96 protein-coding genes (2 of these 96 cut by a window edge) are annotated in these 115,343 nt (G+C 36.0%); 38 read left to right on the top strand and 58 right to left on the bottom strand.

Annotated elements, in window-relative coordinates:
- The 9 genes from A3EM_RS41955 to A3EM_RS0109555 form a co-directional block, all read right to left on the bottom strand.
- Positions 1-1,335, bottom strand: the start of a protein-coding gene (locus A3EM_RS41955) for a TonB-dependent receptor (protein ID WP_083925203.1). The gene continues 1,356 nt to the left of window position 1, outside the view; 1,335 of the gene's 2,691 nt are visible here — the first part of the coding sequence; its start codon is at positions 1,333-1,335; the stop codon falls past the left edge of the window.
- A gap of 205 nt (positions 1,336-1,540) precedes the next feature.
- Positions 1,541-2,053, bottom strand: a complete 513-nt coding sequence (locus A3EM_RS0109590; RefSeq protein ID WP_020527984.1) for an RNA polymerase sigma factor — start codon at positions 2,051-2,053, stop codon at positions 1,541-1,543.
- Between the two features lie 101 nt (positions 2,054-2,154).
- Positions 2,155-3,081, bottom strand: coding sequence for a CsgG/HfaB family protein (locus A3EM_RS0109585; RefSeq protein WP_020527983.1), 927 nt, complete (start codon positions 3,079-3,081; stop codon positions 2,155-2,157).
- Between the two features lie 254 nt (positions 3,082-3,335).
- Complete coding sequence (locus A3EM_RS0109580) at positions 3,336-3,662, bottom strand: hypothetical protein (protein ID WP_020527982.1); 327 nt, start codon at positions 3,660-3,662, stop codon at positions 3,336-3,338.
- Between the two features lie 315 nt (positions 3,663-3,977).
- Positions 3,978-4,565, bottom strand: coding sequence for a MiaE family protein (locus tag A3EM_RS0109575; RefSeq protein WP_020527981.1), 588 nt, complete (start codon positions 4,563-4,565; stop codon positions 3,978-3,980).
- 66 nt (positions 4,566-4,631) lie between these two features.
- Positions 4,632-5,453, bottom strand: a complete 822-nt coding sequence (locus A3EM_RS0109570) for an alpha/beta fold hydrolase (RefSeq protein WP_157637799.1) — start codon at positions 5,451-5,453, stop codon at positions 4,632-4,634.
- A 178-nt stretch (positions 5,454-5,631) separates the two neighbouring features.
- Positions 5,632-6,807, bottom strand: coding sequence for an acetyl-CoA C-acyltransferase (locus tag A3EM_RS0109565; protein WP_020527979.1), 1,176 nt, complete (start codon positions 6,805-6,807; stop codon positions 5,632-5,634).
- A 191-nt stretch (positions 6,808-6,998) separates the two neighbouring features.
- A complete protein-coding gene (locus A3EM_RS0109560) occupies positions 6,999-9,404 on the bottom strand; it encodes a 3-hydroxyacyl-CoA dehydrogenase/enoyl-CoA hydratase family protein (RefSeq protein ID WP_020527978.1) in 2,406 nt (801 codons plus the stop codon).
- Positions 9,405-9,491: 87 nt separating this feature from the next.
- Positions 9,492-10,019, bottom strand: coding sequence for a MarR family winged helix-turn-helix transcriptional regulator (locus A3EM_RS0109555; RefSeq protein ID WP_020527977.1), 528 nt, complete (start codon positions 10,017-10,019; stop codon positions 9,492-9,494).
- 538 nt (positions 10,020-10,557) lie between these two features.
- Between A3EM_RS0109555 and A3EM_RS0109545 the strand changes: the two genes are divergently transcribed.
- Positions 10,558-12,219, top strand: coding sequence for a response regulator (locus tag A3EM_RS0109545; RefSeq protein ID WP_020527975.1), 1,662 nt, complete (start codon positions 10,558-10,560; stop codon positions 12,217-12,219).
- 305 nt (positions 12,220-12,524) lie between these two features.
- Positions 12,525-13,193, top strand: coding sequence for a hypothetical protein (locus A3EM_RS0109540; RefSeq protein WP_020527974.1), 669 nt, complete (start codon positions 12,525-12,527; stop codon positions 13,191-13,193).
- On the opposite strand, the gene hisI is transcribed toward A3EM_RS0109540, so the two are convergent.
- Positions 13,194-13,595: a phosphoribosyl-AMP cyclohydrolase gene (hisI, locus tag A3EM_RS0109535; protein WP_020527973.1), complete on the bottom strand. Its 402-nt coding sequence runs from the start codon at positions 13,593-13,595 to the stop codon at positions 13,194-13,196.
- 25 nt (positions 13,596-13,620) lie between these two features.
- On the bottom strand, positions 13,621-13,965 hold the full coding sequence (locus A3EM_RS0109530; protein ID WP_020527972.1) for a rhodanese-like domain-containing protein: 345 nt from the start codon (positions 13,963-13,965) through the stop codon (positions 13,621-13,623).
- Between the two features lie 179 nt (positions 13,966-14,144).
- Between A3EM_RS0109530 and A3EM_RS0109525 the strand changes: the two genes are divergently transcribed.
- A complete protein-coding gene (locus A3EM_RS0109525) occupies positions 14,145-14,780 on the top strand; it encodes a DUF4136 domain-containing protein (protein WP_020527971.1) in 636 nt (211 codons plus the stop codon).
- Between the two features lie 524 nt (positions 14,781-15,304).
- Positions 15,305-15,781 (top strand): DUF2452 domain-containing protein, encoded by a 477-nt coding sequence (locus A3EM_RS0109520; RefSeq protein ID WP_020527970.1) that lies wholly within the window; start codon positions 15,305-15,307, stop codon positions 15,779-15,781.
- Positions 15,782-15,857: 76 nt separating this feature from the next.
- Here A3EM_RS0109520 and A3EM_RS0109515 read toward each other — a convergent pair whose 3' ends face one another.
- Positions 15,858-16,937: an iron-containing alcohol dehydrogenase family protein gene (locus A3EM_RS0109515; RefSeq protein ID WP_020527969.1), complete on the bottom strand. Its 1,080-nt coding sequence runs from the start codon at positions 16,935-16,937 to the stop codon at positions 15,858-15,860.
- 226 nt (positions 16,938-17,163) lie between these two features.
- Positions 17,164-18,357, bottom strand: a complete 1,194-nt coding sequence (locus tag A3EM_RS0109510) for a DegT/DnrJ/EryC1/StrS family aminotransferase (RefSeq protein WP_020527968.1) — start codon at positions 18,355-18,357, stop codon at positions 17,164-17,166.
- A 197-nt stretch (positions 18,358-18,554) separates the two neighbouring features.
- Between A3EM_RS0109510 and A3EM_RS0109500 the strand changes: the two genes are divergently transcribed.
- Positions 18,555-20,066, top strand: a complete 1,512-nt coding sequence (locus A3EM_RS0109500; protein WP_020527966.1) for a hypothetical protein — start codon at positions 18,555-18,557, stop codon at positions 20,064-20,066.
- A 56-nt stretch (positions 20,067-20,122) separates the two neighbouring features.
- Complete coding sequence (gene kdsB / locus A3EM_RS0109495) at positions 20,123-20,884, top strand: 3-deoxy-manno-octulosonate cytidylyltransferase (protein WP_020527965.1); 762 nt, start codon at positions 20,123-20,125, stop codon at positions 20,882-20,884.
- 212 nt (positions 20,885-21,096) lie between these two features.
- On the opposite strand, the gene A3EM_RS0109490 is transcribed toward kdsB, so the two are convergent.
- Positions 21,097-22,203 carry a Glu/Leu/Phe/Val family dehydrogenase gene (locus A3EM_RS0109490; RefSeq protein ID WP_020527964.1) on the bottom strand — a complete coding sequence of 369 codons (1,107 nt, stop codon included), beginning with the start codon at positions 22,201-22,203 and terminating at the stop codon, positions 21,097-21,099.
- Positions 22,204-22,546: 343 nt separating this feature from the next.
- On the opposite strand from A3EM_RS0109490, the gene A3EM_RS0109480 reads away from it, so the two are divergent.
- Both A3EM_RS0109480 and A3EM_RS0109475 read left to right on the top strand, forming a co-directional pair.
- On the top strand, positions 22,547-24,316 hold the full coding sequence (locus A3EM_RS0109480) for an ABC transporter ATP-binding protein (protein WP_020527962.1): 1,770 nt from the start codon (positions 22,547-22,549) through the stop codon (positions 24,314-24,316).
- A gap of 11 nt (positions 24,317-24,327) precedes the next feature.
- Positions 24,328-24,828: a PH domain-containing protein gene (locus A3EM_RS0109475; protein ID WP_157637797.1), complete on the top strand. Its 501-nt coding sequence runs from the start codon at positions 24,328-24,330 to the stop codon at positions 24,826-24,828.
- A 510-nt stretch (positions 24,829-25,338) separates the two neighbouring features.
- Here the strand turns inward: A3EM_RS0109475 and A3EM_RS0109465 are convergent.
- Positions 25,339-26,403: an FAD:protein FMN transferase gene (locus tag A3EM_RS0109465; RefSeq protein ID WP_044237933.1), complete on the bottom strand. Its 1,065-nt coding sequence runs from the start codon at positions 26,401-26,403 to the stop codon at positions 25,339-25,341.
- A 420-nt stretch (positions 26,404-26,823) separates the two neighbouring features.
- Between A3EM_RS0109465 and tpiA the strand changes: the two genes are divergently transcribed.
- The 3 genes from tpiA to prmA all read left to right on the top strand — a co-directional run bounded on the left by tpiA (position 26,824) and on the right by prmA (position 28,955).
- Complete coding sequence (gene tpiA, locus A3EM_RS0109460; RefSeq protein WP_020527958.1) at positions 26,824-27,585, top strand: triose-phosphate isomerase; 762 nt, start codon at positions 26,824-26,826, stop codon at positions 27,583-27,585.
- A 119-nt stretch (positions 27,586-27,704) separates the two neighbouring features.
- Positions 27,705-28,052, top strand: coding sequence for a 7(1) septoil knot domain-containing protein (locus tag A3EM_RS41950; RefSeq protein ID WP_020527957.1), 348 nt, complete (start codon positions 27,705-27,707; stop codon positions 28,050-28,052).
- A gap of 66 nt (positions 28,053-28,118) precedes the next feature.
- Complete coding sequence (gene prmA, locus A3EM_RS0109450) at positions 28,119-28,955, top strand: 50S ribosomal protein L11 methyltransferase (protein WP_020527956.1); 837 nt, start codon at positions 28,119-28,121, stop codon at positions 28,953-28,955.
- A 13-nt stretch (positions 28,956-28,968) separates the two neighbouring features.
- On the opposite strand, the gene A3EM_RS0109445 is transcribed toward prmA, so the two are convergent.
- The 7 genes from A3EM_RS0109445 to rplU all read right to left on the bottom strand — a co-directional run bounded on the left by A3EM_RS0109445 (position 28,969) and on the right by rplU (position 35,707).
- Positions 28,969-29,859: an endonuclease I family protein gene (locus A3EM_RS0109445; protein WP_020527955.1), complete on the bottom strand. Its 891-nt coding sequence runs from the start codon at positions 29,857-29,859 to the stop codon at positions 28,969-28,971.
- A gap of 68 nt (positions 29,860-29,927) precedes the next feature.
- Positions 29,928-30,764, bottom strand: a complete 837-nt coding sequence (locus tag A3EM_RS0109440; protein ID WP_044237884.1) for a DUF4249 domain-containing protein — start codon at positions 30,762-30,764, stop codon at positions 29,928-29,930.
- A gap of 69 nt (positions 30,765-30,833) precedes the next feature.
- Positions 30,834-30,965, bottom strand: a complete 132-nt coding sequence (locus A3EM_RS48305; protein ID WP_281169812.1) for a hypothetical protein — start codon at positions 30,963-30,965, stop codon at positions 30,834-30,836.
- Positions 30,955-32,787 carry a toxin-antitoxin system YwqK family antitoxin gene (locus A3EM_RS0109430; protein WP_020527952.1) on the bottom strand — a complete coding sequence of 611 codons (1,833 nt, stop codon included), beginning with the start codon at positions 32,785-32,787 and terminating at the stop codon, positions 30,955-30,957. The genes A3EM_RS48305 and A3EM_RS0109430 overlap by 11 nt, the downstream gene beginning before the upstream one ends.
- Before the next feature lie 212 nt (positions 32,788-32,999).
- Positions 33,000-34,481, bottom strand: coding sequence for a chromosomal replication initiator protein DnaA (gene dnaA / locus A3EM_RS0109425; RefSeq protein WP_020527951.1), 1,482 nt, complete (start codon positions 34,479-34,481; stop codon positions 33,000-33,002).
- A 641-nt stretch (positions 34,482-35,122) separates the two neighbouring features.
- Positions 35,123-35,386 (bottom strand): 50S ribosomal protein L27, encoded by a 264-nt coding sequence (rpmA, locus tag A3EM_RS0109410; RefSeq protein ID WP_020527948.1) that lies wholly within the window; start codon positions 35,384-35,386, stop codon positions 35,123-35,125.
- Between the two features lie 9 nt (positions 35,387-35,395).
- Positions 35,396-35,707: a 50S ribosomal protein L21 gene (gene rplU, locus A3EM_RS0109405; protein ID WP_020527947.1), complete on the bottom strand. Its 312-nt coding sequence runs from the start codon at positions 35,705-35,707 to the stop codon at positions 35,396-35,398.
- A gap of 776 nt (positions 35,708-36,483) precedes the next feature.
- Here rplU and A3EM_RS0109400 point away from each other — a divergent pair.
- The 3 genes from A3EM_RS0109400 (at position 36,484) to A3EM_RS0109390 (ending at position 41,092) form a co-directional block, all read left to right on the top strand.
- Positions 36,484-37,476, top strand: a complete 993-nt coding sequence (locus A3EM_RS0109400) for a ribonucleoside-diphosphate reductase small subunit (protein WP_020527946.1) — start codon at positions 36,484-36,486, stop codon at positions 37,474-37,476.
- 231 nt (positions 37,477-37,707) lie between these two features.
- Positions 37,708-38,520, top strand: a complete 813-nt coding sequence (locus A3EM_RS0109395) for a lysophospholipid acyltransferase family protein (RefSeq protein WP_020527945.1) — start codon at positions 37,708-37,710, stop codon at positions 38,518-38,520.
- A 202-nt stretch (positions 38,521-38,722) separates the two neighbouring features.
- Positions 38,723-41,092, top strand: a complete 2,370-nt coding sequence (locus tag A3EM_RS0109390) for a ribonucleoside-diphosphate reductase subunit alpha (protein WP_020527944.1) — start codon at positions 38,723-38,725, stop codon at positions 41,090-41,092.
- 96 nt (positions 41,093-41,188) lie between these two features.
- On the opposite strand, the gene A3EM_RS0109385 is transcribed toward A3EM_RS0109390, so the two are convergent.
- The gene (locus A3EM_RS0109385; RefSeq protein WP_020527943.1) at positions 41,189-42,112 is read right to left on the bottom strand and encodes a coiled-coil domain-containing protein; all 924 of its coding nucleotides are present in this window, start codon (positions 42,110-42,112) and stop codon (positions 41,189-41,191) included.
- Positions 42,113-42,221: 109 nt separating this feature from the next.
- Here A3EM_RS0109385 and A3EM_RS0109380 point away from each other — a divergent pair, with 109 nt between their 5' ends.
- The gene (locus tag A3EM_RS0109380; RefSeq protein WP_020527942.1) at positions 42,222-42,818 is read left to right on the top strand and encodes a methyltransferase domain-containing protein; all 597 of its coding nucleotides are present in this window, start codon (positions 42,222-42,224) and stop codon (positions 42,816-42,818) included.
- On the opposite strand, the gene A3EM_RS0109375 is transcribed toward A3EM_RS0109380, so the two are convergent.
- Complete coding sequence (locus A3EM_RS0109375) at positions 42,815-43,300, bottom strand: DUF6702 family protein (protein WP_020527941.1); 486 nt, start codon at positions 43,298-43,300, stop codon at positions 42,815-42,817. The genes A3EM_RS0109380 and A3EM_RS0109375 overlap by 4 nt on opposite strands.
- Positions 43,301-43,481: 181 nt before the next feature.
- On the opposite strand from A3EM_RS0109375, the gene A3EM_RS0109370 reads away from it, so the two are divergent.
- Positions 43,482-44,066, top strand: coding sequence for a HupE/UreJ family protein (locus A3EM_RS0109370; RefSeq protein WP_020527940.1), 585 nt, complete (start codon positions 43,482-43,484; stop codon positions 44,064-44,066).
- Positions 44,067-44,079: 13 nt separating this feature from the next.
- Positions 44,080-44,472: a (deoxy)nucleoside triphosphate pyrophosphohydrolase gene (locus tag A3EM_RS0109365; RefSeq protein WP_020527939.1), complete on the top strand. Its 393-nt coding sequence runs from the start codon at positions 44,080-44,082 to the stop codon at positions 44,470-44,472.
- Positions 44,473-44,580: 108 nt separating this feature from the next.
- On the opposite strand, the gene A3EM_RS0109360 is transcribed toward A3EM_RS0109365, so the two are convergent.
- From A3EM_RS0109360 to A3EM_RS0109350, 3 genes are all read right to left on the bottom strand, one after another.
- On the bottom strand, positions 44,581-46,020 hold the full coding sequence (locus A3EM_RS0109360) for a hypothetical protein (protein WP_020527938.1): 1,440 nt from the start codon (positions 46,018-46,020) through the stop codon (positions 44,581-44,583).
- Positions 46,021-46,031: 11 nt separating this feature from the next.
- Positions 46,032-46,427 (bottom strand): 30S ribosome-binding factor RbfA, encoded by a 396-nt coding sequence (rbfA, locus tag A3EM_RS0109355; protein WP_020527937.1) that lies wholly within the window; start codon positions 46,425-46,427, stop codon positions 46,032-46,034.
- A 118-nt stretch (positions 46,428-46,545) separates the two neighbouring features.
- Positions 46,546-47,520, bottom strand: coding sequence for a DUF3137 domain-containing protein (locus A3EM_RS0109350; RefSeq protein WP_020527936.1), 975 nt, complete (start codon positions 47,518-47,520; stop codon positions 46,546-46,548).
- 740 nt (positions 47,521-48,260) lie between these two features.
- Here A3EM_RS0109350 and rfbF point away from each other — a divergent pair.
- The 6 genes from rfbF (at position 48,261) to A3EM_RS0109315 (ending at position 54,843) form a co-directional block, all read left to right on the top strand.
- Positions 48,261-49,046, top strand: coding sequence for a glucose-1-phosphate cytidylyltransferase (gene rfbF / locus A3EM_RS0109345; protein WP_020527935.1), 786 nt, complete (start codon positions 48,261-48,263; stop codon positions 49,044-49,046).
- Positions 49,047-49,168: 122 nt separating this feature from the next.
- Positions 49,169-50,272, top strand: coding sequence for an NAD-dependent epimerase/dehydratase family protein (locus A3EM_RS0109340; protein ID WP_020527934.1), 1,104 nt, complete (start codon positions 49,169-49,171; stop codon positions 50,270-50,272).
- The gene (locus A3EM_RS0109335; protein WP_020527933.1) at positions 50,269-51,519 is read left to right on the top strand and encodes a UDP-glucose dehydrogenase family protein; all 1,251 of its coding nucleotides are present in this window, start codon (positions 50,269-50,271) and stop codon (positions 51,517-51,519) included. Before A3EM_RS0109340 ends, A3EM_RS0109335 begins: the two co-directional genes overlap by 4 nt.
- 118 nt (positions 51,520-51,637) lie before the next feature.
- Complete coding sequence (rfbC, locus tag A3EM_RS0109325) at positions 51,638-52,174, top strand: dTDP-4-dehydrorhamnose 3,5-epimerase (protein WP_020527931.1); 537 nt, start codon at positions 51,638-51,640, stop codon at positions 52,172-52,174.
- 68 nt (positions 52,175-52,242) lie between these two features.
- The gene (locus A3EM_RS0109320) at positions 52,243-53,544 is read left to right on the top strand and encodes an NAD(P)H-dependent oxidoreductase (protein WP_020527930.1); all 1,302 of its coding nucleotides are present in this window, start codon (positions 52,243-52,245) and stop codon (positions 53,542-53,544) included.
- A 108-nt stretch (positions 53,545-53,652) separates the two neighbouring features.
- On the top strand, positions 53,653-54,843 hold the full coding sequence (locus tag A3EM_RS0109315; protein WP_020527929.1) for a glycosyltransferase family 4 protein: 1,191 nt from the start codon (positions 53,653-53,655) through the stop codon (positions 54,841-54,843).
- A 41-nt stretch (positions 54,844-54,884) separates the two neighbouring features.
- On the opposite strand, the gene A3EM_RS0109310 is transcribed toward A3EM_RS0109315, so the two are convergent.
- From A3EM_RS0109310 to A3EM_RS0109300, 3 genes are all read right to left on the bottom strand, one after another.
- Positions 54,885-56,639 carry a tetratricopeptide repeat protein gene (locus A3EM_RS0109310; protein ID WP_020527928.1) on the bottom strand — a complete coding sequence of 585 codons (1,755 nt, stop codon included), beginning with the start codon at positions 56,637-56,639 and terminating at the stop codon, positions 54,885-54,887.
- A gap of 410 nt (positions 56,640-57,049) precedes the next feature.
- On the bottom strand, positions 57,050-59,875 hold the full coding sequence (locus tag A3EM_RS45665; RefSeq protein WP_020527927.1) for a helix-turn-helix transcriptional regulator: 2,826 nt from the start codon (positions 59,873-59,875) through the stop codon (positions 57,050-57,052).
- A gap of 13 nt (positions 59,876-59,888) precedes the next feature.
- Positions 59,889-60,584: a hypothetical protein gene (locus tag A3EM_RS0109300; RefSeq protein WP_020527926.1), complete on the bottom strand. Its 696-nt coding sequence runs from the start codon at positions 60,582-60,584 to the stop codon at positions 59,889-59,891.
- Between the two features lie 44 nt (positions 60,585-60,628).
- Between A3EM_RS0109300 and A3EM_RS0109295 the strand changes: the two genes are divergently transcribed.
- Entirely contained in the window at positions 60,629-61,603 is a 975-nt protein-coding gene (locus A3EM_RS0109295; protein ID WP_157637795.1) for a cellulase family glycosylhydrolase, read from the top strand.
- 18 nt (positions 61,604-61,621) lie between these two features.
- On the opposite strand, the gene A3EM_RS0109290 is transcribed toward A3EM_RS0109295, so the two are convergent.
- From A3EM_RS0109290 to A3EM_RS0109280, 3 genes are all read right to left on the bottom strand, one after another.
- Complete coding sequence (locus tag A3EM_RS0109290) at positions 61,622-62,194, bottom strand: hypothetical protein (RefSeq protein ID WP_020527924.1); 573 nt, start codon at positions 62,192-62,194, stop codon at positions 61,622-61,624.
- 165 nt (positions 62,195-62,359) lie between these two features.
- On the bottom strand, positions 62,360-63,055 hold the full coding sequence (locus tag A3EM_RS0109285) for a hypothetical protein (RefSeq protein WP_020527923.1): 696 nt from the start codon (positions 63,053-63,055) through the stop codon (positions 62,360-62,362).
- Positions 63,056-63,195: 140 nt separating this feature from the next.
- The gene (locus tag A3EM_RS0109280; RefSeq protein WP_157637794.1) at positions 63,196-63,408 is read right to left on the bottom strand and encodes a hypothetical protein; all 213 of its coding nucleotides are present in this window, start codon (positions 63,406-63,408) and stop codon (positions 63,196-63,198) included.
- 194 nt (positions 63,409-63,602) lie between these two features.
- Here A3EM_RS0109280 and A3EM_RS0109275 point away from each other — a divergent pair, with 194 nt between their 5' ends.
- Together A3EM_RS0109275 and secDF are read left to right on the top strand one after the other, a co-directional pair.
- Positions 63,603-63,974: a hypothetical protein gene (locus tag A3EM_RS0109275; RefSeq protein ID WP_020527921.1), complete on the top strand. Its 372-nt coding sequence runs from the start codon at positions 63,603-63,605 to the stop codon at positions 63,972-63,974.
- A gap of 220 nt (positions 63,975-64,194) precedes the next feature.
- Positions 64,195-67,227, top strand: coding sequence for a protein translocase subunit SecDF (secDF, locus tag A3EM_RS0109270; RefSeq protein WP_044237877.1), 3,033 nt, complete (start codon positions 64,195-64,197; stop codon positions 67,225-67,227).
- A gap of 85 nt (positions 67,228-67,312) precedes the next feature.
- Here the strand turns inward: secDF and A3EM_RS45660 are convergent, their stop codons facing one another.
- Complete coding sequence (locus A3EM_RS45660) at positions 67,313-68,113, bottom strand: zinc-binding metallopeptidase (protein ID WP_020527919.1); 801 nt, start codon at positions 68,111-68,113, stop codon at positions 67,313-67,315.
- Between the two features lie 3 nt (positions 68,114-68,116).
- Positions 68,117-68,638, bottom strand: coding sequence for a 5-(carboxyamino)imidazole ribonucleotide mutase (gene purE, locus A3EM_RS0109260; RefSeq protein ID WP_020527918.1), 522 nt, complete (start codon positions 68,636-68,638; stop codon positions 68,117-68,119).
- A gap of 304 nt (positions 68,639-68,942) precedes the next feature.
- On the opposite strand from purE, the gene A3EM_RS0109255 reads away from it, so the two are divergent.
- Together A3EM_RS0109255 and A3EM_RS0109250 are read left to right on the top strand one after the other, a co-directional pair.
- A complete protein-coding gene (locus A3EM_RS0109255) occupies positions 68,943-70,871 on the top strand; it encodes a cation:proton antiporter domain-containing protein (RefSeq protein ID WP_020527917.1) in 1,929 nt (642 codons plus the stop codon).
- 253 nt (positions 70,872-71,124) lie between these two features.
- On the top strand, positions 71,125-71,739 hold the full coding sequence (locus A3EM_RS0109250) for a hypothetical protein (RefSeq protein ID WP_020527916.1): 615 nt from the start codon (positions 71,125-71,127) through the stop codon (positions 71,737-71,739).
- 56 nt (positions 71,740-71,795) lie between these two features.
- Here the strand turns inward: A3EM_RS0109250 and A3EM_RS0109245 are convergent, their stop codons facing one another.
- The 7 genes from A3EM_RS0109245 to A3EM_RS0109210 all read right to left on the bottom strand — a co-directional run bounded on the left by A3EM_RS0109245 (position 71,796) and on the right by A3EM_RS0109210 (position 79,118).
- Entirely contained in the window at positions 71,796-72,428 is a 633-nt protein-coding gene (locus tag A3EM_RS0109245; RefSeq protein ID WP_020527915.1) for a hypothetical protein, read from the bottom strand.
- A 500-nt stretch (positions 72,429-72,928) separates the two neighbouring features.
- Positions 72,929-73,357, bottom strand: coding sequence for a hypothetical protein (locus A3EM_RS0109235; protein ID WP_020527913.1), 429 nt, complete (start codon positions 73,355-73,357; stop codon positions 72,929-72,931).
- Positions 73,358-73,372: 15 nt separating this feature from the next.
- Positions 73,373-74,704: an argininosuccinate lyase gene (gene argH / locus A3EM_RS0109230; RefSeq protein WP_020527912.1), complete on the bottom strand. Its 1,332-nt coding sequence runs from the start codon at positions 74,702-74,704 to the stop codon at positions 73,373-73,375.
- 90 nt (positions 74,705-74,794) lie between these two features.
- A complete protein-coding gene (locus A3EM_RS0109225; protein WP_020527911.1) occupies positions 74,795-75,856 on the bottom strand; it encodes a M20 family metallo-hydrolase in 1,062 nt (353 codons plus the stop codon).
- 195 nt (positions 75,857-76,051) lie between these two features.
- Positions 76,052-77,242, bottom strand: coding sequence for a Na/Pi symporter (locus tag A3EM_RS41935; protein WP_020527910.1), 1,191 nt, complete (start codon positions 77,240-77,242; stop codon positions 76,052-76,054).
- 365 nt (positions 77,243-77,607) lie between these two features.
- Positions 77,608-78,681 (bottom strand): phosphotransferase family protein, encoded by a 1,074-nt coding sequence (locus A3EM_RS0109215; protein ID WP_020527909.1) that lies wholly within the window; start codon positions 78,679-78,681, stop codon positions 77,608-77,610.
- Positions 78,682-78,692: 11 nt separating this feature from the next.
- Positions 78,693-79,118 (bottom strand): (4Fe-4S)-binding protein, encoded by a 426-nt coding sequence (locus A3EM_RS0109210; protein ID WP_020527908.1) that lies wholly within the window; start codon positions 79,116-79,118, stop codon positions 78,693-78,695.
- Positions 79,119-79,347: 229 nt separating this feature from the next.
- Here A3EM_RS0109210 and A3EM_RS0109200 point away from each other — a divergent pair, with 229 nt between their 5' ends.
- Both A3EM_RS0109200 and A3EM_RS0109195 read left to right on the top strand, forming a co-directional pair.
- Positions 79,348-80,733 (top strand): sensor histidine kinase, encoded by a 1,386-nt coding sequence (locus A3EM_RS0109200; RefSeq protein WP_020527906.1) that lies wholly within the window; start codon positions 79,348-79,350, stop codon positions 80,731-80,733.
- A gap of 42 nt (positions 80,734-80,775) precedes the next feature.
- Positions 80,776-82,437 carry a response regulator gene (locus tag A3EM_RS0109195; RefSeq protein WP_020527905.1) on the top strand — a complete coding sequence of 554 codons (1,662 nt, stop codon included), beginning with the start codon at positions 80,776-80,778 and terminating at the stop codon, positions 82,435-82,437.
- Between the two features lie 373 nt (positions 82,438-82,810).
- Here A3EM_RS0109195 and pckA read toward each other — a convergent pair whose 3' ends face one another.
- From pckA to A3EM_RS0109155, 6 genes are all read right to left on the bottom strand, one after another.
- Positions 82,811-84,430, bottom strand: coding sequence for a phosphoenolpyruvate carboxykinase (ATP) (gene pckA, locus A3EM_RS0109185; protein WP_020527903.1), 1,620 nt, complete (start codon positions 84,428-84,430; stop codon positions 82,811-82,813).
- Positions 84,431-84,738: 308 nt separating this feature from the next.
- The gene (gene uvrA / locus A3EM_RS0109180; protein WP_211211952.1) at positions 84,739-87,558 is read right to left on the bottom strand and encodes an excinuclease ABC subunit UvrA; all 2,820 of its coding nucleotides are present in this window, start codon (positions 87,556-87,558) and stop codon (positions 84,739-84,741) included.
- Between the two features lie 249 nt (positions 87,559-87,807).
- Positions 87,808-89,043: an alanine dehydrogenase gene (locus tag A3EM_RS0109170; protein WP_020527900.1), complete on the bottom strand. Its 1,236-nt coding sequence runs from the start codon at positions 89,041-89,043 to the stop codon at positions 87,808-87,810.
- A complete protein-coding gene (gene tsaE, locus A3EM_RS0109165; RefSeq protein ID WP_020527899.1) occupies positions 89,036-89,467 on the bottom strand; it encodes a tRNA (adenosine(37)-N6)-threonylcarbamoyltransferase complex ATPase subunit type 1 TsaE in 432 nt (143 codons plus the stop codon). Before tsaE ends, A3EM_RS0109170 begins: the two co-directional genes overlap by 8 nt.
- 299 nt (positions 89,468-89,766) lie before the next feature.
- A complete protein-coding gene (locus tag A3EM_RS0109160) occupies positions 89,767-90,906 on the bottom strand; it encodes an acyl-CoA dehydrogenase family protein (RefSeq protein ID WP_020527898.1) in 1,140 nt (379 codons plus the stop codon).
- Between the two features lie 281 nt (positions 90,907-91,187).
- Complete coding sequence (locus A3EM_RS0109155) at positions 91,188-92,207, bottom strand: glycosyltransferase (RefSeq protein ID WP_020527897.1); 1,020 nt, start codon at positions 92,205-92,207, stop codon at positions 91,188-91,190.
- A 146-nt stretch (positions 92,208-92,353) separates the two neighbouring features.
- Between A3EM_RS0109155 and A3EM_RS0109150 the strand changes: the two genes are divergently transcribed.
- Positions 92,354-93,430: an Ldh family oxidoreductase gene (locus tag A3EM_RS0109150; RefSeq protein WP_020527896.1), complete on the top strand. Its 1,077-nt coding sequence runs from the start codon at positions 92,354-92,356 to the stop codon at positions 93,428-93,430.
- Between the two features lie 116 nt (positions 93,431-93,546).
- Positions 93,547-94,419 carry an ACP S-malonyltransferase gene (gene fabD / locus A3EM_RS0109145; protein WP_020527895.1) on the top strand — a complete coding sequence of 291 codons (873 nt, stop codon included), beginning with the start codon at positions 93,547-93,549 and terminating at the stop codon, positions 94,417-94,419.
- A gap of 199 nt (positions 94,420-94,618) precedes the next feature.
- Here the strand turns inward: fabD and A3EM_RS0109140 are convergent, their stop codons facing one another.
- The 3 genes from A3EM_RS0109140 to A3EM_RS0109125 form a co-directional block, all read right to left on the bottom strand.
- Positions 94,619-95,023: a response regulator gene (locus A3EM_RS0109140; protein WP_020527894.1), complete on the bottom strand. Its 405-nt coding sequence runs from the start codon at positions 95,021-95,023 to the stop codon at positions 94,619-94,621.
- Between the two features lie 282 nt (positions 95,024-95,305).
- Positions 95,306-95,815 carry a phosphoribosyltransferase family protein gene (locus A3EM_RS0109130; protein ID WP_020527892.1) on the bottom strand — a complete coding sequence of 170 codons (510 nt, stop codon included), beginning with the start codon at positions 95,813-95,815 and terminating at the stop codon, positions 95,306-95,308.
- 250 nt (positions 95,816-96,065) lie between these two features.
- Positions 96,066-96,521, bottom strand: a complete 456-nt coding sequence (locus A3EM_RS0109125; protein WP_020527891.1) for a DUF4199 domain-containing protein — start codon at positions 96,519-96,521, stop codon at positions 96,066-96,068.
- A 393-nt stretch (positions 96,522-96,914) separates the two neighbouring features.
- Between A3EM_RS0109125 and A3EM_RS0109120 the strand changes: the two genes are divergently transcribed.
- Positions 96,915-98,792, top strand: coding sequence for a glycosyltransferase (locus A3EM_RS0109120; RefSeq protein ID WP_020527890.1), 1,878 nt, complete (start codon positions 96,915-96,917; stop codon positions 98,790-98,792).
- A 104-nt stretch (positions 98,793-98,896) separates the two neighbouring features.
- Here the strand turns inward: A3EM_RS0109120 and A3EM_RS0109115 are convergent, their stop codons facing one another.
- A complete protein-coding gene (locus A3EM_RS0109115) occupies positions 98,897-99,916 on the bottom strand; it encodes an App1 family protein phosphatidate phosphatase (RefSeq protein WP_020527889.1) in 1,020 nt (339 codons plus the stop codon).
- Positions 99,917-100,208: 292 nt separating this feature from the next.
- The gene (aroC, locus tag A3EM_RS0109110; protein WP_020527888.1) at positions 100,209-101,294 is read right to left on the bottom strand and encodes a chorismate synthase; all 1,086 of its coding nucleotides are present in this window, start codon (positions 101,292-101,294) and stop codon (positions 100,209-100,211) included.
- A gap of 539 nt (positions 101,295-101,833) precedes the next feature.
- On the opposite strand from aroC, the gene hemA reads away from it, so the two are divergent.
- Both hemA and A3EM_RS0109095 read left to right on the top strand, forming a co-directional pair.
- Positions 101,834-103,105 carry a glutamyl-tRNA reductase gene (gene hemA, locus A3EM_RS0109100; RefSeq protein ID WP_020527887.1) on the top strand — a complete coding sequence of 424 codons (1,272 nt, stop codon included), beginning with the start codon at positions 101,834-101,836 and terminating at the stop codon, positions 103,103-103,105.
- A 33-nt stretch (positions 103,106-103,138) separates the two neighbouring features.
- On the top strand, positions 103,139-103,636 hold the full coding sequence (locus A3EM_RS0109095; protein ID WP_020527886.1) for an NADH-quinone oxidoreductase subunit A: 498 nt from the start codon (positions 103,139-103,141) through the stop codon (positions 103,634-103,636).
- A 13-nt stretch (positions 103,637-103,649) separates the two neighbouring features.
- Here A3EM_RS0109095 and A3EM_RS0109090 read toward each other — a convergent pair whose 3' ends face one another.
- Positions 103,650-104,255 carry a hypothetical protein gene (locus tag A3EM_RS0109090; RefSeq protein ID WP_020527885.1) on the bottom strand — a complete coding sequence of 202 codons (606 nt, stop codon included), beginning with the start codon at positions 104,253-104,255 and terminating at the stop codon, positions 103,650-103,652.
- Between the two features lie 76 nt (positions 104,256-104,331).
- On the opposite strand from A3EM_RS0109090, the gene A3EM_RS0109085 reads away from it, so the two are divergent.
- The 3 genes from A3EM_RS0109085 (at position 104,332) to A3EM_RS0109075 (ending at position 106,950) form a co-directional block, all read left to right on the top strand.
- Positions 104,332-105,831, top strand: a complete 1,500-nt coding sequence (locus tag A3EM_RS0109085; RefSeq protein WP_020527884.1) for an acyl-CoA synthetase — start codon at positions 104,332-104,334, stop codon at positions 105,829-105,831.
- A gap of 166 nt (positions 105,832-105,997) precedes the next feature.
- Entirely contained in the window at positions 105,998-106,456 is a 459-nt protein-coding gene (locus tag A3EM_RS0109080; RefSeq protein WP_020527883.1) for a CBS domain-containing protein, read from the top strand.
- 167 nt (positions 106,457-106,623) lie between these two features.
- A complete protein-coding gene (locus A3EM_RS0109075) occupies positions 106,624-106,950 on the top strand; it encodes a hypothetical protein (protein WP_020527882.1) in 327 nt (108 codons plus the stop codon).
- A 23-nt stretch (positions 106,951-106,973) separates the two neighbouring features.
- Here the strand turns inward: A3EM_RS0109075 and A3EM_RS0109070 are convergent, their stop codons facing one another.
- From A3EM_RS0109070 to A3EM_RS0109055, 4 genes are all read right to left on the bottom strand, one after another.
- Positions 106,974-108,167 (bottom strand): M20 metallopeptidase family protein, encoded by a 1,194-nt coding sequence (locus A3EM_RS0109070; RefSeq protein WP_020527881.1) that lies wholly within the window; start codon positions 108,165-108,167, stop codon positions 106,974-106,976.
- A 177-nt stretch (positions 108,168-108,344) separates the two neighbouring features.
- Positions 108,345-109,418 (bottom strand): peptide chain release factor 1, encoded by a 1,074-nt coding sequence (gene prfA, locus A3EM_RS0109065; protein ID WP_020527880.1) that lies wholly within the window; start codon positions 109,416-109,418, stop codon positions 108,345-108,347.
- A gap of 59 nt (positions 109,419-109,477) precedes the next feature.
- Positions 109,478-110,374: a toxin-antitoxin system YwqK family antitoxin gene (locus A3EM_RS41930; RefSeq protein ID WP_020527879.1), complete on the bottom strand. Its 897-nt coding sequence runs from the start codon at positions 110,372-110,374 to the stop codon at positions 109,478-109,480.
- A gap of 235 nt (positions 110,375-110,609) precedes the next feature.
- Positions 110,610-115,343, bottom strand: partial view of a hypothetical protein gene (locus A3EM_RS0109055; protein WP_169513340.1) — the 3' portion only. 189 nt of this gene lie beyond the right edge of the window; the window shows 4,734 of its 4,923 coding nt (coding positions 190-4,923); its start codon lies beyond the right edge, outside the window; it ends in the stop codon at positions 110,610-110,612.

Raw genomic sequence — 115,343 nt, 5'->3', positions numbered from 1 at the left:
GTCCAATATTTCCCCGACATTGTAGTTTGTTTTGAGCTTGTCTCTTCCCTGATAATAACTAAAGGACAAAATATCCTTTTCCGATGGCTTATAAGTGATTTTCCCATTAATATCAAAATAATAAAAATTGGGATCAATTTCCTTATTGATGAATCTTCTCGAGCCACCAATTGGTAATTCTACTTTTTCATTTTCGCCAGAAATATTATCAAAAAGTGAATTATATAAAGGACTTTGGACTACATCTGTGTAAGATCTTCTGGCAGCTAATAGAAAAGAGACTTTGTTTTTAATCGGGACTTCCAGGGTAAAGTTTGCACTTAGCAAATTTAGTCCCATGCCAAAAGAAGGTTTATTCATGTTTCCGGATTTTCCGGTAATATCTACTACACTGGATACCCTTTCTCCATATTTGGCGGGAAAAGCAGTTTTATAAAGCTGAAGGTCCTTCACAGCATTGGCATTGAAGGCACTGAATATCCCAAAGAAATGATCGAGATAATAAATGGTGAATCCATCGAAAAGTATCAGGTTTTGATCTGGAGTACCACCTCTCACAAATAATCCTGCAGAACTCTCATTGGTGCCACTAATCCCTGGCAACAATTGTAAAGTTTTCAATAAATCCAATTCACCCAGAGAAGGCAGGCTGGAAAGTTGGGTGGGATTAAGGGCTACCTGACCAGGCTCATTCCCTGACTTTACCGTTCTGAAAGCCTGATCTAAAATCATGACTTCATTCAACATCTCCGGAGCTGAAATCAATTCAATTTGTAGATTTTGTGTTTCTGAAAATGGATCTAGCTTTAATCGTAAAGTTTTATAGCCCAAATAAGAAAAAACAATTGTACAAGTATCGCTGGGTACATTAAGCAGGGTAAAGTAGCCGTCAGTATTGGATACCGTGCCATACAAAACTCCTTCAATTTTAATGATGGAATTGGGCAAAGATTCCCCGGTTTGTTTGTCTATAATTAATCCGTTGAGGGGGAAATTAAATCGGGTAGGAGACATGCTTTCAATTTCTCCTGATGCCTTTGCTTTTATGATAATTGTGGATTGTAAAACAGTAAATTCTAAACCAGTGCCCTCAAGAATCTTAGTTAGTGCATTGTTGAGTTTCTCATTTGTAAGTGAGAGGTTAATTTCCTGATCTGAAAGTGTAGAATTATCGTAAGCAAATTTTAAATTATATTTTTCTCCAAGAAGCTGTAGTACTTCGGTAAGTTGTTGTTGCTCAAGTTTTTCCGTAATCCTAATCTCCGCATAATCCTGAGTAAGGCCAACCAGGGACATCAGAGAAAATAAACAGAAAAACAAATAACATTTCAACATTTATAGCAAATCAAAAGCAACAAAAATATAAATGTAGGTATATTGGATTTTATTTATTCAATTTTTGGTATGGAATCACTTGTTTTCAGGAATTTGAACAAATCAGTCCCATTTGGAATCAATTACTTTCAATAGTTAACTAATTGAAGGGAAAGGTGGTTCACACTTGGAATTTCTTTTACAGGAGAGAGAGTTAGGTGCGGGGCTAAATTTTTTGCCCGATTTTTTCCCTGATAATGTGAAGAGCCTTGTGCATTCGCTTTTCAACAGCTTTTACACTCAATTCAAGTCTGTCTGCAATTTCCTGATAAGTAAACCCTTCGATTCTGTTCATGAGGAAAACTTCCCGGCTTTTGTCAGGAATGCCTGCCAGGGCATGTTTTAGTTTTTCGTGAAATTCTTTAGATTCAATAATATATTCAGGAGTTTCCACCGACTCTTTGCCCGGTTTCCTGGCTACAAATTCGAAAACAATTTTTCGGTGTTTCAACTGATTGATAGCCAGGTTATTCGCTATAGTATATAAATATGATTTTATGGATTCCAGTTTAATCTCTTTTTTATTTTCCCATAATTTCACAAAGACGTCCTGAGCTAAATCTTCTGCCAGCCCAATTTCTCCGGTTTTGAAATAGAGAAAATTTTTGATGCTTTCATAGTAAGTATCGAATAAAGTTTTAAACTCTTCAAGCGTAATTTCCCTTTTTTGGCTTTCCAATTTTTTCTTTCAATAGTAGTAAGATATTTCGGACTCTACACCTAAAAATAAAAAAAGCACTTGGTTTACAAGTGCTTTTCGAGAAAATATTTTTTTTGCAATTACTGAATCCTTACAAAATCTCCGGATTTAAAGCCGTCACCATTTACAATTGCACATTGAGAAGCTTTTCCATTACCCAGGGAAGCATTTGTTACTTTAATTTCTCCAATTTTGGTATCCATACTACCAAGAGACAAACCTGTGTCTGGATCAATTAATTCTTCACCTTTTTTGTAAATCACAAAGGAATCGCCAGGCTTCACTCCATGATTTGCTCCAACATTTATGAATACTGCTCCATTTTTGGCGGTTACCACTTTAGCCTGCCATGGTACATTTGGCATATTTTCTTTAAGCATTTCAGTAACTTCTTCAATGGCTTCTCTAGCTGCTTTTCCTACTAATGATTCATCAAACTTTTTTTGGGAATCAAAACTTAAACCACTGGTATTAAACTTTACCCCTTTTGTCGATTTTTCTTTAAGGAAATGATCTGCTGCAATAATTTCTCCTGTGGTTGTATTTATAAATCTACAATCTACGCCAACTGTTGCAGATTGATTACTTACTCCTATACCAATTCCTTTAATTCGACCACCGGTTTTATTATCCTTATATCCAAATTCGGTCACTGCTCCCACTACTGCTAATTCTACCCCTAATAATTTTCCAATTTCTGCTGCACTTTGTTCGGTTACAGCTCCGGAAAGTCCTAGTTTTTGTTCTGCCAAAATTTCATCAAGTTCTGCTCTTTCTATTACTATAAATTCCTCGCTTTTTACCAGCTCTGTTGTAAGCATATCCGACATCCCTTCCCCAACTGACTTGTTATTCCACCATCTCCAGCCTTTGTCAGTCTTATCTTCAAATACGAAAACTGCTACTCTTTTCTTTAGTTTTAATTCCTGGGCTTTTGCAAGTTGGGTACCTGTTGCAAGAAAAATGGACATGAATAAAACAAAGATCCCCTGTTTAAAAATTTGCATGATTGTTAAAAAGTTTTGAGTTTGATTAGTATTATAAATATACGAAAATTGATAAAAAATTACATGAAAAGTAACCCTGTGGGTTTACGAAAATAGTGAGATTAGGTTGATTCGATTGGAAAATACTTTGTGAAGATAATTAAAAGGAGAGAGAAGTGAAATTAATAAAGGTTAAACTACACTGGTTTAAATTCATTACCAATGAGTTATATGGGCAAAAAAAGACTAGGACAAAAGATTTGGGCATTATTGAGTTAACCAGAAAAGGCTTCTTGTTTTAGCCTTTGTTCAAACTTTTCAGTTAACAAATTTTTTGTTTGATTACTTACATCAAGGTTTTCAATTTCACTGATCACAATTTGAAGTGCTTTCTCTACTCCAAGTTGAAAAACCTTATTAAGATTATTATTGAAGGCAGAAAAAAGATCACTTCCTTTTTTTATAAACACACTGGTAACATCTTCAAGCTGCCTGATATCGTGTTCCTGTGAAAATTCTAATCTTATTCCATCATGGGGAAAACCAAAACTCCTTTCCCAATGTTCATCTTTCGTTTTGATAACCGTTAATTTCAAGCTCATAATATTCTCAATTTAATCTGGTGAACCGGTGCTTTCTTATTAGGCTAAAATACTAATGAGTACCAATGTAAGTACGGATAAAATAAGGGCAACTGGTAAAGTAAATTCAATAACTTTTTCTAAATTTCTATGTAAACATGTCCGTTCCATTTCTTTTGTCTTCTATTTGTTATTGAAAGTTCAAAGGAGATGCCACCAGTGGTAAGTTGTTGATATATAATTGTTTAAGAATAAACTTGCTTAGAGAATTGTGTACGAAACCGTACAAATTGAACACCCTTTGTACGAAAAAATCCCTTGCTTTTTTAGAGAGAACTAGTGAAGGGCCGAACGGATTTCAAGGGAATTAAGCACTTCAGCTTCCTTTTCAATTAATTCATCCAGTCGGTTATAAACTGATGTTTCTTCAAAATAATTGAGTGCCATTTTCACAAAAATATTTCCGTGTTTGGCTTCGGAAGTCCACAGCACTTTGTAGAATTTGGAAAGTTCTTCATCCTCCAGATTTTCACTCACCAGTTTGAATCTTTCACAACCCCTGCATTCAATAATTGAAGCCAGCAAAAGTCGGTCACGAAACCGTGTTTCAGGAGTACCTCCATGGCTAAGTGCCATTAATTTTTGAATATATAAATCCTTGGTCATTTCTTTGGCCAATGATACTCCCCGACTTTTCATGATATCAAAAACCTGCTGGAAATGTTCCAGCTCCTCAATGGCTGTTTCTATAAGCTCAGGAATAATTTCATTTCTGTCTGGATATTTAGCCACAAAGCTCATGGCCATAGCAGAGGCTTTTCTTTCACAATCTGCATGATCCTGAAGAAAAGAATCAAAATCATTTTTCACTGCAGCAATCCATGCATCACTGGATTTAACCATTAAATCAACTGAATACTTCATTATCCTATCCCTAAAGGTTTAAAATTTTCCCAAAATTAGAAAGTAGCCCGAAAAATTAGCCTAATATTATGTGTTTTTAATTTCTGAATTAAAAATCCTGCTATTGAAAACCTTGTTTAAATCTTCATCTACCAATAAGTGACCCTTAGGTAAAAAAGTGACCTGGCAATTTTTCAGACCCTCTTTTAGTATTTCCCCGGACTCTGGTAATATCACTTCGTCTCTTTCTCCCAAAAACATTTCCAAGGGAATATTTTTCTGATTCAATATCATTTTTAGCTTATTCAGGTCGGGTTTAAAATCATGAATTGATTCTGATACATTGAAAAACCTTTCCCTTTGTGGTGTTGTGCTAAAATGATTTTTGGTAAAATCATAAAGAAATTTGGATAAGAATCCCCATTTATAAATGACTTTATTGAGCTTAAAAAAAGTTTTTGGCCTTTTCAATAGAAATTTAAACAAACGTATAAACCAGAGTGGAAGCCCGTGAATATCGTATAAAAGATGAGTTTTTATACCATCCGGGGCAAGGAGAATAACTTTATTAATTTGATCGGCAAAAACCTCCACCATGTTCATGGTGATTTTTCCACCCATACTGTAGCCTAATATTGAAAAGGAGGATGCTTTTTCTTTTTCCAGAATAATTTTGATAAAATTAACGATATCAGTTTTTGTAAAAAGCCCTTCTTTCCATTCCGTGTGGCCGTGATAGGGAAAACTAATTGCAAAAGCCTTATAATGTTGCCCTAGTGAAGTTTCCAATACATCAAAAAGGGCAGCCCTATCACCAAATCCGTGAAATAGAATTAGTACTTCTTCTCCTTTCCCCCAACTGTGATAGGAGATTTTGGAATTTTTGTATGTAAAAAATTTTTTAGTCAAAACTGGAATGCTTTTGAAGAAAGTGAAATGCAAAAAAAACCTGGCAAAAGCCAGGCATTTTTTTACGGTCAACTTACTTAAAGTTATAGCGAACCGCTATGACTTATAAATGAGGATCAGTTGTAAGTATTTAAAAGTTTTTTGCAAACAACTTACAAAGTTCCAAACTAATTTCTATTTAAGATAAGAGCTCGTAAATACCTGCTACACCCTGGCCTCCACCTACACAAGCCGTTACCATTCCATATTTTTGCTTTCTTCTCCGCATTTCATTAAATAGCTGAACAGATAATTTGGCACCAGTACAGCCTAGTGGATGACCTAAGGCTACTGCTCCGCCATTCACATTTACGATATCCGGATCAACCCCTAATTCTTTGATTACAGCCAGAGACTGGGCCGCAAAGGCTTCATTTAGTTCTACCTGCTCAATATCTGAAAGTTTTAAACCGGCATATTTCAAAGCTTTAGGCACGGCTTCCACAGGCCCAATTCCCATTACTCTGGGGTTAACTCCAGCCACCTGATAAGTAACCATTCTGGCAATAGGCTCAAGATTAAGCTCTTTCACCATTTTTTCAGACATTACCATCACAAAGGCTGCACCATCAGAAGTTTGAGAAGAGTTACCTGCAGTTACCTGACCACCCATTTTAAAAGCTGGTCTCAGGTTCCCTAATACATCGATACTGGTATCAGCCCTTGGGCCTTCATCGGTATCTACTACAAAACTTCTCGATTTCTTCTGACCGTTTGCATCTACATAAGTTTCCTCCACATTTATGGGTACAATCTCATCTTTAAATTTCCCTTCCTTAATTGCATTAATTGCTTTTTGGTGTGAATTATAGGAAAATTCGTCAGCCTGCTCTCTGGTAATATCAAAATCTTTCGCTACTTCTTCAGCTGTCAGTCCCATACTTAAATAATATTCAGGGTTTTGCTCTGCAATTTTATAATTCAATGCAGTTTTATACCCGAGCATAGGCACCATTGACATAGATTCGGCTCCTCCGGCAATAATACAATCGGCCATTCCTGCTTTGATTTTAGCTGAGGCAATTGCTATAGCTTCTACTCCGGAACCACAATACCGGTTCACAATAAAGCCCGGAACTTCCATTGGTAAAGCCAATAAAGAAATCATTCTTCCCATTTGCATGCCTTGTTCCGCTTCGGGAATTGCACAACCCACTACTAAATCATCAACTCTTTTGGCATCAAAATTTGGGACTGAGGCTACAAGGTGTTTGATTACATCTGCTGCCAGATCATCTGGTCTGGTAAATCTGAAACCCCCTTTTTTGGATTTCCCCACGGCTGATCTATATCCTGCAACTATATATGCTTCCATAGTTTTAATATTTTTATTTAAAAATCCAGATTTTGAGAAATCAAAAAGTCCTGGAATATTTAATGATTAATAATTTTTTAAAGTTTCTTTAAAGAACAAGTTTTAAGTAGTTGGACAAAATAATATATCCATTTGTCCCACAACTATTTTATAATAAGATGATTTATCTCAAAATAAAATAGTACTGGTACTTAGTTCCTTAATGGTTTTCCTTTAAAGAGTATGCTCTGAATTCTTTCTAAAGTTTTAGGTTCACCACATAAACTTAGGAAAGCTTCCCTTTCAAGGTCTAAGAGATATTGCTCCGAAACCAAAGTTGGCTGGGAAAGATCACCTCCATTCATCACATAACTTACTTTTTTGGCAATTTTGGCATCGTGCTCGGAAGCATAATTTCCGTACAACATAGCCGCTATTCCCGCTTCAAACATGGCCATCCCCGCTTTTCCCTGAACTTTTATGTCTTTCCTCTCCACCGGCTGAGAATAACCTGCATTTGCCAGTTCAAGCGCTTTTGCTTTGGCATCAGCCAATAATCTTGATCTGTTTAAAGTAAATCCATCGGAAGCTTTAAAGAAACCTAAGTTTTGGGCTTCTCTGGCTGATGTAGCTACTTTTGCAGTGGCAATGGTCATAAAATGTTCCTGTAGCCTGTTGAATTCAGGATCACCGGTTACAAAAGAATCTGAAGCTCTCAGGGTCATTTCTTTGGTTCCGCCTCCTCCCGGTATCAATCCAACACCAACTTCTACAAGTCCCATATAAGTTTCTACATGTCCCTGAATAGCATCACAGTGCATGGAAAGTTCACATCCTCCACCCAATGCCAATCCGGAAGGAGCTGAAATTACCGGAACGGATGAAAACCTTGCTCTCATCATGGTTTTCTGGAATTGGGCAATCATCATATTGATTTCATCCCATTCCTGGTCACAGGCAAACATGAACAACATGGCTAAATTAGCGCCTGCTGAAAATTGTTGTCCCTCATTCCCAATCACTAATCCTTTAAATTCTTCTTCTGCTTTGGTAATTGCGGTATGTAAACCTTCAATAGTTTCAGTACCAATGGAATTCATTTTTGAATGAAACTCCAATCCTAAAATGCCATCTCCCAGATCGAAAAGAGTGGTCCCCGCATTTCCCCAAACCTTGTTGGTTTTTCTTAAGGTATCCAGATAAATTAATCCTTCTGAACCAGGAATTACTTTATAAGATTTGCTTTCAATATCGTAGTATTTTTTGACTCCATTCTCCATTTTATAGAAAGAATCAGCACCACTTTCAAGCAAATCATAAATCCATTGTGCAGGTTTGAAACCTGCCTCTTCCATTTTAAGAGTAGTTTCTTTTAATCCAAGAATATCCCAGGTTTCGAATGGACCAGTTTCCCAGGCAAATCCTGCTGAGACTGCCTGATCAATTTTATATAATTCATCGGCTATCTCAGGAATTCTGAAAGAACAGTATTTGAATGTATCGTAAAAGGATTTCCTCAGGAATTCTCCTGCCTTATCATTGGCATTCACCAAAACTTTGATCCTTTCTTTTACATCTTCAATCTCTTTTACTTGTGCCAGGGAGGCAAAATTAGCTTTAGTTCTTGGCACGTATTCAAAAGTCTTTAAGTCTAACTCAAGAATTTCCTTCTCACCTTTTTCATTTTGGGTTTTCTTGAAGTAACCCTGACCGGTTTTATCTCCAAGCCATTTTCGATCGTATAATTCCTTTACAATTTTTGGTAATTGGAATTTTTCTCTTGATTCATCGTGTTTAAGTATTCCATACAGGTTATTAGAAACATTTACCATGGTGTCTAACCCCACCACATCTGTAGTTCTAAAAGTAGCTGATTTTGCTCTTCCAATTACAGGCCCGGTAATTTTATCTACCTCCCCAACAGTTAGCCCCATTTCTTCAATGGTATGCATAGCCGACATAATCGCATATACCCCAATTCTATTGGCAATAAATGCTGGAGTATCCTTACAGTAAACTGTTTCTTTACCCAGGAAAAGATCTCCATAATGCATAAGGAAATCAATAATTTGTGGATCAGTTTCAGGTCCGGGAATTATTTCCAATAACCTTAGATATCTTGGTGGGTTAAAAAAGTGGGTTCCACAAAAATGCTTTTTAAAGTCTTCACTTCTTCCTTCACACATGAGGAACATTGGAATTCCTGAGGTGTTTGAAGTAATTAAAGTACCAGGCTTTCGATATTTTTCAACTTGTTCAAAAACAATTTTTTTAATTTCCAATTTCTCCACTACCACCTCTATAATCCAATCACATTCGCCTATTTTGCTCATGTCGTCTTCAAAATTTCCAGTGGAAATCTTCGAAGCCACAGATTTATCAAACACAGGAGATGGTTTTGATTTTAATGCAAATTGCAAGGCATCATTTACTATTCTATTTCTTACAAGAGGAGATTCCAGTGAAAGTCCTTTAGCTTGTTCTTTGGCATTAAGTTCTTTAGGAACAATATCCAGCAGGAGTACCTGCACACCGATATTGGCAAAGTGGCAGGCGATTCGGGATCCCATTACACCTGATCCGAGGACAGCTACCTTTTTAATTGATCTGTTTTTCATATCAACCAGTTTTATTGATTAAGTTTTATTTTGGTAATTGGATTTGATATCCAAATAGAAATTGTTTGAGTTTGCGTAAATTAAATATTAAGTTACCTCATTTCTGTTTTTTATAATTGGTTTGCCCAGTTTTTTTTGAGCTTCACCAAATATTTTTTCCTCTGCATCCTTCTCATCCAAATGCTCTATAACAAAATGAACATTTTCAATCACACGGAAAAAAATTTCCAGTTCTTCTTCTCCAACTTCCTCCTGAATTTTATTGTGAAAATATTTAACAGATTGTCTGGCTAGTTCTCTTTTTACTTTTCCTTCTTCGGTGAGAAAAATAATGACCTTTCTCTTGTCTTGCATATCTGCCTTTCTACAGATAAGTCCCTTTTCCTCCATAGATTTTAACATCCTGGTTAAGCTTCTGGCTTCCATACCCAACAGAGGGGCAATTTTAGTAGCAGGAGTACCATATTCTCTGTCAATATTAAGGAGTACAAAACCGGAAGAATGGGTAATGTCAAATTCAGATCCTATATAGTTATACATTTTAGATATGGCCAGCCATGCTGCTTTTATACTAAAATCAATGGACCTTTTTTGCTTGTCAGGGAATTGTGTCATATTTAGCCAGTATGATGAGGTTTTTAACAAAAATAGGAAAAAATATTATGCATGCATAATATTTTTTCTATCAAATTCAATTCTTTGATAATAATGAGCAGAAAAGCTTTCATCATTAAAATCACATGGAATGGAGAAAAAAATCTAATTGGGTTTCAGGCGTTTACGAAAATACGATGTAAGTTTTTTGTGTTTTTTACACCAAAATCAATTCAAATCCCGTTAGAAGTATTGTAAAAACTAATTTGTACCCAAAAACAAGTATTTTTTTAAAACTGGAGATTTTTTTTTCAACTAAAAAAACTTAAAAATATTCAAAAAAACAGATAAAATATTAGAATTAGAATATGTCTATATTAGAATAGTAATATTTTTGATTATTTTTTTTAGGTAAATATGGATTTGACAATGTAATATCTTATGCTATATTTATAGAACTATTAGCAATTTCTACTAACATAATACACAATTAAACCAGAATACCATCATGTCCGATAAACTGATTTTTTTATGCAACAAGTCGGGTCCGTTGTTGCAAATGACTAATAACCTAGAAATTATTGATAGTATTGAGGCTTTTGAATCTGCAAAAGATTCCCTGTTCGCTGACGAAAAAGCAACGGGTATTATCGTCACTGCAGAATTAAAATGGGGGAACAAGTTCTATTCAGACCTCTTTGGGTTTGATCTAATTAAAGATCTCAGAGTCACTCATCAATTAAAATGCCCAATAATTGTAGTGTCTAATCTTCCTTATGAGGATTTTGATTTCGCTAACCTGACAGAGAAAAAAAATGGGAACACCAGGTTTTTAAAAGATCCTGCTGTTACTTTTCTCCCGCTTATGAAATTCGAGTCCATGTCTTCCTCGGAAATTCTTCTTCATTTTGAAAAAGATCTGGATAATGCACTTTATGAAGATTTATGTGAATGTTTATATCATTCTAATGGATTTTTAGATGAGGTATATTGCGAGTTTGCCAATATGCTAAGGATTAAGAGAGGTCAGTATATTGAATTGAAAGAAGTAGATTCATTGTTTAACAAAATTATTTCTCTTTTCCTTGATCACGAAACTGAAATATTAAGTTTAAAAAATCATTTCCTTTCTTCTTTCGATAATTTTCCGAAATTCGAGGCGGATTTGATTCTAAAAAAACTACCAGCACTAAAGAAAGATATTGAATATTTACTGCCCCATCAGGAGTTTGTGGCTACCGAAAGCCATAAAAAGAATAACTATGGGGAAGTGTTGTATATTGATAACAATGTAGACCTTGCTTTTATAGTAAAAGAAAAGCTGGCAAAGAGCCAGTTAAAAGTCATCCATGCAGCAAACACAGAGGAGGCTTTAGAAATCCTTAAAAAAGATGAGCTGAACAGAATAACAGTTGTAGTTTGTGATTACAGGTTTTATTCCAACGAGAAGTTTGAGCGGAATCAGGGATATCATTTTCTTAAAGAAGTAGCCCGACTACCTAATCTTCTTCAAATAATTACACTCTCCGGGTTGCAATCTTCATATCTGGCCAATCTTACCAGAAAGCATATGAGAAGTGTCATTCCTATGTTTAAAAGTGATGTTTTCGATACAAAGTCCGGGTTTGAAAGGTTTAGTCTTATAGTGTCTGAACTTAACCAAATGGTACTCAATGAAATTGAGAACTCACCAAAATTTAACAATAAGACATTTAATGATTTGTATCAGGCACATAGGCAAAGCTATAATTATGAAAGCTTTGAGGAAGATATTTCCAGCACTGCAAGCTGGTTCATTAGAGAGATGAAAGAGAAGGGAAGAGTGCCAAAATACCTCCTGCCTACTATCAATGGGAAGTTAGATTTAGCCGATTCCTACAAAAACCTTGAAAACTTCAGAGAAGTATTGTTGAGCAGACGAATGGTGCTAGGGCTGTGTCAACTGGAGGAGGAAGAATTAAAAAGAGGGTTTGAGAACAGCAAATTGAAAATTGAAAGGCTGGACCGATGGTATATCATTTATAATGCACTTAAAAACGGGGAATTGAGCCTGGATTTTAATAAGCTGCCCGGGTATGCTGAAATGAATACTGTGATTAGTAGAAATTTAAGATTCTCTATCAAAAGAAGTTACAACTACCGTCTCAAAAAAAATATTTCTGCCACGATTGAGGAAAAAATGTGGTTGAAAAAATTTGTAGAAGAATTGGAGAACGTCTAAAAAATAAGAGGGTTTGTAAATTTATTTATGCAAACCCTTTTTCATTCTTAGGAGATGGAGAGTTTTTTATTATAAATTTGTGCTCACTTTTCAGGTTTTATACTCTCCATATCAAATCACCTTTGGGTAATTACTATGGAAGGATTTTGTCGACATAATATAGCGGACTAGTGTAGCTGGATCGAAATTGGTGAGGTATTTGGGTTAGGTTAACATACTGATTTTCAAGCTCAAGCTACCAAGGCTTTTTTTAGGGTTGTGGCACTAGTATTCCGAAATTTTAGTGTTTGATTTGCCAATTTGTGATGAACAAAAATCTATTTATAGTACATACCAATTTAAAAGTTGATTTTATTCAAAATCTTTCTCCAGTAACCTCTTTTACTAATAAAATTTCTATTAAAGGATTAAACTTTTTTATTTCATGGGATGAAATTGATGTGGGAAAATCTCAAATTGATTGTGATATAATTTTTATCCCAATGGATTTTCCACTGTCAGAAGGATTTATAAATGCTCTTGAGAAAAAACACCTCATCTATATTCTTAATGATCAGCATTTGGCAAACAAACTTGCCATTCCAGTCTCTTCTGTAAAATGTAAATCTATCCAGGTAAACCTTCAGGAAGGCCTTGTAACAGATTTGTTACTTGACCTGGGGGATGCCTTTTTCCAAAGGAATAAAAATCGCTATAGATCGGTGTTTGAAAACCTCAATCAATTATTTGAAATTGATGTGAACAAGGAAGCTAAGTTGGAATTAATGTACCTCACAAATAACCTTGAAAATATAGAAACCCTATTGGCAAATCAACTCCCAACGGAAAGCCTGGTTCAAAGAAAAGTGAGTGAAATCTCCAATCAACCCCTGATTGTGGAAGCCTTAAAAATGATGAGAGAGAACTATAATAATAAAGATGTTTTTCAAAAGCTAAGAAAGGAGTTTCACGAAATTGTTTTTTCTAATGAATAATTACTCTTGTCCTTTTAAAAAGGATAATTCCTTATTTTCATCTAATTTTCGGTAAAAGCAGGAAGGCCTGGTTTCTCCATTGCTATTTTTTGTATGGCAAGCTCCCAGACCAATCTTTTTTACCTTATAAATAAGGGCATCCTGATCACAGTCAATTAGTATTTCCTGAACTTCCAGAAAGTCACCTGAAGTTTTGCCTTTGGTCCAGATTTCTTTGCGGGAGGTGCTCCAAAAGGTAGCCTTGTTGGTTTTTAAGGTTTCCTCAAACGCTTTTTCATTGGCATATCCCAGCATTAAAATCTCCATGGAGTCCACATCCTGGACGATTACTGGAACCAATCCTCCACGTTTTGCAAATTGAACATTAAGTTGCGTGTTTTTTTCCAGTTCAGCATTTCCCATATCACAAACAGATTAGGCACAAGATTTAAATTATTTTACCAGAATAGTTAGCCAAACCTCCTTTTAGGTTATTTACATTTTCAAACCCTAGTTTGGTTAATATTCTACAAGCCCGGGCACTTCTTCCTCCTCTTTGGCAGTATACGTAAAAAGTCTTTTTATCATCCAAATTAGCAACTCTGTTCTTGAAATTCGGATTCATTATATCAATATTTAAAGCATTCGGAATTTTATCCCGGTCGAACTCTGATTTGCTTCGTACATCCAGAATCACAATTCCCTTGTTGACTTTCACTGCAGCTTCAAATTCTTCAGACGAAAGGGTATTGTATAATTTCTTTCCAAACAGATTTTCAAAAATGCCAAACATATCATTCAGGTTTAAAATGAATATAACTGCCGACAAAACTATAAATAAAATTAGTATTTAACTACCTGAAAATTTTCAGGCAACCTTTCATATTTATATATGATTTTAATAATACCCATTTATTATTGGCTTCTTCCTTTTAAGAATTATCTTTAGCCCTCATACGAACTTAAATAAGAATGAAATACAATTTACTGATACTATTAATTGCCATTGCCTTTATGGGCTGTACATCTTCTGCGAAAATTGTTACCAACCATGAAGAGGATGTAGATTTTGACCAATTCAAAACCTTTGTTTTTTATCCATGGGATAAGGATGTTTATAAGATGCTGGCCAGAGTGGATAAAGAACGATTGAGAGCTGCAGTAAAAGAGGAAATGGAAGCCAGAGGCTACAAGTATCTGGAGGATAAGGATGCGGACCTGACAGTTTCATTATTCGTGGTGTTTGAACCTAAGAAATCGACCACAAAATATACCGATTATTACGGACCAAATGGTCCATACGGAGGATATTGGGGAGGAGGAGTTTGGGGTGGTTATGTTGGTGTTGGGGTAGGAGTGGGAGTTAGTACTTATGGATATAGTTCCTGGGGATGGGGTGGTGGCCATTCCAGCACTCAGTATACAGAGAAGGAATATATCATGGGAACTCTTGTGTTGGATGTGTTCGAAACGGAAAAACGGAAGTTAATATTCCAGGGAGTGACTTCAGGTGTGATTGAAGAGAATATGGCCAAAAGAGCCAAGAATATTCCAAAGGTGATGTCTAGGATTTACACCCAATACCCCAAAAAGAAAATCAAAAAATAGGAAATATATAAATGGTTGTTGGACAGCAATAATGGTTCTTTAATTTGCCAGAAAGAATGGATATTAAGGTAAAGTTGCTCAAAATAAAAAACACAGGTATTTAAGCTTTATCTATAAAAACAGGTAATTCACCTGAGTAGAAATTTATAAAATCTATAGAATTACCGGGTTTATCTAATATTATCTGATGCTTATCGAAAGAAACTGCATTGACTATTTAAACCGAATATCTTTGTTTCATATAAAATTCATATGACTAATCCTCATATAAATTTTAGTAGGATATTTTAAGGATTATTTGGTTTAATTGTTAAAGCTAAGAACTCACTCTGTTTCAGGGTGAGTTCTTTTTTTTGCGCAAGGCTAAACTTATTGGACAAATTGAGGTTTAATTATTTTTTGAGTGCTTAATTTTAGGTAATGTTAATAAGCTGGAAGTCTGCAATAAATATTAAATTATTCAGAGCACTAACAGATTGATCATCAGCTCCAATTTTTAAAAGCGTAGAATTTTTACTGAGATTATGGGAAAAGAATCGAAAAAAAATGAAATAGATGTTTCCAAAATCGATTTGGAAAAGGAGAGAGAAAAAACCACAGAAACTCCAGGTGTATTACCATACGCCCATACGGTAGGAAGTGCGGTGGTAAAAGCCACCGATAAGGGGAAAATAAAGGGGAGAGCTATGGCTACCATGCAGGAACAAACTCAGAAACAAATGTCCCAAATTTATGAGCAAATCCAATTATTGGCCAGACAGGCAGAAGATATTAAAAAAAGAGTAGCAATTTCAGAAAGGATATATTTGGCTGAAATTCCATTTGAACCTTTGGTGGGTAATGTTTACTATTTTTATCAAAAAGATGAAGAAACGGATGTATTATCCTTAATTGGTCCAAAAGAGTGGGGAAGAAGTTTCAAGTTTCAGGGATATCTGGCTACCGTGAAATTAATGTCTGATCACACCTGGGAAATTTTGGATAAGGGTGAAGATTTCTAATAAATGATAGTTTAAAAAAAGAAAAACCACACTGAGAAAAAATTTTCAATGTGGTTTTTTTTAGAATTTGAACCTTCTACAACCTTCTGTAAAGATCCTTGATAGTATCTAAAGTCAGTTTTTCCTTCCAGTCCAATCCAAGGGCATGTTTCCACATGTGGTCTAAATTATAAGCCACTTCAGCCATTTGTGTAATCTGCTCCTCAGTCCAGGAATCGGCAAGATTTTTTGGTAATTCGATTTTATGCTGAGCTACCATTCCTTTAAATTCCTGTACGGCTTCACCGTAATAATCTTCTAAGTGATTAAAAGCCAGGCAGTTTGCGATACCATGTCTATAACCAAAAACAAAAGACAGACCATAAGAAAGTGCATGACAAACCCCTACTTCAGAATAAGTAAGACTTAATCCGCCCATCATGGAAGCCACCATCAGTTTATCATCATTTTCCGGTGTTTGTCCGCAATTTTCTCCCTTAAATACATCACGGCAAAGGGCTAAGGATGCATCTCCATAAGCAGTACTAAAAGTGTTTTTATACATCCCGGTTTCAGATTCTATGCAGTGAATGTAGGTATCCATTCCGGTATAAAACCACTGGTTTTTAGGTACATCAGAGATTAATTCAGAATCTAAAATGATCTGGTTAAAAGGAGTCCACTCACATTTTAAACCCAGCTTTTTTTCTGGTCCGGTTACTACAGCTGTAGTTGAAACTTCCGCTCCTGTTCCAGAAATGGTAGGTACTCCAACATGGTAAATTCCCGGGTTTTTAATAAGGTTTAATCCCTGATACAAGGAAGAAGAACCCTCATTGGTAAACATCAAAGAGGCTGCTTTGGCAATATCCATTACGCTTCCACCACCAATTCCTATTAATCCACTTGGAATACCTTTTTCTTTTTTTACATTATCCCTTATTTCATCAACTTGTTGGGTAGTTGGTTCGTGGTCATCTACATCAACAAAAATCAGCACATCTTCCGGCCTTACCGGAACTTTGTCAGCCAAAGGCTTTCCTTCAAAAAATTTATCCACAAGGAAAACCATAAAATGATCATGGTCAGCTCTTTTTTCCTCAATGATTTCATCCAGTTGACTGAAGGAGCCTCTCCCAAAAACTACCTTATCAACATTCTTTAGAATTTTGTGCATTTTAATTTATCTGTTCTTAATAATTCTATTCCTTTTTGCTTTATCAAATGCTAAAAAGATCAAAAAATAACTTTTCGTTTTCTATGTCTTCTTTTTGCTAAATACTTCAGTAAGTGTTCCGTTTTTTTCTTTGTGTGAAATTCCAAAGTGCCTCAAAAACGCATCTTCCTGAGCAAAAGGAATTTACTTATAAAAAGTAACTCGGAACTCTAATTATTAAATTGGACTAAAGTACTTTTTTGATCGAAGCGATAATGCTGTCAGCCAGTTTTTCTAATTCTTCCTGGGTCCATGTACATCTGATTCCCAAAGATAGTAATCTTCCTACTACGTCCTGAGTTTTTGGTAAATCCAGGTTGTTATAATCCTGTGGAGCACCAAAATGATGTATTGCCAGAGGGGCAGCCGATTTCAGCGATTTTAGGTGGTCCCACTGATTGATGAAATGGTACATATTTACATACCAGTAATTGTGTCCTCCTACTCCATCTTTGGCGAATTGTTCTACTACTTTTTTAGTGGTAGCAATATCAGGAAGGAAGTAATTTAAGAAAGTTCCTGAATCTCCAGCCGGATCGGGCATTGGCCTAAAGGTAATCTCCTTTATTTCAGATAATCTTTCTTTTAAATAAATTTTATTTTTTCGGTTTTGGCTTCTGATAAAATCCACTTTTCGCATTTGAGCCAATCCTACTGCAGCATGTAATTCACTTATTCTGTAATTGAATCCCAAAATCGGGTGATTTTCCATTCCCCTGTTCGAACCGATATGATCATGTCCATGGTCGGAAAAACTATCCGCTATTTTATAGGCTTCTTCACTATTGGTCACAAATAATCCACCTTCACCGCAAGTTGTAATTTTGAAAAAGTCACAAGAATACGCCCCAGCTACCCCAAATAGGCCTACATCGGTTCCTTTATAAGAGGCCCCAAGCGCCTGTCCGGCATCTTCCATAAGTACCAGGTTGTGTTCTTTACACACCGCCTGGATCGCATCCATATCAGCTGCAGCACCACACATGTGAACCAGCATTACAGCCTTTGTTTTAGGAGTAATCGCCTTTTTTATTCCTTCTGCACTTAAGCATAAGTTTTCATCAATTTCTGCGAAAACAGGTAAACCTCCGGCAAAAAGAACAGCTTCTACTGTAGCCAGGTAGGTAAATGGCGGAACAATCACTTCATCTCCATTTCCTATTCCGGCTGCTGCCATCACACAGGAAACAGCAGTAGACCCACTGGAAACAGCATGAGCATACTTTGCTCCTGTGAATTTTTTGACTTCATCCTCCAGTTCCCTGGCTTTCCACATTCCCTGTCTCAATTCATCGTGATTAAACCTAAAAAACGCACCGGTTTCCAGCACGTCCATTACCTCTTTGCGCTCTTCAGCTCCAAAAACTTCAGTTCCTGGCATATTAATTTGATTTTCAGATGATTATTATTTTTCTGTGGATTTTCCACAATGGCCCAAAATTAAGAAAAATTTCCTATTCAAATACAGAGATTTTTGTAATTTGGCAAATCTTAAAGAATTAATAAATACCCAGGGTTGTTTTAGCACCCTTATTTGGATTTTTTTTCATCAGAAAGGTTGAGAATCAAAATTTTTTAATGCCTCCATTTTTAACCAGTTCTTACAGGTTATATTTATATTCTTTTCTATACCTGGCTTTACCCAGCCTGATTTTTATTTTTGGCTGGTTCCGATTAGCCATTTCACTCCCGGCTTTGGGAATTATCGGATATTCCACCTTCCTTTTTTTTAAGGAATTAACAAAATTTTCTAATCGGGATACTTTCACCCTACCACCTGCTCGGTCAATTAAATTATTATTGATTTCCACAGGAATTTGTCTTTTCTCTGGAATAGGAGGATTTACTTTTCAGGGGGATGCTGAAAAGCATTACAGTATGCTTTATGATCTGGTCAATCAGGATTGGCCGGTTTTATATATTTCCGATCTGATTTTGGAAAAAAAAGCCTTTCTGAATTACTATTTTGGTTATTTTCTTCCCCCTGCTTTTCTGGCAAAAACTTTTAATATTCACTGGATTGATGATCTGATTTTGGTGTGGAGTATCCTGGGCCTTTATCTTTCTTTTTGCTGGGTTTTAAAATTAGCCAATGCAAAACACATTGGCTGGGCTGTTTTAATGTTGTTGTTTCTTGGCGGGCAGGATTTTATTTATGCTACCCTGAAATTAGGTTTGAACCATATTTTTACTGATAAACCTGGTATTTGGGAAATTTATATAGCTGAAGTGAATACGGTCTGTGTTTTTCATAATACCATTCTGCGTTATCCAACCAATTTTTATGCGGTTTCCTGGGCTCCACAGCATTTGTTTGGGGCATGGATTTGTACATCACTGGTAACAGATCAGGTTATTTTTCGGAAAAATATTCGAAATATAGGGTTTATTGCCGCCTTCTTACCCATCTGGTCAGTTTTTAATGCCATTGGACTTTTGCCATTTTTAATGGTATTTATTTGGAAAGGTTTCAGGAAATTTCTTTCCTTCCAGAATCTGGCTGGCGGTGGAATACTTGTCTTTTTGGTTGGAACATTTTTTATCGCCCACTACCCTGTTGAAGATCAGGGATGGATTTGGGAATATATCCCTTTTCCTCAGGCAATGATTAAAATCCTTTTATTCCTGCTTTTCGAATTTGGCTATTTGGCTTTGATAATGAATGGTTATGCGCAAAAATCTCCCTATAAATTAATTTGGCAGATCAGCCTGATTACACTTTCAGTTTTACCATTTTATGTACTGGGCTATTTTAATGACCTGCTCATGAGAGCTGCAGTTCCTTCAATTTTCTTGATAAATGTAGTGGCAGTCTGTTTTTTTTACCAGTGGAAATTTAAATACAAAAAATTAGCCACGGGGCTAGTGCTCTTTATGGTGGCTTTTCCCCAACTGATCGCTATTGGAAAACACCTTCCCGGAACCATAATGTTTCATGCCGCACATGGTTTTTCTGAATCAAGAAAAAGGGTAAATGAGGGGAAAAGTTTGCTTCAGGTGACTGATGCGGAATGGTTTAATTACCAATATTTTGGCAAATCAGATTCATTTTACATGAAGTTTCTGGCAAAAAAACAAAACCTCAAATAAATTTCTTTTCGACTGAGGATGTCTAACTTTGCCTCCGGAATATTAAGATAGAAAATATGGACAAAGTTTTTATTGGGATAATCCCGGCACGATATGGCTCCACAAGGTTAGAAGGAAAGCCTTTATTGGATATTTGTGGGAAGAGCATGATTCAGCGGGTTTACGAGCAGGCTATTGAGGCGCTTGATGATGTGTTTGTGGCTACTGATGATGAAAGAATTAAAAAGGCAGTGGAAGATTTTGGGGGAAAAGCCATAATGACGGCTGAAACTCATATTACAGGTACGAACAGATGTCTGGAAGCTGCACAGAAAATAAAGTTTGAATATGGACTTGATTTCGATGTAATTTTAAACATTCAGGGAGATGAACCTTTACTGGATATCGGCCAAATTAAGGATTTGATTAATTGCTATAAAGACGAAACTCCGGAAATGGCTACTTTGGTGATTCCCGTTTCTGACCCTCAGGATTTGTCTAATCAAAGTGAAGTTTTTGTAACACTGGATATTTATGGCAATGCCTTGTATTTCAGTAGGGCAGTAATTCCCTATTTGCGGGATGTGCCCAGAGAGGATTGGGTAAAAAGCCATACGTTTTACAAACATCTAGGCATGTACGCCTATACGCTGGATGCACTTAAAAGATTTTCTTCTTTGGCGCAATCACCATTGGAAAAACTGGAAGGACTGGAGCAAAACCGATGGCTGGAAAATGGCTATAATATCAAAGTAGGTATTACCCGATTTGAAAGTATTCCTGTAGACACTCAGGAGGATTTAGATAGGGTGAGGAAGATTATTCAGGAGAAGAAATAGGTCTTGGGAAAATATATTAAAACCTCTTCATCTTGTTTAAGTTTAATAACTTAAATCTTTAAATTAAATCCAGTTTGTAACTGGACTAGACCGATGAAAGTAGCAAACTTTCATTTATTAGGTATGGCCTAAGTAGTCGCTCTGCTTATACTTAAGCCATATTTCACTAGTGAGGGAATTAATTCCCTCGCTAGTGAAAATTTACCTACATTTCAATAAGTTGCCTTTACCTTGGCTATATCATTTATCCTTTTCAGGGCAATTTCCATAGCTACTTCCTGGGCATTTCTTTTTTCTTCCGATGATTTTTTCAACACATCCAAAGTTTTTTCATAAATCATTTCTGTGTGTGCCTGAGTCCATTCTGTTCCTGTTTTAATAAACTCAGCATACACATTAATTACCCCACCACAGTTAATTAAGAAGTCAGGAGCGTACATGATGCCATTTTCCGTACAATAATCCCCATGGGCTTTTTCATCTGCTAATTGATTATTGGCACAGCCGGCAATAATGCTGCATTTCAACCTTTTAAGGGTTTCATCGTTTACCGTAGCCCCTAAAGCACATGGGGAATAAATATCCACATCCAAATCATAGATTTCATCCAGTCCCACACCTTTTATCTGATATTTCCCGGCTACTTCTTTTAATCGATCTTCATAAAAATCTGAGGCATAAATTTTACAATTCTCCTTTTTAAGATATTCGATCAACAACTCTCCAACAGACCCCACCCCCTGAATGGAAACTTTTTTCCCATCAAGACTGTCCGAACCATAAGCTACCTTTGCTGCGGCTTTCATACCTAAATAAGTTCCATAGGCGGTAAATGGAGAAGGATCTCCCAGTCCGCCTAAATATTCCGGCATTCCAGAAACATTTTTAGTTTCCATGCCAATGAATTCCATGTCTTTGGCGGTCATTCCCACATCTTCCGCAGTAATGTATTTGCCATTTAGATTTTCAAGAAATTTACCGAAAGTTCTTAAAAGAGGTTCTGTTTTGTCTTTCCTTCCATCCCCAATAATCACGGCTTTTCCCCCTCCAGCATTAATTCCTGCTATGGAATTTTTAAATGTCATTCCTCTGGAAAGGCGTAAAACATCATTAAGGGCTTCCTGATCATTTTTGTAAGCCCACATTCTGGTGCCTCCAATGGCAGGACCTAAAACGGTATTGTGGATACCTACAATTGCTTTCAATCCGGTGGCTTTGTCGTAACAATAAACCACCTGTTCATGGCCTAAACTTGAGACTTCTTTAAAAACAGAAAATTCTACATTATCTATTTTTTCGGTTGATTCTACGGTTAACATATATCTATTAATTGTGTTTATTTAATTGAACTTCATGTAGTAATTAATTTTGCTTCCAATGAAATAATTTCAATGCAGCATTAAATGACTCATTCTTGTTCATATAGTTATTGGTTTTTTGGGAACTTTTCCCAGACAAATTTAATTTATTTAGCCTATTTTTCTCTAATTTAGTTTTCCCAAATCTACAGCTTCTAACCCGGTTGTAAGTGGTTGGAAAGAAATAACAATCTTGTAATTTGCTGCCCGGTGTGGAGCTCCATACAGGGAACTCAACTGATTGATAGAAAGGTAAAGTTGCTCAATACTAAAAAGTACCGGTACTTAATTTACAACTTTAATTATGCAAAACGAAGAAAAACCTAGTGGTAAAGTATTTGATCTTCAGGTACTAAAAAGAATTTTTGTGTTTGTAGGACCATATAAAAAATGGTTCTGGTTTTTGGTTTTTCTAACCGTGACCCTGGCTGCAATTGCGCCAATTATGCCAGTGCTTATTCAGAAAACCATTGACGAACACATTTCAATGGGAGATGTGGATGGTTTAATTAACATGGTGCTCATAATGTTTGGACTGGCCCTGGGGCAGGCTTTTATTCAATTTTACCATACTTATCTTTCTGCCTGGTTGGGGCAAAGCATTATCAAAGATATCCGGATTGATTTATACCAGCATATCCTGAGTTTAAGACTGAAATTTTTTGATAAAACACCCATCGGAAAGTTAGTGACCCGAACAATTTCAGATATTGAAACGCTTTCAGAGGTTTTCACCAACGGACTGGCTGCCATTATCGGGGATTTGTTGCAACTGGTCTTTTTACTTGGAGTGATGTTTTACATTGACTGGCGACTTACTTTGGTGAGTATGTCCATTTTTCCCTTCATGGTGCTTTCCACTTATGTTTTTAAAGAGAAAATCAAATATGCTTTCAGTGATGTGAGAACTGCAGTTTCCAACCTAAATACTTTTGTTCAGGAAAGAATTACGGGAATGAGTATTGTGCAGATTTTCAACAGTGAGGAAAGGGAGTTTGAGAAATTTAAGGATATCAATAAAGAGCATTTAAGAGCCAATGTAAAAACTGTATTATACTATTCCATTTATTATCCGGTAGCCGAAGTTTTAGGCGCAGTGGGGATTGGATTGGTGGTCTGGTTTGGTGCAAAAGGAGTAATTGCTGAAGATATTACCTTGGGTGTACTGATCTCCTTTATCATGTTCATTAACTTGTTCTTCCGTCCACTAAGGCAAATTGCCGACCGGTTCAATACGCTTCAATTGGGCATTGTAAGTTCGGACAGAATTCTAAAATTACTGGATAATAAAAACCATATTCAGAATCCGGGTACTATAAAAGTGGATCGCTTTGAAGGCAATGTGAAATTTGATAAAGTTTGGTTTGCCTATAATGAAGAGGAATATGTATTGAAAGATATTTCTTTTGATGTAAAACAGGGAGAAACCATTGCCTTTGTAGGTGCTACCGGAGCCGGGAAATCTTCTATTATTAATCTGCTGACCAGATTTTATGAAATTAATAAAGGGGAAATTTCCATTGATGGCAGGGAAGTGCATGAATACGATCTGGAAAGTTTAAGAACACATATTGGTGTGGTGTTGCAGGATGTATTTTTATTTTCCGATACCATCCAAAATAACATCACACTGGGAAATCCTGATATTTCCCCAGAAGATGTGAAAAAAGCTGCTGAAACCGTAGGGGCATTGGAGTTTATAGAAAAACTGCCCGGAGGTTTTGATTATAATGTGATGGAAAGAGGGGCAACACTATCTGTAGGACAACGGCAGTTGATTTCCTTTGTAAGGGCAATTGTTTACGATCCAAAAATTATCATTCTGGATGAAGCCACTTCTTCGGTGGATAGTGAAACTGAAGAGTTAATTCAAAATGCGATTGACAGGCTGATGAAAGGCAGAACCTCAATCGTAATCGCCCACCGTTTAGCCACCATCCAAAAAGCCAACAAAATCATAGTTCTTGACAGGGGAGAAATCAAAGAAATGGGCTCCCATTCAGAATTGCTGGAAAAAGATGGGTATTACTCACAATTGCATAAGATTCAGTATAAAGAGGTGGTGAAGGCTTAAATCTGATTGATTTGGAAAGTGTAAAAAATGAAACCTGGAAGGGAAAGCCTTCTTATTTTCCATATTTAACTAAATCTATATGGATATTAATATACAGGTTCTCGCATATTCCAATCATCTATTTAATATCATTAATCACTAAATTTTTAATGATTATTTATGATTGGAAAACTCTCTTATTTTTATTTTCTGTAATAATTATTTTTGCAATTTATGAGTTTTTGAATCGTCAGCTTTCCTACAATAATTTAACTTATTCTATTAATAATGATTCAATATGTATTTCCACGAAACTATTCAAAAAGAAGGAGGTGAAATTTGATTTAAATTCAATACAGAATTGTTGGATTGAAAGAAAATGGATAGATAAATATTTTGAGGTTGGTACTATAATATTCACTATAATTGAAATAGATGGGAAGGAGCAAAATGAAAAGGAATATAGACTGGAATCATTGAAAGATTACCAAATTGTTTCGCATTTTGAATTTTGTCAGGGAAAAATGAGATGATAATTTTTCGCATAATAGTCTAAGCATGGAGTTTAGACCTTAAATTGATTTTGAAATTTAAAATTAGAAGTTTTTAAACTTCGGAAGCTTTTGCCACAGAGGCGGCTTAAAGGAGTTCTTGTTTAATGAAAATAAAAACAGCTCATCGAGGCTTGAATTAATTTAGGTTTCATAATTTAGATTTATTCCAATCTCCCCAATTGGTATTTGGTAATTTCATTTCATTTTTTATGCTATATATGAGGAAATCCAACACACTTTCCAAGGGCTGTCCGCCCTTCAACCCGACAAACTTTTTTGTGGCAATGACAAAAAAGTTTGCAAAAAAAGTCTAGTAAAAAAGATGCTTCTGCCCACCAACATTTGCGCCACCCCGCCTTTTTTACAGGCAGCCCACCAAACGCACTAAACCTCTTTAAAAACCATCGTGTTAAGTGTAAGAGTTAAAATCAGATAAATCCACAATTAAAGTCAAATCTAGTTGCAAATTATAAGCTAGATAATGATTTATTATTTCACCACAAACTTATCCAACCCAGGACTTTGATAGGTTTCCATTTTGCCATTATTATCATAGATTAAAAAGCCTTCCAAATCTGGCTGGCTGTTGATGATTGCTATGGCTTTGTCTTTTCCCATAACCATAAAGGCAGTGGCAAATGCATCGGCACTCATGCAGTCTTTGGCAAAAACACTGGCACTTAATAGACTGTGTTCTACAGGATAACCTGTTTTTGGATCGATGGTGTGGGCATATTTCTTCCCGTCCTTAATGTAATAGTTGTGATAATTACCCGAAGTGGCTAAAGCCCTGTTTTCCAATTGTATTTTAGCGGTAAGGGCTTCTCCGCCTATTTCCATATATTCCGGGTTATTAATGCCAATTACCCAGGTTTTATTTGATTTGTTTTTGCCTTTGCAAACCACTTCTCCACCAATTTCCACCATCATATCATTAATGCCTTTTTCCGATAAAAAATCAGCCACCAAATCTACCGCATATCCCTTGGCAATGGCGCTAAAATCCAGTTGCACGTTTGCTTTGCTTTTTTGAATGCCTTTTTCATCAAAACTTAAGGATGCGAAATCCACCAGGGTTAAAAGGGAATCAATTTTCTCTTTATTTTCCTCACTGATACTGGGCTCTTTATCTGGTCCGAAGCCCCAGGAATTCACCAATGGCATAACAGTAGGGTTGAAGGCGCCATCGGTAATCTCAAAAATTTCTTTACTTCGATTCAGAACTTTATAAAAATGTGTAGTTTGGAAAGTCACATTTTCCCCTTTATTAAAAATAGAAATCTCACTATTGGGAATATAAGTGGAAAGGGCCTGGTTAAATTCTTTCAAAAGGGCATCAACTTCCTCCTGATAGGAATCCCCCGAAGGAGACAAATATTTGATATTGTAGCCTACCACGCCCATGGTCACACCATTAAAATAAACTTCCTGAAGGTTTCTACTCTCAGAATTGAGTCGGCTGATATAAATTACGCCAAATACTATCAGGAGAAAAATAGTGTATAGAAAATTCTTGTTTTTGAGTGGAGAGGGTGAATTTTGGGAATCTGCCATATTAAAATTTATAATTCGATGCGCAAAATTAAGCATTAATAGTGAATCTGAAATGATGGTTATTTTTTTCTCTAGGTTTAATTCAATGATTTTACTAATTACTTTCCCGTCCAATCTTTTTTACAAACTGATTAAAATCTAAAACAAACAAGTTCACCATCCTTTTTCCAGGCGATTAAAAAAGGAGTCGTGCCCCACTGCAAAAAAATCTTTTTAAAAGGAACCTAAATGAGCAGACTTAAAGCTTATATTCCCAAAAACTTTAGCGAATTGAATTTGTAATTTCTAATTTTGATGGCAATAGACATTTAGGCTTAAGTTGGCAAGACAACAATGAAAATTCCAAGCTAATTGTTGGAGCAAAATTTTGCCTCGTCATTGATATAAGAAATACTTAAAACCATTAAAAAAAGTAAAGAAATGGGAAAAAAAATTGTAGCTGGAAACTGGAAAATGAATTTACTGAAAGAGGATGCACAAACGCTTGCCTCTGAAGTAGTTAATATAGCAAAAGATGAATTATCATCTGATGTAACTTTAATTATGTGCCCTCCTTTTGTTCATTTGAGTGAAGTGAAAAAACTTACTTCCGCAGTGAGTAATGTTTTCATTGGTGCACAAAACTGCTCTACTGAAGCTTCAGGAGCTTATACAGGGGAAATCTCGGTGGGAATGTTGAAGTCATATGGAATTGATTATGTAATTCTTGGTCACAGTGAGCGAAGAGAATATTTCAAAGAAAGCAATGAGGAACTGGCCAAAAAAACTGATATTGTGTTGGAAAATGGATTGCTTCCAATTTTCTGCTGTGGTGAAGTATTAGCAGAAAGAGAGGGCGGAAAGCAGGAAGAAGTAGTAGGAAGTCAGTTGAAAGAAAGTCTTTTTCACTTAGATGCGGAGGCTTTTTCAAAAGTAGTGATTGCTTATGAACCGGTTTGGGCAATTGGCACCGGAGTAACTGCATCTACAGCACAAGCTCAGGAAATGCATGCATTTATCAGAGGTTTGATTGCTGAAAAATATGGTCAGGAAGTGGCTGATGGTATTTCTATTTTGTACGGTGGAAGTTGCAAGCCAGGAAATGCTCCTGAACTTTTTGCCTGTAAAGACGTTGATGGAGGTTTAATAGGTGGTGCTTCATTGAAATCAAGAGATTTCATTGATATTGCCAAATCGTATTAAGAATTTAGATCGTGGGAATAATTTGGGGGTATTTTCATTTTATTCCCGCTCATATTTTTTGAGTGTTTTTTTGGCGGTTGAAAAATTTACCTCAACATTATTAAAACGCACAGGTGCTTATGAAGAAGTTCATTTTTATCCAGTTTTTGTTTGCCTTTATATGTTTGTCTTCCACTTCCTTTGGCCAATTTGTAAAGGTCTGTGAGGTTTTCGGAACTGTGTATGAGGAAAAGAAAAATGAGTTTGCCGCGACTTACCGTGTCTATATTGAAGATAATGAGTATTCTGCAGACGTTATTGTTTTTAAGGAAACCAATGAATTAATGGCGGATAAACCAGGCTTGTGGTTTTTTACCCCACATAAAGCTTTTGCAGAATTTTCGATTTACATAGTAGAAGATCGAAATATTGCTGACTTTACCATTTATTTTACTGAGGTAGATGTTGAAGCCAAATGCAACAAATAACTTCAGTTTGAAACTCACAAACTTTTCTAAAATAATTCCTTTTTCATTTCAAATTAATGCTGAATAATGAAGCCTAAATTCGTTTTGCTTAAAGTTAAATCCCCCGAAGAACTTGCTGATATCATCAAAGTAGAATTGAGTGAAAAAGGCTTTGATTCCTTTTTAGATATTGATGGGGGGTTTGAAGCTTCCATCGAAAAGGAAAATTTTAAAGAGGATGAAGTAGATGAGATTTTTGGGTTTTATTCAGCTCAGGGCTCATTGAGTTATCATTTGGAGGAAGTGGAAAAACAAAACTGGAATGAGCTGTGGGAGAAAAATTATGATATGGTTGAAATTTCCGAAGATTGCCTGATCCGAGCGGCATTTCATCAACCTGAAAAATCATATAAATACGAAATTGTGATTACCCCCAAAATGTCATTTGGAACTGGGCACCATTCCACCACAAAATTGATGTTGCTCAATCAGATGGAAATTGATCATAATGGTAAGGTTGTTTTTGATGCGGGTTCGGGAACAGGAATTTTGGCCGTTATGGCGAAAAAGCTGGGTGCTAAAACTGTAGATGCCTGCGATATTGAAGATTGGGCAGTGGAAAATGCCAATGAAAATCAGGAATTAAATGATGTCAGTCTTAATTTCTATTTGGGAAAAGTAGAAGAAAGGCCGGATAAGGATAAACAATATGATATTGTGCTGGCCAATATCAACCTGAATGTAATTCTAGGCGAAATGGCCATTTATGCAAGCATGTTGAAAGAAAAAGGGACTTTAATCTTAAGTGGTTTTTATGCAGAAGATATTCCTGCAGTATTGAATCAGGCCCAGGAAAATTCCCTTTCCCTCACAAAAACTAAGGTTGAAAATAACTGGACCAGTCTGGTTTTTGAAAAAGAATAAAGTAATTAATCCGCTAATTTCCCCATATTTTACCCACCAATTCAGGGTGATCGATAAACGGGTTCCTATTGCCCTGATATTTTTCATAGATCAAATCGTTTCTTCGTTTTTCGTTCTCACTCACAGGATCTTCCTGATGCCATCGGATAAGTGTGGATAATTTACCATGAAGAGGTTCCTTACTTCCTCTTGAGGGAATGTAATCCACTACTTCCAAATCAGGTTCATTGTTTTCTCCCTCATACCTTACAGCCATATAAAAAATCATTCTGGCCACATCTCCTTTCACCTCATTTCTGGGTTCCCAAACCCAGGCTGCGTCACTGGTATAAGAACCTGTTTCTCCAGATTTAATCCCATCTGCATCTATGTAAATATCCTCCGCTTCATCAAAAGTTCTGTTATTTCTCGCTGAATTAGTAGAAACATCAGAAGCTCTTAAATGATGTAAATCTGTTCCGGCCCCGGGAGCTGTTCCAAAATCCCCATAGGATTTTGCCCAAACATGTTCTCTATTCCATCCTTGTCCGTCAGCATATCCTGCCTCAGCTGAAATGGAGAAATTGGAGTAAATCCCAATAATATTCTCCGGATTATTAGGGTCTCTGTCAAGTTCCTTTAAAATATTATAAACATTTCTGTAAGTGAAAGTTTTATGGTCTTGAATAAGGTCATTCAGTTTGTCTTTAAGTGCCTCTCCGGTCAAACCATTTATGGCTTCATAGTAACCACTGTAAACAAAGGGATCACCATGAGATTCATTTTGAATTGTGTCAGTTTCAGGATTAATTGTAGTAATGGTGGAATCTGCTGAGGAAGAATTCTCTGATTGTTTTTCATCATTCTCCTGCTGACAGGTGCTTGCAAAAAAGATGATTAAAAAAATGAAAAGGAATTGATACATAAGGATTGCTTGTTTTAATTATCCTGAAAATTTGGTTTTGAATCTTCAAATTAAGCGGAAAAATTTTACTATTCCATTAAAGTGACTCTGGAAGAATCCATGGCGCTTACATTAAAAAAGCCAAGGGCACCATTTTGGATATTAGTTGGCGGGTTTTCAGGTACAGCCTGGGCGGGGCTTCCGGACTTCGTCAATAAGTCTAATCCCTGATAGTATTTATAGGCATCCTCTGTAAGGGAAAAAATATTTACCTGCACTCTGTCACTGGAATCCGCCAGCGCTTTATCGATAAAGAAAGGCAATTCAAAATTCAAATACTGTCCATTTACATTCCCATCTTCGCTTATGCTTATTTCCTTGTCGTTTATTATTTCTTCATTCAAAAGCACTTCCCAGTAATAATAATTTCTTTGTCCGGGAGGATCCTGAAAATAAACTGTAAGATAATAGCCATCTTCAAAAAGGGGTTCATCCTCTCTCAGACTATATTTTAGGGAGTCAATTTTTGGAACCCCTGACATTCTAGCGCTTGCAAGAAATTCCGTTTCTCCAAGTCTAACTGACAGTTTGTATACTCCACCGGGTTTCCCTGTAAAATCATTGTCTTCAGGGAAATAACTGCCTTTTTCTGTTTCTATGAACCTGACCCTTCTGTTAAAATTATCCGTTAAGTAAATGAGTGCATTTGATACCCTTGGGGTGGCTTCCGGAGAATTAAAGGCGGCTGTTTGAGTGAGTTTTATGTAGCTGTCTCCAGGCCGGTTGGTTACCCATGAATCAATTACGATAACCGGATCGGCAGTAATTAAATCAGGAGTGACAATTTCTTCACAGGATGAAATCAGAAGGAGAAACCAAAAACCTGTAAAAAAATGGAGTAAGCTTCTGGAAAACGGCTTTACCATATTAAAATTGATTAGAATCATTTCGGTAAACAACAAAATTCTACCCTGCAAGATTCAAAAGTAAAATTCCTATCTGGACAAACTTACCACTAACACAAAAGTGACAATAAATATGATCATGACCAGATACATAATCATATCTACTCTTATGTACGGTTTATATTTCTGATAAGCTGCAATAATGGTTTCTTTAATTTTCATTTTTTTCAATTGGTTCATCACCAATAAATTCTCCAAAATCCTCAGTATAATCAAGCTCTCCTTTATCAGTGAAAAATTTCCATTCTTCTACTATTTCATTTCTGATGTATCTGCCTGAAGCTTCTGTTTTGCCATTGGGGTAATAATAAGTCCAGGTGCCGTGTTTCATACCTTTTACAAAGGGGCCTTCTGCCTGTTTTTTGCCATTTTCATGATACATTACCCAAAGGCCGGATTCCAATCCATTTTCGTATTTTCCTTCATATAATATTTTGCCATTGGGATAGTAATGAGTTCTTTTTCCATTACCCTGGCGAAAATTACCGATTTCCAGTTTTTTGTCATTGAGCTGAAATGGACTAATATCCCTGAGCTTCCCATTGATATACATTTCTTTTTGCATGAAACTACCATCCTGGTGGTAATAATTCCACTCCCCATTCTCATTTCCCATTTCATATTTTCCCTCCATTTCTGTAGTTCCATCCGGGTAAAAAGATTTCACTTCTCCATTTTCCAAACCTTTCTCCATATTTATAATGGAGGATAAAAATTGTTTTCCATTTTCATCATAATCAAATTCCTCCTTTATGCCAGATTCAAGCCCATTCTGATAATGGACTTTGAAAATCAATTGACCGTCTTCTGAGTAGTATTCCCAATTTCCTTCTTTTTGATCAGATTGGTAATTCCCTTTTCCAGCAATAGATTCATCCTCAAAAAATTCTATCCATTCACCTTCTTTTTTATTTTCAAGATAATCTCCTTCAGCACTTAAATAACCATCAGGATCATATTCTTCCCATGGACCGTTTCTTTCATCACTTTCAAAAAAACCGGCTTCTTTCAGATTGCCATTGGTGTAGAAGTAAGCCCAAATACTATCTTTTTCACTGTCAGCATAGTAGCCCTGAATAGCTACAGAACTATCGGGGAAATATTTAAAATAGGCTCCGGTTTGAACTCCTTCAGAAAAATGTCCCAGAGTGATTAAACTACCATTGGGGTAAAATTCTTTGAATGGTCCATCTAGTTTTCCATCCTTATAATTAGCACTGGAAACCAAATTACCGAGGGAATCATATAAAAACCTTTCGCCATTGCCTTTGTTAAATGAACCTGATTCCAGTTTTTTTCCTTCAAAGGAAAAGGGTATACCAACATCTGTTAATAAGCTGTCCTGCCAAATCTCTTCCTGTATTACCTGACCATTGGGATAGTAGTAAATTGTTTTTCCATCCAGTAAGTCTTTCTTATATTCCTGTTGGTTGATGAGTTGACCCTCTTCATTATAGGATTTCCAGATTGCATTCAGTTCCCCATCAAGGAAATGGCCTTCTGCGGACTTGTTTCCATTTTCGAAGAATTCCAGATATGGTCCTTCTTCCTTTCCAAGTAAATAATACTTCTGAAAATTGATTTGCCCATTAGGAAAATAGGTGAGGGCCTTTCCATGTTTAAGGCCTTCGATAAAATTTAGAGAGATAGCCAGTTGGCCGTCTTCAAAAAATTCTTCCCATTTCCCATTTTCCTGATCATTTTTAAAATAGCCATTTACCGCCAGCCTCCCATTAGAATGGAATTCCTGCCACTCTCCATTTTTTTTGCCTTCTATATAATTTCCGGAAAGTACCAGTAAGCCATTCTCAAATTCTTTCCAATAACCATGTAATTGTCCATCTTTATACTCTGCGGATATCAATACATTTTGGTTATCATCTTTCAGCTCCCATAACCCATCCGTAATTCCATGTTCCGGAAGAGTTTGGGGGAAGGAAACCTTAGCAAACAACAAGAGAAATAATAAAAATAAAAATTTCATTAAAATTGATGCTATCTTTTTGATTTATAGGCAAATGTAAGCATCACTAAGAATTTTGCAGGGGGGAATAGCTTTTTATTTATCAGGATTATGAAACTATAATTAATCTTTGTCGGGAACCTACAACGGTTTCCAAAAATGATGCATAAAAAAACGGTGAAGGACAACTGCCTTCACCGTTTTTTTAAGATCTTGAGATGTTTATAGGTCCTCTATTTATTCACTTCAAATTGTTCTGATAAATCTGCTAATATTTTATTGTAGATCGCATCACTTCCTGATTTTTTGCTCACGGCTTTTCCTGCATGAACAACTGTACTGTGGTCTCTTCCTCCAAACTGATCTCCAATTGATTTTAAGGGCAAATTGGTGTACTGCTGAGAAAAATACATAGCGATTTGTCTGGCAGTAGCAATATCCTTTTTCCTTGTTTTTGATTTCAACTCATCTACTGAAATATTGAAGTAATCTGCCACAATTTGCTGGATGTAATCGATGGTGATTTCCTTTTTTGTATTCTTAACAATATTCCAAAGGGTAGATTTTGCCAGCTCAAGATCAATGTCTTTTCGCATAAATGAAGCATTGGCAATAAGGGAGATCAAAACTCCTTCCAGCTCTCTTATATTCGAATTGATATTGTAGGCTAGAAAATCAATTACATCTTCAGGAACATCTACTCCTTCATTCGACATTTTCAATTGAGCAATAGCCACCCGGGTTTCATAGTCGGGAGTTTGTACATCTGCGGTTAAGCCCCATTTAAATCTGGAAAGTAATCTTTCCTGTAGCCCCTGAAGGCTTCTTGGCGCACAATCAGAAGTCATGATAATTTGCTTACCCGACTGATGTAGTCTGTTAAATATATGGAAGAAGTTTTCCTGAGTTTTCTCCTTTCGGGAAAGGAACTGAATATCATCCACAATCAGAACATCTACCTGCAAATAGAAATTGGTAAAGTTTTGAATATTATTGCTCTTAAGTGCTTCAATAAACTGAGCAGTAAATTGCTCTGTGGTTACATAAAGCACCAGCTTATCAGGGAAATTGTCTTTAATTTCATTCCCAATTGACTGAACTAAGTGCGTTTTTCCTAAACCTACACCACCATAAACTACCAAAGGGTTAAATGCAGTGATCCCGGGTCTTTTGGCAATAGCCATTCCTGCAGACCGTGCAAGTCTGTTACAATCTCCCTCAATATACGTGTCAAAAACATAAGTGGGATTTAAATTAGTATCCCAGTTTTCCGGATCAAAATGTGGTACTTCAAAAGGACTAACGTAATTACTGCTGTTAGGCCGGGAATTATTAGAAGCAGAAACTTTTTTTACTGTATTATTAGTATTTTGGTTATTTACAGGAGGCTTTGCCGAAACATTAGACTTTCTGACATTAAGTGTAAAGGGCTGATTATTCGATCCCCCTTTATCCACCACAATTGAATATTCTAACTTTCCGTTAGGGCCAAGTTCTGCATCGATAGCTTTTTTAAGTACATAAACATAGTGTTCCTCAAGCCACTCATAAAAGAATGGAGTAGGAACCTCTATGGTTAATACATCATTTTGAAGTTTGATCGGTTTTATGGGCGCAAACCAGGTTTTAAAACTCTGTTCTGATACCTCCAGTCTTATTATCTCCAGACAGTTCTTCCACACTGCCTGGCAATCTTTTGTAAGTTGATTCAACACATTACAAATTTTAAAGTGTTAATAATGTTTGTCTTAAAATTCTGCAATGTAAACCTCACCCTTTTACTTCATCCGAAGATGCCATAAAAGGGACTTGAATTGCCAAAAAATAAGTGAGTGATTTAAAATTCTCGGTAACCACAAAACTGTGAAAAATTTTCATATTTTAAAAATCGAAACTGCTCAAAAAAAAAGTTTTAAGCGCATGTGTTTTTATGTTAATTTACTGATTTTCAGAAACTTAAAAAATAAACCTTTAAAGATAAATTGTTGAAAATCAAACGGATACAGATTAACAAAAAAGTTGAAAAAAAAAAATCTAAAAAAGTGGTTTCATTTTTGAGTAACCGCCAACTTCCCGCTGTTTTCAATTACAGAGAATGGATTGTTTCTTGTGTTTCAATGACTTATGGTTATTTGAATTAGAAACCGTTCATTTTTTACTCTAATTGGGAATAAAATCCTGCTCCGGTAGTAGAAGTCGGACTTTATTTGCCTACTGATAGATTTCATCAAGGCAACTAGTTGTTTATTGGAATTAATCAGTATGTGGAAAACAATCCTGATTAATCAAATACAATAAAAAAACCCTGGATTCGGAAATCCAGGGTTTTTCTATTAAGACTTATTAAGTAAAGTTTTTACTCAGCGGTTTCTGGAATTACTGAGATAAAAGATCTTTGTTTAAATCCTTTTTTGAACTGAACAATACCATCAGTTAATGCATAAATGGTATGGTCTTTACCAATACCTACATTTTCACCTACATGATGTTTTGTTCCTCTTTGTCGAACAATAATGTTACCTGCAGCAACTTTTTGTCCACCATAAATTTTTACGCCAAGTCGTTTACTTTCCGACTCTCTACCGTTTTTCGAACTACCGGCTCCTTTTTTGTGTGCCATTTTTCTTAATTATTTTAGAATGTCTTCAATTAAAACTTTTGTAAATTGCTGTCTGTGACCCTGAATTTTTTTATACCCTTTTCTTCTTTTCTTTTTGAAAACTAAAACTTTATCCCCTTTCACATGCTCCAACACTTTTCCTTTAACTTTCGCTCCGCTTACTAATGGTCCTCCAACATCAACAGTTCCTTCATCATCTAATAAAAGAACTGAATCAAACTCTACACCTGCCCCTTCTTCCTGATCCAATCTGTGAGTATAAATGTATTTATCTTTTTCAACTTTAAACTGTTGTCCGGCTATTTCTACAATTGCATACATCTTTCCTGCGAATTAATTTTTTTTAAGGATGCAAAAGTAAAACATTCATATTATAATAGCAAAGCTTACCGCAAATGTTTTTTTATAGTTGAAAATTTTTGTAAGAGATACTGATTTTATTCATATAAAATTAACATTTATTAAGTAAAACCTAACGATGATAATTAGCATTTTTCGATATTTAATTTTTTCAAAAAAATATTAAAATTAATTAGGGCCATTCTGATTTACTTAATGTATTAATAATCAAGTGGTAAGCAAAAAAAATACAAAAAAAAGGCCCTGGCAATGTAAAAACAGGGATTTTGTTTTTAGAGGAGGGTTGATATCTTTGTAAACCTGAAGATTTTTCGGACTGTAAAAACGGACTCAAAGGTTAATCCAAATCTTCTAACTATCAAAAATTCTTTAATGTAAGCCATTTGCTTTTTCACTTTTTTAAGTGTAATAAGTATTGATTTTATTCTCGGGTAGCTTTAACAATTATAAATTTTTGAGTTTCTGTTAATAAAATATTAAATCCAACAGGTAATATTTCTTTTTTTGCAATTTTCTTTTAATCATAGGTTCATTCTTTTACCATATTTATAATAGTGGTGTTTGCTGTGAATTTTTGAGGTATTTCTGAAACAATTTGATACCTGGATTAATTGATTAAAAAAAGGAGAGTTACTTCAAAAAAAAAGTACTGTTCTGCGATATCGATGAATTACATTCCTTCATGGATATTTTTGAATGGGTACTTATATAGATTTTAAATCTTAGCCTGATAAAAAATGAATACCGCACCAACGGAAAAGCTTTTACAAGAGAATAAAAATAGATTTGTATTATTCCCAATTAAGCATCATGACATCTGGAAGATGTACAAGCAATCTGAAGCCAGTTTTTGGACTGCGGAAGAAATTGACTTGCAACAAGACCTGACCGACTGGAAAAAGCTTAATGACGGGGAAAGACACTTTATCCAACATGTACTTGGATTTTTTGCGGCCAGTGATGGAATCGTAAATGAAAATCTTGTGGTAAACTTCATGGATGAAGTTCAATTTCCAGAAGCCAAATGTTTTTATGGTTTCCAAATCATGATGGAAAATATCCACTCCGAGACATATTCCCTTTTAATCGATACTTATATTAAAGACCCTGTTGAAAAAGACAAGATGTTTAATGCACTTGAAACTATTCCTTGTGTAGCCAATAAAGGGGAATGGGCTCTCAACTGGATAGAAAGTGATAGTTTCGCTGAGAGGTTAATCGCTTTTGCTGCTGTAGAAGGCATCTTTTTCTCAGGAAGCTTTTGTTCCATTTTCTGGCTCAAAAAGAGAGGGCTAATGCCTGGTTTGAGTTTCTCCAATGAATTAATTTCAAGAGATGAAGGAATGCATTGTGATTTTGCCTGTCTGCTGTATACCAAATATTTGGAAAATAAACTGAGCCAGGAAAGGGTATATGAAATTATCACTAATGCAGTAACAATTGAACAGGACTTTGTAGTAAATGCCATTCCTGTGAAATTGATTGGCATGAACGCTGATTTAATGTCTCAATATATAGAGTTTGTGGCCGACAGATTACTTGTGTCTTTAGGCTATGAAAAATATTATAACTCAGAAAATCCATTTGATTTTATGGAACTGATATCTCTTCAGGGAAAAACCAATTTCTTTGAGAAAAGAGTTGCAGAATATCAGAAGGCAGGGGTAAATAATAGCACCAACAGTAATAATAAGGATTCTCAGAAATTTACCCTGGATGAAGACTTCTAAAAGCTTCACACCATTGGTGAATTATTAATAATTGAGATAGTTTTTTAATTTATTTTAATTATTTAACTTATAGTACCAGTGCTACTTGATATTGAAAAACATTAAACTCAATATCAATTTGGGCAGGTAAAAGGAGTATCTTTAGAATTGATTGATTACTTAAGAGGAATCATTTTCAGCTAATGGCTGTATAATATTTGGTGATAAGTGCTTTGGCTATAATTTCAAATTGTGATAAAATTCAATAAACTTCCCATTGACAAGAAAAAGCTTAAAGTAAGCCTGGTCAAAAAAGATCCTTTTGGCAATGTGCTTATCTTTAAAAGGATGCTTATTGCCTTTTTGGCCACTGTTACATATGGCAGGTTTAATATTGTCAATAAACTGAAAATTGAAGGCACAGAATATCTGGAAGACTTGCCCAAAAAGAATGTGCTGTTTATCTCAAACCACCAAACTTATTATGCTGATGTGATTGCACTTTACCATGTGTTTTGTAGCGTAAAGTGGCGGTTTAAGAATTCAATAAATTTACCGCTTTATATGCTGATTCCCAGAGTGAATACTTACTATGTGGCAGCAGAGGAAACAATGAAAGAAAGTGGGCTTATACCTAAAATTTTTTCTTATACGGGAGCAGTTACGGTAAAAAGATCGTGGAGGGCGGCTGGAAAGGATGTGAAACGAGCGGCAGATAGAAGTGCTCCTGAAAAAATAAAAAAAGCATTAAGCCAGGGTTGGGTGGTAAATTTTCCACAAGGCACAACCAGCCCATATGCCCCTATTAGAAAAGGTACAGCTAACTTGATTAAGCATTATAATCCTATTGTAGTACCTGTAGTAATAGATGGGTTTAGAAGAGCATTTGATAAAAAGGGACTCTTCTTTAGAAAAAGAGGTACAAAGTTGCAAATCAAGTTTAAGGAACCTTTGCAATTTGATGAAAATGATACTTTAGATTCAATAGTTCAAACGATTACAAAAGCTATTGAGCAAGATCCAATTTCGAAGGCAAAAAAAACTGAAGAGAATGACCAGAATTAGTATAAAAAATAGTAGATTAAAGGATTGATTTTTTGAACTAATTTGTTGTTTATATTTTTTGGTTTAACCCTTCAAATTCTTGCAAAAAAAATTAATTTAATAAAATTCAAATAACTGGACTGACAAATAAGGATTTCAAACTTATCAGCCCGGCTATAAATAATTTAAACAAACATTCACCGCAAAAATTTTTAACTCAGGTATGCTTGTAATAAAAAGAGATGGACGCAGAGAAAGCGTTAAATTTGACAAAATCACCCACAGAATTGAGAAACTTTGCTATAGTCTCGATCAAAGGTTTGTAGAACCCATTGAAATAGCCAAAAAGGTTATATCTGGTTTGTATGATGGTGTAACTACTCAGGAATTAGATAACCTTGCCGCTGAAACTGCAGCGACTATGGCTACTCAACACCCTGATTATGCTACATTAGCTGCAAGGATTGCCATCTCTAATTTGCATAAAGTTACAAGTAAGTCTTTTTCTAATACCATGAAAAGACTTTATACCTATATCGACCCCAAAACCGGGGAAAATGCTTCCATGATTGCCAAAGATGTATATGAGGTGATAAGGAAAAATGCGGCAAAACTGGATGAAGCAATAATTTATAGCAGAGATTTTAATTTTGATTATTTCGGGTTTAAAACCCTTGAACGATCATATTTATTAAAAGCTGATGGGAAGACAGTCGAGAGACCCCAACATATGTTGATGAGGGTTGCTATCGGAATACACATTGATGATATTGATGCAGCTATTAATACTTATAATCTAATGTCAGAGAAGTGGTTTATCCATGCTACTCCTACATTATTTAATTCAGGAACACCTAAACCTCAATTATCATCCTGTTTCTTATTAACCACAAAGGATGATAGTATTGAAGGTATTTATGATACTTTAAAGCAATGTGCATTGATTTCCCAATCTGCCGGAGGGATAGGCCTTAATATTCATAATGTAAGGGCAACAGGCTCATATATTAAAGGAACGAATGGTACTTCCAATGGAATAATTCCAATGCTCAGGGTATTTAACGATACTGCAAGATATGTAGATCAGGGAGGAGGAAAAAGGAAAGGTGCTTTTGCCGTTTATCTTGAGCCATGGCATTCAGATGTTTTCGAATTTCTTGATTTGAAGAAAAACCATGGTAAAGAGGAGATGAGAGCGAGAGACTTGTTTTATGCGCTATGGACTCCGGATTTGTTTATGAAAAGAGTAGAGTCCAATGAAGACTGGTCTTTATTCTGCCCCAATGAGGCTCCCGGTTTATCCGAATGTTATGGAGAAGAATTTGAAAAGCTTTATGAAAAATATGAGCGGGAAGGAAGAGCCAGAAAAGTAGTGAAAGCACAGGATTTATGGTTTGCTATTCTGGAATCTCAAACTGAGACCGGAACACCCTATATGCTCTACAAGGATGCGGCAAATAAGAAGTCGAACCAGAAAAATCTGGGAACTATTAAATCCAGTAACCTTTGCACGGAGATTATTGAATATACTGCTCCGGATGAAGTTGCGGTTTGTAATCTTGCTTCATTATCACTGCCAAAATATGTAATTGATGGTAAGTTTGATCATCAGAAATTATATGATGTAACTTATGTAGTTACCAAAAACCTGAACAAGATAATTGATAGGAACTATTATCCTGTTCCTGAAGCAGAAAATTCAAATATGCGACACAGGCCAATTGGACTGGGCGTTCAGGGATTAGCTGATGCTTTCCTTATGCTGAAAATGCCATTCGATTCGGATGAAGCTAAAGCATTAAATAAGGAGATTTTTGAAACCATGTATTTTGCGGCAATGACAGCTTCGAAAGACCTGGCCATTGCGGAAGAGCCTTACGAAACTTTCAAGGGTTCTCCAGTTTCAAAAGGAATTTTCCAATTCGATATGTGGGGAGTTGATCCTACCGAGAGATGGGATTGGGCTACTTTGAAAAATGAAGTGAAAAAGCATGGTGTGAGAAACTCATTACTTTTAGCTCCAATGCCAACAGCTTCTACCTCTCAGATTTTGGGAAATAATGAATGTTTTGAACCTTATACTTCTAATATTTATTCAAGAAGGGTTTTATCAGGGGAATTCATTATTGTGAATAAGCACTTATTGAAAGAGTTAGTTGAAGAAGGATTATGGGATGATGAAATGAAAAATGCTCTGATTGCAGCTAACGGTTCAATTCAGGATTTGGATATTCCACAGAGAATTAAAGATCTTTATAAAACTTCATGGGAGATCAGTCAGAAAAATATCATTGAAATGGCTGCAGACAGGGGTGCATTTATTTGCCAAAGTCAGAGCTTAAACATCTTTATGAGTGATCCTAACTTTGGAAAGCTTACTTCTATGCACTTCTATGCATGGAAAAAAGGTTTGAAAACAGGTATGTATTACCTAAGAACAAAAGCAGCGAGAGATGCTATCAAGTTTACTGTTGATACTACTAAGCTTAAAAAGAAGAATGAGGCTGATGGACAAAACAATTTGGAAGAAGCTCAGGTTACTGGAAATGCCTGTTCTTTAGATGATCCGGATTGTATGTCCTGCTCTGGTTGATCACCAGCGGATTACAAACTAAACCTCATAAAAAAAACACTTGCTGATATTTATCAGCAAGTGTTTTTTTTATGCCTGATTTTAAATGGAAGACTATTACTTTACGATGAAATAGTCTTCGCCAATTTTCTCTCCATCCGAATAAAGCTCAACTTTATGCCGTCCCTTTTTGAATTCATTGCCTTTGTCGTAATTAAAGGTGACCATTTGTTGAGTATTATCAAATAAAATTTCCTGATTAGCAGTATAGAAAATCTCTTTTCCATTATATTCGAATGTGCCGGAACCTGCCGCCACATTATACAAAGCTGATCCTTCTGGCTCAATAATTCTGAGGATGAGGGTTTTTGCACCAATTTCTGCCAAGGGGTTTTCCTCAATATTGAAGGATATTTTTAGCTGTTCGATTTGCTTGGTTTTAAATTCATTTCCTTCCTTTTCCTTCCCTCTTTTATTGACAGAAAAGAATTTAATGTTTTCGGCCTGAAGAGTGGCTGCTATAGCTATTTTTTCCTGCATTTGTCCCTTTTCAGTCTGTAATGAATTAATCTCCCTGTTCAAGTTATTCTTTTCCGACTTTAAGGTGATATTTTCAGAAAGCAGCTCCTCATTAATTTCTTTTAGCTTGGTGATTTCCTTATCCTTTCTTTTGAGAAGCCCTTCGTAAGCTTCAATTTTGTCCTTTATTTTATTATATCTTTCCTGGGCTAAATTTCTGGAAAGTTTTAGTTCTTCCATATCCCTTTCAAGTTCTTCTTTATAGATAATCAGAGAATCAATATTTCCGCCCAACCTTTCAATTTCACTTATTTTCATATTGAGTTCTCCTGATATAGAGTCGAGAGTGGCATAGGTAGAAACCAGTTCTACTTCCTTGCTTTCCAGTAATTCTTTGTTTTTCTGCTCACTCATTACCCTCATATAATACTGGACACCATTAATAATCGCCAAAATTACCAGCATGGCAATTATCAAAATCATCCGATTATTTACCCCTTTTTTTGTTTCGCTTTCGCTCATAGTTCGCACTATTTAAAATTTGTTTTTGTTAATGTCTGCAAAAATAATTTATTGAAGATTGTTTTCAAGAATTTTGCCTTATTTCTAAAACTTTGATAGCCAATTTAGTATGGAAAAACCATTAGATGAATTTTTTTGGGAAAATAAATACAAGAATAATAATACAGGATGGGATTTAGGAGAAATTTCTACTCCACTGAAATGTTATTTTGACCAGATAAAGGCGAAAGATTTGAAAATATTAATTCCGGGAGCGGGGAATGCCTATGAGGCAAAGTATCTGTTTAATGAGGGGTTTAATCATGTAACGGTACTGGATATAGCCAAAGCTCCAATCGATAATCTTTTCAGGTCATGCCCCAAGTTTCCCAAATCTCATGTTCACCAAGGCGATTTTTTTGAATTTGAGGAAAACGGTTTCGACCTGATCATAGAACAAACATTTTTTTGTGCCCTTAATCCTAAACTCAGAGAGAATTACATTTATAAAATGAAGGAACTGTTGAAGCCAGGTGGCAAATTGGTTGGGGTTTTATTTAACATCCCGCTTTATGAAGATCATCCGCCCTTTGGGGGAAACAGGGAGGATTATCTACCACTTTTTAAAAATGCATTTAAGATTAATGTATTTGAGATCTGTTATAACAGTATTCCTCCCCGGGCAGGAAATGAATTATTTATTAATGTGGAAAAACCAAAAGGTTAAAAATTTGCTTCTTCCCGTGTATTCCCTTTTTTAAACAAAAAGCTTTTTTTCTCCTCCAGATATTTTAAATGCAAAATGTTTTTTTGATCGTCATAGAGATCAGTTAAAATACTGTTTTCTATAACCAGATCGCCAATATTATTCACATCTTTAATCTCCCTGAAAATCCAAATTGCTTCAAAATCCACTTCTCTTCCAATAAAATTGGCCTGTTTTTCCTCACCATCAAGATATATTTTCATGGTGGCATCAATATATTTCTGTATAAATTGATCCGAATTTGCCATTTCCTTTTCAGTACCCAACCTAAACTCCAAATCATCATATTGTTTTAAGGCCAATTCAAAATCGTCCACATAAATTTTATGGGTTAACTCGATTGATTTATTCTTTTCATTATAGTCCATTTGGGTAAGTGAAATATGAACTGGATGAAGAATTGTAAAAAGCTTTATTAAGGCAACAATAATAAAAAGTGGCATTTCCTAAAATTTAAAAATTCTGGTGCGAGTAGGTTACAAAAATTATATTTTTGCTGCCAAACTTACTATAAGTAATCAGTTAGGCAAAAATTATTTTTATTCATTTGCCTGAATTCAATTATGAATAGCAATGATTATATCTCTTCTCAAATGGATTTCAACACTTAAATAACACAAAAAAATGTCAGAATTTTGGGTTTTTCTTCAATTAGGCTTCGAACACATTTCAGATATCAATGGCTATGACCACATTTTGTTTATACTGGCCTTGTGTGCCATCTACAGTTTTTCTCAGTGGAAAGAGGTATTAATTTTAGTGACTGCATTTACCATTGGTCATTCAGTAACGCTGGCTTTGGCCTCTCTAAAAGTTGTGAGTATCAGCACCGATTTGGTAGAATTTCTCATTCCTGTGACCATTTTTATCACTGCAGTTTTTAATTATTTTTTCAGAAAAGAAGCACATTCCAAAAATGTAAACCAAAGATACCTGGTGGCTTTATTTTTTGGGTTAATTCACGGACTTGGCTTTTCTAATTACCTCCGTAGTCTGCTGGGAGATGATTCCGGTATATTCTGGCAATTGCTCGCATTTAACGTAGGTCTGGAAGTTGGACAGATTTTTATTGTATTTGTCATTTTAATCCTCGCACTTTTGTTTGTGCAGATAGGCCGTATGCAAAAAAGGGAGTGGAATCTGTTGTTATCGGGTGCTGCCGGAGGAATTGCCCTCACCATGATTTTTGAAAGAAATATCTTTTGGTAAAATTCTGAATGGTATGTTTCCTATTAAAGTAGTTGCCGGAATTGTAGTAAGGGAGGGTGAAATACTTGTCGCACGAAAAAAGCCGGGTAAATCGCTAGCTGGTTTTTGGGAATTTCCCGGGGGGAAAATGGAGACTGGAGAAACACCGGAACAGGCTTTAAAAAGAGAGTTATTTGAGGAATTTTCTATTGAAGTTGAAGTAGGAAAGTATATTGAAACTTCTCTTTATCATTATCCGAATATTTCCGTTGAACTCATGGCTTATCATGCCACATTTCTTTCAGGAGAAATCAGGCTGGTTGACCATGATGTTTTCAAATGGGTAGTACCGGAAGACCTGAATAGTTTGAACATGGCACCGGCTGACAGACCTTTTTTGGAAAAATTATTATCAGGGGAAAGTTAAAAGGGAGGTTAAAGCGACTAGCAGAATGTCTTTATTGACGAAATATCCAAGTGTTTTCTGATTTCAAGGAAGGGCTTAATTTATCATATAAATTTTGCCCCTGTGGCATTAGGGAGCCCCATTTTCTACAAGACTTCCTTTTAAAATATAAGTTGGAAAATCATTTTCATTGCTTTTTTCATACTTCTCCTCCAACAATGGAATGTTATTAAATAATTTACTGGCAAACTGATTATCACTTTTATCCACTATAATTTCAGGGAAATCCTTCTCGAAATTCTTATAAATCTCAATTAAGGTGGAATAGGTATCCATATTTCCAAAATGTCTTTGGGACAATTTCCAATTGTAATACGGAGTAGCAATAGACTGATGCTGGTAATAGGACAGATGATTTCCCAAAACCAGAATTTTTTTGTTTTTTTCTGGTAATGATTCTTCTTTTTTTACAGTAAGCCTGTCATAATCAATTGGATTTAACCCCGAAGAAAAATTGTAAACACCATTATAGGAAATAAAAACCACAAGAATGGAAATAACCCAAAAGGCAATTTCTGCAAAAATTCTTTTCTTAAATAAAAGCAGGTAGTGTACTGTGAAAAATGTGAAAGCAGGTACGAAAATTATAAACTGATAAGTGGCGAATTTTGGGGTAATTAATAAAGTAAAAATGGAGGCAAGAATCCAAATAGCCATTAATTGCTGGGCATTGCTTTGGAAATTAACAAACCCCCTTTCTGTTCTGGCTTTTAGTAATCCAAGCACTAACGCAATTCCGGGAACCAGTACCAGCCAGAAAGACTGGGTTGGAGAGAAATACCGCTCTAAATTAAGACTAAGAAAACTTAGGATATAGACATCGTAAAAATCACCAATTCCACCCACAGTAAACAAATAAACCAGATAAATTATAAAGGCAAAAGTGAAACCATACACCATCATAATTAAATACCTGGAGGAAGAAGTTTTAAACATGGCCAATCCCAGTATGGCCATAATGAGGAATAATGTTGAGGGAATATAGAGTAGAGCGGCAATTCCTATGTAGAACCCTGTTTTAAAGATATCCTGGTCAATAGCCTCATTATCAAACCTGAATAAGTTCCGAACTACTAAGATTAAATAAGTATTCGCCATTAAAACAGGAGAAAGTGTAAGAAAGTCAAAACTAATTGACATAAACACGACATAAAGTAAACCCGGAAGGTAGGTTTTTTCTTTATAAACTCCGGTTTTGATGAGCGCCTGATTAAAAATAATGGCCTGGATTAATACGAGAAAGGAAGATATAACCTGATAAGCGATTTGGGATTTCCCAAATACCAGATCAATAAGCCAGTAAATCCCTGCAGAAAGCGGTGCAATATTTTCCCAAACATCAACATACATTCTGCTACCATTACCAAGTTTTTCTCCAACCAAAAGCCAGCTAAGCTCCGGAATAATTAAGGGCAGCCCATTGATGATCATAGGTAACCTTAATAAAAGAAGCACTACAAAGATTCCCAGAATTCGAAAAGGATCATTGATCCTGAATATACTTACCAAATCAAATTATTTTATTCTTCCTTATAATCCTTTAAATAATCATCATTATCATCCTCAGGTGGGATATTTAGGTTTTCGAATAATTGATCAACCTTACTGGCGACTTCTTGTGTATCGTCATAGAAAAACAAAAGTTCAGGTACTTTTCTGACCTGATTTTTAATTTTTGTTCCTAGTTTTTGTCTAATAAGTTTGGTGCTATTTTGAATATCCAGCAGTAAATCCTCTTTATCTTTTACCAAAAGAAAACTTAGATACACCTTCGCCATTCCTAAGTCCGGTGTTACTTTTACCGAAGTAACAGTAATAAACGCTCCTTTGAAATGATCTTTACTTAATTGTTGAAAAATTTCTCCTAAGTCTTTTTGAAAAAGACTTGAATATTTTTTTTGTCTCTTACTTTCCATCACTTTTTGTTTTTTTAATCCCCCGGGCTTTTGTTATTGTTCACCTCCATTTACCACATTACAAATCTCCAAGCGAGCGCCACAGGCCAGCCACATTAAACTATTATTACAAAGGTGCTTAATTTTCCTGATTTTCAAGAAATGCTTCTAAATTCAACTCCTCTATTACAGTTAGCATATAATACAAATCATTATAGAAACTTTTCAGGTATTCTACTCTCGTAAGTGGTTTATTAAGACTGATTTTAAAAATTTCCCTATTCAAATTTACACCAACATATACTTTATTCCCAATCATCGATATATAAACTTCAGCCTTAGTAGTTTTCTTCAGTTTCAGTATTTTATCCATAAAATTTCCTGTAAGGATAAGTTCCCCTTCCAAAAGGTTTTCTGCATAAACCACAAAATTATCTCTGAAATCCAGGTTTTTCGGGAGAATGTAATGCCCTCTGAAGAAGTTGTGTTTTTGCACCAATCTTCCAGTGTATCCCAGGTGTTTATAAATTGTGCTAGAGAGCACAAAAACCTTCCCTTTAAACTCATAGGGAATTTCAGCGACTAAAAACAAACCATGAAATATCATCTCCCAGGCTTTACTTTTACTCACTCCGGGATGTTCTTTCTCATAGGAAGAAATAAGTTCTGAAAACTTTATGGGTATTCCTTCTATAGACCCTTCTATTAGGTCATCACCAGTAAAATGATCTGGTTTCAATAAAAACAACTCACTTGCCCTGTAATCTTCATACGAAATATGACCTGTGGGATCATATTGCAATGAAGGGTCAACAAAACTAACCAGACTTTTTACAATTAGATCTTTAAAATTTGATGGGATAGCCAAATCAAGAAAATACTTGTTGAAAACAAAATAGGCTATGGCTGTGCCAAGTACAATTGTAATTAAAATGGTATATGTAGGTAAGGCGGTAAATAGACAAACTCCCCAGTGGATAATTACTGCCACACCCAGAAAAGCTCCTAGCTTAGCTTTCCAGGTAAACATTTTATTTCTCCTCTCTTCCAGTCCGTCCAGTTCATCTTTCAATTGTTCGGCAATAAATGACCGAAACTCATCAAAACTTTTCATTAAGATTATCCTATGCTCAAATTATCTTTCAGTCCCAATGTAGAGGTAAAAATTTAAGATAAAAAATATTTTCCGGATTTCAGGACCTGTATGACGTTTGAAGAAAGCCTGGGGTTAATTTTCTAAGGAGATATTGTTAAAATGTATATTTATTTACTAACTTGAAAATACTATCTTGAATAGATAAAAGCCAGGATAAATTTGAGTGGATTGAATCTGTATTGGCTACAGAAATTAATAATTTTACCATTCTGGTTGATATTACATTTTTGTATAATTAATTAGAGTGAGAATGGTCTAATAATTAGAAATCTTTCCTAAATTTAGATTCTGATAGCTGGTATATTTTTAGAATTTCAGACAATCATTTTTTTAACTTTCATCCACCAGTTTGTTCTTTTATTGAAAATCTTACATTTTTTTATTCCATCAGCTGATATACACCTACTAAATTTTTTTACTTTAAAATTCAATTGAACTTTATTAACAGTAATAAATTTTTGTGCATTGATTTGGAATATAATTCTGTATTTTTTTATAAAATGTATTTATTATTTCTGAAATAATATTTTCTTGTATTTTTTGTGCTTATTTTTAATTATGGCAAAATTGGGAATGTAATAGCATTAACAAGTATTTGTAATTGTAAAAAATCAGAATGATTAATATTGGAAAAATTATATAACATTACACTTGTATAAAACCAATCATAAACAGTAAAAACCAACTTTAAATTATTTATGAAAGCAGTAATATTTGCCGGTGGCTTCGGTACCAGAATAAGTGAAGAAAGTGGAGTAAGACCTAAACCAATGGTTGAAATTGGTGGTAAACCAATTTTGTGGCACATCATGAAAATCTATTCACAACATGGTATAAATGAGTTTATAGTTTGTTGTGGTTACAAAGGATATTTTATCAAAGATTATTTTGCCAGATACTTTAATTATAATTCGGACTTTACGCTGGATATGGCAAATAATAGTATGGAGATTCATAAAAGTGTGGCAGAACCCTGGAAACTTACACTTATAGATACCGGACTGCACACCATGACTGGAGGAAGATTAAAAAGAGTAAAAGAATATATAGGGGATGAAACTTTTTGCTTAACCTATGGTGACGGAGTAAGCGATATTGATATTACTGCTTCTATCGAGTTTCATAAAAAACAAGGAGGTCTGGCAACACTTACTGCCGTTCAACAACCTGGTAGGTTTGGTGCTTTTAAGTTAAATGATAATAACCCAAAAGTTAATCAATTCAGGGAAAAACCAGTGGGGGATGGAAGAGAGTCAGCATGGATTAACGGTGGTTACTTTGTTTTAGAGCCTGAAGTAATTGACTATATTGATGGCGATGAAACTGTTTGGGAAAGAGAACCCTTAGAAAAGCTGGCCAGTTCAGGAAACTTATCTGCTTTCCAACATTATGGATTCTGGCAGCCAATGGATACATTGAGAGATAAGAACGTGCTAGAAAAAATGTGGGATGAGGGAAAAGCTCCGTGGAAAAAGTGGGATTAAAAAAATCCTTACATCAGGATATTTCTTAAGAAATGTCAATAAAAGGGAAATAGTCCTTTCCTTGTCTGATTTTTGCAAAATACTCATAAATTTCAATCCAATTTAAACAAAAAACTTACTCTGTGAAAGATCAAAGAGAAAACGAGATTCTTGTTGAAGATATGGCTTACATTCTCGGTAAGCTGTCTAAAGAAGAAAAAGCTAAATTTAACAACTCTACTGTATTAATTACAGGATGTGGAGGCTTTCTAGGTTACTATTTTATGCACTTCTTTTCCAGGTACGCAGACGAATTGAATATCAAAAAAATCATTGCACTGGAAAATTTCTTAACCGGCACTAAAGACTGGCTGGATGATTTGGTTAACAAAAATGACAAAATCACCCTACACGAATTTAATGTAATTACTGATGATATCAGTGATGTGGATGGAGCCGATGAAGCAGATTTAATTATTCACGGAGCTTCTATTGCATCGCCAACTTTTTACAGAATTTATCCTGTAGAAACCATTGATGCGAACATAACAGGGCTTAGAAGACTTCTTGATTTCTATAAAGAAAGAGACATAAAAGGTTTATTATTCTTCTCTAGTAGTGAAATTTATGGTGATCCATTCCCAGAATTCATTCCCACCGATGAAGAATATAGAGGAAATGTACATACCATGGGACCAAGAGCCTGTTATGATGAGGCTAAAAGGTTTGGGGAAACCATGTGCTACATTTTCCACCACAAATTCAATATGCCTATTTCCATTGCCAGACCTTTCAATAACTATGGTCCGGGAATGAATATTGAAGACAAGCGTTTACCTGCTGATTTTGCTAAATGTGTGCATGAAGGAAGAGACCTCATCATGTTTTCTGATGGAAAGCCAACCCGAACTTTCTGCTACATTTCCGATGCCATAACAGGTTATTTAAAAGTGATGCTTTATGGCAAACTGGAAGCCTTTAACATAGGCATTGATAAGCCAGAAGTTTCTGTAAAGGAATTTGCTAACTTATTTGTAAAAAATGCTCAGGAGGTTTATGGGTATAAAGGAAAAGCACAATTCCAGGAATCAGATGATGCTGAATACATGACAGACAATCCGAATAGAAGATGTCCTAAAATTGACAAAGCCAAATCCATGTTAAATTACGAACCTTCTATTTATGTGGAGGAGGGTATTGGCAGATTTCTTAAATTCTTGAAAATAAATAACGGTAAACTAATATGATTACAGTAATAGGTCTTGGTTTTGTCGGGTTGACCACCGGTCTTGGATTTGCGAAAAAAGGTTTTAAAACCTATGGTATAGATATTAACCAGAGTAGGTTAAATAAATTAAAGAATTATGAAATTCCTTTCCATGAGCCTCATTTGAAAGAGGTTTTGGAAGAAACATTGGGGGAATCTTTTTACCTTGATGTTCCTTTGGAAGAAGCTGTGAAAAACAGTGAGGCTATATTCCTTTGTGTAGGTACGCCTAGTGCTCCTGATGGAAGTGCTGATTTGAGTTATATTCTTGGGGCAATCGATCAGATTTTAGCAGTTGAATCTAAAGATTTTAAAGTAATTATTACAAAATCTACTGTTCCCCCATCTACCGTATCCAAAAAAGTTATCCCGCATATCAATGCGAAATTAGCTGAATTGGATAGAAAAATCGGTTTTGCTTCTAATCCTGAATTCTTAAGAGAAGGATATTGCTGGGAAGATTTTATTGAGCCTGACAGAATTGTGATTGGAGTGGAAGACGAAGTTTCAAAAGAAATTTTAGATAAAATTTACAAGCCATTCAATGCTCCAATTCACTATGTGAGTTATAACTCGGCTGAGTTTATCAAATACCTTTCAAATACCTTGCTTTCTACACTGATTAGCTATTCTAATGAAATGTCGATGGTAGCGGATGCGATTGGTGATATTGATGTTCCGAAAGCTTTCAGAATCCTTCATGAAGATAAAAGATGGTCTGGAAATCCGGCTAATATGGCGAGTTATGTATATCCGGGTTGTGGTTATGGTGGCTATTGCCTTCCAAAAGATACTTCAGCTTTATACAGCATTTCCAAAGAAAATGGATTTACTCCGGAAGTATTAGGAGGTAACCTTGAAATCAATGAAAAGGTTAAAGATTTTGTGGTAGATAAAATTACTGCGGAAACTTCTCCTTCAGACACTATTGGAATTCTGGGCTTAGCTTTTAAAACAGGTTCTGATGATGTAAGGCTTACACCAAGTAAGGATGTGATTGCTAAATTGATCGAAAAAGGTTATTCAAAAATAATTGCTTATGATCCATTGGCGAATGGCACTTTTCAGGAGGAATATCCCGATTTAAAAATTGAATATTTCGATAATCTGGAAGCATTACTGGAAAAAACTGATAATGTAGCCATACTTACTGGTTGGAAAGAATTCAAAGAGAAAAAGGATTTGATCCAGAAGAAAAAAGTTTTTGACTACAGATATATTTATTAATCTAAATGATAACTGGCAAGGAATTTCCCCTGCCAGTTATTTTTGTTTTTGACTACAAGGAAAGAAGATTTTTGAAATCAGTTTTCCACCTCGAAAAAATTTCAGCAACAACCATTAAATGAAAAAAATAGAAACACCAATTCCCGGATTGTTCGAGCTACAACCCCGGGTTTTTCAGGATGACAGGGGAAGGTTGGTTAAAACCTTTCATGAAGATACTTATATCGATTTAGGATTATCTACCACTTTTACCGAGGAGTATTACTCTACTTCAGTAAAGGGAGTACTTAGAGGATTGCACTTTCAGGTTCCGCCTCATGGCCATGTAAAATGTGTGACCTGCATTGCAGGAAAAATATTTGATGTTGCTGTTGATTTAAGAAAAGACTCACCTACCTACAAACAACATTTTTCTTTGGAACTAGATGCTGAAAAAGGGAATATGTTGTACATACCTGAAGGTTTTGCTCACGGATTTTATGTAATGAGTGACTCAGCCATCTTTTTAAACAGAACTTCAGTGGTTTTTAAACCGGAAAGTGATACAGGCATAAAGTGGGATTCCTGCGGTATAGAATGGCCGGATATGAACCCTATCTTATCTGACAAGGATATCAGCTTGGTGACTTTGGATGAATTTGAAAGTCCATTTTAAACAGATATAACTAATTGACCTTACAGGGAGTAATGATCCCTTTTTAAATAAATACAACCTCAATCATTATGATTTTAGTAGATAATGCCTTAAAGGCCAGAGAAGCAAAAGGAAATCCAATTAAAGTGGGATTGGTTGGTGCAGGAGAGATGTCCAAAGGGATGATTAACCAAATCACTAGGTACACTCCGGGAATGGTAGTGGCTGCCACCTATAACCGAACCATTGAAAAAGCTCAAAAAGCTTATGAATATGCTGGTTTAAACAATTATAAAATTGTGGACAACCTGAAAGATTATGAAGATACTATTGCTTCTGGAGCTTCAGTAATTACCTCAAATATCGACTTGCTTTGTGAAGGGAATGGTATTGATATTTTGGTAGAAGTTACCGGAACTATTGAATTTGCTGCGGAGACGATGCTTAAAGCAATGAAGCATGGAAAGCATATTCTTTCATTCAATGCTGAGATTGATGCTACCTTAGGTCCAATTTTGAAAAAGAAGGCGGATGATTATGGGGTGAAATACAGTGTAGGAGATGGAGATCAGCCAGGGGTAACTTTAAACTTATACAGATTTGTAAAAAGCATGGGATTTGAGCCATTGCTTTGTGGAAATATTAAAGGATTACAGGATCATTACAGAAATCCAACTACACAAAAAGGATTTGCAGCTCAATGGGACATGACTCCTGAAATGGTAACCAGTTTTGCTGATGGTACAAAAATTTCCTTTGAGCAGGCCTGTATCGCCAATGCTACAGGAATGAAAGTGGCTACAAGAGGTATGTATGGACACCATTCCAAAGAACATATCGATGATTTAACCCATTTATATGATATTGATGAGTTGAAGTCCTTGGGTGGAATTGTTGATTATGTGGTAGGACCAAAACCAGGGCCAGGTGTATTTATTTATGCTACTTCTGATGATCCACTTTCTGTGAAATATTTAAAATACGGAAAACTTGGAGAGGGACCTTTATATAGTTTCTATATTCCATATCACTTATTGTTTTTTGAAATTGCCAATTCTATTTCCAGAATGATTGATTTTGATGACATTATCTTAGCACCTATTGCCGGACCCGTAGTGGAAGTGGTGGCTACAGCAAAAGTAGACATGAAAGCCGGAGATGCCATTGATGGATTAGGAGGATATAAAACTTATGGAGTTTGTGAAAATTATAATGTAACCAGAGGTGAAGATTTATTACCAATGGGGCTTGCTGAGGGGTGTAAACTGATAAAAGATATTCCTCAGGATCAGGTATTAACCTATGGTGATGTAGAATTAGATCCAAAAAATATTAAGCATCAGCTTTATAAAGAGCAATTAGAACTTTTTGGAGTTCCCGTAAATGCTTAAAAAAATGCCAGTCGCATTGAAAACCATATCCAAAAATTAAGTTGGATATGGTTTTTTTCTTCCCTTTTCAAAAAAGGGTTATCACCAAATTGTCGCAACTACCTGATTATGAGAATTCTTCTATTACATAATACATACCAATTTAAAGGCGGGGAGGATACCGTGTTTGAAGCTGAAAAGGAGTTACTTTTAGCAAATGGGAATGAAGTTTCCACGCTTATTTTTGATAATCAATCGATAAATGCGGATTCTGCTGTGAGCAAATTGCTTACTGGACTGAGGGCTTTATATAATCCGAAAAGTGCTAAAATTATTAAGGAAAAAATCAATTCCTTTCAGCCTGATGTAATCCATATCCATAATTTTTTCCCAATTGCCTCGCCTTCGGTTTTTTATGTTGCTCAGCAAATGAATATTCCGGTGGTTATGACACTTCACAATTACAGATTGATTTGCCCTAGTGCCATATTGTATTACGACAATGAGATTTATGAGAAAAGTATTCATAAAACTTTTCCCATAGATGCGATTATGAAAGGGGTCTATCGCGATTCTAAACTCCAAACTGCCACGCTGGTTTTTATGACAGGAATTCATAAGATTTTGGGTACCTGGAATAAAAAAATTGATAAATATATTGCCCTGACAAATTTTGCAAAAGCCAAATTTCTGGACTCTTCTCTCAATGCTGGTGAAGGCAGGTTTGCGGTGAAGCCTAATTTTACTGGTGACCTCGGTTTAGGTCCTGAAGAAAGGGAGGATTATTTCCTTTTTATTGGAAGATTAACAGAAGAAAAAGGGATAAAAGTATTGATGGAGGCTGCCAAACAAGGAAATTTTAAAGTGAAAATTTTAGGAGACGGTCCCTATAAAGAAGAAGTTGTCGCTGAATCCGAGAAAAATGAAAATATAGTTTTCATGGGTTTTCAGGGAAGGGAAACTGTAATTAATGAACTTAAAAATTGTAAAGCATTAATATTTCCATCCACCTGGTATGAAGGCATGCCAATGGTAATTCTTGAAGCATTTTCAGTTGGAACTCCGGTAATTGGTTCCCGTTTGGGTGGTGCTCAGGAAGTTATTGAAGATCAATATAATGGGTTGCATTTTGAACCAGGAAATGCAGGTGATTTATTAGCAAAAATTGAGCTTCTAAATGAATCTTCAGAAACCAGGGCTCAACTTTCCAAAAATGCGAGAAAAAGCTATGAGGAAAAATATACTCCAGCGAAGAATTATGAATTCCTGATGGATATTTATAAAGATATTATTGAAAAGAAACAGAGAAGTAAGCATTAGTCCTACTTCTCTGTTTGAAATTTTAAAGTAAACTTTGAGATTTATTGCAGCCCACAAAAAGCCGCAGCCAGATAAATCAAATTATTACCATCATCTTCCCGAACTGTCAGTTTTAAATCCTTTCGGGTGTCTTCATTAATTCTGGAATACTTTAAATCGGAATCTGCATATTTCCAGGCTTTTTCAAACTTATTTTTTACCTGACTGGCTTCTTCAATTTTCCCCTGTCCCACAAGACTGTGGTAGAGACCATTTAGAGCAAAACCATTTTTTACCCAGTAGGTTAAATCCTCTCTGTAAATCTCCTCTGCTTTTTCATATTCTTGCATCCTTAAATAAGTATCCCCAAGAATATGCCTTACAGAGAAAAACCAGTCGGGTGGTTCATTGTAATTTAGCTGATCTTCTATTTCTATGGCTTTTTGGAAATGAGTTACTGCTTCGGAATAATTTCCCTTTGATTTTTCCAATTCTCCAGACAACACCTCGATGGCAATATTTACAATGTCAGCGGAAGAATTAATTTCCCAAATCATTAAATTTTTCACTGCATCTGTTTCTGAAAGTTCTTTTACCATGGTCAATTCCTTCTCAGCTTCTTCCATTTTTCCTGTGTTCACATAGGCCATTCCCCTGGCATAATGCCATACTGCTTTGGGATAATCCAAATCATCATCAGGGGATGGTAAGGCAAATATTTTCTCCCATTGGGCAAACTTCACCAGTGTATTGTAAGGAATGGTGATATAATGTTGAGTCGTTTCGAAGCCTGGTTCTCTCAAATAGTTTCGGCCAATTATTTCTGCAGTTTTAAAAGCAGCCTCAATGGCTCTCGCCCCACGACCTTCCAAAGCTGCAGTAGCAGCAAGGAAATGATAATTATGAGGATAATATAATTGCGGATAAACGCCTTCCACATTACATTCAGCAATATATATACTGTCAGCAATTACCGCCTGTTCATTAGCCAGAGAACCCTCATGATAATCACCAGTATTGATGTAAATATGTGAGGGCATGTGAACAAGATGTCCGGCACCCGGAACAAGGGTTTTTAGTCTTTCCGCACTTGCCAGGGCTTTTTCCACATCGGGGGCTGCCTCAGTGGCATGGATATAAAGGTGATTGGTGAGGGGATTTTCTGGATTTAATTTTAGGGCTTGTTCCAGGGTTTCTACAATCTCTGGAGTCCAGGGTTTGGCCTCTCCGCCTTTTCTTGTGTACAAATCCCAGGCATGCTGATTCATTAGAGATTCAGCATACAAAGTCACAATCAAGTCATTTTGAGGGAAATTTTGAAAGGCAATTGCCATTTTATCGGCATAACCCTGTTCGTTTACTTCATTTTTTCCTTCCGGAAACTTTTCCACAATGGCGGCAATTAAGGCTTGTTCCCAGCCGGAAGCATCTTTCCCATACAGTTTTGCTTTTCTAACGGCTTCCCTTATTTCGGTGGTTTCCCCCATATTGGATTCTGTATTGTAATTAGGCCCCAGAACATAACCCAAACCCCAATAAGCAAGCGCACAAGTACTATCTAATCTTACTGCTTCTCGAAGGGATCTGGCAGCTTCCAAATGGTTAAATGCGTTGGCCATAATAATTCCCTGATTTACAAAGCGGCTGGCATCTGGTGATTTGCTGGTAATATCCAGTTTATAGTTTCCCAGATTATCAAATAAAGGTGCCTGGAAGCTCACTTTTTCCTGAACGGAGCATCTGAAAATAAGCCCTGAAAATAAAGTGAATACTAAAATTCCAAGGATTTTAATTTTTTTACTTTTATTAGTTTTCATGGTTAGTTAAAAATTAGTAATTGTTTTTTTTACATTGAAATAGGTAGACCTGGACAAGCAAGCATTAGGATTATTTCCTTTCAAAAAGGATAAAAATGCTAATTGGAATACTGACAAAAAGAACCTGGTGTCACAGGCATAAAATAAATAACAGGAGTTTGAGCTTGATAATCAACTTGTTAACCCACTGATATACCTCACTTATTTCGTTAGGACAGACTTTCTGCTAGTCGCACTAGCTGGAAATAATTATTACCCTAACTGGAGAAAATTTGAGTGCTTTTTATAAAAGACGATTTAAAAAGTTACCTACTTACACTTTAATTTTTACAAAGATGAAAAAATTAAAGATACATTGTTAGAGAAAAAATACCGTAATGAAAATTAATATTACCGTAATTTGCTTTGATCTATCCAATTATTCCTAATGATTGTGCAATGTTAATGGCCTCAGTCCGGTTTCGGCAATTCAACCGCTCCAGAATATTGCTGACATGCATATCAACAGTCCGGGTACTCAAATGATGTTTTGCTGCAATTTCTTTATTTGATAACCCATCCTTTAAAGCAAATAAAATGTCCATCTGTCTTTTGGTGAGTTGTCCCTCCGATAAAGTTACCGGTTTTTTCACTTCATCCCAATTGGAAATAATTCCCCGCATCCCGGCATTTTTGGCCATGTTAAAGGCATTTTGAATTTTTGAGTAACCTTTTTTTACCTCATTTCGCTCCAGAAGCACTTTACCCAAAAGAAATTCTGCATGGTTGGATTGTAATGGCATGTTTAGTTTGAAAAACATTTTTTGGGTCTGACTGAAATAGTTTTCAGCTTCATTTAAGTTATCCGCTAAAAAAGCGATTCCACCAAGTCCATAGGATAAGCATGCCTGAACTTCCTTGTTTGGAGTTTTTGTCAGAATTTTGGTGAGAATAACCACAATAGCATTACAATTTTTCACATTTTTGGTTTTAATGTAAAAAGTTAAAGCATCGAATAATCCGCCCAGGATATCATGAACATCTTCCTTTTGGTACCAGGTATCTTGTAAACTCTGAAAGTATTTTTGGGCTGATTCTGTTTCATCTTTATATTCCCGGTATAAAGCTTTTGGCCATAAAAGCATAAAACTTACCAGTTCAAAACCTGAAGTAAGGGCCAGACCTTCGCTTTTATGTAGATAATTCTCTGCCGATTTTAGTTCACCACGATAGATTTTTATTAAGGCTAAAATCAGAAAAGCTAGTGCCTTGGATTGTGCATGCGTCTCTTTATCATCAATTACGGTTTGACAGGCTTCAATGGATTTTTTCCATTCCCCGAGACGAAAAAACACCCAACTCATGCAGCTCACGCATAACTGGGACTGTACAGGCAGGTTTTGAGTTTTACAATAATCCAAGACTTTATTATAAGTCTGAATGGAATTGGTGAAATCCGAATTATATTCCAAAATTCCTGCAAATTTTCGATAAACATAGGCTATAGCTTCTACAAACTGACTTTCCAGGGCTTTTTCCAAAGTTTTCTCAATGAGAGGTAATGCTTCCTCTCCATTTCCGGCAATGGCCATTAAATAGGCCAACTGGGCTTCAGACCTGATTTGCCTTTCCAGATTGTTTCCTTTTTTGGCACACTCAATGGCCTGTTTAATAAATTTAATGCCTTCAGGAGCATTAATTTCATCAAATGATCTGTTTGATAATTCATGAAATTCTATAGCTGCTTCTTCATAAAGTGCCGTGGAACGAAACAGCTCAGCAGCTTCTATTCTAAGTGTTTTGTAGTCATTCCACATGCTAGTTTGGCTACAACAAATGGCTAAAGAACGGGAAATAAAAGCCTTTTTTTGTGGTTTTTCTTCAAAAAGACCAGATGCCAAAAGCTCCTGAAAAGCAAAAATGGCCACTTCGCGCATGCCGCAGTGCCGTGCACAATCCGCCATATTTTCTAATAATTCTGCTTTTAAAGCCGGTTCAACCTCAGGTGGCCAAAGCGCAAGGGCTTTTTTGGCACTTATTACAGCGGCTTTATATTCTTTTTTCTGGCAAAAGTTGGAAGATGCCTGCATATAAGCCTTTCTTGCATTTTCCTTATTTCCGGCTGTTTTCCAAAAGTCTCCTGATAAGGCAGCTTTATCTACATGGTATTTGCCATCAAGAAAACGAGCAATTTTTTCCGCAGCCCACTTTTTCTCCGACCAGGAAATACTATTCAGAATTGAATGATAGACAAGTTTATTTTGAAATTTGCCTAAACCCTCTCCATTTTCTATAAGCACTATCCATTCCTGCTGAATTAAATCATCTATGGCAGATAAATTATTACAAGCAGATTCCAGTAATTCCATTTCAAATTGGTAACCATAAAGCGCAGCAGTTTTTAAAATAATAACCGATTCTTGTTGCACCTCCTTAAGTTTAAGCACAATAGTTTGAAGTATAGCTCTTGGCAATTTTAAATGTCCATGATTAATCAATTTCTCTGGATTAAAGCCTTTTTCTTCAATTTGACCAGTGGATAAACTTTTAAAAATTTCACAAAGGAAAAAAGGATTTCCGCCAGTAAAGTTCAATAAGGATTGGCTATTTTCTTTTGAAATGCTAAAAGTAAAACCTACATCTGCCAATTGAATTATTTCATGTACATTGAAAGGGGAAATTTCCAGCTCCGAATAATTAGCCTGATGCTGTAAATCAGCTGACAATTGGTTCATGGGCAAATCCGAAAACACTGTTTTTCTGCCTGAAAAAATAATAAGCACGGAGTTCCCTTTCAGGTTTCTAATCAAGGGACTTAAAAAATTCGCTGATTCCTCATCCATCCAATGGGAATGATCAATAATCCAGATTATTGGAGATTGGGAACAATGAAACTTTATGGTTTCTGCAACAGCTAATACCTGAGTTTGGAAGTCTGGTTTATAATTCTGCATCTCTAATTCGGGAAGGAATCCTGAGAGAAACTGAAAAATAGGATTAGAATCTAACCATTTTAAACCCTTTTGCTCAATAAGATGACGTAAAAATTGGACTATAGGAGCAAGAGGAGAAGGGTTTCCTTTAAAAAATGTGGTCTCAAAAATATTTTCTTTTAGAGCGGAAAAAGTGCTGTTTAAAAGTTGCGTTTTCCCTGTTTTTTCAGATCCTGTAAGGCATAAAACCTGATAGTTTTTTTCAACCTCAGTTTTCCGAAAAGTATTGATTAACTGATTTTTATATTTTGTCCGCTCTATCAAAATATAGGAATTACTATTTTACTTTTTTATAATCTCCCCTAAACCAGGTTTTTGGCGAAAGCTTAGGATTATCATCACCATAATAACCCCAGCCAATAATAGTATAACTGTCTTGTCTAACTGTTTCCCTGAAATATTCAATTTTTAAAGGATTACTAATATTTCTAGACCAGATAATGGTGTGTTCCTGGTCCAGTCTGCCCTGATGGACCACCTTTTCATCAGGTTTGTTAACCACACAAACCAGTTTGCCATTTTCCACTTTATTAAATCCCTCGCTTTTTACAGAATTCATTTCTCCATTTGCAGAAGGGTAAGTATCTGTAATCATCACTTTCTGGAAATATGGGTTTTCTGATACATAAGTCTGGGCTACATCAATTACCAGTTCCTCCTTTAATGGTAGTTTTTCCAGGTACTTTTCATCAATTTGATCCGGTTGGGCCGGCTCTTTTGTTTGTCCTCTCTTATCAGAATATACATAAAACTTCCCTTTCCAGTTTCCATCAAGTGGTTTAAATACATTTTTATAATCCTGGTTTGAAATTAAGGCTGCTTCCTGATTACTTTCCTTATTTTCACTACAACTTATAAAAAGAAATGAAAGCAATATTGCACAAATTATCTGGGTTCCCTTCAGGAAGAAATCAGAAAAAAGTGGAATTTTTTTCAATAAAGTTTTTATTTTCATGGGAATAAGATGAGACATTGAATTCGGCTTATTTCAAGGCAAATATTTATCTGATGGAAAATATGTGGAAGGTAACTAAATTTTTAATTTTTTGCCTGATTTTGTTCAACCAGTGCACCCTCAAAAAGAAAACAAAAATAGAAATTGATGGCAGCCATTGGGTAATTAATGATGAAATCACCTATCCCGGAACACAGGCAGAAGGTTTATTGATGAATGTAAGAATGGTGAATGCCACTTTTGAGGATGCTGCAAATCCTGATTACAATCCATTTCAGAATACCCAAAAGTTTATAGAGAAGATTCCTGAATATAAAGCTGCTGGTGTAAGGGCTTTTACCCTCAATTTACAGGGAGGTTCCCCCGGATATGAAGGAGTGGTGAATTCTGCATTTAAGCCGAATGGATCACTAAAATCGGCCTATATGGACAGAGTAGCCCATCTTATTAATGTTTGTGATATTCAGGGAATGGTAATTATTCTGGGGTGCTTTTACCAAAGACAGGATCAGATTCTGAGAGATTCTACTGCAGTAAAAGTTGGGTTGGCTAATGTAGTAGAGTGGATTTCAGATAATAATTTCACTAATGTGGTGCTGGAAATTGCCAACGAATATCCTCATAATGGTTTTAATCATGAAATTATCCGGACTACAGAACAAATGCTGGAATTGATACGAAGGGTAAAACAGCAAAATCCGGATTTACTGGTTTCCACCAGTGGATTGGGAAATGGAAAAGTCCACCCTGATATTGCAGAAGCTTCCGACTTTATCTTAATCCATTTTAATGATACCAAAGTGAATCAGATCCCTCAGCGAATTAAGGAATTGAAAAAGTATGGTAAGCCGATTATTTGTAATGAGGACAACAAAATCGGAGAGGAGGCGAAGGAGGCCATGAAAAAAACGGTTTCAAATAGTGCTTCCTGGGGATATTTAAACCTGGAGGTAAATCAGTTTGTGCCTTTGCAATTCAATGGGATAGCCGATGACAGCCTGGTTTATAATGAAATGAAAAGACTGGTATCGGAATAAAAAATGCGTCTAAAAAAATCAGGTGAGGGCAATTCTTCTGGCAATTTTTTCCTTCACCAGATTATATAAAATTATGGGTTTCAAGGTACGCCAATTATGGACATCCAGGTTTCCTCCGTAATTTACATACCAGTCCAGGTTAAAATTCCCCCATTCATCCAAAACAAATTCCCTGAAATTGATGGCGGCTATCCAGCCGTCTTCCACATCTTCAAACCATTCCTCATAATAGCAGTCATCAGACCCGTGGTAATTCATTACATTCTCACCAATTAAAATAAATTGATTTACCCCTTTTTCTACCAATGGGTTGATCACATTATTCTTCAGGTGCATGATGTCATTATTAATGGCATCATTCCATTCACCCAGAAATTCCATCACACAAAATCCTCTTTTATAATCAGCAAAAAGTAATTTAGTATAAAGTGTATCAGAGCCAATATAATCCCAATAAGGATGAATAAAATACCCATAAATATCATTTGAGTATTTCATGAACTCATATTCTCTTCCGTAGAAGGGGGAATTTTCATCCATAGTGGAAATATAATATTTCTCCCACCTGTAAAATGGCTCAATTTCGTGCATTCAGATTAAGAGGTTTTGACAATTTCAATGCGTTAATCGAATACAAATATATTTAAAAATTAGGGAAAACAAGAACAGGAAGGGGGTGAAGCTTCTAAAAGGATTTTTGTTTGTAATTAGCTGATTTAAAGCATGTTAAGTGTGGTGTGATTAAAAATGGCAGGATTAATTTTTCAAATACAAACCTGTTTCCTCATTTTTTACCATCAAATCTTGCTGATGATTTTCTACTTTGCTGGAGAGCAGAAAAAGATAAGCCTGATTGGAAAAATCGATTTCTGCTTCAGCAATTTCTCTTCCGGCTTTGCAAAATTGTTGGGCAAATCTGGAACTCAGTTCATCTGGTCCTTTGGGGGTGAGTTCGGCAAGGTTGGCAGCTGCTTCCAGGTTTTTGATTGATTTTAAAATGGATTTTGATGTATTACTCCACTGTTCCTGAAATGCCGGAATGCCAACCACAGCAGTGGAGATATTTAAAATGACCTTTAATAATTTCAGGCTACTTAAAATTTCTCCGGAATAAAAGCCTATTTTAAAAGCAATTTTTTTAGGGTTCAGGTCATCCATAGGTTCGGTAAAACCTGAGAAAGTCATTCTTGCCCAGGAGAAATAGGCTTCGGGAAATGCCGGTGGGGCTACCATTATGATTTTTAATTCATCAGCAAAAGCATGAATCTGTGTAATTTCCTGAGTAATAGATTCTGCTTCTCCTTTTATAACTTTTAATTCTTTGGCCACCTCTTTAGTGAGAGTAGGATGGTGGTAATGAATATAATGATTGAGCAATTCAATAGAATTAAAATATCCACCAGCACAAGTGGTTGAAAAACCAACCTGAAAAAAATCTTTAACCCCCGGCATTAATCAGTATAAGTTTTATTTTGGTAAGAAACATTATCAGATTAAAAAATGAAATTATGCTCTTGATAATGATCCATTACAATTGAAACCCAATGCTCCCGAATACCTGCATTTCAAAAAAAGTTAAAAAATAATATTTCTTAGGAAGCTTTTAATGTTTGTAAATCTTGTGCAATTTCAGAATTTTTGGAGATAATTGACTCAAAAATGTCTTTAATTTTTTCTTCTTCAAATTCTGAGATTGTAGGTCCATTGTTTTCCAAAGTTTCTTTTGTGAGCTCAACTTTGGTGATCAGGTACTGATACGTTTCATAAAGGTCTGTTAAAGTGTCGATTACGTTCTGCTTGTCCATTTGTATAAAAAAATAAAGTGAATAAAAAATAAGACAAACCCCCAATGGTGGGTTAGTACAAGGAAAACCGTGAATTGTAGGAAACATTATGTGTGTGACCCAACTTTTTTAAAAATTAGTGAAAAAAACTAAAATTCACTGACGAAATAAGATTTTTTATTGTTAAATCTTATTTTTACTTTTGTCACCCCAAAATGAGCAAAAAGAATTCTATAGCACAATTTAAAGGATTATTCCTAATCGGGCTGGTGTTAATATTAACACTGGGCAATAGTCTTGCTATGCATTCATCGGATTTACCAACACAAAAGGGAAACCTGGAATGTCAGCAGGATGATTCGTGTCCCGGTGAAGACGGTGCTGCCTATTTTGAAAACAACATTGTGCTCAATACAGCCAATGGTGTTGTGCATGTAGATTTTAATAAAAACCTTTGCCTTCTTCCAGCTGTGGTAAGGCCGATGGTCGTGATTAACCAACAACCCAAGGAGCAATCACTTAATCCATCATTACTCTATTATTTCCAAAATGTGTTGCTATTCTATATAGCACCGCATGCACCCTAGCTTATAGGAAGTGCATAAATGTGATTCACTGTTCCTGTCCATCACATTTTACTTCAATTGAAAATCAAAAATTAATACTAACCAGCAGGCTTTTGATCAATTTTTCAGGATTGATTTATTGGGTTGGCTCAAAGGGTAAATAATGCTTGAGCAAACGCGTAAAAAGCAGGCGGTAAAACATTCATTACAATATAAATTTTTTAACAAAACAATTTTCGACATGCAAAATAGAAATGGCATTGTCCTACTTACCATCATCATTACGGTATTAAGTATATTTTATCTGTCATTTACTCTGGTATCCAGAAAGGTACAGAATGATGCAGACGAATATGCCATGGACGAGTCTGGGGCAATTAATAATGGCAAAAAACAAGCATTCCTGGATTCCATCTGGAATGAGCCTGTATACCCTGTGTTCGATTTCACTTATAAAGAAGTAAAAGAAAGCGAGCTTAACCTTGGGCTTGACTTAAAAGGGGGAATGCACGTAACCCTTGAAGTTTCTCCAGCTGAAATTCTTGTGGCTTTATCAGGAAATAATAATGATCCTAATTTCCGTCAGGCCTTAAAAATGGCCAAAGAGCAACAAACTCAAAGTAGAGCAAATTATACTACTCTGTTTTTCAATGCCCTGGAAGAATTATCTCCAAATGCCTCTTTGGCAAGTTTCTTTGCCAATACTGCTACAAAAGGCAGAATCGATTTTGATACAGAGGATGATGAAGTGAAGAAAGTAATTGAATCGGAGGTAGAAGACGCTATTGACAGAACCTTCAATATCATCAGAACCAGAATTGATAAATTCGGAGTATCTCAGCCTGAAATCCAAAGGGTACAGGGAACTGGTAGAATTCAAATAGAATTGCCTGGTGTGGATAATCCTCAAAGGGTTAGAAAACTGTTACAAGGTGTGGCAAAATTAGAGTTCCTTGAAGTGTGGAGACCTCAGGAATATTCTCAGTATTTGATGGCGATCAATGATTATGTAGTGAAAAAGCAAAAAGCTGAGAAAGCAGATGGTGTTGAAAGTGAGGAAGGAGAGGAGCTATTTGCCGAAGAGGAAAATCAAGAGTCTGAGGTCGATCCATTATTTGCCGATGACAATTCAGCTTCAAGCGATACTACTGCACAGGCCGATTCTACTCAGCAGGCATTGGAAGACCTGCAATCCCAGTATTCTGAGCTATTGACTTTAAATGTTTTAGGACAGACTGGAGGGTTAGGTTATATGATTTCTGATACTGCAAAAATCAACAAAATCATCTATGATCCTGAAATAAAAAGTTTGATTCCTCCTAACATGTATTTCATGTGGAATGTAAAACCTAGAAATGATGCGAATGGCAATCCTTTGGATTTTATTTCGCTGAATGTATTGAAAAAGGAGAGAGGAGGAAAAGCGCCTCTAACCGGTGAAGTTGTAGAAGATGCTCAAAACGGTTTCGATCAATTTGGACGTCCGGATATTTCCATGAAAATGAATGTGGAGGGAGCTAAAAAATGGAAAAAGCTTACTGGAAATAATATCGGAAATCAAATTGCTATTGTTTTAGATAACTATGTTTATTCTGCTCCAACGGTGCAGGGAGAAATTCCAAATGGTAGTTCTTCTATTACCGGTGATTTTTCTGTAGAAGAGGCAAAGGATTTGGCGAACGTATTGAAGGCTGGTAAATTACCTGCTTCTCCAAGAATTGTAGAGGAAGCAGTAGTTGGACCTTCATTAGGAAAGGAAGCACAAATTCAGGGAATTCAGTCTGTAATCTTCGGTTTGATCTTAGTGGTAATCTTTATGATTGCTTACTATGCTAAAGGGGGTATGGTTGCCAATGTGGCACTGTTCATCAATATTTTCTTCATCTTTGGTATTTTGGCGCAGTTGAATGCAGCCTTAACTCTACCTGGAATTGCCGGTATCGTACTGACAATTGGTATGTCCATTGATGCCAACGTACTTATTTTTGAAAGAATCAGGGAAGAATTAAAGGTTGATCCAAGTAACCTTTTGAATGCTATAAAACTTGGTTACGAAAGAGCCTTCTGGACCATTTTTGACTCCAACGTAACTACAATGCTTACCGCAATTTTCCTTTATTCATTTGGTGCAGGACCAATTAAAGGATTTGCAATTACTTTAATGATCGGTATTGCCTGTTCATTCTTCTCAGCGGTTTACATTACCAGAGTGATTGTAACTTACCTCACCAGAAAAGGAAATGAAAGCAAAATTTCTTTTGTGACTCCACTTTCCAGCAAAATGTTGAGCGGATTAAATTTCGAATTTATTGGAAAAAGGAAAGTTGCCTATACTATCTCAGCTATTTTGATTGTATTGGGAGTTGGTGCAATGGCTACTAATGGCTTAAACTTTGGTGTGGACTTTCAGGGTGGTAGATCTTATATCGTAGAGTTCAAAAAGGATATCATTCCTTCAGACTTACAGGTGGATTTACAGGGGCATTTGGAAAATTCAAGTGTGCAGGTGAAAACTTTTGGTGGTGACCAGAAAATGAAGATTACCACAAACTACCTTGTAGAAGATGAATCTTCAGCGGCTGACAGTACTGTAATGAATGCCTTGATTGCGGGAATTTCTGAGTTTTCAGGTGATCAATATGAATCGAATTCGGATTTGATTGCAGAGGGTAAATTTACAATCCCAAGTACTGCCAAAGTAGGAGCAACTATTGCAGATGATATTAAGGATTCCGCATTTACTTCGGTAATTTTTGCTTTGATTGCCATCTTTATGTACATCTGGGTGAGGTTCCGAAACTGGAAATTTGGTATTGGTGCAATTGTAGCTCTTTTCCACGATGCTATGATAGTACTTTCCATGTTTGCCTTTGCATATCTGTTTGGAATTGGATTTGAAATTGATCAGGTATTTATTGCCGCACTGCTTACCGTAATTGGTTATTCTATTAACGATACTGTGGTAGTATTTGACAGGGTTAGGGAATTTTTAGGTCTAAGACCACACCACGATTTGCATGAGACTATGAATGATTCTATTAATAGTACTTTAAATCGTACTTTGATTACATCAGTTACAACTTTATTGGTTGTACTTATCCTGTTCTTATTTGGTGGTGAGGTATTAAGAGGTTTCTCTTTCGCTCTATTGGTTGGTATTCTTGTAGGTACTTATTCTTCAATTTTTGTAGCCACTCCTATTGTTTATGATGCTATGAAAATAGAGGAAAAACAAACTAAAAAGGAAGGATCTGTAAAAGCAGCAAAAGCTTAATAAGGATTCCCATTTATAAATAAAAAAGCGGTGACTGAGGTTTTTAAGCCTACAGTTACCGCTTTTTTTGTTCTTTGCTTTCTTATTAAAAACCGTGAATAAAAGAAAAGTAAGCACTGTCCATCAGGATCACTTCATTCTGAATAAACTCCCGCATGTAGACAACTTTATTTTTAAGAATGATGTCTGAGCTTGCCCATTCTTCCAAAGCCAGATAACTATTTTTCATTAATAGGAAGGCAAAAATTTCTGCCTTATCCTCTTCAATTCCATAAGTGGAATAGCCGGTTACAAATCCCGATAAGGGATGAAGGCTGGCAGCAAAATTATCGTCCCCGTAAGCCGCAGCACCTCCAGGACCATAATTAAAATTAACATCATTCAGGGAAATCCAATAAGGGTCATTGTAATACATGGTCCCAAAAGAATTTTCCTCGATCATATGGTAATACTCATGGTGAATGGAATGGCAGATGTAATTTTCCCCATAGTGTGCATAGCCAATATCATAATAAAGCACTTCTCCAAAGGCATCGGGGATCGCAAACCTTTTTTGTCCGTTTACACTAAGGTTTTTCACTAAAGCGATAGCCATTAAGTTCGATTTTACAACCCAATCCTTAGGATATTTTCTCCATTCCTTTGCAAGAATATTTGTAAATTCCAGCAAAGCAAGGCTATCAGACTCGTCCAAAAAATCCCATTCCGCATTGGTGGCAGCATAGGAACTTGCTGAAAAGTTCCCGGTATAAATACTGATTCCATAATCTCTCTCCAATGATTTTAATTTCGAATAAGCATTCATTAATTTCCCTTCATTAGGAATGTGAATGCCGGAAAGCAAAAAAGCTGCAAAGAGAAAAATCAGGGAATCAGTTTTATTCATAAATCAGAAGCCTATTTTTTTAGATTTCCAACCGTTTGTTTCAAGGTCTTCCACAGATTCCATCACTTTTGTTTTCAATTGTTTTTTAAATTCAGCAAGGTTTTCTGCCACTTTAACATTTGAGGTTCCAACAATCTGAGCAGCAAGAATTCCTGCATTTTTTGCTCCATCAAGTGCCACAGTAGCCACCGGGACACCACCCGGCATTTGCAAAATTGATAACACAGAGTCCCATCCATCAATAGAATTGCTGGATTTTACAGGAACTCCGATTACGGGCAAAGTGGTTAAAGAAGCTACCATTCCGGGTAAATGGGCGGCTCCACCTGCACCGGCAATTATGGTTTTAATTCCTCTTTCCTTAGCAGCCTGGGCATATTCTACCATTCTTTCCGGAGTCCTGTGTGCTGAAACAATGGTCACCTCAAAAGTTACTTCCAGTTCTTCCAATACCTTTGCAGCTTCTGCCATAACCTTTAGGTCAGACTTACTTCCCATTATTATTCCTACTTCAATATTTTCCATAATTTTTTTGTCGTAAAGGTTTCTTTTTGGTCATTTAAATTGCTAAAATAATCTATTTATCCTTTCCTCCGGCATAATTACGAATACCTTAAATAATGGCTTAAAATAAAATTTCACCCCTAGCGGAAATTTCTTTATAAAAAGTCATTTAAAATATTATTCTTTTCAAAAATTGAAAATTAGGACCTTAAATTTACATTCGTTATATTTTTATTTTTTAGAGCATGTTTAAGTATTTTCCTTGCTTAAACATGCTCTAAAAATTAGAGGCGCTCAAAGATAAATTTATTCTATTCTGAAATTTATGAATATATACCTGGATTCCATAAAGATATTAGCTGGATTTTTAGTGATTTTAATAGCTTCCAACTGGATATCTCATTTTTTTCCAAAAATCAAACTTCCACTAATTACCGGTTTGTTAATCACAGGTATTATTTGTGGACCTTTTATTCTTGGTTTAATTCCAATTCAGGCCACTAAGGATTTAAATTTTGTGAATGAGATCTCATTGGCGTTTATCGCTTTTGCCGCTGGTGGGGAGCTTTATCTAAAAGAAATTAGAAGTAGGTTTAAGAATATTGTCTGGATGACATTAGGGCAGTTGGTTGTGACATTCATTTTTGGAACAGTGGCTATTTTTTTTGTTGGAAGTCGTATTCCATTTATGGCCTCTCTCAGCATGGAAGTAAGGCTTGCTATTTCCCTTTTGGCAGCCACAATTTTTATTGCCAGGTCTCCTTCCTCCACCATAGCCATAATAAACGAAACAAGAGCTAAAGGGCCCTTTACCCAGACTTCACTTGGAGTAACCGTGCTAATTGATGTACTTGTAATTATCCTTTTTGCCATTAATTTTTCTTTTGTAGAGGGATTGTTAATGGGTTCGGATTTTGACCTCATACTAATCGGATTGGTGTTGTTTTCCCTGGCTTTATCAGTGGTTGGAGGTTTACTATTGGGGAAAGTTATAGAGTTTATCTTGTCACTTCGGTTTTATTCTCTCTTTAAAAAGATCCTATTACTGTCCACCGGTTATGCAGTTTTTGTCGGGTCTCATATTCTGAGAGATATTGGTTATGCACAGTTTAATGTGGAACTGCATATAGAACCATTATTGGTCTGTATAATCGGGAGTTTTATTGTGACAAATTATAGCAGGTTTAAGTCTGAATTTTTCAGTATTCTCCATGAAACGGGACCATTGGTTTATATGGCATTTTTTACACTTACAGGTGCAAGTATTTCCCTGGATATTATTGTAAAAGTCTGGCCATTTGCCTTAATCCTATTTGGGGTAAACATGGTGACCATGTTTATGGGTACACAGGTAGGAAGTTTTTTAGGTGGAGATTCCTGGAAATACAGAAAGTGGAGCTGGACTCCATTTATTACCCAGGCAGGAGTTGGTCTGGGTTTAGCCACCGAAGTGGCTTCAGCGTTTGATGGCTGGGGTAATGAATTTGCCACCATAATTATTGCGGTAATTGTGCTCAATCAAATTGTCGGTCCTCCCTTATTTAAAATTGCCATTTTTCAATTGAAAGAACATCATACCCGAAAATCTAGTCCACAATATGAAGGCGTTAGGGATGCACTTATTTTTGGGTTGGAAGGAAAATCTGTGGCATTGGCAAAGCTGTTACAGAAAAATGGCTGGGAAGTGAAAATTGTGACAACTATTTCCAACCTGGATTTAGGAAATACTTCCGGTCTGGATATTCGGGTGGTAAAAAAGTTTGATAAGCCTACTTTTGATAAACTGGGAGCAGCGGATGTGGAGGCTATTGTCACGATGATGTCAGATAAAGATAATTACAAAATTTGCGAGTTGGCATATGAGAATTACGGTACAAAAGACTTGATTGTTCGCTTAAATGAACGATCGAATTACGACCATTTCAGAAAGCTGGGGGCCCGAATTGTGGAGCCTTCCACAGCAATTGTAAGTCTGCTCGATCAGTTTGTTCGCTCTCCAACCACAACCTCTCTATTATTGGGAATGGAAGAATCTCAGGGAGCGGCAGAAATTGAAGTGCAGGACCCCGATTTGCATGGGGTTTTTCTTAGAGATTTAAGACTACCTTCCGATGTGATCATACTTTCTGTGAAAAGGGGAGATAAGGTGTTGATATCCCATGGATATACGCGGCTAAGGATGCATGATTTAGTGAACGTGATCGGCTCGAAAGAAAGCCTGGAGGTAGTGAGGCTGAAATTTGAAGGGGATTGATTTTAAGGAATTGGATAAGGTTAATTTCCAGATTTATAATTTAAATTAGAATAATCCAATATTGTTCAGCCTTCTATGATTTTTCGGTTATTTTAATCGAATATTCATCTTCAATTAATGCAATAAATATTGAGATTTTCGTAAATTGGAAACTAGATAGATTTTTTTTTTATCAACCAAAACAACCAGTACGGGTGAATTTTTTGGAAGCCTGGACTGAACATTTACCTTAACCTTTAACTACTACGTAAATATGAAAATCTTTACCTTACTCCTGGGAGTAATGGTTGTATGTACCGTTCAGTTACATGCAACCGATGAACTCAATGATTCCGAATTTTTCCTTGGTACAGTTTATTTAAAAAATGGAAAAGTGATTCATGGAAAAATAAAACATGAATTAAACCCTGCCATTATCATTCTAAAAAGACAGAATATTGCTCAGGCTTTTACCCCACAATTAGTAAGTTCCTTCCAGTATTTTGATGAAAAAACAAACAAAGTCAAAAAATTTATTTCTCTCTATAAAGAAACTAAAGATAGAGGATATTACAGAAGAGTATTTTTTGAAGTACTTGTACCGGGGGAAATAAATTTACTGAAAACTTCCCGCAAAATACTTAACCCGGAAAGTAATAAATCAATGAGGTACAAACAAGACAGAGAGAAATATATTTTTCTGCACAAATATTTTCTGCTTTCAAATGAAAAACTGGTAAATATTAAAAATTTTGAAAAGCAAATGGAATCTGTGTTAGGGGAAGATTTATTTGCAGTGAAGGAATTTATTAAAGAAGAAGAATTAACACTTAATGGTGAAACAGCCTATATAAAAGTTTTAAATTATTATAATCAGATTTCAAATTAAACCAAAAAAAAGGGGACCAAATTAATTCAGTCCCCTTTTTATAAAAATTCCCGGTATTAAATTACCTGAATGGAAGCTTTATATCTACCAGTTAAATCCTTTCCATGAATATCAAGGTCTATTTTTCCAGACCCGAAGTACTTAAAATGTTTTTTTCTCCAACCTCCTTCTTTTTTCTCCATATATAATGTAACCTCCACGGTTTCTCCCTTAGGGGTAAATACTTCTCCCTGAATAAAATTAATTCCATTTTCATTTTTCTCCTTTCTGGTCACTCTGAACTTAGGTGTATTTCCTTTAGAGTTATGCAAATGGAGCACTTCTTTATAGCTGAGCGCCTGTCCCTCTTTTTGATTGGCATAATAGGCTAGCGCATGGTAATTTCCAGTGAATGAGCAATCACCCAGATTCATTGGGATAATTCCGGACCCCCTTCGGTTATAATATTTTTTCATCCAGTGACCATTTTCCTGCTGAAGAAATACAAGTACTTCTACATTGGCACTGGCACTGGCACTTTTTACCAAACCTTTTTTAAGTAATAGGCCCTTCATTAAACATACTTCTGGTTTTTCTGATTGGATTTTAACCACAGGCTTAGGATATTCCCCACCATTATTTAAAACAGTATGACTGGATAATAATATGGTTACGATCAATCCTGCGAACAATAGCTTTAGCGACTGCATTTTGATTAGTATTAAATGAAGAAAATAATTTGGAATACTAATCCCTAATTTTATTCCATTTTAAAAAAAAGCTGGCAAATGCAAAAGAGGACTTGTAACCACTCTGTACCATTGTAATTTTATTTTGAATTCCTGTAGTGATCCCAGGAAAGCCTTACATTTCTAATTGAAAATATGAAATTCTGGCATTAACAAGATTTAAACTTATTAAGATAAAATGCTTTAAAGTCTGATATTGTAATATTTGATTATTATGGTGAAAATGCCTGGAAAAGAGGTGGTTGATCCAGATTATTTGTTTTTTTATTTTGATTTTATGCGGTTATTAAAAATAAATAAAGAAAAAGAGAAGTTTTGGTGTATTTAATAATTTACCAAATGGAGAAAATTTTCAGTTCAAAATCTTCTCTTTTATGTCATCTCATTAACACTGTAAGAAAGTGTGTTTGTTTAAATTAATCAGGTTAAATAATTAAAACATTTTTTTTAAAATCCTCATCTTATATTAGAAAAAAATCATACATGAGGGAAAAGCCCAAACTAAAAGAAGAGAATAAAATAATGAGCATTAAAAAACGGATGATATAAGACCTTTGGTTTTTATAAAGAATAATGGACAAAAGGAAAAATATTAGCATTGCTGCCTGAAAAAAATGCCAGCCATCAGTTAACCATACGAAAATGGTGATAGACCCTGGAAAACGGGGAGACTTATCTTTAGGAAAATCCTGATACTTGTTTTTCCAGCTAATATCAGGATTCCAAAATTCCTGCTCAAATTTTACCGAATTATTAAAAATTGACTTCCCATAATGGAATTGTAAAGTATCCATCACTCCATTTGACATCCCCGCCAGGAAAACCATCACTACTGTTAATAGATTATTTTTGAAGTGGTGAAGAGCCTTGGGAAGGAATTGCTTTACCATGAGACTGCTCTAAAACTATGAAAGAAGTTTTTTAATTGCAGTATCCATTTTTCCAAAATCGAAGCTTTGCTTTACCCGCTCAAACTTTTCAGTAATCTGGGTATTGCATAAATTCCCTACGCTCCCTTCGTGGGTATGATGAATGTCTGTTTTATCCACATAAGTTCCTTCCCCAATCTGCTTACCAATATTTTTATAAGCATCCCTGAATGAAGTCCCCTTCAAAACCTCATCATTTACTGCTTCTACACTAAATAGGTATTTATATCTGCTATCCTTAATTATTTCATCTTTTATAATAATGTGTTGGAGCATATAATTGGATATTTCAAGGCAATCTTTAAGGTCTTTTAAACCATCAATAAAAGATTCTTTAATAAGCTGAAAATCCCTGTGGTATCCTGAAGGAAGATTCCCGGTGATTAATGAAATTTCATTGGCTAAGGCCATAATTTTATTGCTCTTTGCTCTTACCAGTTCAAAAACATCAGGATTTTTTTTGTGTGGCATGATGCTGGAACCTGTAGTAAGTTGATCGGGGAAGGTAAGAAAACCAAAGTTTTGGTTCATGTATAAAGTCACATCCATGGCCATTTTCTCCAGAGTCCCGGCAATTGAGTTCATGGCGAAAGCCAATGTTTTTTCAGTTTTTCCCCTTCCCATTTGAGCATAAACCACATTATAACTTAAATCTTCGAAGCCTAAAAGTTCGGTAGTCATGGTTCGGTTCAGCGGAAATGAAGAACCATAGCCTGCCGCTGAGCCAAGAGGGTTTTGATTAGAAACTTTAAAGGCTGAATTTAAAACGAGCAAATCATCAGCAAGGCTTTCTGCATAGGCTCCAAACCAGAGGCCAAAAGAGGATGGCATGGCTACCTGAAAGTGCGTATATCCCGGAATTAAAACATCTTTAAATTGTTCACTTTTGTGAATTAAAGTAGAGAAAAGTTCATTAATTAATTCAACCAAAACCTTAATTTCAGAACGCATATAAAGTTTCAAGTCCACCAAAACCTGATCATTTCTCGATCTGCCACTGTGGATTTTCTTTCCAGTGTCACCCAGTCGTTCGGTAAGTAATTTTTCAACCTGTGAATGTACATCTTCTATTCCATCCTCGATTGTAAAATTACCCTCCTCAATTTCCTTGTAAATTTCTTGTAAGGCTTTTACTAATGTTTTTAATTCTGCTGCTGTGAGTAAACCAATGCTTTCCAACATGGTAATATGGGCAATTGATCCTAAAACATCGAAAGGAGCTAGTTCCATGTCCAGTTCCCTGTCCCTGCCAACTGTGAAATTTTCAATTTTTTTATCAATGCTGAAATCTTTTTGCCACAACTTCATCGCCTTAATTTTATGATTTTAAGTAATTAGTGAAATATTCTCCATTTTGAGCCTGATCGGAATGGTGTTCCCAAAAATGAATTCAGGTTCTTAAAATACCAGACCACTGAGCAAATTTACATAAGTTTCAATTCCCTGCTTTATTTCTGATAAATAAATATACTCATCGGCTGTGTGAGAACGAGCGGAGTCCCCCGGACCAATTTTTATGGTTGTAAAAGGCATTAATGCCTGGTCGGAAAGGGTTGGAGAACCATAATAGCTTAAATTCAGTTCAATTCCCTTTTTTACTATCGGATGATTTAGGGAAATTCCTGAAGAATTCAATCTGAAGGACCTTGGGTTTACTTCACATTCCACATGCTGTTTTATGATTTCATAAATCTCTTTATTGCTATAGGCGTCAGTGCTTCTCACGTCAACTACAAATTTACATAAGTCCGGAACCACATTATGCTGTTTTCCTGCCTCAATTTGAGTGACTGACATTTTTATTTCACCAAGCGTTTCAGAGGTTCTCGGGAAATTGAAAGTTCGGAACCACTCAATATCTTTCATAGCCTTGTAAATACTGTTTACCCCTTCATTTCTTGCGGCATGCCCAGCCTTTCCGTGAGCTGTACAGTCCATCACCATTAGCCCTTTTTCGGCAATAGCCATTTGACACTGAGTAGGCTCACCCACAATTCCCAGGTCAATTTTCCCAAGCTTTTCCAGAATACTGGCAATTCCATTTTTACCAGAAATTTCTTCTTCAGCAGTAGCTGCAAAAATTAAATTAAATTCATTGTTTTCATCCTTCATAAGTAAGAATGCTCCTAATAGTGCCATTAGAGGTCCTCCCGCATCATTACTGCCCAGGCCGGTTAATTTATCATCTTCAAGCAATGGAAAAAATGGATCTTTTGTCCAGCCGGGATTGGGTTTTACAGTATCATGATGACTATTTAATAAAATAGTTGGTTTGGCATCGTCAAAATGAGGGGAGGTCACCCATACATTATTAAGATGCCTGTTTACCTGAAGGTTTTTTGATTGAAGAAATGATGCAATTAAACTGGCCGTTTCATCTTCTTTCCTGCTCAATGATTTAGTGCTGATTAAGGTTTTTAATAAATCTGTAACTTCAACCCAAATTTTTTCTATTTCCATAATTAATATTTGTAGCCAAATCGCCTAATTCAAGTGCTTTTACCAATAAGAAAAGACAATGTGCGAATTTAGGGATTCTATGGTTAATATATCCTTTTCAGAACCATATAGCCTTCCTTAATTAAAGCAAGGCAAAAAAAAATCCTTTATTCAAAGGGATTGAATAAAGGATTCGTAAAAGAAAGTTCTTCGAAATTATTTGACCTTAACTGTTTTTGGAGCTTCTACTTTTACCTCTTTAACAATCCCTTTTTGTGGCTTTTGTGCTTTCACATCGGATGTGAAAAAAATTAGTACAAAAGGTATGGCAAAGAAAGTTATGATAATATAAGCAAATCCTACCATTCTGTTTCTCAAAGTGGCAGTTCCCAAAGTTTCTGCAAGGAAAATTGGGATATTTCTTATGCTCCTAATTGGAAAAAGTAATAATACACCAATCAGGTTGAAAAACAAGTGACAGAAGGCTACACTTAACGCTGCCTCTGTTTGGGAAAGTGCAGCAATAAGCGCTGTGACAGTAGTGCCTATATTGGCACCCATCAGAAATGGGAAAACCTGTTTTAAGGAGGCTTTATCGGCAGCTACAAGCGGTACAGTAAGTGAAGTGGTAACCGAACTCGACTGAACAGAAGCAGTGATAAGTGCTCCCCATGTTAATGATTTTACCGGATTTCCGAAAATATGTTTTTCTAAAGCTTTTTGGGAGTTTCCAATTAATAATTTCTTAAGAACTGCCGTAAATCCTCTTAAAGAGAAAATTAACCCAACCATGGAGACGGCAAAGATCAAAAGTGCATTCTTTCCTAAGAACGATATAATCCATTTTCCAACTGGTTTTACTGTAACCCCTAGGATACTGAACATCTCCTTACTTTCGAAAGCCTCTGAGTAAAACAGTCCAGCTACATAATGACCCAATCCGGAAAGAAATCCGGTGAAATATTCCAATGGAAAAATAATAGCTACTACAATGAGATTGAAAAAATCATGGACTGTTGCAGCCCCAATAGCTTTCTTGAATTCCTCTTTTTCTGTTACGTGTCCCAGAGCTACAATACTACTGGTTACACTGGTTCCAATGTTGGCCCCCATTATCATGGGTACGGCATTTTCAAGTGTTAGTGAACCGGAGGCTACAATTGCCACAATCATTGAAGTGGAAGTAGAACTACTTTGAATAATTGCTGTGGCTAACAAACCAACAAAAAGACCGATAAATGGATTAGAGGTGATAGAAATAATTTGCTGAGCAACATCTTTTCCCATTAACTTAAAAGAGCCTCCCATAAGGTTGAGTGAAAGCAGAAAAGCGAACAGGATGGCGATTACAAAAAACACTCTTTTTGATATCTCCAGAGTATTTGAATTGTTACTGATTTTTTCCATAATTTTTAGGCATCTGATGTGCCTTTTCTGTACAAATTTTATGGTTAATTTTAAGTCTATTTAACCAAAGTGTAAACATATGCCCATAAAAAACCCTGACCAAGCTTTGAGTTTTTCTTTTTGATGAATTTTATGTTACTGTAATGTTAAATGTGCTTATAACAGGCTATTAAAAGGGTTTTGTGAATGATTTTAAATAAAAAAATAGTGGAAATCCTGTGTTTTTAGGAGCGAAAAATACAGGATTTCAGGAGTTAAAAATTCTTTGGATCAATCAGTAGTCGGACAAAAAAAATGAAGCCTGAACGTACCATTTCAGGAATTATTTATGATTTTTTTTACTGGAAAAAACAGGAATGTATAATTTAATAAAGTTGGCTAATTCTACCTTGCTCAAGGGATTTTACCCCATTTTTTGCACAGGCTTTTACCAGGTGAATTAATCCGGCAAACCTGGAATCTTTTGTTAATCCCTTTTGGTATCGGGCAAAAATTTGTTGGGCAATCACCCCAACTTTAAACGATCCAAAAACATAATAGAAATTGATATTGGAACAATCCGAACGGGTAAGCGAAGAATAATAATCTACCACTTCCTGTCTGTTGAGATTACCAGGTAGCCAGGTGAGATTAAACGGCTTAAGAAAATCAGGATCATTTGGTTCCGACCAATAAGCCAGGGAGGTTCCCAAATCCATCAGTGGATCGCCAACAGTGGCCATTTCCCAATCAAGAATGGCTTCTACCTCATTCAAATTTTTGGGATTAAGCACAAGGTTATCGTACTTAAAATCATTGTGGATAAAAGAAGTATTAGATTTTTCCGGCTGATTAGCCTGCATCCAATCAGCCAATTCATTCATCTGTGGGATGTGATCGGTTTCGGCCTTAAAATACCGGTTTATCCAGCCTTTCACCTGTCTTTCTACATAACCTTGAGGTTTTCCCAATTTTTGTAAGCCTGACTTTTTAACATCGACCTGATGTAAGGAAGCAAGGTTCTGAATGGCCGATTGGGAAACTTTTTTCATTAGTTCGGGATTAAGGTCTATTCCCTTGGGAGCTTTATTTCTTAAGATTATCCCTTTTTTTCTTTCCATCACATAAAATGGACTTCCTAAGATTTTTTCATCCATTGAAAATAAAAGGGGTTTGGGGACTTTGATCCCAACTTTAGACAAGGCATTCAGCACTTTAAATTCCCTTCCCATATCGTGAGCGGATTTTATATTAGCTCCAAAAGGCGGTCTTCTTAATACCCATTCATTTTCTCCATATTTTATCAGATAAGTCAGGTTGGAGAATCCACTTGGAAATTGAGCGATTTCCAGTTTTTCATTAGTTGTTCCTAAAGAATGCTGGAAAAAATTATTAAGTTTTTCTTTATCCAGTTCTTCTCCTTCCCTTATATTTTGAGGTTGATCAATTATTTCGGACATACATGGAATTTTTATCCCTTAAAATCTATTTTTTTATGTGTGCCATCACAAAATGGTTTATTCCCTGAGGCCCCACACCTGCAAAAAGCTGTGGATTTTATTTTCTTTTCTTCCCTACCATCACTGTGTTTTATCAGAATATCCCCTTTTATTAATAATGGTCCGTTTGGAAAAACCTCTATGGAAATGGCCTCCACTTCCGGTTTCTCCTCTTCATTGTTGTACCAGGTAAGGGCCCCTGATGGACATTTATCTACCTGTTGGGAAATTCTTTCAGATGAGGAGCCGTCCATTTTTATCCATGGCCGTTTATTTGGGTTGAAGACATTATATAATCCTTTCCAACAATTTGTGCTGTGGATGCATTTGTGGGGTTCCCAAACCACTGTTATTTCCCCATTAGAATATTCTTTTACTACATCTTTTTTATCGCTCATGAGTAGTTCCTGGTTAAGATTCTATCACTTTTACAAATTAAAAAAAGTAATGGAAAGTGACTAATTATTTGATTGATTTCCATCAGCAAAGCCTTGTATTTCAACAAGTCAGGCCACAATTTTTCAGAAATGAAACAATTCCTTTTCCTATTATGTTTTTCATTCTCGCATTAAATTCCAAACTTGTAGATAATTCCTCCAGATTTTTTTTACTTATTCCCCAACCAAAATGGATTTATTAGCATTTTTAAAATCGCATGAAAATTTAGGCCGAGTGCCTGAAAATCAGTTGCAATGGTTTATTGATCATGCTGAAGAGCATACCTATGAAATGGATGAGATTATTTTTAGACCAGACGATGAAATAGTAGAACTTCAGATTGTTTTAGAAGGGGTGATCAGAATTTACAGAGTACAAAATGGGCAGCAAAGGGATTTTTTCAGGCTGGAAAGAGGAAGTATTTCAGGGGTGTTGCCTTATTCCAGGTTAAAGACTACATCTGCCTATTCTACTGCAGTAGAGAAATCAAGAGTGTTGGGCTTACACAAATCTCTTTTCCAGGAGATGATCCATGAAAATTATGAACTAACAGAGGTGTTTGTACATCAAATGACTTCCCGGGTCAGGAGTTTCACCGTGAGGCAGCAAATGGATGAAAAATTAATTTCGTTGGGAAAACTCTCTGCAGGTTTGGCTCATGAATTAAACAATCCGGCTTCAGCCATTGTGAGAAGTTCTCAGGCTTTAAAAAATCACTTGAAAGTTTTGCCAGAAAATTTTAAAAAAGTGATTAAAATAAAAATGGGGGATGATGAAGTAGACGCTGTAAATCATATTTTGTTTTCAAGAATTAATTCGAAAGAAGGTAGCCAATTGTCTTTAATGGAAAAAACTGAACTGGAAGATGAATTAGAGGATTGGCTGGAGGAACATGGAGTAGAGGAAGCTTATGAATTGACGGAAAATTTAATTGAATTTGGCTTTGAGACAGAAGACTTAGATGAAATTTTAGCGTATGTTCCTGAGCAATATTTTTCACCGATTATAAAATGGATAAATGACAACCTGACGACTGAAAAAATGGTGTTGGAAATTGAAGAAGCATCCAGGAGAATCTCGCATTTGGTAAATTCTGTGAAATCATTTACCTATATGGATAAAGATGCAGATAAACAGGAAATCGACATTACTGAAGGGATTAGAAATACGGTAAATATTTTGGCCCATAAACTAAGGAAAAATAATGTTACTTTTAAGGCAGAATTCCCCCCTGATCTCCCAAAGGTAAAGGCCTATCCCGGAGAGTTGAATCAGGTTTGGACGAATCTTTTTGATAATGCCATAGATGCCATGGAAGCCAGCGGAGGAAGTTTAATAGTAGGCGCTAAAGTGGAGGGAAGATTTATGAAAGTACAAATTACCGACAATGGAACAGGTATTCCGGAAGGCATTTTATCCCAAATTTTTGATCCATTTTTTACTACAAAGGATATGGGTAAAGGTACAGGCCTGGGATTGGATACTGTTCAAAAAATTATTTCGAACCATAACGGTGAAGTAAAGGTGGAATCAAAGCCGGGAAATACGAAATTTTTGGTTTGTCTGCCTATCTAAAAATAAAGAAGCGATAAAAATATAATTCAAAATTACCCAACGATGAAAAAACCGATCATTTTTGCTGTAGATGATGACCCGCAGGTATTACGTGCTGTTGTAAGAGATCTAAAATCCAAATACAGAAAAGAATTTAGAATTATCAGCACCGAATCGGCAAATGAAGCTTTGCAAACTATTATCGAACTAAAGAAAAAAGGAGAGGAAATAGCCCTGTTTTTATCTGACCAGAGAATGCCAGAAATGCTCGGGGTAGATTATTTGGAAAAGGCCAAACCCACTTATCCGGAAGCAAAAAGAATTCTGCTTACTGCATATTCAGATACGGATGCAGCCATAAAAGCCATAAATGATGTCCAGTTGGACTATTATTTAATGAAGCCCTGGGATCCGCCTGAAGAAAAGCTCTTTCCCATTATTGATGACCAATTAGAAGAATGGGAAATTAATTACCGCCCAGACTTTTTAGGTGTGAAGGTTATCGGTTACCAGTATTCACCTAAGTCGCACAAAATTAAAGACTTCCTTTCTGGAAATCTATTCCCTTTCCAATGGTTGGATGTAGAATTAAATCCCAAAGCCAAAGAACTGCTGGACTTGAATGAAGTGGAATTAAAAGAATTACCCGTACTGATTTCGGAGGGTGGGGAAGTCTTAAAGGATCCTACATTAGCTGAAATTGGAGAGAAAATCGGATTGACTACCAATGCCTCATCTGAATTATATGATGTAGTGATCATTGGGGCTGGTCCGGCTGGACTAGCAGCAGCAGTTTACGGAGGTTCAGAAGGATTAAATACGCTTTTAATCGAAAAAAGAGCCCCCGGAGGACAAGCGGGTACAAGTTCCAGAATTGAAAATTACCTGGGTTTTCCTAAAGGACTGAGTGGGGCAGACCTTTCCAGAAGGGCGGTAGCTCAGGCTACTCGTTTTGGAGTAGAGTTTCTATCTCCTCAGGAAGTAAATACCATTGATGTTCAGGATAATTATAAAATTATTCAGTTGGTAAACGGGAAAAAAATTAATACAAAAAGTATAATTATTACAACTGGAGTAGAATACAGAAAGCTTCCGGCTGAAGGAATTGAAAACTTTACAGGAGCAGGTGTTTATTACGGGGCTGCAAGTACGGAAGCTGCTTCCACACAAGATAAGGAAGTTTATATTGTAGGTGGGGGAAATTCGGCAGGACAGGCAGCTGTTTATTTATCCAAATTTGCCAAAAATGTGTACATTCTTGTAAGGAGGGAAAACCTGAATGATACCATGTCTTCCTACCTGATTGACCAGATTGATGGTATTGAGAATATTCATTTGAAAGGGAAAACCATAATTAAAAAAGCAGAAGGGGAAGATCGGTTAACACACCTGATCATTGCCGATGTTGATGGTGAAAATGAAAGGAAGGTTGAAGCTGGTGGATTATTCATATTTATAGGGGCGAAACCCTTTACAGAATGGCTGGATAAGAATGTGTTGAAAGACAACAAAGGATATATTGTTACGGGAAGGGAACTGGTGAACTTTACAGAGTATAAAAAGATATGGAAACAGGATAGAAATCCCTATTTGCTGGAAACATGTACACCTGGAATTTTTGCAGCAGGGGATGTACGCTCAGGAGCCATGAAAAGAGTGGCCTCAGCCGTAGGAGAAGGAGCTATGGCCATTAGTTTTGTACATCAGTATTTGGGGGAAGTTTAGTTTTTAGAAGAATTAAATTCTGAAATAATGGTTGTATGTTTTGTTATTGTTTTTAGTTTTGCTTTTTGATTAATTGATAATCCTTAAAGCTTTCTTAATGAAAAAAACTATTATTTTACCATTTATTTTTCTTTATATATTTTTCACAAGTTGTAATGATGAACTTTGTTTTGAATGTACAAACAATAGTGGGTCACAGAAAAAAAACTTTTGTTTGCCTCGCTCAGATGCTAAAGATTACAAAGAGCAATTAGAAAGTTCTGGGTTTGATTGCTCAAAATTTAAAAGATAAACTAAGGTTATATTTAGGCGAAAAAAAACCTCCCCAATCCAGGGAGGTTTTTTACTTCAAAAATTAATTACCAAAATCGCCTCAAACTTTTTCTAATGCTTCATCTGATTTTGGAGCTCCTGAAAGGATTTCCTCATCAGCGAAATCAGAATATTTTTCAAAGTTTTTATTAAACTTATTGGCTAGAAGATTTGCCATTTTATTGTATTCTGTTTTGTTTTCCCAGGTATTTATTGGTAATAACAGTTCACTAGGAACTCCGGGACATTCTTTTGGCATTTCCACACCAAATACATCATGTTTCACATACTCTACATTCTCCAATTGACCTTCCAACGCTGCTGTAATCATAGCTCTGGTATATTTCAACTTCATTCTGGAGCCCACACCATATGCGCCTCCAGTCCAGCCTGTATTCACTAACCAAACATTTACATCTGTATTTTTCATTTTTTCGCCAAGTATTTTGGCGTATTTGGTTGGGTGAAGTGGTAAGAATGCTGCTCCAAAACATGCTGAGAATGTAGCTTGTGGCTCTGTGATACCCATTTCAGTTCCAGCAACTTTTGCAGTATATCCTGAAATAAAATGGAACATGGCTTGTCCCGGATCTAATTTAGAAATGGGAGGTAGCACGCCATAAGCATCACAAGTCAGGAAGAAAATGTTTTTAGGAACATCTCCAATTGAAGGCTGAGCTGCATTTTTTATATGATCCAGGGGATAAGAAACTCTGGTGTTTTCTGTTACACGGGTATCTTCAAAATTAACGGTTCGGGTATCGTCAAAGAATCTGGTATTTTCCAGAATAGCTCCAAATTTAATGGCATCCCATATTTCTGGTTCTTTTTCCCTGGTAAGGTTGACCACCTTGGCATAACATCCACCTTCGAAGTTGAATATACTGGTATCAGTCCATCCGTGCTCATCGTCACCAATTAATTTTCTATTGGGATCAGCTGAAAGCGTAGTTTTTCCGGTTCCTGAAAGACCGAAGAAAACAGCAGTATCACCTTTTTCGCCTATATTGGCTGAGCAGTGCATAGAAAGTACACCTTTATCTTCAGGCAAGTGGTAATTCATTACAGAGAAAATACCTTTTTTAATTTCTCCAGCATATCCCGATCCACCAACAAGGATGATATTTTTAGTAAGGTTTACCAATGCAAAATTACTGTGCCTGATGCCGAATCGCTTAGGATCAACAATAAATTCAGGCGCATCAATTACAGTAAATTCAGGTTCAAAACTTTCCAGTTCTTCTCTGTTTGGATTGATGAACATATTGAAGCAAAATAAATTTTGCCATGCCTGGGTATTCACAAATCTTACTTTCAATTGATATTTAGGGTCGGCACCTGCATATCCTTCTCTCACATAAAGTTCCTTGTTATAAAGGTACTTTATCATTTCATCATAAATTTCATCAAAGGTTTCCGGGCTAATGGCCTGATTAATTTCTCCCCACCAAACTGTATTTTCCGATTTTTCATCCTTAACCACATACTTGTCTTTCGGAGCCCTTCCTGTGAATGCGCTAGTATCTACCATAACAGCACCTGTGTCTGTCATCATACCTTCGTCTCTTCTCATAATTTCCTCATATAGCTCTGCGGGTGTGTAGTTCCAGTGAACTTTTGCCGATTTAATGCCAATAGAATAGAGGTCTGAAATTTTGGATCTTATACCATCTTGTCTCATGGGTGATAGCTTTTGAAGTTAGAAATAATATAATTTAAAAATATTTAGAGTCATTCGCCAATGAATTCTTAACAAATATAGAAAGAGAGAAACCCGACTAACATGATTTGCATCACCCTTTATTTATGATATTTGTTAGAATAATTGAAGGGTTTAATTTGCGCTTAACAATATATTAATCTAAAAAGCTGTGTGATAGGTAATGAAAATTTGGAGCCTTGAAAAGGGAGAAATAAAAAGGGTTTGTCCAACCTTATTTGGTAGGACAAACCCCGTGATAATGACAATAAATTAAACTTTCGACCTTATTATTTAACCTTTTCTTTAAGGAATCCGGCTGTATGGTTCCCTTCCAGTTTCACCATTTCTTCCGGAGTACCTTCAAAGCAAATGGTTCCTCCTTTATCCCCGCCATCAGGACCGAGATCGATTATCCAGTCTGCCGATTTAATGATTTCCATATTGTGTTCAATTATAATTACAGTATGCCCCTTTTCTACCAGCGCATTTAGAGCAATTAATAATTTATTGATATCATGAAAATGAAGTCCGGTAGTTGGTTCATCGAACACAAAAAGTACTTTATCATCCAGTTTTAAATTCCCTTTTACCAGAAAAGAAGCCAGTTTTACCCGTTGGGCTTCTCCACCACTAAGTGTATTGGAAGATTGACCTAATTTCACATAGCCAAGGCCAACATCCTGAAGTGGTTTTAGTTTCTCGGAAATCTTTTTGTTCCCTTTAAAAAACTCAAGGGCTTCATCAATACTCATTTCAAGGACTTCGGAAATATCCTTATCCTTATATTTTATTTCCAGTATTTCACTTTTAAATCTTTTCCCCTTACAGGACTCGCAGGTTAGGAAGATATCGGCCATGAACTGCATTTCAATTTTTGTGGTGCCTTCTCCCATACATTCCTCACATCTGCCACCATCCACATTAAAGGAAAAAAATGCTGGTTTATACCCTCTCTGCTTGGCCAAAATCTGATCGGAGAAAAGTTGCCTGATGGCATCATAAGCCTTCACATAGGTCACAGGATTGGACCGGGAAGATTTACCAATAGGATTTTGGTCTACAAATTCCATGTGGGTAATTTCTTTTAAATCCCCATCTATTCTATCCACTTTCGAAACCGAATCGTGGTAACCTCCCAAATGTTTGGATAACACTGGAAACAAAATTTGTCTTACCAGAGTAGATTTTCCCGAACCACTTACCCCAGTAATCACCGAGAGCACACCAAGAGGAAACTTTACATTAATATTCTTCAGGTTGTTTTGTCTGCAACCGACAAGTTCTATAAACTTTTTCCATTTTCGTCTTTTGGCTGGAATGGGTATTTCCTCAATTCCGTTCAGATACCGGGCAGTATGGCTCACATTTTTGTTTTCCAATTTGAAAATATCTCCCTGAAAAATAAGATCGCCACCAAAATTCCCTGCATCCGGACCAATGTCAATAATCTGATCTGCCGCTCGCATTACTTCTTCCTCATGTTCTACTACAATTACCGTATTGCCCAGTTTTTTGAGTTCCACCAAAACACTCACCAGGTTTTGAGTATCTCGGGGGTGAAGGCCTATACTGGGTTCATCCAGAATATACATTGAGCCAACAAGCGCACTTCCCAAAGAAGTGGCCAGTTTTATTCTCTGGTATTCTCCTCCGGAAAGGGTAGAAGTAAGCCTGTTCAAAGTGAGATATCCCAACCCTACTTTTTCCAGATATTCCAGTCTGTTTTTAATTTCAGTCAAGATTCTACTGGCAATTTCCTGATCGTGCTTGTCAAGTTTCAAATTCTTGAAGAACAAAGAAATTTCATTGATAGGCAGGAGTACCAAATCAATGATTGATTTGCCTGCAATTTTCACGTAACCTGTATCTTTTCGCAATCGGGTTCCTTTGCAATCGGGGCAGACTGTTCTTCCCCTATATCTCGAAAGCATTACCCGATATTGAATCTTATGTGATTTTGATTCCAGGTATTTGAAGAAAGCATCAATCCCTTCAAAATACTCATTGCCATTCCAAAGCAAATCTTTTTGTTCCTGATCGAGTTCGTAATAGGATCGGTGAATGGGGAAATCGAACCGTATGCCATTGGAAATCAGAGGCTTTAGCCATTTGCTCATGGTTTCACTTCTCCAGGGGGCAATTGCTCCTTCGTAGACTGAAAGATTTTTATCCGGGATTACCAAATCTTCATCAATCCCTAAAATTTTCCCGAATCCTTCACAGGTTTTACAAGCTCCGTAAGGATTGTTGAAAGTGAAAAAATTTACACTTGGTTCTTCAAATGTAATCCCGTCTCTTTCAAATTTATCCGAGAATTTTTTTTCTTCCTTGTCACCGGATTTCGGAATTATTTCAATATTACACTCTCCATGTCCTTCAAAAAATGCAGTTTGTACTGAATCTGCCATTCGGAATAAATTGTCCTCATCATCGTATTTCACTACGTTTCTATCTACAAGGATCTTTATTTGATCCTTCTTTTTGAATTTGTGATTTTCTTCAATTAAATCCTCAATCAAAAAGACCTCTCCCTCAATTACAATCCTGGCAAAACCTTGTTGCATTAATAGTTTCAGTTCATCAAGGGCCGTTCTTTTATCTTTAAGTACTAATGGGGCAAGGATCATCACCCGAGTCCCTTCCTCGAAAGACTGAATATAATTAACTACATCTGAAACACTATCTTTAGTAACCAACTCGCCACTTTCAGGAGAATAGGTTTTCCCCACTCTGGCAAAAAACAATTTCAGATAATCATAAATTTCAGTGGTGGTCCCAACTGTAGACCTTGGATTTTTGGTGGTTACTTTTTGTTCAACTGCTATAGCCGGGCAAATTCCTTTAATATAGTCCACTTCAGGTTTTTCCATTCTACCTAAAAACTGCCTGGCATAAGAACTAAGGCTTTCCACATACATCCGCTGGCCTTCTGCAAATAAAGTATCAAATGCCAAAGAGGATTTCCCTGAGCCGGAAACCCCAGTGATTACCACCAGATTATTTCTGGGAATGGCCACACTGAGGTTTTTCAGGTTGTTTACCTTAGCTCCTTTTACAATTATATAATCCTTAGGATTCAGTTTTTCTAATTCTACAGTTGTTGACATAAAATCTTTTTTCACCATTACACGCTTAAAATCACTTCCGAAAATAAGCTTGTCAAATATAAGCCTGAATGAACGGAAAATGTTTGTTCCTTGAAATTAAATGAATAGCAATTCCAACCAGGAAGTAAATCTTGCTGGAGGAATGAGTAGCCTAAAATGTGTGGAAAAATTATTTTGCAATTTAGGGTTATTGGCTAAGAAATGGAAACAAAATCAAAAATTCCGAAGAGGAGAATTTTAGTTCAAATTTTATCCAATTTTAGCCGCAATAATTAAATCCAGGTTCTTGTAAGGGAGGTGATATTTATTCGCCATATTTTTATTGGTGATCCCTCCTCTGTAGGTATAAACACCATTGGCAAACCATTTATGGGCAAAAATCATTTCATCAATTCCTCCTAATTCACTTAGCTTAATTAGCATTGGAGTGAAAATATTACTAATGGCGGTAGTGGCAGTTCTGGCTACTCTTGAGGCTATATTAGGCACACAATAGTGGATCACATCGTATTTCCTGAAAGTTGGATTTTTATGGTCAGTTACTTCGGAAGTCTCAAAGCAACCACCACGGTCAATAGAAACATCAATTATTACAGAATTTGGTTTCATTTGCCCAACTGTTTCTTCCGTAACCACTACAGGGGCTCTTCCTCCTTCCGCACGAAGTGCCCCGATAGCTACATCCGCCCGCATGAGTGCATCAGTAAGCATGCTGCTGTCTATAGCTGAAGTATAAAGGTTTGGCTGATTCAATTGATCCTTAATCCTTTTGAGGCGATAAATATGATTATCAAATATTTTTACTTCTGCTCCCAGGCCAATGGCTGTTCTTGCCGCATATTCGGCTACAGTTCCGGCACCCAGAATAACTACCTTTGTAGGAGGGACTCCAGTGATTCCACCTAGGATTATGCCCTTACCATTGTTTAGGCAACTCAGGTATTCTGCGGCAATAAGCATTACTGTACTTCCGGCAATTTCACTCATTGCTCTTACAAGAGGCAAACCCCCAACTTTGTCTTCCAACAGATCGTAAGCCAGTGCGGTAATTTCTTTATTTATTAATTGCTGGAAATATTTTTTGGATAACAGGCTCATTTGTAATGCGGAAATCACGGTTTTGCCGGGTTTCATGTAGCCTATCTCTTCATATGTTGGTGGGGCAATTTTCAGAATAATATCCGATTCGAAAACTTCTTTGGAAGAATAAACAATCTTGGCTCCGGCATTACTATATTCTTCATCCGAATGTTTGGAATATTCTCCAGCCTTACTTTCTACACAAACATCAAGGCCATTATTTACCAAAATTTCCACAGCCTCAGGGCGCATGGTAACTCTTTTTTCAGAATGATGTTCCTTGGGTATCCCAATGGTTACCTTTTCTCCTCTTTTCTTTTTTTGTCTCTCTAAAACTTCCTGTGGATGTAGCTGATATAATTCCGCAGCAAGACCGCTTACATCTTCTTTTCTCTGCTTACCCATGTTTGGTTAAATTTATAATCCTTTGATTCTCATTTCCCAATTCCATTGCTATCATCAGGTGATTTTCAGGGATTAATTTTTCAATTTTTGATGGCCATTCTATCAGGCAGATATTACCCGAATAAAAGTACTCTTCACAACCCATTTCCAAAGCCTCAACTTCATTCTTAATTCTGTAAAAATCGAAATGGTAAAATGGATTCCCATTTCCATCTTCATATTCATTTACAAGACCATAAGTCGGACTATTAATCAAATCTTCGGATCCTAACCTTTCCGCTAAATGTTTGATTAAGGTAGTTTTTCCCACTCCCATTTCTCCTTCAAACAACCAAATTTTTTGGTCACTGGAAAATTCTACAATTTTCCCAGCAATGTCATTGAGGTCGGCAAGTGAAGAACTGGTTAAGATCAGGGAATTCATTTAATAAAAAATAGCTGTCAGTACCAAAAAAACATGCAAAAATGTATTTCTTCAAGCAAAAAATGAAATTTAGTAAATGTTCTTTATTTAATTCATAATTAATCTACCTAAATCTGATAAAATTTAACCTGAATGTCAGTAAAAAGAGGTTGGGTTTATCGATTTGTTATACGCAAATGGATTTTTACATATTTAAAATACAAAAAAAATGAGGGAAAAGAAATCAGTGAAAGAGATTGTTATAATATATAACTAAAAAAACCAGCTCAATCAGGAACTGGTTTTGGGGGTTTGAAGAATTATTTCAGTAAATTCCGGGAAATAACTATTTTCTGAATTTCACTGGTGCCTTCCCCAATGGTGCAAAGCTTACTATCCCGATAATATTTTTCAACCGGATAATCTTTGGTAAATCCATAACCTCCAAATATCTGAACGGCTTCATTGGCTACCCAAACTGCCGTTTCTGAGGTGTAATATTTGGCCATGGCTGATTCCTTAGTCACATTTTTCCCCTTATTTTTCAAGTCTGCTGCATTATAGGTTAACAATTTAGCAGCTTCAACTTTGGTTGCCATTTCGGCCAATTTAAAGGAAATGCCCTGAAATGAGGAAATAGGTTTCCCAAACTGGTGTCTTTCTTTTGAATATTCTATGGCATGCTCCAATGCTCCCATGGAAATTCCCAATCCAAGTGCGGCAATGGAAATTCTACCTCCATCCAATACTTTTAGTGATTGTTTGAATCCTTCTCCTACTTTACCAAGGATGTTACTTTTATGGACCATGCAGTTATCAAAAATTAATTCTGTGGTTTCTGATGAGCGCATCCCCAGCTTATCTTCTTTTCTCCCAGAATAAAAACCGTTTGTACCTTTTTCAATTACAAAAGCGGTGGCATTATTTGATGTACCTGGCTCACCTGTTCTGGCAATCACTACAGCTAAATTCCCACTTTTTCCATGAGTTATAAAATTTTTGGCACCATTTAGTACCCAGTAATCTCCATCCTCCTTGGCAATTGTTTTCATGTTTCCTGCATCAGAACCTGTATTTGGTTCGGTAAGTCCCCAGGCTCCAATCCACTCCCCTGAGGCCAGTTTTGGCAGCCAGTTTTGTTTTTGCTCTTCACTGCCAAATTGTAGAATATGGCCGGTACACAGTGAGTTATGGGCTGCCATCGATAAGGCAATTCCCGGATCAAATTTGGCAAGTTCTGCAATAGCTGTTACATATTCATGATAGGAGAAACCAGATCCTCCATATGTTTCAGGTACTAAAACACCTAGTAGTCCGAGTTTTCCTAATTCTTTAAAAACACTTACCGGGAAAATTTGTTGATCATCCCACTCCTTCCTGTATGGTTCAATATGGACCTCGGCAAATCCCCTCACCATCTGGACAATCATTTCATTTGTTTCTTTTTCAATTGTGTGCATGTTGTATTATGTCGTTTTGGTTTTTTTTAATGGTAAAAGTTAAGTGATTAAATTGAGATTTTTATCATGATATTTAATTCCTTTCACAAAGATTTTTGCTTTGATCTTGTTTCAGGTTATTTTTCAAATCACTCTAAAAGAGGAACATGATAATTTTTGCATAAATGGCTCACCCCTAATAATTTAATAACTGGAATCCATGATAGAAATGTTTCAGAAAATTATTTAAATCTTGTTAAAAGTTCTATCCTGTTAGAAAAATGCATTTTAGTCTTTAAGGATCAATATTTTCGTCCTTTCCAGATCACTTTTGTTGGAACAATGAAAAATATTAGAGAAGCAACAGAAATGAGCAGGTTATAAATTTCAAAACAAGCCAAGGCAAAGAAATTTATTTTTAGTTTAAGGAATTTGAAATTTTGATAAATAATAATCCACTGGGAAAACATTTTTGTGATTAAAAGGAAGAATGCTATTTCCGGGAAGAAAAAGAATGATAAAATGAAGATAGGAAAAAATAGTAATTGAAGAATTAAAGGAAAGGTAATAAACCATGGGAGTTTGATGGCTCCTTTGGCCCATCTTTTTCTTTGAAGAAGGAGCTGAGAAAAAGATGTGGCGGGTAAAGAAAATGCTAATATTTCATGGGATTTGATTTGTTTAAAACCCCATCCCTTTTTTACAATTTGGTGGAAAATCTCAAAGTCTTCAGTAATGGAGAATGGGATGCTTTCATATCCACCAATATCCTGATAAGCCTTTCTTGAAATTAGCATATTGTTGCCTAAAGTGGTGACTGGAATTTTCAAATCAGTGGCAAGCTTAATGAGAGAAAGTGCAAGTATCCATTCGTAAGCCTGGAAATAATCAAAAAAACGATTTGCTTTAATTGTGGTAAACCCGGTGATGATTCCGATTGTTGGAGAATATTTATTGACGAATTCATTCATCCAGGAATTTCCCAATACAATGTCTGCATCTGTAAAACATAATAGTTCTCCTTTAGCATGGTTGGCTATTTGTGCCAGAACGTTGGCTTTACCCATTTGCCCTTCGAGTTGGGAGTTAATATTAACCAGAAAAAAATTAGGTTTATTTTGGATAAAGTTATTTACAATGGTTTCAGTATTGTCTTCTGATTGGTCATTGCCAATAATTACCTCAAAAAGATCTGCAGGATAGTTTTGTCTAAAAAGGCTTTCAAGGCAGGCTAGAATGCAATTTTCTTCATTTCTTACTGCTATTAAAACACTAATTTTGAGCAGGTTTTTATTTTCAATGACATCCAATTTTTTCTTCAAATAGAAATATTTATTCTTTATTGTAAATTTGCGGCTTGGAATTTAGCAAAGTGGGAGTAAAAGCAGGCTTTAATCCTAAAAAATTGATAAGGATTAATGCGATAGTAATTTTAATACTCCAGTATTATTAAATTGCCGGGACTAAAATGGAGACAATTTACGAATATAAAAAACTTGAAGATTTCTGTAGGGAAGTTTTCATCAAAATGGGCTGCAGCTCAGAGGATGCTGCTTTAGCATCCGATGTTTTAATCAGTGCGGACTTGAGGGGAGTTGATTCCCACGGTGTGGCCCGGTTAATAGGATATGTCAGGTTATGGGAAAAAGACAGAATAAATCCCTCCCCAAAAATTAAGGTGGTGCACGAAACTCCAAGTACAGCCACAGTTGATGGAGATGCTGGCTTAGGTTTGGTAGTTGCTCCAAAAGTAATGAAACTAGTGATGGAGAAGGCGGAAAAGGTAGGTTCAGGTTGGATTTCCGTAAAAAATTCCAATCATTTCGGTATAGCCGGATATCATGCTATGAAGGCTCTTTCTAAAGATATGATTGGAATGGCTATGACAAATGCAAGCCCATTAGTAGCGCCTACTTTTTCTAAAGAAAGGCTTTTAGGAACTAACCCTATTGCTGTGGCTATTCCAACTGGAAAGCAGCCTCCATTTGTAGCGGATTTTGCCACTACTACTGCTGCCAATGGGAAACTCGAAATCTTACAACGAAAAAAAGCAGAAACGCCAACTGGCTGGGTGCAGGATAAAGATGGCCAGCAAAGTACAGACCCGTATGCAGTAAAAAATGGTGGGGCATTATTACCATTAGGAAGTGATAGAGATAGGGGAAGTCATAAGGGTTATTGTTTAGGTTCTATTGTGGATATTTTTTCAGCTGTATTTTCCGGAGCCGGGTACGGACCATGGGCACCACCATTTGTAAGCTTTTTGCCTTTACCTGAAGATCCTGTTGGGGAAGGGCTTGGGCATTTTCTGGGTGCCATGCGGATAGATGGTTTCAGACCTTCAAATGAATTTAAATTCCACATGGATAACTGGATAGAAAGATTTAGAAGGGCCACTCCAGTAGAAGGAAAGGACAGGGTGCAAATTCCAGGGGATCAGGAAAGAGAAATGGAAGAAATTCGGAAAGACAATGGAATTCCCTTACTTCAACCTGTGGAAGAAGATCTTAAATCGCTGGCAAAGAAATTTAATCTGAAATTTTAGTGAAAAATGGACTGAACTTCAGTTTGCTCCATTTTTAGTTGCTTGGTGGGAAATTATTAAGCATTTTACAATAAATAAATTAGATAGTATTTTACAAAATTTAAAATTAGGGAGAAATGAAAGCATATATGTTTCCAGGGCAAGGCGCTCAATTTGTGGGTATGGGTAGAGAATTATATAAAACATCATCAAAAGCAAAAAAATTATTTGATCAGGCAAATGATATATTAGGGTTTTCTATCACCGATACAATGTTTGAGGGTACAGTTGAGGACCTAAAACAAACTAAAGTAACTCAACCTGCCGTTTTTCTTCATTCTGTAATTGTAGCATTAACCTCAGAAAATTTTTCCCCTGATTTAGTAGCCGGGCATTCCTTAGGAGAGTTTTCTGCACTTGTGGCCAATAAGGCTTTGAGTTTTGAAGACGGACTTAAATTAGTATCTCAAAGGGCTACAGCTATGCAAAAAGCCTGTGAACTCAATCCTTCTACAATGGCTGCCATTCTAGGTTTAGAGGACGAAGTTGTAGAAAAAATTTGTGCCGAAATTGATGAAGTTGTAGTTCCTGCAAACTACAATTGTCCTGGCCAGCTGGTGATAAGTGGATCAATTGAAGGTATTGACAAGGCTTGCGAAAAACTAAAGGAGGCAGGTGCAAAAAGAGCAATGGTTTTAGCCGTAGGAGGAGCTTTCCATTCTCCTTTAATGGAGCCTGCCAGAGAGGAACTAGCTGTGGCTATTGCCAATACTCAATTTAGTAAGCCCTCATGCCCAATTATTCAGAATGTGGATGCTGAAAGTTATGAGGACCCTGAAAAAATAAAGGCAAATCTCATCGCACAACTGACTTCACCTGTAAGATGGACGCAATCTGTGCAAAAAATGATTTCTTTAGGAGCTGATAAATTTATTGAATGTGGTCCGGGAAAAGTATTACAGGGACTTGCAAAAAAAATTGACAGAAGTGTAGAAGTGGCAAGTGCTTAAGCTCCAGTGCCAATATTCCCGAGAAATAGTAATCTCTCTATCAGTCTTTTATAGCAGAATAAAACCCTATTAATTTTGAATTACTGCTTAACATCAAAATTTCGGGTTGAATTTTGATGTTTCTAAGATATTTAATAAAACTCAAAGAGGCTTTTCAAATACTGAAAAGCCTCAATCATTTATTGCGGTATTTATTTTTTTATGCCATGGAAAGCATTTGATGACCAGAATCATGGAAAGTTTCCAGAACGGTTTCGAGGGAGCTATTATACACAGGCTTTTTTAAACAATAGTCAACACCATTTTCCATCATCCCTATTCTTTCTGCTTCAAGAGTTGATGAAGAAACTCCGATTACTTTCACCTTTCCCTGTCCGTTTTTCTCTAGTTGTATCAATTTTTCCTTAATTTCTTTCCCATCGGAAATAGAAATACTACTATTGATAAAGAGAATTGAATATTTATTTTCAGCTAGTTTTTTAATTACTTCTTTGGCGCTGGATACAATTTCGGCATGCCATCCTTTTCTTTCCAGGAGTAATTTGAAGTACGCACCGTCAATAGCTTTTGGCTCCGCAATAAGGGCTAATTTGTTTCTTCCCATTAGATTAAATTTAAATTTTGAGAAATTGTTGGCGATTAATTAATGGTAGTGGAAACAAGATTTTGAATCCTGTTTTTTTAATATAAACGTAGGATTGATTTGGTAATAATCACTAACGGGAATACTTTGAAGGAGTTATCATTACTGATAATAATTTCAATGGCCTGGATGTAAGGTTTTTGTGGGATGAAGATTTTTTTTTCATTAAGCCCAAAAAAAAGAAATTTTCCAATTACTGGATACCTAAAAATGCAAGAGTAAAAATGATATGGTTGTTCAAAATTAATTGAGATAAACGCCATATCTTTCATTATTTTCTAATTCAACGGTTACATGTTCGTTTACCGTAGTTGATAAAGAGTATCCTACAAAATCTGCTGATATTGGAAACAACCGGAAGGCTCTGTCAATAATAACTGCTACCTGAAGCTTTTTGAGCTCTGTGTGAAGAAATGGATTTAAACTATAAGCTAAAGTTCTTCCGGTATTCAATACATCATCAGCCACAATTACGGTTTTGCCTTTTAGTTTAGCAGGATCACAATCCAATTCCACATTGCTTTGTTGGGGAAGCCCCTTATTTAGCTGTACTTTCACTAAAAGTACTTTAATAGGGGAAATTCTCTCAACTTCTTGTTTTAAAATATCGGCAAAAATGTAACCTGTATCGTAAATACCGGCTATTATAATCTCTTTCTCTTCAAAATTGTGTTCGTAAATTTCAAACGCAATTCTTTTGATTTTCCTTAGTGTTTCTTCTTTGTTTAAAATCCTGTTTTGAATATTCTGCATTTTAATCTATAACATTTTTACCCACCAGGAAACTCTTGAAGTGGGTAGATATTCGGTTTTATAATTTATTGAAAATCAAATGGTTAATTTGTTTTGTTTTCAATAGTTTATTTCCAGATGCTTTCAATCCCGAAATTAAGCATTATTAATCAAAACAGGTGATAAGAAGGAGTAAGAAATTTGGGTAAATAAAAGTAATTTTTTAATTACCCAGTTTTCTGAATATTGAGTAAGAATAGAAAAAGTCTGCTTAAAGTTTATGGTTTTCAGGGGTATTTACATGTCCTTTTTCATACTGCATGATAATAAATGTTGCCAGGAAACCAGAGGCCATTCCTTCCACTTCAATAGTAACCATAATTGAGAAAGGATCAAGGAAACTTCCTAAAGGAACATTTTCTTTTATCCATAACATAAACTCTATGTCTATAAATGCCAGATAGAAAAAGATAAATATGGCAAAGGTAGTAACTCCAATGGCTGAAGTAATTACACCTACCCTCAGGCCTTCAAAATAGCCAAAAGTATCTGGATTGCGCTTTAGAGATTGATGAATGGAAAGCCCTACTCCACCTATAATAATGAAGAAATTCAATACTCTCAGTTCAACAACATCATGCAATCCTATTAACTTCATGAATAGGAAATAAAAAATAAAACCAGCTGCCATTAAGAGGCCGTACTTTCTGATAATTGGATTTTTCATGTTTCAATACCTTTTAATTAAAAAATTATGAGGAAGTAGGTAGGTTAGTTTAGGATTTTAACAAGAAATCATTACCTTTAATCGGCTGTGAGTAGGGACAAAAAATGAGGCGGATTTAATGGTGAAATTATTCCATTGAGTTTTATCCTTCCCCAAATATTTGCTTCTAAAACACGGATAGTGCTAAATAGTTTTTTGAAATTATGAAAGTAGCCGGTAGGCGAACATTATAGGTAATAATCCGAGTTTTGATATATTTAATCGGGTACCAGGTTATTTTGGTTGATATTTTTAATTATCTTCATAAAAGCTTTTGTAATTACAAACTTAATTTAGTGATTAAGAGAACAAAACACAAGATGATAACTAACTGATTGAAATTTAACTTTCACAATGGCGAAATCGAAATTAAAGAGCAAGACACGAAAAAGAGAGATAAAGAAAAAGCAGATCAGCCAATCCTTATTAGTTGAAGTGGCGTGGGAAGTATGTAACCAGGTAGGTGGAATTTATACCGTAATCCGGTCAAAAGTTCCAAGCATGGTAAATGTATGGGGGGAAAAATACTGTTTGGTAGGACCCTATGTACATAGTTCCGTTGCTATTGAATTTGAGCCAATTGAAAACCACCATGATCCTTTTTGCATAGCAACCAATAAGTTAAGGGAGCAAGGTTTTGAGGCTTATTATGGAAGATGGCTGGTAACAGGGAGGCCAAAAGTTGTGCTTTTAAATCCTTACAGTATTATGGACAAACTGGGGGAAATTAAGTATGACCTTTGGGAAAACCATGGAATTGAAACTCCCGATGGAGATTTTTTATTGAATGATATCGTGGCTTTTGGGTATTTGGTAAAACTGTTTTTTGCCGCCCTTTCCAATCCTGAGGTAACACAAAAGCAAATTATAGGACATTTCCATGAATGGATGGCGGGCACTCCTATTCCTTCTATTCGTAGAGAGAAGATCAATGTCACCACGGTTTTTACCACTCATGCAACCATGTTGGGCAGGTTCCTGGCTATGAATGATCCTTTGTATTATGATTACATCTCATTCTATGACTGGGCCAAAGAAGCTAAACATTTCAATATTGAGCCTCAGGTAAAAATAGAAAGAGCTGCTGCACATGGTTCACATGTTTTTACTACAGTGAGTGAAGTAACCGCCAATGAATGCCTGCACCTCCTTGGTAGAAATCCTGACGTAATTTTGCCAAATGGGCTGAATATTGAGCGCTTTGCAGTTTTACATGAAGTTCAGAATTTACATCAGTCCTATAAAGAACAAATTCACGAATTTGTAATGGGTCATTTTTTCCAGAGCTATCCTTTTGATCTGGATAATACACTATACTTTTTTACTTCAGGAAGATATGAGTATAAAAATAAGGGATTCGATCTCACCCTTGAGGCACTGGCAAGGCTGAACTGGAAAATGAAAGAAGCAGACATTGACACCACTGTGGTGATGTTTTTTATTACCAAACAACCTTTCCATAGCATTAATCCTGAGGCATTGCAGTCAAGGGCCATGATGAAAAAAATCAGGGATACTTGTGAAGCTATTGAAAAACAAGTGGGTGATAAATTGTTTTATGCCGCTGCAGTAAACCCGGAAAACAGGCTACCTTCTTTAAATGATTTTGTAGATGATTACTGGAAACTACGTCTTAGGAGGACCTTACAGGCCTGGAAAACCTCAAAATTACCTTTGGTGGTCACCCATAACCTGATTAATGAAAATGATGAAATTATTAGCTTTATAAGACATGCGAATCTTATAAACAATTATGAAGATAAAGTAAAGCTGGTTTACCACCCCGATTTTATTTCGAATACGAATCCACTATTTGGAATTGATTACGATGAATTTGTGAGGGGATGCCATCTTGGAGTATTCCCGAGTTATTATGAGCCATGGGGTTATACTCCACTTGAATGTATAGCCAGGGGTGTTCCGGCCCTTACCAGTGATTTGTCTGGTTTTGGAGATTATGTGTTGAAAAATATTGAGGATGCAGAGAAAAATGGGGTACAGGTAATAAGCAGGAGGTTTAGAGATTATGATGAATCTGCAAACCAATTGGCTGACCTGATGTTTAAATTTGTGACTTCTTCCCGGGGAGATAGGATTCTCCAGAGAAACAGGGTACAGCGATCTGCTGAAACTTTTGACTGGGAAAATTTATCTACCTATTATGATAAAGCTTATGCACTTGCAATAGAAAGACAATATGGAAAAAAGGAGGAGAAAAAAGCAGTAGATTAATCTTAAAAAACTGTGAGTGTGAACAAGGCTCATTAAATTCCTCCTGGAAATTTATTTTCCGGGAGGAATTTTTTTATGCTCACTGAAAATTTTACCTGGGCATTTCAGGAAATAAAGTCATGGGCTAAGGCATGGTCTTTTGCGAGTTGCAGATCCTTCAGTAACAAGAAGTAAATGTTTTTTTTGGCTAATTTTTTAGAGATATTATTTACTATTAATCTTCTGCCATGTGAACCAACATCCCTGATATAAATGGCCAATACCCTTTCAGGATGATTTATAGCAATCTGGCTATAAATCTCAGCATCTTTTTGTCCACTGTCCCCAATAAAAATAAATTTCAGGTGTGGGTAAGTAGCCATAATTATTCTTATACTCTCTTTTTTGTGTCCATGTTTTTTTATTCCAGGTTTCCAGACCTTAAAAAAATCTTTATTTATTTTATTTAAAAAGAAGACTCCTTTTGGAAAGCCCTGAATTTTACAAAAACTTACCAGGAGATTATATAAATTCCATTGGCTACTGGAGACAAAAAAAAATGGATTTAGGATAGCGCTTTTCTTTCCGGATTGAAGGCTGTTATAAAATTCTGCTGTCCCTTTAAAAGATTTTCTGGACAAAATGTCCTTCCAAAACATTTGGCGGAGCTTTAGAAGGGTACTGGTAGAATAGGAAATGAGGAAGGTATCATCAATATCCGATATTATCCCGTATTCACATTTGGTATTGGGAATAAGCACCTCTTCTTCATAAACCTGCTCTCTGGCCTTTGGATAAATATCTACAAGGAAACTGAGATAAACTTTTTGCCAGTTTTCATGAGTTACAGGAAGCTCAGGGTTTTTAATGGTTAATTCAAAAAAACCACTTCTTCCTGAGATTACTTTATATTTTTTTTCTAAAAAACTAATTTGAATTTCAACTCCCGATACTCCCTTTACACTCAAACTTTCCAGCATAGTCAGGAAGTTTTTTATAGGATTTATCCGTTGCTTTTCTTTTCGAGAGTTAAATGATTTCACCACTCTTCCTCGTACAAATACCTCCTCCTCGTTTCCAAAACCCCGATAGACCTGAATAAATGGTTGGCCAAATTGGCTTTTTAATTTTTTGACTAAAAACATATTTAGTGCATAATTTGGTCAGGTTGAATATTTCCCCGGGAATTGTTCCTGTCTGTAATCCAAAATGGCATTAAATAAAAAATTGCTGTTTTGCCTCAGATATTATTTTAAACAAATTGATTTGGTATGGATAGTCAGTAGGTTAATCGCCCTGCCTTACTCTCGAATTTCATTCTAATCGCAAAATGAGATTAGCAGGGTTTCTGACACAACCAAATTATAGCATATGAAATACCATTAATTGGCTCATTCCCATATGGTTAAATTATAAAAGAGTTAAAAAGTCGAAGCACTAGTCCTTTTTCAGCTTAACTGTTTGATTCCTTAAGTAAAAATCTGCGATCACCAGGGCTGCCATTGCTTCTACAATTGGTACAGCTCTTGGGACTACACATGGATCATGACGTCCTTTTCCCGAAACCACCGAAGAATTTCCTTCAATATCAATACTTTCCTGATCTTTCATAATAGTAGCAACCGGCTTAAATGCTACTTTGAAATAGATGTCTTCACCGTTAGAAATTCCACCCTGAACTCCGCCCGAATGGTTGGTTTTAGTTTTTACTTTACCATCCTTCGAAGTATAAAATAAATCATTATGTTCTGAACCCTTCATTTTTATGCCCTGAAATCCACTGCCATATTCGAAGCCTTTTACTGCATTAATTCCCAACATAGCCTTCCCAAGTTCTGCATGAAGCTTATCAAAAACGGGTTCTCCGAGCCCTACGGGAACATTTTTTATCACACAACTGACAATCCCACCAATAGTATCCCGGCTTTTTCTAATATCGTCAATCACCTCTACCATTTGCTCAGCTTTTTCAGGGTCGGGGCACCTTACTATATTATTTTCAATCTCTGAAAAATCCAGGTTGGAATAATCATCATCCACAATAATATCAGCTACCTGAGATACATAGGCGGTTACTTCTATACCTAAATGAGTCAAAAATGATTTGGCCAGTGCCCCTGCGGCTACTCTTGCCAGGGTTTCTCTCGCAGAACTTCTCCCTCCTCCACGGTAGTCTCTTAAACCATATTTTTCCTGATAAGTAAAATCGGCATGAGAAGGCCTGTATTTATCTTTAATATGGGAGTAATCCTTACTTTTTTGGTCCTGATTGAATACTACCATCATTATTGGGGTTCCGGTAGTTTTTCCTTCAAAAACGCCTGAAAGAATTTCTACTTTGTCCTCCTCTTTTCTTTGAGTGGTGATTTTGGACTGTCCAGGTTTTCTTCTGGCTAACTCTTTTTGGATAAATTCCTCATCCACTTCTAAACCTGCCGGGCATCCATCTACAATTACACCTACCCCTTTTCCATGAGATTCCCCAAATGTCGTTATTTTAAATATTCTTCCGTATGAATTCATTGCTATATCCTAAAACTTTTTCAAATTAACAGATTGATAATGAACTAAATCAGAACTAAAATTGTCTTGATAAAGTCTTTATCCGGAAAGACCAAATTAAGGTATTAATCTGATTACAAATCCTTATTTTAATATCTGCAAAATTACTAGTATAATCCTAATCTTTTAGAATCGAAGCGGATAAAAAATAATTTCAGCACATTCAAAATGAAAATAATATTTTACAATCAAAGTATTATGGTTGGATGGCTTGAAATGGCAGTGTTTTATTTGTTGAATTTTGGTTTTATTAGATGAAGTAATTGTTGTTTAGTTTTTCTGATATTTTAATTGATAAGAGGGAAAATGGTTTGGCTGAATTTTTTTTTAAGAATCCAGTTATAATTTCTTAAAAAAATGATTTTTCTCATGTAATTGGTAACCTTAAAATAATTAATTTTGAAATTAAAATAATTCTAAATTAAGAAATAAACACATAAAAGGCTTACAATCAAAGGTCTTAAGCAATACTTTTGCAAAAGTTAACCTCAGAGTGGATTATGCAATCACAATTCAAAGCAGTATCAATTTCGTACAAAAATGCTCCTTTAAGTATAAGAGAAAAAATTTCAATTACTGAAGGAGAAACCCAATCTATTTTAATCAAATTAAAAGAGGTATTGGATATACCTGAGGCTTTGGTATTGTCAACTTGTAATCGAACCGAGATTTACTATTCCCATCCTGAGGATCAATCTGAAGCAATTATTCGATTAGTGTTGGCCGAAAAAGCCCTTACTGATCAGTTCTCCACAATATCTGCTTATTTTCAAGTCCTTAATGCACAAGAGAAGGCAGTTGAACATTTATATTTCGTATCGATGGGGTTGGAATCTCAGGTAGTTGGTGATTTGCAAATAAGTAATCAGGTGAAAAGAGCTTATCAACAATCTGCTGATATGGAAATGGCCGGTCCATTTTTACATAGATTGATGCACACCATTTTCTTTACCAATAAACGAGTAGTTCAGGAAACCGCATTTAGAGATGGAGCTGCCTCTGTATCTTATGCAGCTGTGGAACTCGTAGAAGAACTTACTTTTGATAAAGTTAATCCTAAAGTTTTGGTGGTTGGTGTTGGAGAGATTGGGACAGATGTAGTGCGAAATTTGGTGGATTCCGAAATTTTGGATATCACCATTACGAACAGGACATTTGAAAAAGCTGAAAAGCTTGCTGTAGAATGTGGTTTTAAAGTAGCCGATTTTAATAGCATTTGGGATGAAGTACAGCAAGCTGATGTGATTATTAGCTCTGTGGCAGATAAAACGCCATTCTTTAGTGCAGAAAAAATAAGTGAATTAGATATTGATTCTTATAAAATATTTATTGACTTATCTGTTCCAAGGAGTATTGATAAATATGCGGAAAGTATTCCCGGAGTAATTGTCCATAACGTGGATGACATCAACAACAGGGCTACTCAGGCCCTTGAAAAAAGAAAGGCCTCTATACCCGCAGTTAAAGCCATAATACACGAATCTATCCTTGAGTTTTCGAATTGGTCCAGGGAAATGGTTTTTTCTCCTACTATTCAGAAGCTCAAAAATGCACTGGAGCAAATCAGACAGGATGAGCTTTCCAAGTACATGAAACAAATGGATGAGAAGGAATATAAAAAGGTAGAAAAAATAACCATGAGTATGATGAACAAAATCATCAAACTTCCTGTCCTTCAATTAAAAGCAGCTTGCAAAAGAGGAGAAGCTGAAACATTGGTAGATGTGCTCAATGATCTTTTTAACCTGGAAGCTCAAAGGGAAACCAAATAAAATTCATTATATAAATTTCCTTTTTCAGTTTCTATGGAAAACATCCTTATCTCTGAGTTTAGCTATATTTTACTATTCATTGTTGGGGCGATTGTTTTTATTGCAGGAGGCTTAATAACAGCCTGGATTATTCGTCCAAGCCGGCCTAATGACGAGAAGAAAACCTCTTATGAGTGTGGGGAAGATCCGGTGGGGAATGCCTGGGGGCAATTCAACATCCGGTTTTATATTGTTGCCCTAATTTTTATCCTTTTTGATGTGGAAATCATTTTTTTATTTCCCTGGGCTACTGTTTTTGGGCAGCAAACCTTAGTAGAAACTACTTCTGGAGTTTGGGGATGGTTTGCCATTACAGAAATGTCCATATTTATATTTATTCTTACCTTAGGGTTGGTATATGCCTGGAAAAAAGGGTATCTTGACTGGGTAAAACCTTTGCCAAAGACTGAGGATTTTAACTCAAAAGTCCCTTATTCCCTTTATGAAAAAGTAAACCAAAAATACACGGTACCTTCCAGTAAACCAGAGTAATTGATTCGATTATTTATTTTTTGGCAAGCCTTATAATTTCAATTTCCTCAGCATTACAATAACCTGAATTGATCATAAATTCTTCTATCCAGTCTAATACTCCTGGATCTATACCAAAGCTTTTGTAATTATGGATATTTGAAATAATCATTGTTTTATCCTCTTCCATATTTTTGCTGTAGCCAAGCCATTTTGGGGTGTAATACTGTATGGAAAACCGTAAAAACCTGATTTCAATATCACTTGGGGAAAGTATAACTGCTTCATTAAGCATTTCCATAGAATTACCGAGGTATTTCAATTTTGTTATTGGATTGAAGCATGATTTTGCTTCCAAAGCTTTTGCACTGCCTCTATAGGCCAGTATGGTAGGAGAGTCCGATTTTTCCTGTTCAATTAATTCTACCAGCTCTCCAATTTTATCCTCCTGTTGGACTGCTTCATTAAATAGAATTCTAATGTTGTGAAGGGAACTTTCCTGAGAAAATGCGCTAATTGATAAAAAGGAAAATAAAAAAAGTAGTGTAATAGTACTCTTAGCCCATATTGCAGGATTTGAAATATGGAAAAGCTTATTTTCAGCAAGAAATCTTTTTACCCCCACAGTATTGCTATTCAATCATTTGTGTAATTCTTTTGTTTGGAGCATACTCCACTAATCTAATTTAACAAAAGAAAATCGAAATAAATCCAAAATGGCAGAAACTGTAGGGATACCACTTATAAATCGAGCTGAGAAATTTTATCAAAAAACTGCTTTGGTCTCGGACAATACCGCTTTTTCCTTTGAAGAATTATTAAATTATTCAAAAAATGCAGCTTGTTTTCTGCTTAACGGGGAAGCTGATTTGAATGAAAAAAGAGTAGCCTTTATGGTAGATCCAGGTGCTGAATACGTTTTTATTCAATGGGCAATTTGGAGAGCTGGAGGTATTGCAGTTCCGCTTTGTAATACACATCCATTACCGGCCATTTCTCATGTAATCGAAGATTCCGGAGCCGAGCTTATAATTACTTCCCAAAAATACATTTCTTCACTTTCCCAGTTTTCAACTCAGGGCGTTCAGCTTATTTTGGCTGAAAATTTATTAAAAGGAAAAATAAAGGGAATACTGCCAGATGTGGCTGTTGAGAGGAGAGCCATGATCATTTATACCAGTGGAACCACAAGTAAACCCAAGGGTGTAGTTTCTACTCATGAAATAATTCAAAATCAAATAGAATGTCTGGTAGATGCCTGGAAATGGAGGGAAAGTGATTATATTTTAAATGTTTTACCATTACATCATTTACATGGGATTTTAAATATTTTGTGTTGTGCACTTTGGGCTGGAGCTACATGTGAATTTCTCCCGAAATTTAGCGCAAAGGAGGTTTGGGACAAATTTATGAAAGGAAATATCAATCTCTTCATGGCAGTACCCACTATTTATTCAAAATTAATCAGGGAATATGAGGATTATCCGGAGAAAAAACAAAAGGAATTAAAAAGGATATTGGAAAAGTTCCGGTTAATGGTTTCTGGTTCTGCAGCTTTGCCTGTGCCTGTCTTGGAAAAATGGAAAAATATTTCCGGTCATTTTCTTTTGGAGCGATATGGAATGACTGAAATAGGAATGGCCCTTTCCAATCCCTATGAGGGAGAACGAAAAGCCGGGTTTGTGGGATGTCCATTGCCAAATGTGGACCTAAAACTGGTTGATGAAAATGGGAACAAGACAAATGAGGGGGAAATTTATATTAAAGGACCAATGGTTTTTAAGGAGTATTGGAATAATAATACAGCCACTCAGGAAGCCTTTAAAGAGGGGTGGTTTCAAACGGGCGACAGGGCTACAATTGTGGAAGGGTATTATAAAATACTTGGGAGGAATTCGGTAGATATCATAAAATCTGGTGGATATAAAATTTCTGCATTGGAGATTGAGGAAGTATTATTGAGCCATAATAAAATTAAAGAATGTGGGGTAATTGGTATTGAAGATGAAGAGTGGGGAGAGAAAATATATGCGGCTCTAGTTTGCAATGGAAGCAAATTTCCGGAGCCAGAAAAATTAAAAAAATGGCTGAGAAATTACTTGCCAGCCTATAAAATTCCTGCAGGATTTATAGAAATAGATAAAATGCCTAGAAATGTTATGGGAAAAATTACAAAGAATAAATTGAGGGAAATAATATTAAAGAGAAAGCTGTAAAAACCAATAAATTAATTGTATAGCTATTTTTTTCCAAAGGTCTTCTTGCAAATTTGTAATATTTTGCTTAATTTAATAAGCGCTGGAAATTTTTTTAATTCCAGTATTGCCTTCAGAAACCCACTCTATCAAGTAAAATATGTTAATGAATTAAATTGTTAAGACCATGAATTTTACACCCAGAAAAGAAGATTCCGCTACTGCGAAGAAAGGTTACCAATTCGAATCCATTGAAAAATATATGGATAAAAATGAGGTAACCTTATCAGATTCCATGACTATTATGGATGCTTGTGAGCTCATAATTAAGCATAAACTTACCGGTTCTCCTGTATTGGATAAGGATAGGAAAATTGTTGGTATGCTTACAGAAAAAGATTGCCTGAGACTTGTGCTGGAAAGTTCCTATAATAATATGCCTGTTCAGCATAAAAAAGTATCTGAGTATATGTCTACAAATGTAAAAACAGTGAGCACTGAAAACGATTTGTTGGATGTAGCCAATGCATTTTTAAATTCGCACTTTAGAAAATTTCCTGTAGTACATAATGGAAAACTTGTCGGTCAGGTGAGTAGAAGAGATATATTGAGGGCTGCAATGGATATGAAGAAAACTACCTGGTAGGAAATAGATTTCAGGTTTGTTTTTGGTTAAAATAACTGGTTGAATGTTGGGCAAGGCAAATCCCATTTCAACCATTTTTATTTTCTGTCAACATAGAATTTACAGGAGCGGTATTCCTACCAAGGCAAAATTTGATTATATTGGTATTATCAACAAAATTAAAGTAAATGGGTCCGGAAATAATGGTAATTGTAATTGTGGCAATAGTAAGTGGTACTATTGTAAAACTCAGACGATTACAAATAGAAAAGGAGCAGGGTATTCCTCCCGGGAAGAATGAGCCTCATTATAAGCATTTTAAAAGATCGGGGGCAAATGTTAATACAAAAGTCCTTGAAGAAATGAATAAAAGATTGGAAAATCTGGAGACCATAGTAGTAGGAGGGGAGCTGGATTCCTTGCCATCCCATGCAACTGAAATGGAGTTAAGGGATCAAATAGCCAGGCTTTCCAAAAGAATTGAAGAATTAGAAAATGAGAGAAAGAGTGTGTAAATCCACTCTTTCTTTGTTTGAGATCAGTTTGCCATTAGTTCAGCAACTGTAAGCCAGGCCATAAGTCCTGCTCCGGTTTCCAGAGCACTTTCATCGATATTAAAAGTAGGAGTATGGACTCCAGAAGTAATTCCTTTGGCTTCGTTTCTTGTGCCCAATCTATAAAAACAAGCATCCACCTGCTGGGAGAAAAATGCAAAATCTTCTGCAGCCATCCAGATATCAAGGTCGATAACATTTTCCTTCCCCATAAAATCTACTGCTGCTCCTTTAAGTTTACGGGTTAATTCCGGATGATTTGTTAAATAAGGATAACCGTGTTTGATATCAAAATCCACTGATCCTCCCATTCCCTCGGCAATTCCTTTGGCAATACTGACCATTCGTTTTTTTGCTTCAGCTCTCCATTCTTCATTTAAAGTTCTGAATGTTCCTTCTACTTTCACTTCATTTGGGATAATATTGGTTGCTCCTTCCGCTTTCAATTTTCCAAAAGAAAGCACAGAAGGAATTTTAGGGCTGGCATTTCTACTTACAATTTGCTGAAGGGCAACTAAAATGTGAGAAGTAATTAAAATGGGGTCAACAAGATTTTCAGGCATTGCTGCATGGCCACCTTTTCCTTTTACAGTAATATAAATTTCATCAGCACTGGCCATATACATGCCCTCTCTGAAACCTACAGTTCCAACTGGTAAAAGTGGCATGACATGCTGTCCAATTATTTTCCCGGGGGAAGGGTTTTCCAGCACACCATCTTTTATCATTAAAGAGGCACCTCCCGGAATTTTTTCTTCTCCTGGTTGAAAAATTAATTTCACAGTGCCCTCAAATTCCTCCTTAACTTCATTAAGGATTTTTGCAGCCCCTAAAAGTGAGGATGTATGTACATCGTGCCCGCATGCATGCATTACTCCCTCATTTTTAGATTTATAGGGAATATCATTGGCTTCCACAATTGGTAAAGCATCCATATCTGCTCTTAAGGCCACCACTTTGCTTTCAGGGTTTTTACCTTTTATGAGAGCCACCACGCCTGTTCCTGCTACTCCCTCATTAGACTCTAATCCAAATGATTTTAACTTTTCAGCAACAAATTTTGATGTTTTATATTCTTCGAATGAAAGTTCTGGATTAGCATGAAGATGTCTTCGGTTTTGGATAGTTTCTTCCAGGTTTTGCTTAGCCAGATCTTTTATTTTATTAATTAATTCCATAAGGTTGTTTTTTGCTTGTAGCAATAATGCTAAAATTCAAAATTACAATTTTATTACTTAGGGATGCAGTGAATTTTGGGTAATTTTATTGAAGAAGTGAATTATTAGGTTGTAGGGGGAAGACACAAAAAAAGCCTTTAAACTAAATTAAAGGCTTTTTTTGAAATTATCTGTAGATTATGCCGTTGCTCCTTCTTTCATTTTTTCGGCATTATCAGCTATTCGAAGTTTTTCTATGAAATCCCCGATTTCTCCATTCATCACTGTAGGAAGATTATATACTGTGTGATTAATTCTGTGATCTGTAACCCTTCCTTGAGGATAATTGTAAGTTCTGATTTTATCAGACCTGTCCCCACTTCCTACCATGGATCTTCTGGCTGCTCCAACTTCCTCATTGTGTTTGGCCAGTTCAATTTCATATATTCTTGATCGAAGCACATTTAAGGCTTTATCAAAGTTTTTTAGCTGAGATTTCTGATCCTGGCATTGAGCCACCACTCCAGTGGGAATATGGGTTAATCTTACTGCTGAATAAGTGGTGTTTACAGACTGACCTCCCGGACCAGAAGAACAGTAGGTTTCCTTCTTCACATCATTCATATTAATATCAACCTCCACTTCATCCATTTCCGGAAGTACAGCTACGGTGGCAGCAGAAGTATGTACTCTACCCTGAGTTTCAGTTGCTGGCACTCTTTGTACCCTGTGCACTCCGGATTCAAATTTAAGCTTTCCGTAAACATCTTCCCCTGTTACAGAAACAACAATTTCCTTGTATCCACCAGATGTTCCCTCAGTAAAGTCCATTAAACTCATACTAAGACCGTTGGTTTCCACATACCTTTGGTACATTCTGTAGAGATCACCGGCAAAAATCGCTGCTTCATCACCACCAGTTCCTGCCCTAATTTCCATGATTACATCCTTACTGTCATTAGGGTCTTTGGGAATAAGGAGAGTTTTTAGCTTTTCCTCCAATGCTTTCTTTTCGCTATTGAACTCATCCAGTTCCTCTTTGGCCATTTCCCTAAATTCCGGATCTTTTTCGGTGGCAATAATGCTTTTGGCATTGTCAATATTTCCGAGTACCTCTTTAAATTTTTTATAAAGCGAAACTACTTTTTCAAGGTCTTTATATTCTTTATTGAGTTTGGCGTAATTTTTCATATCTGCCATGGTTTCAGGCAGTACAATAAGTTTGCTCACTTCCTCAAACCTATTACTAATCTCTTCTAATTTATCTATCATATACCAAATATATTAATATGCATCCAATTTATTATTTTACAAATTGACATTATGCAAAATTATCGGCCTCTTCTTTTTCGGTTATCAATTACCTTTTTCCCTTTTTCGTTCCATTCCTGAACTATATAAGACTGGAATTCTTCATAGGGTTTATTTTTATTCCCATATTGAGTTTCCCTTTTCAGACTTGCCCGGTCCCGGTCAAAATATTCATACCATTTTCCAACTTTAATTCCGTCTACATACAAACCTTTTTCCTTGATTCTCCCACTTTTATAGTAAGACAAATAGACACCATCCATTTTCCCATATTTTATAGGAATAACTTCTTCTAATTTCTTTTGGTCGATATCATGGAAAGTAACTTCCGACTCCTTCGGATGACCCCTGTAATAATATTCCTTATCTAATAATAACCTGTCTCTTCCGTATCTTTCCCACCGGCCATGTTTGGTACCCTTGTAGAAAATTCCATTAGCCAAAGGTTCGCCTAAAACTGTTTTCTGGTAGGAACCGTGCAGCAAAGGTCCAAATTCAGGTTTATACTTTTTAGGAGAAGTACTTGCAATTTTCCGCTCTTTTTCATTGAAGAAATAGACAGTGTTTACATACTGATCAGGCATTTCTGGAACCTTTAAGACATAGAATTTTTCGTAGATGATCCCATTGCCGTTTCTGGTTATTTCTTTAGTAAACCTCACCTTGGTTTTTACGCCATAAAATACCTTTTTCTTCCGCTTTTTCTTTTTATTTTTTTTCTTTTCAACATTAATTGCCCCTGGGTCCAGCTCTAAGGTAGGTTTAAATTCATCATTAGATTGGACAATAAGCGTATCACTTTGAACAAGCTCATCTAATTTTTCTTTCTTGCTTTTCTTTTTTTGGGAAAAGGCCAGGTGAAGATTAAAAAATGAAAAAATGGTAATCAGAAAAAAAATCTTACTGAAAAATCTCATTTTAGGTTAATGTAATTTATTAGGAATAATCAATCCCCTACTTGCTACATTCTATTTTAATTTACAAAATTACAATAAAAATTAAAAGGAATTTAATCCTATGGATAATTTAATTTATAATTATCTTGCTTATAATCAACAAGTTGAGGTAAATGCATTATAGCTAACTGGCAAACTCCTAATTATTTCAAGAAGTTCAACAGAGCAATATTATTTTTGGCAAAGTAAAATATCATTAAAAGCCATCATCATCATCGTCTTCTTCTTCCTCTTCTCCTTCTTCAGTAACGGGATCTTCAACTGGAACATCTTCTGAAACATCATCTCCGAAAACATCCTCACCAAATACATCCGATTCAATAGCCTCGGTAGGCATTTCAATAGTTTCATCCTGTGGAATAACCAAATCAAGTAATTCTTCTATTCCCAAATAATTCATTCTGAAACTACTTACAAACCCCAATAATTCTTCATTATTAGCTCTGCCAATATCATTTCCGGCACTTTTTGAATTAAGCGTGGCATTGAATGCTCCATTTGAAGAAAGTGCCCTTATTCCACTTTTTTCAAAATGGAAAAAGTACCATAATTCTGGATCCTCCATTATAAAAATATTGATAATATGGTCAGCTTCACTTTTGGGGATTTCTACATATCCCTTGCAGATTTTGTTTAAATCAGTTTTAAAAATATTTCCAATTTCCACATCTCCTACACTGTAAAATGCAGCATAATCACTTGACCACTTGAAATCTACATTAGTGAGAGTAATACCATTATTGAAAAAATCAGAAAAGGCTTCGTTACCATCTTCAAATTTGTAAAGGAAATCTCCCAATTGTTTATCAGTGAGTAATTGAGATAGTTTATTGATTAAAATATCTACATCATCTCCTTCAATTACAGCCTCTTCCAAACCTTCTTCCAGATCAACTCCGGGAATATCAAACATGGCATTCCCCGGGTCAAAATCTACATAAAGCATGGTATTGATATCATAGGCTTCGTTATCCATTTCCCCTTTACCTTTGCCCGAAGCTTTTACCGAAAATTTATTGGATGGTTCAACAAAAGAAAATTCACCTTCAAATTCTGTTTGTTGTGTTTCATGGTTGTATATAAATAAGTTGCCTTTATAATTAGGATCTGATAATTTTTCTTCAGGAGCTACAGTATAGTCCTTTGTTTCTTCATTAAATGTCAGATTACCTCTTCCAATAAAAATAGGATTATCATTAGCCCTTTCTTTCCTAAACTGGATTAAGCTTGAATATAGATTCCTATCAAACTTTCCAAGGTACAACCCTGTGGATAACTTAGTTGGAAATCCGGCAACTTTCAGATTTTCATCCACAAATATTTGTCCGTGTGTCCCTTCTTCCTCAGAGTTGTAGGTAAACCATTCGTTATCTTCTCTTTCAATATCCAGACTTGCTGCTCCTTTAAAAGTCATATAACTCTTATTATCAGATAAGATTAGCTCTCCCTTAAACTTCACTCCTGGGGCGAAAACAAAGTTATCGTCCTCCATTATCGCAGACCGGGCAGTAGTTACAAAACCAGAAGCCTCTTCATCGTCCTTTTTTACATCAAAATCCGAAAATTTGATCTTGAACGTATCTTTAATTCCCAGGGAATAATTGTAATAACCTTCCCCCTGAAATTTATTTTTAGAGGTAATTTTGATGTTGGCATCTGTAAGGGTATAATTTTTAGTATCTTTATTAAGCTCTAAAGTTGCCCCTAATAATTCATCCATTTCAGCATTTTCCCTAATAAAAACTTTCCCACTATCTGGAATAATCCTCACATTGGCTACAATTATATCCGGAACACCTTCCAGGTTAAGCACGTGATTGTTGAGGTCGTATATAGCAGTGCTGGCATTGATTTCCAGTGAATCCTGGCCTCGTTTTTCGGAAATAAATTTTCCTAGGCCATCTTCGTTGGTGCCATCCACACTCATCACAAGCCGGTTAGCATCAAACTCCCATAAAACCTGACTGATATTGGTTTCATATTTTACAAAAGGAAAAGTAAAACTATTTTCCCCTTCTCTTTCTGATTTTGCCAATGCTTCCCCTTTTTCCAGGTCATATTCCACCTCTACATGTTCTCCTAGCATGGCAGGAGTTTTTGGATCTTCTGATTTAATATTGAATGTAGAGTTTCTACTGGTATATTTATTTGCTTCGAAATAAAAGTTTTTTGATTCATTCAACGATCTGGGTGTTTCAATTACTCCATTTCCATCTACATTTGTATTTGTAAGGGCTAATGTTCCCTTGAATGTTGTTTCAGGATTATAAATCTCAAAATTGGTATCTTCCTCACTGGTAAGCAGCATACTATCGCTTTCTACCAGCCAACGCATACTATACTGAGCCAGTTTTACACTGGGGTAGCTGGCTCCGGTTTCATTTTTTTCTGCAATTTCCCCATCTTCCCCTTTAGTTAAAACTGAATCAGAATAGAAAATAAAGTCCTTTGATTGGAATTTACCAGTTAAATACTCAATCCTGCCATCTCCTCTAATACCTTTATTATTTAGAGTGATAGAATTGTAAAACTTTCCTTTACCGTTGTATAAAGGGACACCATTAGGATCCATCTGTCTTTCAAAGCCAAAGGAATAATCCGGTTGAATGGAAATGACTTCCTGAAAATCAGGGAATATGCCTTCTGTTTTGAATGTACCATCAAAGGTAATTACATCGGTATTGTTATCATTGAGTGAATCAATTACGAATGGAGGAATTTCAAATCTGACTCTATGGTCATAACTGCCCTCTAATATTTCTTTTCCATCAAAGTAAATCGCTCCACCTTTCACTGCATCAAGAATGGGGTACTGGGTCATATTCCTTCTTCCTGATTTATTTTTGGGGTGAGAAATGTAAAGGATACCACCAGTATTTACAATATTATTAGCTAATTCCTTTTTTACTCCATCTTTGTGAGTGACCAGGATTGAAATAGAGTCGATTACATCAAGTTGAACATTAAAGCTATCGTAATTATAAATAAATTCAGGCCCCCTAAAGACAAAGTTTCCTGCACGCATTTCCCCGCCAAAGGAAGTATTTCGGCCGTCCTTTAAATTTACTTTTCCATCCTTAGGTGTTACAAGCACTTTCATAGAATCACTAATCATGAAACTATTTACTCCTTCAAGATTAAAATCATTGCTATTTAAGGAAATAGAAAGGTTAGGTCTGTTGGTAGTTCGGGAGTGCATGATCATATTATCGTAATCGACTCCTTTTTTACCATTCATGGCATAAACATAAAGCAATGCTTTTCGCTTTAAAGTTACCAGGTCGGAATACTGGTTGTATTCGATATAATCTCTGCGGCTAAGCTCAATCATGGCGCCCTTTACAATGGCCGGAGATTGCTTAAGTGCAACTGCCATATCTGCAGAATAAAATACAGATTGCTTGGTTTTGGAGGCATAACCCACCACCATTTGTAATGGATGAAAGTTATAAGTCCCTTTTAAGGCAATAAACCGATATTTGTCGAAGTAATCTTTGGATTCCACCACCAGCGGTATTCTGTCCCGGGCATTGAGAATAGACATATCCAGGCTGTCTTTCTGTGTATTCCAGGTTAAAAATTCAGCAGAAATATTTACATCATTCCTTGTGTCTACAAACAATGTTGTTTTAAATTCTGATTTATCTCTTCTGGCCTCCAGGGTTGTATTTTTACCATCATACCTGAAAATAACAGCCGGATGAGATAAAGAATCTTCTTCGCTATAATGAATTACCAGGCTAGCCTGTGGGCTATAAAATGAGGAATCATCAAGGGAAAACCATTTTTTTGTTTTTGCGGTGTATTTTCCATGCTCTCCTTCAAATCTTACCATGGCTTCTCCTGGTAAAGCCGCATCACTTCTTAACCTTTTACCTCTTAAATGAATTCCTCCTCTATAAGTAACACCCTCCAGAATATCATTTAAAACATGGTTGCTGTAATAAGATTGGAATTTGGGATACTTAGCTTTTTCCGGTTTTTTGTTGTGTATATTGCTATTATACTCAAATACTCCTGTTATGGGCTCCTCTAATTTACTTTTATAAGTAAGTTTTGCAGTATCAGCCTTTATTTTTGGCTCTTTCAAATTCATAGTAAAAGCACCCAGATCACTGTAGACTTCATCAGGATTAAATCCCACATTTTCCCAGGTAAACCGGCCTTCTTTACCCACAATATCACCATTTTTTAATAATAATGCTCCTGAAACATTTTCGACCTTTGTAGAGTCATAAATGGAGTTGAGTACAAAATTTGCATTCTCAAACCTTAAAATTGGGCCTAATTCCTCCGGCAATTCGGGATCAGGAATACTAAATAAACTTTCCGAGGCAAAAGATTCTTCAAGCAAGGATTTTTCTTCAATTTCTGTAGTTTCTTCATCGCTCCAGTCATCACCTCCATCATCTCCCCAATCGTCATCTTCCTCATCTGACCATCCATCATCTCCCCAGTCATCGTCACCACTACCCCAATCGTCATCATCGTCTCCCCAATCATCTGTCTCCTCAGAAACCCATTCGTCTTCTTCCTCTTCCTCTGGCATACCTTCAAACCAGTCTTTTTTCTCAGGTTCCTCTTCTTCCTCCTCCTCGATTAGTGGTTCAGTAGATGCCGTAGCAGATTCAAATCCAACTCCTTTTTCTATGGCATCTTCATCTAGAATATGGTCAAAAGTAAAATTGCCACCTTCAATAATAAGAGAATTGTATCTTGAGGAATATACTGTGTCATTTTCTAAAAAATGCCTGGTGGTTTCTAAGAAATTGGATAGTACGTGACCCTTGTAATAGTTTACAGTAGTATCCGTAATATTTAGAAAGTTATTAAACTCTTCATTTGATAAATTTCTGTATTCGGTAGAAGCTATAATACAGCGGTAAAAATCTTTTAAATGGGGGTTTACCCTGTATCCCTTGCTATACAT

Origin of the sequence: Flexithrix dorotheae DSM 6795, assembly GCF_000379765.1 — a bacterium.
Lineage (GTDB): Bacteria > Bacteroidota > Bacteroidia > Cytophagales > Flammeovirgaceae > Flexithrix > Flexithrix dorotheae.
Note: the sequence above shows the minus strand (reverse complement) of the source record. Positions and strands in the feature narration are given on the sequence as shown.

Excerpts from the sequence above, each read along its gene's own strand:
- A3EM_RS0109490 (WP_020527964.1), bottom strand. The coding sequence starts at position 22,203 with ATGTTAACCGTAGAATCAACCGAAAAAATAGATAATGTAGAATTTTCT.
- A3EM_RS0109565 (WP_020527979.1), bottom strand. The coding sequence starts at position 6,807 with ATGGAAGCATATATAGTTGCAGGATATAGATCAGCCGTGGGGAAATCC.
- A3EM_RS0109095 (WP_020527886.1), top strand. The coding sequence starts at position 103,139 with ATGGAAAACATCCTTATCTCTGAGTTTAGCTATATTTTACTATTCATT.
- A3EM_RS0109575 (WP_020527981.1), bottom strand. The coding sequence starts at position 4,565 with ATGAAGTATTCAGTTGATTTAATGGTTAAATCCAGTGATGCATGGATT.
- A3EM_RS0109520 (WP_020527970.1), top strand. The coding sequence starts at position 15,305 with ATGGGAAAAGAATCGAAAAAAAATGAAATAGATGTTTCCAAAATCGAT.
- A3EM_RS0109225 (WP_020527911.1), bottom strand. The coding sequence starts at position 75,856 with ATGGAAATAGAAAAAATTTGGGTTGAAGTTACAGATTTATTAAAAACC.
- A3EM_RS0109320 (WP_020527930.1), top strand. The coding sequence starts at position 52,243 with ATGATTTTAGTAGATAATGCCTTAAAGGCCAGAGAAGCAAAAGGAAAT.
- A3EM_RS0109350 (WP_020527936.1), bottom strand. The coding sequence starts at position 47,520 with ATGAAAAGTTTTGATGAGTTTCGGTCATTTATTGCCGAACAATTGAAA.
- A3EM_RS0109210 (WP_020527908.1), bottom strand. The coding sequence starts at position 79,118 with ATGAGCGATAAAAAAGATGTAGTAAAAGAATATTCTAATGGGGAAATA.
- tsaE (WP_020527899.1), bottom strand. The coding sequence starts at position 89,467 with ATGAATTCCCTGATCTTAACCAGTTCTTCACTTGCCGACCTCAATGAC.
- A3EM_RS0109275 (WP_020527921.1), top strand. The coding sequence starts at position 63,603 with ATGAGCAAAAAGAATTCTATAGCACAATTTAAAGGATTATTCCTAATC.
- A3EM_RS0109580 (WP_020527982.1), bottom strand. The coding sequence starts at position 3,662 with ATGAGCTTGAAATTAACGGTTATCAAAACGAAAGATGAACATTGGGAA.
- A3EM_RS0109130 (WP_020527892.1), bottom strand. The coding sequence starts at position 95,815 with ATGCAGAATATTCAAAACAGGATTTTAAACAAAGAAGAAACACTAAGG.
- hemA (WP_020527887.1), top strand. The coding sequence starts at position 101,834 with ATGCAATCACAATTCAAAGCAGTATCAATTTCGTACAAAAATGCTCCT.
- A3EM_RS0109380 (WP_020527942.1), top strand. The coding sequence starts at position 42,222 with ATGGAAAAACCATTAGATGAATTTTTTTGGGAAAATAAATACAAGAAT.
- A3EM_RS0109440 (WP_044237884.1), bottom strand. The coding sequence starts at position 30,764 with ATGGTAAAGCCGTTTTCCAGAAGCTTACTCCATTTTTTTACAGGTTTT.
- A3EM_RS0109080 (WP_020527883.1), top strand. The coding sequence starts at position 105,998 with ATGAATTTTACACCCAGAAAAGAAGATTCCGCTACTGCGAAGAAAGGT.
- A3EM_RS0109500 (WP_020527966.1), top strand. The coding sequence starts at position 18,555 with ATGCCTCCATTTTTAACCAGTTCTTACAGGTTATATTTATATTCTTTT.
- A3EM_RS0109525 (WP_020527971.1), top strand. The coding sequence starts at position 14,145 with ATGAAATACAATTTACTGATACTATTAATTGCCATTGCCTTTATGGGC.
- A3EM_RS0109515 (WP_020527969.1), bottom strand. The coding sequence starts at position 16,937 with ATGCACAAAATTCTAAAGAATGTTGATAAGGTAGTTTTTGGGAGAGGC.
- A3EM_RS0109375 (WP_020527941.1), bottom strand. The coding sequence starts at position 43,300 with ATGCCACTTTTTATTATTGTTGCCTTAATAAAGCTTTTTACAATTCTT.
- A3EM_RS48305 (WP_281169812.1), bottom strand. The coding sequence starts at position 30,965 with ATGAAAATTAAAGAAACCATTATTGCAGCTTATCAGAAATATAAACCG.
- A3EM_RS0109335 (WP_020527933.1), top strand. The coding sequence starts at position 50,269 with ATGATTACAGTAATAGGTCTTGGTTTTGTCGGGTTGACCACCGGTCTT.
- A3EM_RS0109295 (WP_157637795.1), top strand. The coding sequence starts at position 60,629 with ATGTGGAAGGTAACTAAATTTTTAATTTTTTGCCTGATTTTGTTCAAC.
- rfbC (WP_020527931.1), top strand. The coding sequence starts at position 51,638 with ATGAAAAAAATAGAAACACCAATTCCCGGATTGTTCGAGCTACAACCC.
- A3EM_RS0109390 (WP_020527944.1), top strand. The coding sequence starts at position 38,723 with ATGCTTGTAATAAAAAGAGATGGACGCAGAGAAAGCGTTAAATTTGAC.
- A3EM_RS0109120 (WP_020527890.1), top strand. The coding sequence starts at position 96,915 with ATGGCGAAATCGAAATTAAAGAGCAAGACACGAAAAAGAGAGATAAAG.
- A3EM_RS0109245 (WP_020527915.1), bottom strand. The coding sequence starts at position 72,428 with ATGCAGTCGCTAAAGCTATTGTTCGCAGGATTGATCGTAACCATATTA.
- prmA (WP_020527956.1), top strand. The coding sequence starts at position 28,119 with ATGAAGCCTAAATTCGTTTTGCTTAAAGTTAAATCCCCCGAAGAACTT.
- A3EM_RS0109070 (WP_020527881.1), bottom strand. The coding sequence starts at position 108,167 with ATGGAATTAATTAATAAAATAAAAGATCTGGCTAAGCAAAACCTGGAA.
- A3EM_RS0109385 (WP_020527943.1), bottom strand. The coding sequence starts at position 42,112 with ATGAGCGAAAGCGAAACAAAAAAAGGGGTAAATAATCGGATGATTTTG.
- A3EM_RS0109160 (WP_020527898.1), bottom strand. The coding sequence starts at position 90,906 with ATGCACACAATTGAAAAAGAAACAAATGAAATGATTGTCCAGATGGTG.
- A3EM_RS0109215 (WP_020527909.1), bottom strand. The coding sequence starts at position 78,681 with ATGTCCGAAATAATTGATCAACCTCAAAATATAAGGGAAGGAGAAGAA.
- A3EM_RS0109555 (WP_020527977.1), bottom strand. The coding sequence starts at position 10,019 with ATGACACAATTCCCTGACAAGCAAAAAAGGTCCATTGATTTTAGTATA.
- A3EM_RS0109290 (WP_020527924.1), bottom strand. The coding sequence starts at position 62,194 with ATGCACGAAATTGAGCCATTTTACAGGTGGGAGAAATATTATATTTCC.
- A3EM_RS0109430 (WP_020527952.1), bottom strand. The coding sequence starts at position 32,787 with ATGAAATTTTTATTTTTATTATTTCTCTTGTTGTTTGCTAAGGTTTCC.
- fabD (WP_020527895.1), top strand. The coding sequence starts at position 93,547 with ATGAAAGCATATATGTTTCCAGGGCAAGGCGCTCAATTTGTGGGTATG.
- argH (WP_020527912.1), bottom strand. The coding sequence starts at position 74,704 with ATGAAGTTGTGGCAAAAAGATTTCAGCATTGATAAAAAAATTGAAAAT.
- secDF (WP_044237877.1), top strand. The coding sequence starts at position 64,195 with ATGCAAAATAGAAATGGCATTGTCCTACTTACCATCATCATTACGGTA.
- purE (WP_020527918.1), bottom strand. The coding sequence starts at position 68,638 with ATGGAAAATATTGAAGTAGGAATAATAATGGGAAGTAAGTCTGACCTA.
- aroC (WP_020527888.1), bottom strand. The coding sequence starts at position 101,294 with ATGAATTCATACGGAAGAATATTTAAAATAACGACATTTGGGGAATCT.
- A3EM_RS0109545 (WP_020527975.1), top strand. The coding sequence starts at position 10,558 with ATGACTAATAACCTAGAAATTATTGATAGTATTGAGGCTTTTGAATCT.
- A3EM_RS0109235 (WP_020527913.1), bottom strand. The coding sequence starts at position 73,357 with ATGGTAAAGCAATTCCTTCCCAAGGCTCTTCACCACTTCAAAAATAAT.
- A3EM_RS0109250 (WP_020527916.1), top strand. The coding sequence starts at position 71,125 with ATGAAAATCTTTACCTTACTCCTGGGAGTAATGGTTGTATGTACCGTT.
- A3EM_RS0109530 (WP_020527972.1), bottom strand. The coding sequence starts at position 13,965 with ATGTTTGGCATTTTTGAAAATCTGTTTGGAAAGAAATTATACAATACC.
- rbfA (WP_020527937.1), bottom strand. The coding sequence starts at position 46,427 with ATGGAAAGTAAGAGACAAAAAAAATATTCAAGTCTTTTTCAAAAAGAC.
- A3EM_RS0109200 (WP_020527906.1), top strand. The coding sequence starts at position 79,348 with ATGGATTTATTAGCATTTTTAAAATCGCATGAAAATTTAGGCCGAGTG.
- A3EM_RS0109400 (WP_020527946.1), top strand. The coding sequence starts at position 36,484 with ATGAATACCGCACCAACGGAAAAGCTTTTACAAGAGAATAAAAATAGA.
- A3EM_RS0109560 (WP_020527978.1), bottom strand. The coding sequence starts at position 9,404 with ATGAAAAACAGATCAATTAAAAAGGTAGCTGTCCTCGGATCAGGTGTA.
- A3EM_RS0109150 (WP_020527896.1), top strand. The coding sequence starts at position 92,354 with ATGGAGACAATTTACGAATATAAAAAACTTGAAGATTTCTGTAGGGAA.
- A3EM_RS0109315 (WP_020527929.1), top strand. The coding sequence starts at position 53,653 with ATGAGAATTCTTCTATTACATAATACATACCAATTTAAAGGCGGGGAG.
- A3EM_RS0109085 (WP_020527884.1), top strand. The coding sequence starts at position 104,332 with ATGGCAGAAACTGTAGGGATACCACTTATAAATCGAGCTGAGAAATTT.
- A3EM_RS0109075 (WP_020527882.1), top strand. The coding sequence starts at position 106,624 with ATGGGTCCGGAAATAATGGTAATTGTAATTGTGGCAATAGTAAGTGGT.
- A3EM_RS0109115 (WP_020527889.1), bottom strand. The coding sequence starts at position 99,916 with ATGTTTTTAGTCAAAAAATTAAAAAGCCAATTTGGCCAACCATTTATT.
- A3EM_RS41935 (WP_020527910.1), bottom strand. The coding sequence starts at position 77,242 with ATGGAAAAAATCAGTAACAATTCAAATACTCTGGAGATATCAAAAAGA.
- A3EM_RS0109300 (WP_020527926.1), bottom strand. The coding sequence starts at position 60,584 with ATGTCTCATCTTATTCCCATGAAAATAAAAACTTTATTGAAAAAAATT.
- pckA (WP_020527903.1), bottom strand. The coding sequence starts at position 84,430 with ATGAGACAAGATGGTATAAGATCCAAAATTTCAGACCTCTATTCTATT.
- A3EM_RS0109280 (WP_157637794.1), bottom strand. The coding sequence starts at position 63,408 with ATGGACAAGCAGAACGTAATCGACACTTTAACAGACCTTTATGAAACG.
- A3EM_RS0109510 (WP_020527968.1), bottom strand. The coding sequence starts at position 18,357 with ATGCCAGGAACTGAAGTTTTTGGAGCTGAAGAGCGCAAAGAGGTAATG.
- A3EM_RS0109140 (WP_020527894.1), bottom strand. The coding sequence starts at position 95,023 with ATGGGAAGAAACAAATTAGCCCTTATTGCGGAGCCAAAAGCTATTGAC.
- rpmA (WP_020527948.1), bottom strand. The coding sequence starts at position 35,386 with ATGGCACACAAAAAAGGAGCCGGTAGTTCGAAAAACGGTAGAGAGTCG.
- A3EM_RS41950 (WP_020527957.1), top strand. The coding sequence starts at position 27,705 with ATGAAGAAGTTCATTTTTATCCAGTTTTTGTTTGCCTTTATATGTTTG.
- A3EM_RS0109195 (WP_020527905.1), top strand. The coding sequence starts at position 80,776 with ATGAAAAAACCGATCATTTTTGCTGTAGATGATGACCCGCAGGTATTA.
- kdsB (WP_020527965.1), top strand. The coding sequence starts at position 20,123 with ATGGACAAAGTTTTTATTGGGATAATCCCGGCACGATATGGCTCCACA.
- rfbF (WP_020527935.1), top strand. The coding sequence starts at position 48,261 with ATGAAAGCAGTAATATTTGCCGGTGGCTTCGGTACCAGAATAAGTGAA.
- A3EM_RS0109370 (WP_020527940.1), top strand. The coding sequence starts at position 43,482 with ATGTCAGAATTTTGGGTTTTTCTTCAATTAGGCTTCGAACACATTTCA.
- tpiA (WP_020527958.1), top strand. The coding sequence starts at position 26,824 with ATGGGAAAAAAAATTGTAGCTGGAAACTGGAAAATGAATTTACTGAAA.
- A3EM_RS0109540 (WP_020527974.1), top strand. The coding sequence starts at position 12,525 with ATGAACAAAAATCTATTTATAGTACATACCAATTTAAAAGTTGATTTT.
- rplU (WP_020527947.1), bottom strand. The coding sequence starts at position 35,707 with ATGTATGCAATTGTAGAAATAGCCGGACAACAGTTTAAAGTTGAAAAA.
- uvrA (WP_211211952.1), bottom strand. The coding sequence starts at position 87,558 with ATGTCAACAACTGTAGAATTAGAAAAACTGAATCCTAAGGATTATATA.
- A3EM_RS45660 (WP_020527919.1), bottom strand. The coding sequence starts at position 68,113 with ATGAATAAAACTGATTCCCTGATTTTTCTCTTTGCAGCTTTTTTGCTT.
- A3EM_RS0109365 (WP_020527939.1), top strand. The coding sequence starts at position 44,080 with ATGTTTCCTATTAAAGTAGTTGCCGGAATTGTAGTAAGGGAGGGTGAA.
- prfA (WP_020527880.1), bottom strand. The coding sequence starts at position 109,418 with ATGATAGATAAATTAGAAGAGATTAGTAATAGGTTTGAGGAAGTGAGC.
- A3EM_RS0109445 (WP_020527955.1), bottom strand. The coding sequence starts at position 29,859 with ATGTATCAATTCCTTTTCATTTTTTTAATCATCTTTTTTGCAAGCACC.
- hisI (WP_020527973.1), bottom strand. The coding sequence starts at position 13,595 with ATGGGAAATGCTGAACTGGAAAAAAACACGCAACTTAATGTTCAATTT.
- A3EM_RS41930 (WP_020527879.1), bottom strand. The coding sequence starts at position 110,374 with ATGAGATTTTTCAGTAAGATTTTTTTTCTGATTACCATTTTTTCATTT.
- A3EM_RS0109125 (WP_020527891.1), bottom strand. The coding sequence starts at position 96,521 with ATGAAAAATCCAATTATCAGAAAGTACGGCCTCTTAATGGCAGCTGGT.
- A3EM_RS0109465 (WP_044237933.1), bottom strand. The coding sequence starts at position 26,403 with ATGGCAGATTCCCAAAATTCACCCTCTCCACTCAAAAACAAGAATTTT.
- A3EM_RS0109480 (WP_020527962.1), top strand. The coding sequence starts at position 22,547 with ATGCAAAACGAAGAAAAACCTAGTGGTAAAGTATTTGATCTTCAGGTA.
- A3EM_RS0109310 (WP_020527928.1), bottom strand. The coding sequence starts at position 56,639 with ATGAAAACTAATAAAAGTAAAAAAATTAAAATCCTTGGAATTTTAGTA.
- A3EM_RS0109285 (WP_020527923.1), bottom strand. The coding sequence starts at position 63,055 with ATGCCGGGGGTTAAAGATTTTTTTCAGGTTGGTTTTTCAACCACTTGT.
- A3EM_RS0109585 (WP_020527983.1), bottom strand. The coding sequence starts at position 3,081 with ATGCAAATTTTTAAACAGGGGATCTTTGTTTTATTCATGTCCATTTTT.
- A3EM_RS0109170 (WP_020527900.1), bottom strand. The coding sequence starts at position 89,043 with ATGGGTAAGCAGAGAAAAGAAGATGTAAGCGGTCTTGCTGCGGAATTA.
- A3EM_RS0109255 (WP_020527917.1), top strand. The coding sequence starts at position 68,943 with ATGAATATATACCTGGATTCCATAAAGATATTAGCTGGATTTTTAGTG.